90 protein-coding genes and 1 pseudogene (1 of these 91 running past the window's edge) are annotated in these 115,343 nt (G+C 68.7%); 32 read left to right on the top strand and 59 right to left on the bottom strand.

All coding sequences use genetic code 11. The annotated features are described in order from the left end of the window. Positions 1–93 precede the first annotated feature (93 nt). From K7C98_RS10495 to pcnB, 5 genes are all read right to left on the bottom strand, one after another. The gene (locus K7C98_RS10495; protein WP_224191462.1) at positions 94–522 is read right to left on the bottom strand and encodes a GNAT family N-acetyltransferase; all 429 of its coding nucleotides are present in this window, start codon (positions 520–522) and stop codon (positions 94–96) included. A gap of 151 nt (positions 523–673) precedes the next feature. Then, entirely contained in the window at positions 674–1,120 is a 447-nt protein-coding gene (locus K7C98_RS10490; protein WP_224191461.1) for an HAD domain-containing protein, read from the bottom strand. A gap of 324 nt (positions 1,121–1,444) precedes the next feature. Beyond that, on the bottom strand, positions 1,445–2,014 hold the full coding sequence (locus K7C98_RS10485) for a DUF99 family protein (protein ID WP_224191460.1): 570 nt from the start codon (positions 2,012–2,014) through the stop codon (positions 1,445–1,447). A gap of 372 nt (positions 2,015–2,386) precedes the next feature. After that, positions 2,387–3,262: a class I SAM-dependent methyltransferase gene (locus K7C98_RS10480; protein WP_224191459.1), complete on the bottom strand. Its 876-nt coding sequence runs from the start codon at positions 3,260–3,262 to the stop codon at positions 2,387–2,389. Continuing rightward, on the bottom strand, positions 3,259–4,611 hold the full coding sequence (gene pcnB, locus K7C98_RS10475) for a polynucleotide adenylyltransferase PcnB (RefSeq protein ID WP_224191458.1): 1,353 nt from the start codon (positions 4,609–4,611) through the stop codon (positions 3,259–3,261). Before pcnB ends, K7C98_RS10480 begins: the two co-directional genes overlap by 4 nt. A 198-nt stretch (positions 4,612–4,809) precedes the next feature. Here pcnB and K7C98_RS10470 point away from each other — a divergent pair, with 198 nt between their 5' ends. Continuing rightward, on the top strand, positions 4,810–5,673 hold the full coding sequence (locus tag K7C98_RS10470) for a hypothetical protein (protein WP_224191457.1): 864 nt from the start codon (positions 4,810–4,812) through the stop codon (positions 5,671–5,673). Positions 5,674–5,872: 199 nt separating this feature from the next. On the opposite strand, the gene K7C98_RS43490 is transcribed toward K7C98_RS10470, so the two are convergent. The 4 genes from K7C98_RS43490 to K7C98_RS10455 all read right to left on the bottom strand — a co-directional run bounded on the left by K7C98_RS43490 (position 5,873) and on the right by K7C98_RS10455 (position 10,071). Beyond that, positions 5,873–5,995 (bottom strand): hypothetical protein, encoded by a 123-nt coding sequence (locus K7C98_RS43490; protein WP_263429392.1) that lies wholly within the window; start codon positions 5,993–5,995, stop codon positions 5,873–5,875. Next, positions 5,985–7,946, bottom strand: coding sequence for a tetratricopeptide repeat protein (locus K7C98_RS10465; protein ID WP_224191456.1), 1,962 nt, complete (start codon positions 7,944–7,946; stop codon positions 5,985–5,987). Before K7C98_RS10465 ends, K7C98_RS43490 begins: the two co-directional genes overlap by 11 nt. 476 nt (positions 7,947–8,422) lie before the next feature. After that, positions 8,423–9,139 carry a hypothetical protein gene (locus tag K7C98_RS10460; RefSeq protein WP_224191455.1) on the bottom strand — a complete coding sequence of 239 codons (717 nt, stop codon included), beginning with the start codon at positions 9,137–9,139 and terminating at the stop codon, positions 8,423–8,425. After that, positions 9,136–10,071 (bottom strand): hypothetical protein, encoded by a 936-nt coding sequence (locus K7C98_RS10455; RefSeq protein WP_224191454.1) that lies wholly within the window; start codon positions 10,069–10,071, stop codon positions 9,136–9,138. Before K7C98_RS10455 ends, K7C98_RS10460 begins: the two co-directional genes overlap by 4 nt. 404 nt (positions 10,072–10,475) lie before the next feature. Between K7C98_RS10455 and rpsB the strand changes: the two genes are divergently transcribed. The 4 genes from rpsB (at position 10,476) to frr (ending at position 13,473) form a co-directional block, all read left to right on the top strand. Continuing rightward, positions 10,476–11,387 carry a 30S ribosomal protein S2 gene (gene rpsB, locus K7C98_RS10450; protein WP_431312828.1) on the top strand — a complete coding sequence of 304 codons (912 nt, stop codon included), beginning with the start codon at positions 10,476–10,478 and terminating at the stop codon, positions 11,385–11,387. A gap of 3 nt (positions 11,388–11,390) precedes the next feature. Next, complete coding sequence (tsf, locus tag K7C98_RS10445; RefSeq protein WP_224191453.1) at positions 11,391–12,044, top strand: translation elongation factor Ts; 654 nt, start codon at positions 11,391–11,393, stop codon at positions 12,042–12,044. Between the two features lie 99 nt (positions 12,045–12,143). Continuing rightward, complete coding sequence (gene pyrH, locus K7C98_RS10440) at positions 12,144–12,866, top strand: UMP kinase (RefSeq protein ID WP_224191452.1); 723 nt, start codon at positions 12,144–12,146, stop codon at positions 12,864–12,866. A gap of 52 nt (positions 12,867–12,918) precedes the next feature. Next, entirely contained in the window at positions 12,919–13,473 is a 555-nt protein-coding gene (frr, locus tag K7C98_RS10435) for a ribosome recycling factor (RefSeq protein ID WP_224191451.1), read from the top strand. Positions 13,474–13,623: 150 nt separating this feature from the next. Here frr and K7C98_RS10430 read toward each other — a convergent pair whose 3' ends face one another. Next, positions 13,624–14,415 carry a DNA-methyltransferase gene (locus tag K7C98_RS10430; RefSeq protein WP_224191587.1) on the bottom strand — a complete coding sequence of 264 codons (792 nt, stop codon included), beginning with the start codon at positions 14,413–14,415 and terminating at the stop codon, positions 13,624–13,626. Between the two features lie 329 nt (positions 14,416–14,744). Here K7C98_RS10430 and K7C98_RS10425 point away from each other — a divergent pair, with 329 nt between their 5' ends. Genes K7C98_RS10425 through K7C98_RS10415 form a run of 3 tightly spaced genes read left to right on the top strand, consistent with a single transcriptional unit; the run spans position 14,745 to position 16,752 of the window. Beyond that, complete coding sequence (locus tag K7C98_RS10425; RefSeq protein ID WP_224191450.1) at positions 14,745–15,032, top strand: polyhydroxyalkanoic acid system family protein; 288 nt, start codon at positions 14,745–14,747, stop codon at positions 15,030–15,032. A 9-nt stretch (positions 15,033–15,041) separates the two neighbouring features. After that, positions 15,042–15,839: a glutathione S-transferase family protein gene (locus tag K7C98_RS10420; RefSeq protein WP_224191449.1), complete on the top strand. Its 798-nt coding sequence runs from the start codon at positions 15,042–15,044 to the stop codon at positions 15,837–15,839. Positions 15,840–15,897: 58 nt separating this feature from the next. Further along, entirely contained in the window at positions 15,898–16,752 is an 855-nt protein-coding gene (locus tag K7C98_RS10415) for a bile acid:sodium symporter (protein ID WP_224191448.1), read from the top strand. A 3-nt stretch (positions 16,753–16,755) separates the two neighbouring features. Here the strand turns inward: K7C98_RS10415 and K7C98_RS10410 are convergent, their stop codons facing one another. The 4 genes from K7C98_RS10410 to K7C98_RS10395 all read right to left on the bottom strand — a co-directional run bounded on the left by K7C98_RS10410 (position 16,756) and on the right by K7C98_RS10395 (position 23,022). Beyond that, the gene (locus K7C98_RS10410; protein ID WP_224191447.1) at positions 16,756–17,592 is read right to left on the bottom strand and encodes a hypothetical protein; all 837 of its coding nucleotides are present in this window, start codon (positions 17,590–17,592) and stop codon (positions 16,756–16,758) included. Between the two features lie 90 nt (positions 17,593–17,682). Next, complete coding sequence (locus K7C98_RS10405) at positions 17,683–19,494, bottom strand: IgGFc-binding protein (protein WP_224191446.1); 1,812 nt, start codon at positions 19,492–19,494, stop codon at positions 17,683–17,685. Between the two features lie 226 nt (positions 19,495–19,720). Then, positions 19,721–20,725, bottom strand: a complete 1,005-nt coding sequence (locus tag K7C98_RS10400) for a hypothetical protein (RefSeq protein WP_224191445.1) — start codon at positions 20,723–20,725, stop codon at positions 19,721–19,723. 80 nt (positions 20,726–20,805) lie between these two features. After that, positions 20,806–23,022 carry an alpha/beta hydrolase family protein gene (locus K7C98_RS10395; RefSeq protein ID WP_224191444.1) on the bottom strand — a complete coding sequence of 739 codons (2,217 nt, stop codon included), beginning with the start codon at positions 23,020–23,022 and terminating at the stop codon, positions 20,806–20,808. A gap of 390 nt (positions 23,023–23,412) precedes the next feature. On the opposite strand from K7C98_RS10395, the gene K7C98_RS10390 reads away from it, so the two are divergent. Then, positions 23,413–24,588 (top strand): FIST signal transduction protein, encoded by a 1,176-nt coding sequence (locus K7C98_RS10390; protein ID WP_224191443.1) that lies wholly within the window; start codon positions 23,413–23,415, stop codon positions 24,586–24,588. Between the two features lie 461 nt (positions 24,589–25,049). Here K7C98_RS10390 and K7C98_RS10385 read toward each other — a convergent pair whose 3' ends face one another. From K7C98_RS10385 to K7C98_RS10360, 7 genes and pseudogenes are all read right to left on the bottom strand, one after another. Further along, entirely contained in the window at positions 25,050–26,327 is a 1,278-nt protein-coding gene (locus tag K7C98_RS10385) for a tyrosine-type recombinase/integrase (protein ID WP_224191586.1), read from the bottom strand. Positions 26,328–26,378: 51 nt separating this feature from the next. Then, a pseudogene (locus K7C98_RS44695) lies at positions 26,379–26,594 on the bottom strand (helix-turn-helix domain-containing protein); the annotation flags it as partial. 205 nt (positions 26,595–26,799) lie between these two features. Further along, entirely contained in the window at positions 26,800–27,012 is a 213-nt protein-coding gene (locus K7C98_RS10375) for a hypothetical protein (RefSeq protein ID WP_224191442.1), read from the bottom strand. Between the two features lie 3 nt (positions 27,013–27,015). Continuing rightward, a complete protein-coding gene (locus K7C98_RS10370) occupies positions 27,016–27,216 on the bottom strand; it encodes a hypothetical protein (protein WP_224191441.1) in 201 nt (66 codons plus the stop codon). Positions 27,217–27,228: 12 nt separating this feature from the next. After that, positions 27,229–27,807, bottom strand: a complete 579-nt coding sequence (locus K7C98_RS10365; RefSeq protein WP_224191440.1) for a hypothetical protein — start codon at positions 27,805–27,807, stop codon at positions 27,229–27,231. Positions 27,808–27,838: 31 nt separating this feature from the next. After that, complete coding sequence (locus tag K7C98_RS43485; protein WP_263429391.1) at positions 27,839–27,973, bottom strand: hypothetical protein; 135 nt, start codon at positions 27,971–27,973, stop codon at positions 27,839–27,841. Positions 27,974–28,661: 688 nt separating this feature from the next. Continuing rightward, the gene (locus K7C98_RS10360; RefSeq protein WP_224191439.1) at positions 28,662–29,414 is read right to left on the bottom strand and encodes a hypothetical protein; all 753 of its coding nucleotides are present in this window, start codon (positions 29,412–29,414) and stop codon (positions 28,662–28,664) included. Between K7C98_RS10360 and K7C98_RS43480 the strand changes: the two genes are divergently transcribed. Further along, positions 29,413–29,541, top strand: a complete 129-nt coding sequence (locus K7C98_RS43480) for a hypothetical protein (RefSeq protein WP_263429390.1) — start codon at positions 29,413–29,415, stop codon at positions 29,539–29,541. The two genes, K7C98_RS10360 and K7C98_RS43480, sit on opposite strands and share 2 nt — an antisense overlap. A gap of 19 nt (positions 29,542–29,560) precedes the next feature. Here the strand turns inward: K7C98_RS43480 and K7C98_RS10355 are convergent, their stop codons facing one another. From K7C98_RS10355 to K7C98_RS10275, 17 genes are all read right to left on the bottom strand, one after another. Beyond that, entirely contained in the window at positions 29,561–30,676 is a 1,116-nt protein-coding gene (locus tag K7C98_RS10355; RefSeq protein WP_224191438.1) for a hypothetical protein, read from the bottom strand. Between the two features lie 8 nt (positions 30,677–30,684). Next, complete coding sequence (locus tag K7C98_RS10350) at positions 30,685–30,942, bottom strand: hypothetical protein (RefSeq protein ID WP_224191437.1); 258 nt, start codon at positions 30,940–30,942, stop codon at positions 30,685–30,687. Positions 30,943–30,961: 19 nt separating this feature from the next. Next, positions 30,962–31,162: a hypothetical protein gene (locus K7C98_RS10345; protein ID WP_224191436.1), complete on the bottom strand. Its 201-nt coding sequence runs from the start codon at positions 31,160–31,162 to the stop codon at positions 30,962–30,964. A gap of 25 nt (positions 31,163–31,187) precedes the next feature. Then, positions 31,188–34,067 carry a DUF3560 domain-containing protein gene (locus tag K7C98_RS10340; RefSeq protein ID WP_224191435.1) on the bottom strand — a complete coding sequence of 960 codons (2,880 nt, stop codon included), beginning with the start codon at positions 34,065–34,067 and terminating at the stop codon, positions 31,188–31,190. Next, complete coding sequence (locus K7C98_RS10335; RefSeq protein ID WP_224191434.1) at positions 34,064–36,598, bottom strand: hypothetical protein; 2,535 nt, start codon at positions 36,596–36,598, stop codon at positions 34,064–34,066. The genes K7C98_RS10340 and K7C98_RS10335 overlap by 4 nt, the downstream gene beginning before the upstream one ends. Then, positions 36,595–38,997, bottom strand: coding sequence for a hypothetical protein (locus tag K7C98_RS10330; protein ID WP_224191433.1), 2,403 nt, complete (start codon positions 38,995–38,997; stop codon positions 36,595–36,597). Before K7C98_RS10330 ends, K7C98_RS10335 begins: the two co-directional genes overlap by 4 nt. Continuing rightward, complete coding sequence (locus K7C98_RS10325) at positions 38,994–45,101, bottom strand: DEAD/DEAH box helicase (protein WP_224191432.1); 6,108 nt, start codon at positions 45,099–45,101, stop codon at positions 38,994–38,996. Before K7C98_RS10325 ends, K7C98_RS10330 begins: the two co-directional genes overlap by 4 nt. 116 nt (positions 45,102–45,217) lie before the next feature. Further along, on the bottom strand, positions 45,218–46,618 hold the full coding sequence (locus K7C98_RS10320; RefSeq protein WP_224191431.1) for a hypothetical protein: 1,401 nt from the start codon (positions 46,616–46,618) through the stop codon (positions 45,218–45,220). Between the two features lie 10 nt (positions 46,619–46,628). Next, positions 46,629–48,500 (bottom strand): hypothetical protein, encoded by a 1,872-nt coding sequence (locus K7C98_RS10315; protein ID WP_224191430.1) that lies wholly within the window; start codon positions 48,498–48,500, stop codon positions 46,629–46,631. Then, positions 48,497–49,618, bottom strand: a complete 1,122-nt coding sequence (locus K7C98_RS10310) for a hypothetical protein (RefSeq protein ID WP_224191429.1) — start codon at positions 49,616–49,618, stop codon at positions 48,497–48,499. Before K7C98_RS10310 ends, K7C98_RS10315 begins: the two co-directional genes overlap by 4 nt. After that, positions 49,549–50,241, bottom strand: coding sequence for a hypothetical protein (locus tag K7C98_RS10305; RefSeq protein ID WP_224191428.1), 693 nt, complete (start codon positions 50,239–50,241; stop codon positions 49,549–49,551). Before K7C98_RS10305 ends, K7C98_RS10310 begins: the two co-directional genes overlap by 70 nt. Before the next feature lie 301 nt (positions 50,242–50,542). Continuing rightward, positions 50,543–51,214 (bottom strand): hypothetical protein, encoded by a 672-nt coding sequence (locus K7C98_RS10300; protein ID WP_224191427.1) that lies wholly within the window; start codon positions 51,212–51,214, stop codon positions 50,543–50,545. Between the two features lie 18 nt (positions 51,215–51,232). After that, positions 51,233–52,084, bottom strand: coding sequence for a hypothetical protein (locus tag K7C98_RS10295; protein ID WP_224191426.1), 852 nt, complete (start codon positions 52,082–52,084; stop codon positions 51,233–51,235). A 55-nt stretch (positions 52,085–52,139) separates the two neighbouring features. Then, positions 52,140–52,940 (bottom strand): hypothetical protein, encoded by an 801-nt coding sequence (locus K7C98_RS10290; RefSeq protein ID WP_224191425.1) that lies wholly within the window; start codon positions 52,938–52,940, stop codon positions 52,140–52,142. 91 nt (positions 52,941–53,031) lie between these two features. Beyond that, entirely contained in the window at positions 53,032–53,328 is a 297-nt protein-coding gene (locus K7C98_RS10285) for a hypothetical protein (protein ID WP_224191424.1), read from the bottom strand. Beyond that, positions 53,325–53,753 (bottom strand): hypothetical protein, encoded by a 429-nt coding sequence (locus tag K7C98_RS10280; RefSeq protein ID WP_224191423.1) that lies wholly within the window; start codon positions 53,751–53,753, stop codon positions 53,325–53,327. The genes K7C98_RS10285 and K7C98_RS10280 overlap by 4 nt, the downstream gene beginning before the upstream one ends. A gap of 93 nt (positions 53,754–53,846) precedes the next feature. Beyond that, entirely contained in the window at positions 53,847–54,506 is a 660-nt protein-coding gene (locus tag K7C98_RS10275) for a hypothetical protein (protein ID WP_224191422.1), read from the bottom strand. A gap of 712 nt (positions 54,507–55,218) precedes the next feature. On the opposite strand from K7C98_RS10275, the gene tnpA (K7C98_RS10270) reads away from it, so the two are divergent. The 4 genes from tnpA (K7C98_RS10270) to K7C98_RS10255 all read left to right on the top strand — a co-directional run bounded on the left by tnpA (K7C98_RS10270) (position 55,219) and on the right by K7C98_RS10255 (position 60,171). After that, entirely contained in the window at positions 55,219–55,560 is a 342-nt protein-coding gene (tnpA, locus tag K7C98_RS10270; protein ID WP_224191170.1) for an IS66 family insertion sequence element accessory protein TnpA, read from the top strand. Next, a complete protein-coding gene (gene tnpB, locus K7C98_RS10265; RefSeq protein WP_224191171.1) occupies positions 55,557–55,889 on the top strand; it encodes an IS66 family insertion sequence element accessory protein TnpB in 333 nt (110 codons plus the stop codon). Before tnpA (K7C98_RS10270) ends, tnpB (K7C98_RS10265) begins: the two co-directional genes overlap by 4 nt. A 30-nt stretch (positions 55,890–55,919) precedes the next feature. Next, positions 55,920–57,620, top strand: coding sequence for an IS66 family transposase (gene tnpC / locus K7C98_RS10260; RefSeq protein ID WP_224191172.1), 1,701 nt, complete (start codon positions 55,920–55,922; stop codon positions 57,618–57,620). A gap of 991 nt (positions 57,621–58,611) precedes the next feature. Next, a complete protein-coding gene (locus tag K7C98_RS10255; protein WP_224191421.1) occupies positions 58,612–60,171 on the top strand; it encodes a DNA polymerase V family protein in 1,560 nt (519 codons plus the stop codon). 194 nt (positions 60,172–60,365) lie between these two features. On the opposite strand, the gene K7C98_RS10250 is transcribed toward K7C98_RS10255, so the two are convergent. Further along, a complete protein-coding gene (locus tag K7C98_RS10250) occupies positions 60,366–62,057 on the bottom strand; it encodes a hypothetical protein (RefSeq protein WP_224191420.1) in 1,692 nt (563 codons plus the stop codon). 254 nt (positions 62,058–62,311) lie between these two features. Next, entirely contained in the window at positions 62,312–62,704 is a 393-nt protein-coding gene (locus K7C98_RS10245) for a MerR family transcriptional regulator (protein ID WP_224191419.1), read from the bottom strand. 191 nt (positions 62,705–62,895) lie between these two features. On the opposite strand from K7C98_RS10245, the gene K7C98_RS10240 reads away from it, so the two are divergent. After that, the gene (locus tag K7C98_RS10240) at positions 62,896–63,285 is read left to right on the top strand and encodes a hypothetical protein (protein WP_224191418.1); all 390 of its coding nucleotides are present in this window, start codon (positions 62,896–62,898) and stop codon (positions 63,283–63,285) included. A 72-nt stretch (positions 63,286–63,357) separates the two neighbouring features. Here K7C98_RS10240 and K7C98_RS10235 read toward each other — a convergent pair whose 3' ends face one another. Further along, complete coding sequence (locus K7C98_RS10235) at positions 63,358–63,810, bottom strand: hypothetical protein (protein ID WP_224191417.1); 453 nt, start codon at positions 63,808–63,810, stop codon at positions 63,358–63,360. 530 nt (positions 63,811–64,340) lie between these two features. Between K7C98_RS10235 and K7C98_RS10230 the strand changes: the two genes are divergently transcribed. From K7C98_RS10230 to K7C98_RS10195, 8 genes are all read left to right on the top strand, one after another. Next, a complete protein-coding gene (locus K7C98_RS10230) occupies positions 64,341–65,111 on the top strand; it encodes a Crp/Fnr family transcriptional regulator (protein ID WP_224191416.1) in 771 nt (256 codons plus the stop codon). A gap of 102 nt (positions 65,112–65,213) precedes the next feature. Beyond that, a complete protein-coding gene (locus K7C98_RS10225; protein ID WP_224191415.1) occupies positions 65,214–69,050 on the top strand; it encodes a hypothetical protein in 3,837 nt (1,278 codons plus the stop codon). Between the two features lie 5 nt (positions 69,051–69,055). After that, entirely contained in the window at positions 69,056–69,484 is a 429-nt protein-coding gene (locus K7C98_RS10220; protein ID WP_224191414.1) for a hypothetical protein, read from the top strand. 99 nt (positions 69,485–69,583) lie between these two features. Then, positions 69,584–70,258: a hypothetical protein gene (locus K7C98_RS10215; RefSeq protein WP_224191413.1), complete on the top strand. Its 675-nt coding sequence runs from the start codon at positions 69,584–69,586 to the stop codon at positions 70,256–70,258. Positions 70,259–70,367: 109 nt separating this feature from the next. Beyond that, positions 70,368–76,304 carry a toxin TcdB middle/N-terminal domain-containing protein gene (locus K7C98_RS10210; protein WP_224191412.1) on the top strand — a complete coding sequence of 1,979 codons (5,937 nt, stop codon included), beginning with the start codon at positions 70,368–70,370 and terminating at the stop codon, positions 76,302–76,304. A gap of 3 nt (positions 76,305–76,307) precedes the next feature. Beyond that, positions 76,308–76,946 carry an SMI1/KNR4 family protein gene (locus K7C98_RS10205; RefSeq protein WP_224191411.1) on the top strand — a complete coding sequence of 213 codons (639 nt, stop codon included), beginning with the start codon at positions 76,308–76,310 and terminating at the stop codon, positions 76,944–76,946. Between the two features lie 568 nt (positions 76,947–77,514). After that, positions 77,515–78,015: a hypothetical protein gene (locus K7C98_RS10200; RefSeq protein ID WP_224191410.1), complete on the top strand. Its 501-nt coding sequence runs from the start codon at positions 77,515–77,517 to the stop codon at positions 78,013–78,015. A gap of 301 nt (positions 78,016–78,316) precedes the next feature. Next, a complete protein-coding gene (locus K7C98_RS10195; RefSeq protein WP_224191409.1) occupies positions 78,317–79,405 on the top strand; it encodes a hypothetical protein in 1,089 nt (362 codons plus the stop codon). A gap of 5 nt (positions 79,406–79,410) precedes the next feature. Here the strand turns inward: K7C98_RS10195 and K7C98_RS10190 are convergent, their stop codons facing one another. From K7C98_RS10190 to K7C98_RS10180, 3 genes are read right to left on the bottom strand one after another with little or no spacing between them, the layout of a single operon-like run. Next, positions 79,411–81,072: a hypothetical protein gene (locus K7C98_RS10190; RefSeq protein WP_224191408.1), complete on the bottom strand. Its 1,662-nt coding sequence runs from the start codon at positions 81,070–81,072 to the stop codon at positions 79,411–79,413. A gap of 43 nt (positions 81,073–81,115) precedes the next feature. Further along, on the bottom strand, positions 81,116–82,048 hold the full coding sequence (locus tag K7C98_RS10185; RefSeq protein ID WP_224191407.1) for a hypothetical protein: 933 nt from the start codon (positions 82,046–82,048) through the stop codon (positions 81,116–81,118). A 7-nt stretch (positions 82,049–82,055) separates the two neighbouring features. Next, complete coding sequence (locus K7C98_RS10180) at positions 82,056–84,134, bottom strand: serine/threonine-protein kinase (RefSeq protein WP_224191406.1); 2,079 nt, start codon at positions 84,132–84,134, stop codon at positions 82,056–82,058. Positions 84,135–84,940: 806 nt separating this feature from the next. Here K7C98_RS10180 and K7C98_RS10175 point away from each other — a divergent pair. The 3 genes from K7C98_RS10175 to K7C98_RS10165 all read left to right on the top strand — a co-directional run bounded on the left by K7C98_RS10175 (position 84,941) and on the right by K7C98_RS10165 (position 90,324). Continuing rightward, on the top strand, positions 84,941–85,285 hold the full coding sequence (locus tag K7C98_RS10175) for a hypothetical protein (RefSeq protein WP_224191405.1): 345 nt from the start codon (positions 84,941–84,943) through the stop codon (positions 85,283–85,285). Positions 85,286–85,897: 612 nt separating this feature from the next. Further along, the gene (locus K7C98_RS10170; RefSeq protein WP_224191404.1) at positions 85,898–86,638 is read left to right on the top strand and encodes a hypothetical protein; all 741 of its coding nucleotides are present in this window, start codon (positions 85,898–85,900) and stop codon (positions 86,636–86,638) included. 833 nt (positions 86,639–87,471) lie between these two features. Continuing rightward, the gene (locus K7C98_RS10165; protein ID WP_224191585.1) at positions 87,472–90,324 is read left to right on the top strand and encodes an NACHT domain-containing protein; all 2,853 of its coding nucleotides are present in this window, start codon (positions 87,472–87,474) and stop codon (positions 90,322–90,324) included. Positions 90,325–91,070: 746 nt separating this feature from the next. Here the strand turns inward: K7C98_RS10165 and K7C98_RS10160 are convergent. From K7C98_RS10160 to K7C98_RS10145, 4 genes are all read right to left on the bottom strand, one after another. After that, on the bottom strand, positions 91,071–91,910 hold the full coding sequence (locus tag K7C98_RS10160; RefSeq protein WP_224191403.1) for a hypothetical protein: 840 nt from the start codon (positions 91,908–91,910) through the stop codon (positions 91,071–91,073). A gap of 55 nt (positions 91,911–91,965) precedes the next feature. Beyond that, positions 91,966–93,144: a hypothetical protein gene (locus tag K7C98_RS10155; protein ID WP_224191402.1), complete on the bottom strand. Its 1,179-nt coding sequence runs from the start codon at positions 93,142–93,144 to the stop codon at positions 91,966–91,968. 21 nt (positions 93,145–93,165) lie between these two features. Next, a complete protein-coding gene (locus tag K7C98_RS10150; RefSeq protein ID WP_224191401.1) occupies positions 93,166–93,579 on the bottom strand; it encodes a hypothetical protein in 414 nt (137 codons plus the stop codon). 322 nt (positions 93,580–93,901) lie between these two features. Further along, a complete protein-coding gene (locus K7C98_RS10145) occupies positions 93,902–94,714 on the bottom strand; it encodes a hypothetical protein (RefSeq protein ID WP_224191400.1) in 813 nt (270 codons plus the stop codon). 415 nt (positions 94,715–95,129) lie between these two features. Between K7C98_RS10145 and K7C98_RS10140 the strand changes: the two genes are divergently transcribed. Then, positions 95,130–95,969 carry a hypothetical protein gene (locus K7C98_RS10140; protein ID WP_224191399.1) on the top strand — a complete coding sequence of 280 codons (840 nt, stop codon included), beginning with the start codon at positions 95,130–95,132 and terminating at the stop codon, positions 95,967–95,969. On the opposite strand, the gene tnpC (K7C98_RS10135) is transcribed toward K7C98_RS10140, so the two are convergent. The 9 genes from tnpC (K7C98_RS10135) to K7C98_RS10095 all read right to left on the bottom strand — a co-directional run bounded on the left by tnpC (K7C98_RS10135) (position 95,903) and on the right by K7C98_RS10095 (position 106,672). Further along, the gene (gene tnpC / locus K7C98_RS10135) at positions 95,903–97,603 is read right to left on the bottom strand and encodes an IS66 family transposase (protein WP_224191398.1); all 1,701 of its coding nucleotides are present in this window, start codon (positions 97,601–97,603) and stop codon (positions 95,903–95,905) included. The two genes, K7C98_RS10140 and tnpC (K7C98_RS10135), sit on opposite strands and share 67 nt — an antisense overlap. Before the next feature lie 30 nt (positions 97,604–97,633). Continuing rightward, positions 97,634–97,966: an IS66 family insertion sequence element accessory protein TnpB gene (gene tnpB, locus K7C98_RS10130; protein ID WP_224191171.1), complete on the bottom strand. Its 333-nt coding sequence runs from the start codon at positions 97,964–97,966 to the stop codon at positions 97,634–97,636. Next, entirely contained in the window at positions 97,963–98,304 is a 342-nt protein-coding gene (gene tnpA, locus K7C98_RS10125) for an IS66 family insertion sequence element accessory protein TnpA (RefSeq protein WP_224191170.1), read from the bottom strand. The genes tnpB (K7C98_RS10130) and tnpA (K7C98_RS10125) overlap by 4 nt, the downstream gene beginning before the upstream one ends. Positions 98,305–98,648: 344 nt before the next feature. Continuing rightward, positions 98,649–99,119 (bottom strand): ribonuclease HI, encoded by a 471-nt coding sequence (gene rnhA / locus K7C98_RS10120; RefSeq protein ID WP_224191397.1) that lies wholly within the window; start codon positions 99,117–99,119, stop codon positions 98,649–98,651. Between the two features lie 9 nt (positions 99,120–99,128). Further along, a complete protein-coding gene (locus K7C98_RS10115; protein ID WP_224191396.1) occupies positions 99,129–99,899 on the bottom strand; it encodes a TIR domain-containing protein in 771 nt (256 codons plus the stop codon). A 723-nt stretch (positions 99,900–100,622) separates the two neighbouring features. Further along, complete coding sequence (locus K7C98_RS10110; RefSeq protein ID WP_224191395.1) at positions 100,623–101,582, bottom strand: DUF4231 domain-containing protein; 960 nt, start codon at positions 101,580–101,582, stop codon at positions 100,623–100,625. A 52-nt stretch (positions 101,583–101,634) separates the two neighbouring features. Beyond that, on the bottom strand, positions 101,635–104,199 hold the full coding sequence (locus tag K7C98_RS10105; RefSeq protein WP_224191394.1) for a hypothetical protein: 2,565 nt from the start codon (positions 104,197–104,199) through the stop codon (positions 101,635–101,637). A 2-nt stretch (positions 104,200–104,201) separates the two neighbouring features. After that, entirely contained in the window at positions 104,202–105,164 is a 963-nt protein-coding gene (locus K7C98_RS10100) for an AAA family ATPase (RefSeq protein WP_224191393.1), read from the bottom strand. Next, positions 105,161–106,672 carry a TIR domain-containing protein gene (locus tag K7C98_RS10095; protein ID WP_224191392.1) on the bottom strand — a complete coding sequence of 504 codons (1,512 nt, stop codon included), beginning with the start codon at positions 106,670–106,672 and terminating at the stop codon, positions 105,161–105,163. Before K7C98_RS10095 ends, K7C98_RS10100 begins: the two co-directional genes overlap by 4 nt. Positions 106,673–107,422: 750 nt before the next feature. On the opposite strand from K7C98_RS10095, the gene K7C98_RS10090 reads away from it, so the two are divergent. The 3 genes from K7C98_RS10090 (at position 107,423) to K7C98_RS10080 (ending at position 110,347) form a co-directional block, all read left to right on the top strand. Further along, on the top strand, positions 107,423–107,683 hold the full coding sequence (locus K7C98_RS10090) for an STAS domain-containing protein (protein ID WP_224191391.1): 261 nt from the start codon (positions 107,423–107,425) through the stop codon (positions 107,681–107,683). A 119-nt stretch (positions 107,684–107,802) separates the two neighbouring features. Beyond that, positions 107,803–108,606: a uracil-DNA glycosylase family protein gene (locus K7C98_RS10085; protein ID WP_224191390.1), complete on the top strand. Its 804-nt coding sequence runs from the start codon at positions 107,803–107,805 to the stop codon at positions 108,604–108,606. A gap of 328 nt (positions 108,607–108,934) precedes the next feature. Continuing rightward, positions 108,935–110,347 carry a dihydrolipoyl dehydrogenase gene (locus K7C98_RS10080; protein WP_224191389.1) on the top strand — a complete coding sequence of 471 codons (1,413 nt, stop codon included), beginning with the start codon at positions 108,935–108,937 and terminating at the stop codon, positions 110,345–110,347. 63 nt (positions 110,348–110,410) lie between these two features. On the opposite strand, the gene K7C98_RS10075 is transcribed toward K7C98_RS10080, so the two are convergent. Both K7C98_RS10075 and K7C98_RS10070 read right to left on the bottom strand, forming a co-directional pair. Then, the gene (locus K7C98_RS10075; protein WP_224191388.1) at positions 110,411–111,808 is read right to left on the bottom strand and encodes a cytochrome P450; all 1,398 of its coding nucleotides are present in this window, start codon (positions 111,806–111,808) and stop codon (positions 110,411–110,413) included. 49 nt (positions 111,809–111,857) lie between these two features. Next, positions 111,858–112,436 (bottom strand): peptidoglycan recognition protein family protein, encoded by a 579-nt coding sequence (locus K7C98_RS10070; RefSeq protein ID WP_224191387.1) that lies wholly within the window; start codon positions 112,434–112,436, stop codon positions 111,858–111,860. Positions 112,437–112,638: 202 nt separating this feature from the next. Here K7C98_RS10070 and K7C98_RS10065 point away from each other — a divergent pair, with 202 nt between their 5' ends. Continuing rightward, positions 112,639–114,168, top strand: coding sequence for a M16 family metallopeptidase (locus tag K7C98_RS10065; RefSeq protein ID WP_224191386.1), 1,530 nt, complete (start codon positions 112,639–112,641; stop codon positions 114,166–114,168). A gap of 4 nt (positions 114,169–114,172) precedes the next feature. Next, positions 114,173–115,343, top strand: partial view of a M16 family metallopeptidase gene (locus K7C98_RS10060; protein ID WP_224191385.1) — the 5' portion only. 380 nt of this gene lie beyond the right edge of the window; 1,171 of the gene's 1,551 nt are visible here — the first part of the coding sequence; its start codon is at positions 114,173–114,175; its stop codon lies off the right edge, out of view.

Genomic DNA, 115,343 nt, shown 5'->3' with positions numbered 1-115,343 from the left:
GCGGCCGGAGCATCGGGAACCGGCATGTTCGAAAGACCATGTCTGTTTGGACATGGCCATTTTAATAAGAGAGAAAATTAATAGATAGGTCGGTCAGGGGCGGGGCAGGCTGAAGATCACCTCGCCGCTGCGGGAGCGGCCGACGTCGGTCCAGCCGGCGGCGCGGTAGAAGCGGTCGGCGCGGGTGCCGACGGCGGTGGTGAGCCGGATGGCGTCGAGCTCGGGGTGGGACCACAACCAGGCGACCGCGCGGTCCAGCAGCTCGCGGCCGATGCCGCGGCGCTCGTGCGCGGGGTCGATGAAGAGGGCCCAGATCGACTTGTGCTGCGGGTGGGCCGAGGAGAAGCCGAGGATGACGCCGCCCTCTTCGCACACCCACGACCTCCCGGGGCCGGCGATGTGCTCCTCGTAGTCGGGGACGGTCACGAGGCCGGGGTTCGAGAGGACGTTCTCGCGGACGGCCGCGCGGATCACCTGCAGGCGGGGGATGTCGGCCAGCCCGGCTTCGCGGTACTTCAGCATGTCGCGGAGGTTATACCTTGGCGCGCCACTTCACCGTGAGCCGCGCAGCGCCAGCGAGTGGGTTCGCGGTCGGCGAGTCGGCGAAGGTCTCGAGCAGCGAAGACCGCTCGCGCGGCCGGCGGGGCGACTGGAACGGCGCAGCGCCGCGCGCTCAGTCGGCGAGCTGTTCGAGCACCTGCGGCAGCTCGCGGGTGGTGAGTCCGTTGACGCGGCAGGTCTTGACCAGGCGGCCGGGCAGCTCGGGCATGTCGAACTGGTCGTCGATGGCGACGTAGCGGGTCGGCGGTTCGGTCTGGGCGTCCAGCCAGGCGCGGATCTCCCGACCGCGGCGCGGGCCGTCGACGTCGGGCGTGATGCCGACGACCTGGGCCTCGCAGCCGGCGGCGGCGAAGCTGGCGCGCAGCTCGGAGAGCGGCACCGTCAAGCGCCACGACGATGAGACCACCACGACCGCGCCCGTGGCCCGCACGATCTGGTTGAGGACCGCGACGTTGTCAGGATCGAGCCACGCGACGACGCCGCTCCGCTGCGGCTCGGCGCGCGTGCCGAGGTTGTTCATGACGCCGTCGATGTCGAGGAAGATGACCTTGGGCGGCACGATCCCAAGCCTAGCACCGCGGCGCGCCAGGCTGCGAGGGGCACAGATCCGCGCAATCAACTTCTCGGACATGTCGTCAAGGTCAGGCCGCACGTTCGTCTCGGGCACTCGCCGAGTTGTCCCCTCGTGCTTGCGGTGGCGCTCGCAGAACGTGGACCTGCAACGACTCGGGCGGGCTCCGACCTGCGATCGCAACACACCCGAATTTTTTGGCGACGGTTGGACGCGACGGTTTGGAATTTCTCGGCGCCGTCCTGTCGCCCCCGCAGGGGGATGGAGTGAAATATTTGCACCTGTCTTTTCAGACAGGCCCGCAAGCGGCGTTCAGGCGCGGCCCTTGCTGTAGCCGCGCCCGAAAGCGCCGGCGATCAGGTGCGCCAGCCGCAACGCCTCGGGCAAGGCCCCGTGCACACGACCGCGCTCGAGCAGAACGGCGGCCTCGGCGGCGCTGAGACCCTTGCGCTGGACCCATACGCCGGCGAGCGGCTCCATCGCGCCGGCCCGCTCGATAAGTGACCACTTGCGGGCGCCGCCCCGGAGACGTGCGAGGGCAGCGCGGATCTTCGCGAGGTCGGGCGGTCGCCGAGCGACGACCAGGATCGGACGAGCGATCGCCTCGTGCAGCTCGTCGAGGTCGACGACGTTGAAGCCGGCCAGGGCGATTCCCTGCAACACCACGGCCTGTACGGCGTCCGCGAACGGCGAGCCCAACAACATGCCGGCGATCCGCCGCGCGGCGTCGGCACCGTCGCGGCGGACCTTGCCGCGCAGGACGCCGTCGAGCCGACCCGCCGTGCAGATCGTGCCGATGATGGCGACGTCGCCCCGGTGCTCGCGCAAAAACGGAGCGTCGTCGACGCCGAGGAGGTTCGAGAGGCGACGCGGCCGAGACATGCGAGGCCCCGAGTATCGCGAGAAGGGCGACCCGACGCGAGGCAGGGCGAGGGGGCGGCGGCGGTGGCGAAGGGAACCCGACGAGAGGTCGACTGGCGAGGTCGCGGTGGCGAGGAACGCTGACGAGAGGCAGGTCGGCGGAGGCGGTGGTCACGAAGGGAACCGACGAGGGGGAGGTCGACCGGCGAGGCAGCGGTAAGCGAGGACGCCGACAAGACGGCGGCGAGGGGAGCTCACGGGAGGCGGTCGCGAGCCGACGGAGGCGGGTCGAGTGGCGACAGCGGTCGCAAGAGGAGCCGACGGGAGGCGGGTTGACAGGCTCGGGCGGTGGGGCGCGGCGCCCGGGCGACGATCTATAAAAGAAAAGGTGCTTCAGGACATGTCTTTCAAAACATGTCCGTCGGGCTTGGTGCACAGGCCGCACTGGGAGTCGATGCCGGTGGCCAGGCGGGTGCCGCGGAAGTTGCCGCCGAGGCTGTCGAGCGCGAGGCCGGCGGCGGCGACGAGGTGGCGCAGCTCCTCGGGGAAGATCTGGCGGTGGGCGAGGTGGACGACCTGCAGCGGCTCGGGCGGCGGTTTGAAGGCCCGCGGGCGCCTCGGGGCCTCGTCGTAGAAGATCCGGACGTGGCACACCTGGGTGTGCGGGTCGTAGGTGTGATTGGTCGAGTAGACCATCGCCGCGCCGGTGCGCGGGTGGGTGAAGTGGGTGACGCTGTGGCGCTCGTCCGGGTCCCAGGTCAGCCACTCGAGGTCGGGCAGGAGGACGTCGAAGGCGAACCGGCCGCCGGGGACGAGCACGCGCGCGGCCTCGCGGAAGCAGCGCAGCAGGTCGGCCCACGAGTAGAGGTGCATGAGCACGTTGAAGGGGGCGAACACCAGGTCGGCCGAGGCGTCTGGCAGCGGCAGCGCCATGATGTCCCCGAGGACAGGTTCGAGGCGGGCGGCGACGTCGCCGGCGAGACCGCCGGCCTTGCGCCGCAGGTGGTCGAGCATGGTCGGCATGCGGTCGACGGCGACGACGCTGTGGCCGTCGTGACACAGCGGCAGGCTGATCCGCCCGGTCCCGGCGCCGAGCTCGACGATCCGCTGGCGCGGGCCGCGGTCGCGCGCGAGGCCGCGGTACCAGGCGACGTCGTGGCGGTGGTCGCGGTACTCGAAGTCGTACAGCTCGGGGTCTTCGTAGTGCTCGCTGGTGCCCAGTCGCAGCAGGGCCTCCGGGTCGAGCGGGCCCCTGCCCCGGCGCGTCACGGGGTCCCCGGCTCGGGGGAGTGACGGCGGCCGTCGGCCCCGCCGCCGTGCCGGGTCCGCCGCCGCCGCTTGCGCCGCGGGCCGCCGTCGAATTCGTCGCCGGACTCGATGCGCAGCGGCTGGGTGACGGCGGCGAGGCGCTGCCAGTGCCCGAGCTCGCTGCCGTCGCCGCCGCGCGCCTTGACGGTGAGGCCGAGGAACACGAGGGCGTCGTGGAAGTACTGCCGCTGGACCAGCGAGGGCCGCCGCTTCTTGCGCGTGAGCGACTCGACCATGCGCCGGTGGGCCATCAAGATCTGGCGCGCGAGCTCGCGGTCGCGGCGGGCCACGCCGAGGCTGACGCACACGGGGCCCATGAGGTCGTCGATCAGCCGGTCGAGGCCCTGGCGGCTGGCGGTCATCCACTGCTCGTCGAGCAGCGGGGCGAACAGCACGGCCAAAAGGACGCCGTTGCTGGCGACCTGGCTGGTGGCGCTGGTGTACTCGTCGAGCGCCTCGAGCAGGTTCCACATCACCCGCGAGGGCTCGCCCGGGCGGGTCTTGCTGGCCGGGCCCGACAGGCCGCCGGGGCTCAGCTTGCGGTAGAGGTCGACGTAGCTCGGCATGAGCTCGGTCATCAGCCGCGACTCGAGCAACAGCTCGAAGCTGCGCCGCGCCGCGCCGCCGCGCAGGAGCTTGTAGATCTCCTCGAGCACGCGGGCGCGCGAGCACTTGCCGATGTGACCGACGGTGTCGAGCAAGGCCCGCCAGGTGGCCTCCTCGATGGTGAAGTCGAGCCGCGCGGCGAACTTGACCGCCCGCAGCATGCGCACCGGGTCCTCCTGGAAGCGCAGCAGCGGGTCGCCGATCGTGCGGATGACGCCGCGCTCGAGGTCGGCCAGACCCTCGACGAAGTCGACGATCGCGTCGGCGTCGGTGTCGTAAAAGAGCCCGTTGATGGTGAAGTCGCGCCGCCGCGCGTCGTCCTCGACGGTGCCCCACTCGTTGTCGTGGGTGATGAGCGGGTCGTCTTCGGCCGTGATCGGGGTGGTGCGGAAGGTGCTCGTCTCGATGATCTTCGGGCCGAAGAACACGTGCGCGAGCTTGAAGCGGCGACCGATGATGCGGCAGTTGCGAAACGCCTTGCGGATGGTCTCCGGGGTGGCGCTGGTGGCCACGTCGAAGTCCTTCGGCCGCCGCTTGAGGAACAGGTCGCGGACGCATCCGCCCACCAGATAGGCCTCGTGGCCCCCGGCCACCAGCTTGCGGACGACCTTGAGCGCGTCCGGGTCGACATCGCGGATGGAGATGGCCCCCTGAAGGCGCGGCGGCGTCGGGACGGTGGGGCTGCTTGCCTTCGCTTCGGGCATCGCGTGCTGCTGCGCCCCTCTACCACACGGGGGCCCCGAATGGTGGAAAGGCGATGGTGCGCGGTTTCGCTCATGGCTCGGGGGCCGACAGGGGCGGTTCCGGCCGGAAATCGTGCGCTTGATCTGAACCAGATCAAGCGCTGCATTGACCCCACTGCTCGCCAGGCGCACTTTACTGAACAGGCGAGCAAGCTGACCATGAGTTCCGGATTCACCACCCTGCAAGTCCTGTCGTCCTGCACCGGCCTGCACGTGATCCTCGGCAGCCGCGCCGGCGCCCCGGTGCCCTCGGCCAACCCGGAACTGGCCCTGGCCGGCCTGCTCGGCGAGTTCGAGGCGCGGGGCGAGCGCGTCACGGTGGTGACCCTGCGCCTGGCCCGGCGTGAGGACTCGACCTGGGCCGAGCCGGCCCTCCGCTGGCTGACGGCCCACGGCCGCCGCGTGATCGTCCGCAGCCCGGCCACCCTGGCCCGCTCGCTGGTCCTGCGGGCCAAGGACTGCGGGGCGTCGGTGGCGTTCGAGATCGCGCACCAGAAGGTGGAGATCCAGCGCGCGCTCCTCGGCGCCGAGGCGGACGCTGCGCCGGCTCTGTTGCTCCAGGCGCAGTACCTGCGGCGGCTGGGCGTGCCGGTCTCGGTGCACCTGGGGCCGCTGCTGGCGGGCCTGCACGACCGGCCGTTCGGGCCCGACTTCGAGCCGCTGCTCCGCCACATCTCCGCGGCCGAGCTGCACGACCTCCACTTCGTGCCCGGGCGGCTGACGCCGGCGCGGATCCAGGCGCTGGCCGGGGTCCTCGACGCCGACACGATGACCTCGGTGCTGCGCCGCTACGGCGTGCCGCCGGCCGCGAAGAGCCGCGACGCGGCCCCCACGAGCACCGGCTGGCGCCTGACGGCGCAGGCGACCGGTGCCCTGGTCGAGGGCCTCAAGGGGCTGGCCGAGCGCCACGGGATGCGTCTCGACGCGTGCGGCTGCGCGGCTCACTGCCACCGCGACGAGCAGCGCCGCGAGCCGATCCCCGTGCAGGGCCCGGGCCTGTTCGCGGCCCACGGCTGGCACTGACGGAGAGCGAGCTCAGCTCGTAGCGATGACGGGACCCGTGGGCCTTCGCACTGAGCGCGCGCGGCGGGTGGCGACGCCGAGGCGGCGCGTCGACCGGGCCGCGCAGCTCGCGGCCCCATTTTAAATGACTCGACGCTCGGGGGTCGCGGGAGGGCGACCTGTCCCGAGCGCCAGGTGCTCGAGCGGATGTCGGTGCGGCTCAGGTGGCGCTGTCGGTCTCGTCCGACTTGTCGAACTGCTCGACGGTCTGAAGACAGGCCATGCTGCCGGCGGCGATCATGAGGGCCGTGAGGAGCAGGAAGGTGAAGAACTTACGGCTCATGGGCGAGGACTCCGACAGGGTCGGCTGAGAGTATCATGGAAGGTTCGAACAGCCGCAAGGCATCGCGGTGCCGCGCGACAAGCGCGGTCCGATCGTCGGGATGGGCGGCGAGCCAGGCGGTTTTCTCCTGCAGGAGGAGTCGGGTCGCGTCGGTCGGACGTCCGAGGTCGAGGAGCAGGTCGATGTTGGCGAGCAGGGCTTCGGGCCGCTCGGGGGCGAGGTCGAGGGAGCGGCGATAGTGGACCTGGGCCTGCTCCGGGTCGCCGAGGCGGTGGAAGATCCGCCCGGCGGTGGCGTGCAGCTCGGGGCTGTACGGGTAGCTGGCGAGGCCCTCGGCGAGGTGGCGGCGGGCCAGGTCCGTGCGCGTCGTCTCGGGCGTGGCCGGGAGGTCGAGGCTCACCTCGGCGAGGCCGGCGAAGATCCCGGCGTTGCGATCGGGGCTGACGGCGAGGGCGGTCCGGTAGCGGCGCTCGGCGGCGGGCCAGTCCTCGCGGGCGGCGGCGAGGCGGGCGAAGCACAGCTGCGGCAGCTCGTAGCGCGGGTCGTGGCGCTCGGCGTTGCGGCAGTGGGCCTCGGCGCGGGCGAACGCGAGGGCCTTGTCCTCCCGCGGCGCGTCGGCCGGGACGTTGCGGACCACGAGCTCGCCGAGCGCGGCGTGGGCCCGCGCCGAGTCGGGGGCCCGCTCGCGGGCGACGCCCCACAGGTGCGAGTTGTCGCGGTAGACCGCGGCCGCGGCCACGCGCACCGAGCCCTGGACGACGACGACGGCGGCCAGCGGGGCGACGCGGGCGACGAGCCACATGTCCTCGGGGACATGTCGAGAGAGCCGGCGACCGGCGGCCAGCAGGAGCGCGACCAGGCCGAGGCAGACGGGGACGCTCGGCAGGTACATGAAGCGGTCGGCCCGCATGTTGGGCATCGGGAACAGGTTGCTGGTCGGCAGCGCGAGGGCGAAGGCGCCGAGGATCGCCAGGGCGACGAGCGGGCGCCGGCGGGCGCAGGCGAGGCCGTAGCCGGCGAGCGCGAGCAGGGCGGCGCCGGCGAGCAGGGTGGCCGGGTCGGTGAAGGCGGCGCCGTGGTCGGTGTACTCGGGCGAGAGGCCCCAGGGGACCAGCATCTGCTGCAGGTAGCTCAGGTGGATCGGCAGGGAGGCGGCGAGGACCGGGCCGAGGCCGACGCGGTGGCTGTAGACGCGCAGGTTGTCGGCGCCGTAGGGGTCGAGGGCGCCGTAGAGGGCGACAGTGTAGACGAGGACGGCCGCGACGCCGAGGGCGAGCGCGAGGGCGCCGCGGGCGAGGCGGGCGGCCGGCGGGCGCGGGCGCCACGGCGAGAGGCCCTCGGCGAGCAGCCACAGCGCCGGGATCGCGCCGGCGCTGAGCTTCATGGCACATGCCCCGAGGGACAGGAGCGCGGCGCCGAGCCAGCGGCCGCGCGAGGCGGCGAGGGCGGCGGCCAGGCCGAGCAGGGCGGCCAGCAGGTCCTCGCGGTACGAGACGACGGCGACCGCCTCGGCGTGGAGGGCCAGCAGGCCGAACAGCGCGGCTGTCCCGAGAGCCAGGTCGAGAGGGGCCCCGAGGACGCGCAGCCACCGGGCGAGGACGGCGCACACGCCCAGGTGCAGGGCGATCGAGAGGGCGTGGTGCAGCGGGGAGGACAGGCCCAGCAGCTGGTAGGTCAGCAGGTCGAACACGACGAGGCCCGGGCGGAAGGCGTCGGGCACGTGGCGGGCCAGCGCCTCGGGCGAGAACAGCAGCGCGAGGTCGCCCGGGGCGCGCAAGAAGCCGTTGGCGACCAGAGTCCAGCCGTCGTCGTAGACGAACTGGAACCCGAGCAGCGGCAGGTGGACGAGGGCGATCAGCGCGAGCACGCCGAGCAGGGCGAGGCGCGGCGACAGGCCGCCGAGGACGTCGGGCGCGGCTGGCGTGGGGCGGAGCGGCAGCTCGTGGGACATGTCTGAAGGGGCAGGCGAGGGCGCGGGCCCGGGCGGAGCGTCGGGGCTCCGGAGACCGGACGGCTCGGAGGACATGTCCGAGAGAACGTCCGTGCCGGACGCGGGCGGGACGGGCGCGAGCAAGCCGCTGTCCCGTGGGTCGGGCGGCTCAGAGGACATGTCCGAAGGGGCAGCCGTGCCCGACCCGGACGGCGGTGCGTGCGGGTTGCGGAGGTTGGATGGCTCGGAGGACATGTCCGAGAGAACGTCCGTGCCGGACGCGGGCGGGGCGGGTCCGAGCGGAGCGTCGGGGTTCCGGAGGCCGGATGACGCGGAGGACATGCCCGAAGGTGCATCCGTGCCGGTGCCCCGGGGGCCGGATGGCTCGGAGGACATGTCCGAGGAGACACCCTTGCCGGGCGCGAGCGGGCTGGCGGGGCCGGGCGGTGCGCGCATGTCCCGGAGGCCAGGTGGCTCGGAGGACATGGCCGCGGGGGCTAGCGTCCGGGTGCCTCGGGCGCGGGGCCCTCGGGAGCGGGCGCGGCCGCGGGGGCCTCGGCGGGGGCGAGGGCCGGGCCGGGATTGAGGCCGGGGCCGGCGGGCTGGGGCTCGCTCGGCTCGGCGTACGGGTCGGCCGGCTTGTGGTCGGGGTGGAACTCCTCGCAGCGGCCGCGCGGGGCGGTGTCGCGGCGGCGCTTGGGCGCGAGCGGGCCGCAGCGCGACCAGTCGACGCTGTAGGCGATCAGGGCCATCGCGGCGAAGGCGACGGCGGTGAAGCCGAGGCCCCAGCTGGCCTTGCTGAGGCGGTTGCCGTTGTCGACGGTGCGGTTGTACTCGTCGTAGTCGAAGCCGTTCTCGAAGTAGTTGTCGTCGAGCTTGCGGCGCAGGCCGTACGACGCGGCGCTGGTGGCGATCGCGGCGCCGCCGGCGAGCGCGGCGACGGTGACGCCGAGGTAGAACAGCACCGGCGTGACCGGGCGACGGCGGCGGGTCGACTGGTCGCGCACCGGCGGGGCCGGGTCCTGCGCGGCGTAGAGCGTGCGGATCTCGAAGTTCGAGCGCGTGCCGAGGTTGCCGATCGAGGCCAGCCGGCGGTCGGGCTGCGGCAGGTCGGCCGTGGTGGTGGCGCAGGCGGTGGTGAGCGCCAGCGCGGCGACCAGGATGCGGCGGGGGACGTGGTGGCCCGTGGGGCCGTGGAGCGGTCGGTGGGTCATCCGCTGGTTCCCGTTCCGGTTTCGCTGTCGGTGGTGGTGGCGTCGGTGTCGCTGCCGGTCGAGAGGTCCTCGGGGATGCAGATCCCGAGCGTCTCGTCGCACACCTGGCCGTCTTCGCAGAGCGTTGCGTCCTCGCCGAGGCAGGTCGGCAGGCAGATGTTGATGCCCGGCACGCAGATCTCGCCCTCGCCGCACGGCATCTCGGCGGCCGGGTCGCAGGTCGGCAGGCAGACCGAGAAGTCGCTGCCGGGAGGGGCGAAGCACGTCGAGCCGTCGGCGCAGGCGGTGGCCTCGGGGTTGGCGCAGTCGGGCAGGCACATCGCGCCCCCGCAGTACATTCCGGGCGCGCAGGGGCGGGCGTCGTCGGCGTCGCAGCGGATCCCGCACACGCCGGTGCCGAGCAGATCTTCGACCTTGAACTGGCCGGTCTGGCCCTGGCCCTGGCTCTGGCCGCTGCCGCCGCTGCCGCCGCCGAACAGCTTCTTGATCGGGTCGAGCTCGATCTCGTCGCCGAACAGGACGCAGTGCTGCGGCTGGGAGCAGGTCGCGTCGGGGTCGGGGAAGCGCTCGTCGTCCTGGCCGCAGGCGGTCGCGCAGGTGCCGTTGAAGCACAGGCTGTAGCCCTTGCCGGCCGGGCAGGCGGTCGCCGTCAGCTCGCAGGGGTACTCGCACAGGCCGTCGAGGCACGTCTGGCGGGCCTCGTAGAACTTGCTCTTGTCGGCCTCGGGCACGTCGTCGCACTTCTCGGCGAGCTGCAGGCCGGCGGCGTCGGCCTCGGGGATCGCCACGAGATCGCCGCGGCACGTCAGCACCCGGCAGTCCGAGTCCGCCTTGCAGGTGTAGCGGAACGACGGCGGGACGTTGGGGCTGAGGAAGCAACCGCCGAGGGCGCCGAGAGCGAACGCGAGGGCGAGGAGCGGACGAAGCGACATCGACAAGGCGCTCATATCACAGTGGATGCTGCGCGATCAGCGCGCGGCGGGCCGAGAGCAGCGAGCGAGCGCGTCGGCAGCGTGAGCTGCGGACTGCTGCGCGCCACGCTTGGACCGGGGCCGGTGCGCACGGGAGTCGCGGGGCGAGACGAGCAGGCTCACGCGCGTGGGCGAGGTCCGGGGCCGCCCGGGGGGCTTTGCGGTGGCCGGACCGGGTGCGAGTCCGGGTGTGAGAACGCCGGGTGAGCGGTGCGGGCGGCGCCTTGCCGGGTGGCCGGGGTGCGTGCTACACGGCCCGCCCAACGATCACACATGCCTCGGGAGGGCCCCGTGGCGTCACCGCGTTCGCGGTGTTCGGGGCTCGCGGAACGGGGCAGCGGCCCAACGCCAGGAAAGTACGAACGATGAGCACTCAAGATATCTCCCAGGGCGACCTGCAGCAGTCGCTCGACATGTCGGACGGCCAGCGGATCATCACCGTGCGCCAGCTGCTCGAGGCGGGCGTGCACTTCGGTCACCGCACCGAGCGCTGGAACCCGCGGATGCGCCCCTACATCTACGGGGCCCGCAACGGCATCCACATCATCGACCTGCAGCAGACCGCGGTGATGTTCCGCCGCGCCTACGCGTTCATCCGCAGCATCGCCGCCGAGGGCAAGCCGGTGCTGTTCGTCGGCACCAAGAAGCAGGCCTCGGACGTGATGGTCCAGGAGGCCGCGCGCGCCAACCAGTTCTTCGTGTGCAGCCGCTGGCTCGGCGGTACGCTGACCAACTGGACGACGGTGCGCCAGTCGGTCGACAAGCTGCGGAACATCGAGCGCATGAGCCAGGACGGCACGTACGAGGCGATCACCAAGAAGGAAGCGCTCATGTTCGAGCGCAAGCGCGGCAAGCTCGAGCGCAACCTCGGCGGCATCAAGGACATGCCGAAGCTGCCGGGCGCGGTGTTCGTGATCGACCCGGTCAAGGAGCACATCGCCGTGGTCGAGGCCAACCGCCTCGGCATCCCGGTGGTCGCGGTCGCCGACACCAACGCCGACCCGCGCCTCATCCAGCACGTCATCCCCGGCAACGACGACGCCATCCGCGCGATCAAGCTGTTCTGCAGCAAGATCGCCGACGCCTGCCTCGAGGGCGCGCGCCTCGGCAAGTCGCGCGCGGTCAACGAGCCCGAGGGTCACAACGTCCCCGAGACGATCCGCGTGACCACCGGCGGCGACGGCCCCCGCGTCGAGGTCGTCTCGCGCCGCACCCAGCTGCCGGCCCCCGAGGCCGCCGCCACCCCCGACGAAGAGTCCAGCACCAAAGAGGACTGAGACATGGCCACGATCACCTCCGACATGATCAAGGACCTCCGCGAGCGGACCGGCGCGGGGCTGATGGACTGCAAGAAGGCGCTGACCGAGGTCGACGCCGACATCGAGAAAGCGGTCGAGTACCTGCGCAAGAAGGGCATCGCGGGCGCGGCCAAGAAGGCCGGCCGGATCGCCACCGAGGGCGCGGTCACCTCGTACATCCACATGAACAACCGCGTGGGCGTGCTGCTCGAGGTCAACTGCGAGACCGACTTCGTCGCCAAGACCGCCGACTTCCAGGCCTTCTGCGCCGACGTGGCGATGCAGATCGCGGCCATGAACCCGGTCTGCGTCCGGCGTGAAGAGATGGACACCTCGAAGGTCGAGGCCGAGCGCGCCATCCTGCGCGAGAAGGCCCTGGCCGAGGGCAAGCCCGAGAAGATCGTCGACAAGATCGTCGACGGCCAGGTCGGCAAGTTCTACTCGGAGAACGTCCTGCTCGAGATGAAGTTCGTCAAGGACGACAAGAAGACCATCGAGCTGCTGCAGCAGGAGCTGGTGGCGAAGCTCGGCGAGAACATCAAGATCCGCCGCTTCACCCGCTACGAGCTCGGCGAGGGCCTCGAGAAGAAGTCGGAAGACTTCGCCGCCGAGGTCGCGGCGCAGATCAAGGCGTGACACGCGAGCGAGAGAGCGGGCGACCCCCGCTCTCTCGCTTTGTGCGTCCTGACAGGTGAATTTCTTGCGCCGGCCGCTCGGGCCGGAGAGACGGTCCGCATGGCAGCTGCCCCCCGCTACAAGAGGATCCTGCTGAAGCTGTCCGGCGAGGCCCTGCAGGGCTCGCAGGGCTACGGCGTCGACGCCGAGGTGCTGCGCACGATCTCCGAGGAGGTCAAGGACGTCGTCGGGCTCGGCGTCGAGGTCGCCCTGGTCATCGGCGGCGGCAACATCTTCCGCGGGCTGTCGGCCGCGGCCTCCGGCATGGACCGGGCCAGCGCCGACTACATGGGCATGCTGGCCACGGTGATGAACTCGCTGGCGCTGCAGGACGCGCTCGAGCAGCGCGGGGTGTACACGCGGGTGATGTCGGCGATCGAGATGAAGGAGGTCGCCGAGCCGTACATCCGCCGGCGCGCGACCCGGCACCTCGAGAAGGGTCGCGTGGTGATCTTCGCCGCCGGGACCGGCAACCCCTACTTCACCACCGACACGGCGGCCGCCCTGCGGGCGATGGAGGTCCACGCCGACGTCCTGATGAAGGCGACCAAGGTCGACGGGGTCTACGACAAGGACCCGCACAAGCACAAGGACGCGGTCCGCTACGCCCGCCTGACCTACCTCGACGTGCTGGCCCGCGGGCTGAACGTCATGGACAGCACCGCCATCTCCCTGTGCAAGGAGAACAGCCTGCCCATCCTTGTGTTCAACATGCTGGGGCGGGACAATATCCGCCGCGTGGTCTGCGGCGAGGAGCTCGGCACGCTGGTCTGCGCGGAGTAGCCCGCGCGCGAACTCGAACCACACGATCCACTGAGCACGACGGAGCACGACGATGAACGAGGCACTCGAACTCGCCCAAGACGGTATGGACAAGGCCCTCGACCACCTGCGCAAGGCGGTCTCCAAGGTCCGCGCCGGCCGGGCCAACCCGGCGATGCTCGACGAGATCCGCGTCGAGAACTACGGCACGCTGATGCCGCTCAACCAGTGCGCCACCGTCTCGATCGGCGACGCCCGCCTGCTCGTCGTCAAGCCGTGGGACCGCAACATGGTCGGCCCGATCGAGCGCGCCATCAACGCCGCCAACCTCGGCATCAACCCGCAGAGCGACGGCGTGGTGATCCGCCTGGCGATCCCGCCGCTCACCGGCGACCGCCGCAAGGCCCTGGTCAAGCAGGTCAAGGACCTCGGCGAGGAGGCCAAGGTGGCGATCCGGCAGTCGCGCCGCGAGGCCAACGAGTACCTCAAGGAGGCCGAGAAGGGCCGCGAGATCACCGAGGACGAGCTCAAGAAGGCGCTCGAGAAGGTGCAGGAGATGCACGACAAGTTCGTCAAGCAAGTCGAGGAGATCCTGGCCAAGAAAGAGGCCGAGATCACCGAGGTCTGACGAATGTCCTGAAGGACAGGTCGCCCGGCGCGCGACAGCCAGGGGCGAACGACGTGCGAGCGCGGCGGAGAGGCGGACCTCCCGCGGCGCTCGCAGGTCTTTGTGCGGCCCGTCGCGAGGGAGACGAACCTCCCGCGCCACCGGCAGGGTTCAGCGCACCACTTGCAGCGCAGGCCGCTCGCGCAGCGTCGGGACGGCGTCGAGCAGGCGGGCCTGGGTGAGGTCGAGGTACTCCTGCTCGAGGTCGATCCCCATGTAGCTGTGGCCGAGCGTGACCGCGGCCACGCCGGTGGTGCCGGAGCCGTTGAAGGGGTCGAGCACCAGGCTGTTCTCGGGGCACGAGGCGAGCAGCAGGCGCTCGAGCAGCGCGAGCGGCTTCTGCGTCGGGTGGCGGCCGAGCAGCTTCTCCTGCTTGCCGGGCGCGGTCAGCCGCCACACCGTCTTCATCTGCTTGCCGTCGTTCATCTCGCGCATGCGGTCGTAGTTGAAGACGTGCCGGCTCTTGCGGCTCTTGGCCGCCCACAGCAGCGTCTCGGTCGCGTGCGTGAAGTAGCGGCACGACAGGTTCGGCGGCGGGTTCGGCTTCTCCCACACGATCTCGTTGAGCATCTTGAAGCCGAGCTGCTGCATCGCGTAGCCGACCGAGTAGATCACGTGGCCGGTGCCCGAGACCCACATCGTGCCGTTGGGCTTGAGCGCGCGCTGACAGGCCGACAGCCACCTGTGATTGAAGGCGTGGTTCTCCTCGACGCCGTTGGACTTGTCCCACGTGCCCTTGTCGACGCTGGTCCGCTTGCCGGCGCGGCAGGTGGTGCCGCCGTTCGACAGGAAGTAAGGAGGATCGGCGAAGATCACGTCGACCGACTCCGCCGGGACGCGCTCCAAGATCTCGAGGCAGTCGCCCTTGAAGAGGCGCGCGCGACCGTCGGCCGAGCGCCACATCGGCTCGGGCAGCGGCGCGGGCTTCTGCGCCGTCGCGCGCGCGCTCGCGGGCGCGGGCCGGGCCGCGCCCGATTGTGGGGTCTGCACGCCGGCGGCCGGCGCCGCGCCCTTGGGGCTCGCAGGGGCCTTCAGGTCCGCAGGACCGGGGACCCTCAGGTCCGAAGGAGGCAGTGCGGTCTCGGTGGCGCTGACGCTGGTGAGCACGGCCGCAGCTTCCACGGGGCGACCCTGCGGGCCAAATTTGTGACGAAAGCCCGTGACCGTCGCGGCGCTCGCACCGCCGCCGGTTTGCAGGACCGGCGCGCTTTTTGGTATCAAGGCTCGCCGACATGCCGAAGATCAACCTGTCCCGCAATCACTCCCTCGAGCCCGCCGTGATCAAGGATCGGATCAGCAAGCTTGGCGACAAGCTCCAGGAGAAGTACCAGGCCAAGACGTCGTGGGCCGACGATCGCACGCTCAACGTCAAGGGCACCGGCGTCGAGGGCAAGCTGGTCATCAGCGCCAACAAGGTCGACGTCAACCTCGACCTCGGCTTCATGCTCACCCCGCTCAAGGGCAAGATCGAGGAGACGCTCGGCAAGGAGCTCGAGAAGCTCACCGCATCCGACTCCTGAGTCGTCGCCATGGCCGCGCCGCTGCGCCTGATCACGATCGGGTTCAGTCACTACTGCGAGAAGGCCCGCTGGGCCCTCGACCGGGCCGGGCTCGCTTACGTCGAGCACGACCACGTGCCGATCTTGCACTTCGCGGCCAACCTGTCCGCCGGGGCCCGGCGCACCGTGCCGGCCCTGGTGACCCCCCGCGGGGTGCTGTGCGAGTCGAGCGACATCGTCCGCTTCGCCGACGAACACCTGCCCGCCGCGCGCAAGCTGTTCCCCGACGAACCCGAGCCGCGCGCCGAGGTCGAGCGCCTCGTCGCTCGCTTCGACAAGCTGCTCGGGCCGGCCACGCGGCGCATGGTCTACTCGCTGATGTTCTCCGACCCGGGGAGGACGCGAGACCTGATCACGTCGACCGGTCCGGCGTGGGAGCGTCGCCTCGGCCGCCTGCTGGCGTCGCCGCTGCAGGCCATGATGCGACGCGCGCTCAAGCTGTCCCCGGAGCCGGTGGCCCGCTCGCAGGCGCTGCTCGACGTGATCTTCGGCGAGGTCGCACAGACCCTGGCCGACGGCCGCCGCTATCTGCTCGGTGACCGCTTCACCGCCGCGGACCTGACCTTCGCCGCCCTCGCCGCGCCGGCGCTGAGGGCCCCGCAGTACGGCTATCCGCTGGCGGAGCAGCTGCTGACGCCGGCCACTCTGGCGTGGGGCGAGGGCATGCGGGCGACGGCCGCCGGTCAGTTCGCGCTGCGCCTGTACGCCGACGAGCGCCCGCCGGTGCGGGCACAGGGTCGTTCGGACATGTCTACAAAGACAGGTTGATCGCGGCCGCCGGCCGGCCGCGGTTGTCGCCGGCAGGCCGGCGTGCGAGCATGCGGCGATGCTGTCCGGGCCCGAACAGGCGCTGCTGGCGTTGCTCCTCGTCGTGCTGATGATGGGGATGGGCGCGTCGCTGACCCTGGCCGACTTCCGCGCGGTGCTGCAGCGCCCGCGCGGGCCGCTGATCGGCCTGGCGTCGCAGTACGGGTGGATGCCGCTGATCGCGCTCGCGCTGGCGAGGGCGCTCGAGCTGCCGAACGACCAGGCGATCAGCCTGATCATCGTCGGTTGCACGCCGGGCGGCACGACGTCGAACCTGTTCACCTACTACGCGAAGGCCGACGTGGCGCTGAGCATCAGCATGACGGCGCTGTCGACGATCGTCGCGGTGGTGGTGATGCCGCTCCTGCTCGTGGTGTACGCCAGCTCGTTCTCCGACGCGACGCTCGCGGTGCCCTACGGCAACATCACGACGACGCTGGCGGTGATGCTGGTGCCGCTGGCGCTCGGGATGTTCGTGCGCGCGCGCAAGCCCGCGGCGGCGGGGACGCTCGAGAAGGTCGGCAGCCTGGCGGGCATCGGCGTGCTGGCGCTGCTGATCGTCACCGGCCTGGTGCGCAACGGCGAGCTGCTGGCCGAGACCACGCCGGCGATGTACCTCGCGGCGATCGGGCTCGGGGTCGCCGGCTTCGGCCTCGGCTACCTGCTGGCGGCGCTGCTGCGGGTCGAACGCGCCGGCCGGCGGGCGATCGCGTTCGAGACGGGGATCCAAAACAGCCCGCTGGCGCTCGGCATCATCCTCGCCAGCTTCCCGGCGGCGCTGCACGAGCGGATGCTGTGGCTGCCGCTCCTGTACGCGCTGTTCGTGCTGCTGTCGGCGTCGCTGCTGACGCTGGGGTGGCGCCGCGCGGCCTGAACGTCACGGACAGCGCGGGAGGTAGTCCGGGTTCTTCTGGTCGCACACGTCCTCGACGCACGGGCACTCGCCGGTGAAGCAGTAGCCGCGCTGGTCGGCGACGCCGAGCTGGCGGATGCAGTCGAGCAGCGCGGCCTGGTCGCCGTTGGCCAGCTTGGTGCAGCTGTTGGCGAACGGGTCCTGGTTGGTGGCGAGCTCGGCGCCCCATGGGGTCAGCTTGTCGATGACGTCCTGGCCGCGCGCGGTCCGCCAGCGGCCGGTGTCGGGGTCGCGGATGCAGTCCTTGGCCGGGTCGACGGCGGTGAACGGGCAGCACCCGGCGTCGCCGCCGCAGACGATGATGCGCTCCTCGAAGGTCCAGGTCGGGTTGCACGGGACCGGGCAGCCGTTGGCGAACGGGCTCGGGAATTCGCCGACGTCGATGCAGAAGCCCCAGTGGCTCAGCTCGTTGTTGATCGACGAGAACAGCGGGTTGCCGAACACGTCGTCGACCTTGCCGTCCTGCCAGTAGTTGGGCAGGCGACCCTGGCTGGTCGCCGGGTCGTCGGAGCAACAGACGTGCTCCGCGGGACAGCCGGCGTCGCCGTCGATCGGCTTGCACGCGCCGGCGTGCACGCCCGGGACCCCGTCGCCGGTGGTCGAGGTGGGCGCGGCGGTCGTGGTCGGGTCGGTCGTCGTCGGCGCGGTGGTCGAGGGGAGCTCGAGCGTGCCCACGGTGGTCGTGGTGGTCGCCGTCGTGGTGTCGTCCTTGTCGGTGTCCCCGGGCGTGGCGCGGTCGGTGCAGCCGATCAGGACGCAACAGGGGAGCAAGCAGGAGACGCGGCGGAGTAAGCCATGCATCCGCGCATGGTCGGTGAGCCGGCGCGCGCCGTCAACTTCGCCGCCGTCGCGCGCGAGCGTGCGCCCGTGTCCGCGGCGGGGGCAATGGGGTCACTGCGCGATCAGGTCGAGATCGAGGCCGCCCGGGTACCAGTAGCTGCCGTAGTTCTGCACCCCGTACACGCCGATCCCCACGCCGACGTCGCCGGTGATGGTGTGGCTGCCGTCGCCGGCGTTGCTCAGCTTGACGTGCGCGACCTGGTACTGGCTGGCGCCGACCGGCTGCCAGCCGCCGACGGCGACGCCGTCGACGCTGACCGCGGCGTTCAGCGGGGCGATGATGTCGACGTAATTGGCGAGCCAGGTGGTCGAGGCGTGGAACAGGTAGTTGTCGCGCCACTGCATCGGGTTCACGGCCAGGAGCATGGCCGGGTCGCTGGTGCCGTAGCCGCCGCTCTGACCGACCATGTACTGGGCGACGAGGATCTTCTTGTCGGCGGTGACGACGAACTTGGCGGTGGTGGTGGTGAGCTCGACGAAGTCGCCGGCGGCGGCCAGGAACTTGTTCACCGGCTGGTCGGGGCTGAAGGTCAGGGTGGTCCCGGGCTCGCTGGCGATGACGCGCACGACCTGGGCCTTGTCGAGGGCGTCGTTGGGGACCTGCACCGGCGGCACGACGACGTACTCGGTGGCCAGGGTCTCGAGCGGGAACATCGACTCCTCGAGGTGATCGCAGGCGCCGACGTCGAGCGGGACGTAGGTGCACTCGTGGCCGCCGAACACCTGCACCGGCCTGTCGGCCTCGACGATCGTGCCGGTGAGGTCGCCGCTGCCCGTCATGACCTGCAGGACGTCGCCGGCGTTCATCGCGACGACGCCGGTGCCGTCGGCCGCGACGCCGCCGCCGGCCAGGACCGCGCCGCCGGTGGCCGAGGGCAGCAGGCTGACGGTGGTGCCGTCCTCGCGGGCGACGACGGCGTAGAAGCCGACCAGGCCGCCCCAGGCCGGCCAGCTGGCGACCACGTAGTTGCCGGTCCAGGTGTTGACCGGCAGCAGCAGCGAGGCGTCGTTGGTGGTGGTCGCGGCCAGCGGGTTGTACTGATAGACGGTGACCGGTCGGGTGCTGCGCAGGCGATAGGCGCTGTCCTTGATGAGGACGGAGGGACCTGACCCTTGGGTCAGGGAGGCGATCCACGGGAGGTCGACGACCTGCACGCTGGTCGGCGCGACAGTGAACTGCGCGACCTGGTCGGGGCCGCGGGTGATCGTGACGTCGGCGGGCTCGTCGGCGGTGTTGGCGACGGCGACCGCGAAGATGTCCTTGGGGGCCTGGTTGTAGAGGTCGAGCTGCTGCAGGACCGTCGGAAAGTAGTCGCAGCCGATGTAGGACGGGCCGAGGCCGGCGCAGGCGCCGACGCAGGCGCCCGAGGGGGCGTCGCAGGTCAGGCCCTGCAGCTCGTCGCAGGTCTCGCGGACCTCGAAGCCGGTGCCGGCGTCGTTGCACACCTCGAGGTCGAGGCCCTGACACTGGCTGTCCCCGGGGACACATTCGGCGCAGCCGAGGCCGGGGACGCACACGCCCGGGCACGCCTCCTCGCCCTTGAAGCCGCCGGCGCCGTCGCACACCTGGGCGGTGTCGCCGTCGCAGACGACCGTGTCCGCGGGGCAGGCGGGCTCGCCGGTGGCGGTGCCCGTGGTGCCGGTAGCGGAGGCGCTGAGGTCGCCGGTGGTGGCCGCGGTGGTCCCTGTCGTGTCGGCGGGGCCGGTGCCGGTCGGGCCGGTGGTCGGCGCGCCGTCGGTGGTGAGGTCGGGCCCCGGGGTGGACGTCAGCGCGGTGGTCGCGGCCGTGGCCGACGACTGGGGGCGCTCGTCGTTGCAGGCGACGGCGAGCGGCACGACGAGGAGTGCGAGGCGGCGCGGCATCCCGGCGTCGTATCACGGGCGCGGGCCGGCTCGCAGGCCGGAGCCCGCGGACGGGGTCGTCCGGCGCGCGCTCGCGATCCGGGGCGATTCGCGGGAGCGGTCGCGTGTGCGGCGCTGTGGCGAGCGGCCACGCGAGCGGCAGCAGGAGGACGGGCGCGAGTCGAGGGGTCGTCCCTCGTGGTCACACGACAATCGTCGGAGGTGGTGATTCGCCGGTGCGCGCGAGTCACGGTAATCCGCAGCGGCCGACGTTCTCGAAGCCGGGCGGCGACTGGCCCGGCGGGTAGTAGGCGAGACACACCTGACCGACGCCGGGGCACTCGGGCGCGTCGAGGTCGCACAGCGGCGTGCAGCAGGTCGAGCCGGGCTCGCACTCGACGGCGGCGGTGTCCGCCTCGGCGCAGAGGAGCCCCTCGGCGCACCCGGTCTTCCCCGCGCAGATGTTGAACACGGCGCCCAGCGGGTCGGCGCCCGCGGGGATGCAGGCGAAGGTGTCGGGGGCGTGCGCGGTCGGGTGGCAGTGATGTCCCGAAGGACAGGTCGGTACGAGCGGGTGACAGGTCGGCAGACACATCGGCGCGACGGGGCCGTCGTGGACGAACACGCAGGCGCTGTCGGGGACGTGTGAGCAGTCGGGGACGTCCGGCGAGCCCTTGCACAGGCCGACGCAGGTGCCGGTGAGGGCGTCGGGGTCGACGAACCAGCAGGTGGCGCCCACTTCACAGTCGTTGCGGCCGCTGAGCGGATCGTCCTCGCTGACGCAGGCGCCGCCGACGGGGACCGGCTGGGCCGGGAGCTCGCTGCAGATCGTGCGAGAAAATTCGTCGCAGCTGCCGGACGACGGGCTGCACTTCGAGTCGGGCGGGCAATCCTGCGTCCATGGATCGCAATCCTTGCTCGCCACGGCGGCGCAGGCCGGGCCGCCGCCGCCGTCCGGGATCACGATGAAAGTACCGCCGGTGTCTCCGGTCGTGTCGCCGCTGTCGCCGGTGGTGAGAACCCCGGTGGTGACAATGCCGGTGGTGGGGTTCGCCGTCGTGGTCACCGGGACGGGTGTGTCCGAGGTGGTGCTGCCGGTGGGGCTCGTCGTTGCCGTGCTGCCCGGATCGGGCCCGCTGGTGCCGGGCGGGCCGTCGGTGGTGTCGGTGGTCTCGGCGGGCGTCTTGGGACCGCAGGCGAGCCCCCAGGCGAGCGACAGCAGGAGGAGCGGACGGGCGGGTAACGAGGCCATGCCCGCCTAGAATATCACAAAACCGCCAGATGAAAATATAAAACCTAACTCTGGCGAGGCCCGCGTGCGCGAAGACGCGCTCACTCGACCGTCGGAACGCCGTCGGCCAGCGCCGAGGCGAAGAAGCCGGCGATCCGCGCCATCTCGGCCGGCTCGAAGGCGACGTAGTGGCCGTCCTTGCCGGCGGGAGCGGGCAGCATGCGGGTGACGGCGGTGAGCTTGCCGCTGACGTTGCCGGTGACCGGGAGCGCGACCTCGGGCAGCCACTTGCCGGAGGTCCAGCCGCAGGCGGCGCGCTCGTTCTCGTCGGCGTAATCATCACATGGCGGATCGAACAGGTTCTCGCCGGCGATCGGGGCGCCGAGGCCGATCGCCAGGTTGCCGGCGGCGCGCAGCGGGCTGTAGCTGTCGACGTGGCCCATGTAATTGAGGACGTGGCGATAGGGCATCCCCTCCAGCGGACGGCGGCGGATCAGCGGCGCGGTGTTGTCGGCGTCGGAGCGATTGACGAATGTGTTGAGCAAGATCAACATCGGGTGCGGCGTGTCGAGCGGGCGGTCCGGGCGCTCCTGAAACGCGAGCTGCAACAATTCGCGCGGCGCCAGCCAATCGCCGGTGACCGGGTTCTCGACCCTGGGCTCCTGCTTGCCGAGCAGCGCGCGCGGCAGCTTGGCCCCGCCGCCGCTCAGCACCGCGGCGCGCACCAGCGGCTCGAACGGCAGGAACAGCGCGCCGGAATTGGCGCCCTGGCTGTGGCCCATGAAGAACAGCGCGCCGGCGTCGAAGTGCAGCATCTCGCCGCCGAGCACGATGCTGTCCTGCCATTGTTCCGCCAGGCGCACCGCGGTGAATTGATCGATCGCCCCCTGCACGAGGGTGTCGCGCGCGGACTCGGGGTTGTAGACGTTGAACACCAATTGATCGAGGTCGAGGCCGCCGACCTCGCCGTCGTCGTCGCTGTCGTTGCGCCGCTCGCCGTGCATGACGCCCTCGAGCGCGATGGTGGCGAAGCCGCGGCTGGCGAGCGCGCGCGCGGTGCCGTCGATCACCGGGCTGCGGAAGCTGCCGCCGGTGCCGTGCGCGTAGACCAGCACCGGCCAGCCGGCCTCGGGCGCCTGCCCGGCCGGGACGGTGACGCTGAAGCAGGCGTCGATGCTGCTGCGCTGGACCGGCGCGCCGCCCTCGAGGTCGATGCGCCCGCCGATGTCGGCGTACGGCGGGACGCCCTCCTGGAAGATCGGCAGGCGCACGCGGCCGTGGATCTCGCGGTAGTCCTTGCTCACCGCGCCGCACTCCCGCTCAACCCGCTCCTCGGCGGTGAGGCCGGTGAACTCGGAGCAGGGGCTCGGGCCGGCCGCCGTGCACGCGTGCAGGTCGAACACCCAGAGCGGGGCGCTCCGCACCGCCTCGCGCGCGCCGGCCAGCACGTCGTTGTTGGCGGCGGTGGTGAACACGGTGCCGCCGATCAGGCTGTCGCGCCGGACCGCCACGCCGGCCGCGTTCTCGGCGCTGTCGAGGAATTGCCGCAGCGGCGCGAAGGTGTCCCACGCGGCCTTGCGCGCGGGGTCGGTCGGGGCTGTCCCTTGGAGCATGGCCGAAAAGTCAGCGTCGGGGCTGAACCGGCCGCCGCCGAGCGGCTCCATGCTGTCGGTGAGCAGCACCGCGTAGGTGACGCCCGGCTCGAGCGGGACGCCGTCGATCGTCTCGACCGCCAGCCAATTGCGGCAGATGTAATTGTTGCCGCTGTGGTCGCCGTTCTTGGCGCTGTACGACAGACCCTCGAGCTTCTGGCCGTAGCCGGGGTGGCCGGCCTCGATGTTGACGAACACGATGCCCTTCGGCGCGTCGACGCCGTGGGTGCTGCGAAAGAGGACGGCGCTGTTGACGGCGAAGCCGGCCAGGTCGGACTGCAGATGCGACAACCACCGCTCGACGACGTGGCCGAATGCCGGGTCGAGGTCGGCGGGCGGGCTGGGAAAACCGCTCAGATCGACGCCGCCGCCCTTGAGGCGGGCGTCGAGCGGAAACGGCAGGCGAAAGAAATCGCGCCCGTCCACCTTGCCGGCGTCGAGGTCGAAATAGATGCGCGGTGTCCCCTCCTGCTCCTCGGCAGCCGGCGCGCAGGCGACGCCGGGCCAAAAACCCGGCGGCAATTCGGCGCCCGTGGTCGGCTCGCCGGTGGTCGTGGTGGTGCTGCCGTCGCCGCCTCCGCCGCCCTGCGAGGCGGATGAACCGTCTTCATCGAAATTGCACGCGAACGAGACCAGGGCGGCGACGAGGTGGGGGGACCATCGCATGCCTCAAATATACCAGCGATGTGCAAGACCGCGCAACGCGGCGGCAGCCGGTCGATGCAGGTGCAACTCGGACCCCGGTGCTTGTAGACGCACTGCCGCGAATCGCCGCGATTCATGACAGCAGCTTCATCGCGATTCATCGCGGCGCCGGCCCGACGGCCACTCGACGCGTCCGCCTCGCAGGCTCATGGCGAATCGAAGCGCGAAAACGCACAAAACAGTGACACCGCGCCCGGCGTGCAAAGGGCCGCTGTGAGGCCGCTGGACGGCTTGCACGGGTGTCTCAGTCCTCGTCTGCGGGCGTTCCGATCCGCAACGAAAGCACATACGCTGCGATGGTGTGCTCTCGTCGCTGCGGCCGCGACGTCGAAGGTCCGCGCGGAGGTGTTCATGGCATCGATCGTGATGACGACCGCGCGCAGCGGGGCCCCGGACCCGAATCTGGCCGCCGAGGCGCTCGTACGCGGGCTCGGGGCGGCGCCCCGGCTGGCGGTAATGTTTGCGTCGAGCGAACGAGACCAGCGCGCGCTCAATGAGGCGGTCAGGGCCCGCCTGCCGGCGACGACGCGATTGATCGGGGCGACGACCGCGGGAGAGATCGATCACGACGGGCTCCACACCGGCAGCGTGGTGCTCGCAGGCCTCTCGGGGGATTTCGAGGTGGGCCTCGGGCTCGGTAAGAACCTGAGCCAGGCGCCGGTCGAGGCAGGGGCAGCCGCGATGGCCCAGGCCTGCGCCGAGCTCGGGACCCGGCCGGAGGACGCCGACACCGAGCGCTGCGTCGGCCTGGTGATCGACGACGGCTTTCGCTTCAAGAAGGAAGAGCTGCTGATCGGAATGCTCGACCGCAACCCGGGTCTGGTCCTGGTCGGCGGCGGTGCCAGCAATTCGGTCTTCGACCCGACGACCCGACAGACGCAGCTCCACGTCGACGGCGAGGTCGCGACCGACGCGGCGCTGATCGCCCTGTTCCGCACCGACGCGCCGTGGGCGGCGCTGCGCTCGCACTGGTACGAGCCGACCGGCGAGCGCCTGACAATCACCAGAGTCGACGATTCGTGCACCCGCGCGCTCGAGATCGACGGCCAGCCGGCGGCGCAGCGCTACGCGGAGCTGCTCGGGGTCGACGTCGACGACCTCGAATTCGGCAAGCCGCACGGCTTCTCCGAGCGACCCACGGGGATCCGCGTCGGCCGCGAGGTGTTCCTCCGCTCGCCGTGGAAGGTCCTGCCCGACGGGTCGATCCTGTTCGCCAACATGCTCGACGAGGGCGCCGAGCTCGAGCTGATGCGCCGCGTCGACATGGTCGCGTCGACCCGCCAATTCTTCAGCGACGAATTGCCGCGCCGCGTCAGGTCGCCCACCGCGACCCTGCTGTTCCACTGCGGCGGCCGCATGTGGACGGCGCACAGCCACGGGGTGGTCGACCAGCTGTCGCAGGCGTTCACCGCCGCGCCCACGCCCGCGGGCATGAACGTCTGCTTCGAGCTGTTCCGCGGCTTCGCCATCAACACCACCCTGACCGTGCTGGCGTTCGGCGATTCCAACCCCCGCGCCTCGCTATGAGCGTGGACCTCTCCCCCGACGTCGAGGCGCTGCGCGCCGAGATCGCGGCGCTGCGCGCCGAGAAGGAGGCCACCGCGCGCAAGGCGACGCGGGCGCTGGCCAGCTTCCAGCAGCACGCGCTGGCGATGGAGGTGATCCGCCAGAAGAACGAGGAGCTCGACCGCCTCACCGCCGAGCTCGAGCGGGCCCGCGCCGCCGAGGCCGAACGCGCCCGCGCGCTCGCGGTCAACAATGAGAAGCTGCAGCGCAGCGAGGCGGACAACCGCCAGCTCATCGTCCGGCTGCGCGACCTGGTGGCGCAATTGTCGACGCCGATCCTGCGCGTGTGGCCGGGCGTGCTGGCGCTGCCGCTGGTCGGCGCGGTCGACGAGGAGCGCGCCGTGGCGATCACGAGCCGCACGCTGGAAGAGGTCACGCGAGCCCGCGCCCGCCACGTGATCCTCGACATCACCCGTTTTGGCTCAATTCGGCAGCGAACGCGAGAACTGCGGCTCGGTGCCAGCCGGTGCCAACGCGGTGCCAGTCTCCTCCTCCTCGACGAGGTTGAGGATGGCGGCCGCACGGCGGCTCGTGTCGGTGCCACGGATCTCCTGGAGGTAGATCTCCGTGGTCGTCATGTTCTTGTGCCGCAGGAGTCCCTGCGCGTCCGCAACACCCGCCTTGGGATGGTGCGCTACGCGGCTCGCGGCGCAGAGACGCAGGAAGTGCCCGCGCTTCTTAAGCGGCAGTCCCGCGCGTTCGTGGATGCGGTACACCCGGTCGCTGACCGTGTGCGTGTGGAGAGCATCACCTGACGCGGTGACGCAGACGTAGCGCTTCGCGTCGCCACGGGCGTGACGCCGCTCGATCGCCTTTCGGAGGCGAGTCGTCATGGTCAGGCGGCCGACCTCATCGTACTTGACCGGGTACTCTTCATCTTCCGGCATCGGCATCGGACGCTGGTTCTGGATGAGGACGTGGTTGGCATTCCAGTCCACGTCGCTCCACCGGAGGCCAGCCACTTCACCTGGGCGAAGTCCGGCATCGACCCCGAGCAGGAGGATGACCTCCATCGACTCTCCGGTCTCGATGTCGAGCTCCCTCGCCGCCGCCAGGAGAAGCTCGAGGTCGTCGCGGTTGTGGGCCGCCGGCTTCAAGGTCTTCTTCACCTTGCGCCGGATGAACCGCGGGGGATCCTCGATGTGCTCATCCTCGATCGCGATCTTGAAGAGGTTGCTGACGACCGTGTTCACTCGGTTGGCGTGTCGCGGGCTCGCGTCCGCGAACTGCGCCGCCAGCCTCTTCGAGTCGTCCTTGGTCCAGGCGTCGCAGCGGATCTTCCCGACGCGTGCCTCGATGCTGCGCCAAACCTTTTCGTAGCACACCGCCGTGGTGCGCCTGGTCTGCTCACGATCGGAGAGGACCTCGGTGTAGTACCTGTCCCACAGCTCGGCCAGGGTGGGGCAGCTCTCGTCAGGCTTGGGCGCGGCCTTCTTATGGCATTTCTTGCTGTTGGTACTCTTGTTGTCAGTAGCAACCGCCTGCTTGTGCTGCTCTTCGGCCTTGGACGCCTCCCTGAACAACTTGCGGTTGATCTCTTGGACCTTCTTTTCTGCCCAAACCCGCGCCGCAGCTTCATCCATCCCCTTGGGCGCCACGGGGCGCGTGCGGATGGGTTCGTCTGTAGCGGGGTGGGCGATCATGATGTCGACCTGAATGCGCGTCTTATCCCTATGGTAGGGGCGCAGGGTGATGGTCACGTCGGGCTTGCTCCTATGGCCAGCCCCGATCTCCGGTCCGAAGTCGACCACATCTTGGCGAAGGTACGCAACCCGGCCGCCGATCTTCCGGTACGGCGGCCCTTCAGCTCGCGCTCTCCAGTTCGCCAAGGTCCTTGGCGACACGCGGAGGAGTTCCGCGGCTTCCTCGGGGCTGCAGTAAGGAGCCGAACCCTCCGAGGTCGTGAGCAGCGGGTTCTTGGGGCCCGGGGCCCCCTCGGCTTTCCCCCGTGAGTTTTCAGCGGACACGATCTCGGGACGCGACGACAGCTCACGTTTGGACCTTCCCACCACGCACCTCCCACCACCACGCCTCGCGTGGCCAATCAACCAACAGCGCTAACAACGAATGGGACGCCGACAGCACATGCGTGCCGGCGTACTCTCAATGCAAAGGCAGGCAAGCCTGCCTCTCGACGCAGCGCACCGCGTCGTCACCCGAACTTCGGGCGACTCACGTCGGATAGCGCAGTCGCCTGCGCGTACCGAGGAGCGCGCCGACCAGGCCGCCGACAACGACACCAGCAACGGCTGTTAACGTCGCCTCAAACAGAAGATCACGCGTGCGAGGATCGCCGATGTTACCGATGATGGCTCGCTGATCGATGTCGATCTCGGCGATGAGGTCGTAGAGCGCGCCCTCGTCGGAGGTCATCTTCTCAGCCATGATTTACTTCCTCGCCGCCCACTGAAAGGCAAGGCTGCCGCCGGCGGTGACGGCGAGTACGCCGGTCAACGCCAGGACTTTCAACCTCATGCTGTTGCGCGTTCGAGCGAGGTCGAAGCTCAGCGCCGAGTACCACTCCCGTTGCGCAGACCGAATGGTCCCCAGCCTCTCCCGCGCCTCGCTAATAAACTCAGTCGTCGCCATTTCCCTCTCCTTTCACGATCTACTCGGCCAACACGAGGCCGCGGCGAGGCTGCCGACGAGAGCCGCGGCCGCGAACATCTCCAGACTGGAGACCTGATGCATCTCCACCGTGCCATCGCGTACGTGGCCTCGCCATCGCGCGCCCGGGTAGAGCCGCGAGGTCAGCGTCCACGGCTGCACCGTCACGACGAAGATGTTGCCCGGATGCCCTGCGATTCTTCGCACTTCGGCCATGGCTGCATGGAGGTCCTCGACGTACTCAAAAACGCAGGACACAAAAACGATCACCGAATCATCGGCGATGCCGGGAAGCTGGCCCTTGGTGATGTCCGCGACCAGGTTCATGGGGCAGGCCGGGCACCCGGCGAGGTCCACGCAAAGATCGCCACAGTCGTAGGCACGCATGAATCGAGTGTGAAAGCCGCCGTCCGGGTCGCCCACAACGACGAGCTTTCGCCCTGTCGCTGCCGCGCGTGTGGCGGCAGCCCGGAACAGGCACTTGCGCTCCTGAAACCGAACCAGCGCGGCCGCCCCCTCGGCGAGGGCGAACGATGCAAGGCCCAGGCGTGCGATGGATTTGACAGCGTGCATACTTCCTCCGTTCGCGTGATCGAGTGAGGCGTTAGTCGAACTTGTCGACGTCGGCGATGCGGCGCAGCACCAGCTCGTCGACAAGCTTCTGAACCCTGCGATCGTCCTCGCGCCCCAGCCGGAGCCAACCCCCGCTACCGAATCTGTCGCCGATCGGGCGATCCAACGTGTAGGAGTTCCCCCGCCAATGCAGGGTGATACGCCCATCAGCATGCGTGGTGACGTCTAACCTCGACATGAGCATATCAACCAGAGGCGGGAAAACGAAATACACTCCATCGCGGAGGGGCAGGGGTGGCGTATCGAGGAGCGACGCGGGCCCCGTAGGCTCGGCTCAATATTCGCCGGAAACAGTTCCCATTCTCCACCCCAGCCCACGAGCCCGTAATGCACGAGTTCGGTCAGGAGTTCTTCCAGGGTCGTTCCCGTGAGGTGTGGCTCGAGACGGAAGAGTGAGCCCACTTGCTCAGGCAGCATCCGCACAGTCGAGAATACGGAAGCGTGTACCCAACCGCGCCTCCAGAAGTCAATCAGATCGCACTCCCCGTAACGCGATTTGGCGAAATTCATCATGAGAGCATGTGCCGGCTCGTCAATATCCGTTGGAGTCGCAGCGAATACGCCCCGGTAGGGCACCACAAACTCGACCCGAGCTTTTGGGTCTCCGCTCCACTTCAAACGCTGCTGGAGCTCAGAGACGGCGCGCACGTCGAGATAGTAGCCCTTCTCGATCTTGTGGATCATTCCACGCCGTGCCTGTCGAGATGTCCATGCAATCGCGCCTCCCGCCACTCCGGCGGCTGCGAGAGAGCTCCAGACCCATGTTCGTAAAGACGGCATATCGGTCCTCTCGCTCACTTGTTCATGCGTACGAGGTAGATCCCGCCGACGACCAGGCCGGCCGCGCCCGCGATCCCGAGTCCGATCGGGAGCCAGGCGAGCGCGTCGCCGAGCCCCTTCAGTCCCGCGCCGGTTCCCTGGCCGATGGCGCCCACCGCGTCCCCGGTCCCCTGTCCGATGGCGCCAACGGCGTCCCCGGTCCCTTTTCCGATCTCGCCGAGCGCTTCCCCTGTGCCCTTACCGACCTCCCCGATCGCTTCGCCAAGCCCCTCGCCGATGGCGCCGATCCCCTTGGCGATGTGCTCGTCCAGCTCCGGCGCGGTGTTCTCCTGTGCAGCCTCGACGGGGCCCTCGAGGTTCCGAACGTTGTCGAGGATCTCGAGGGCGCATGCGACCCTGGCACACCACTTTGCGATCGTGGCCGAGGCCGTCTGGTTCCATCCGGCATCGATCCAGCTCGGCTCGGGCAGCCACTTCTTCGTGCAGACGCCGTACTCGTCGGACTCGCAATACTCGTTCTCGACGTTCGTCACGTAGTTCACGACCTCGGGCGGGATCACGAAGTTGCGGGCCGTGTCGTTCCATTCGGCCCGGAGGCGGGCCTTGAGATTCTCCGCGGTGTTGAGCCAGGCATCGACGTCGGTCTTGTCGCAGTAGAATTGAAGGTTCCAACTGTTGGCGCACGGTTTGTCGATGGTCCCGCCAAGTCCGTTGCGGACAAGGCTGTTGTACCGACCCGTGCATTCCAAGACGTTCTTAGTGGTCATGGTCCGGCTCCTGTTCGTCGTCGTCGCGGGAGGTGAGGTAGAGGACGATCGGTACTGCAAGGCCCGCAGCCGCAAGGCCGATCACGATCTGCCCGACGAGCCTCAGAGCAGCGAGGGGGTCCGTTGATCTTGCTGGGGGGTGGATCTCAGTGGACATGGCCGGCGCTCTCGTCCTCGTCGTCGTGCATGTCGTCGGGAATACGGTCGTAGATCGACCCCTCCGGCTCCCGGGCGGCGGGCTGCGCGATGCATTCCTCGAGCGACTCAGGGTCCGGGTCCTGCTCGTCCTGCGGCTCGGCGGAGCCCTCGATCGCCGCCTGGATGCACTCGAGGACGGTTGTGAGCCGCTCGTCGCGCTCGCGGGTCGCCTCGAGAGCCGCCGTGACGCGCTGATTTTGGGCGACGATGGCGCGGAGCGTGCCCGCGATCTCGCCGGTGCTGACGCGCACCTGCTCGCCGACGTCGGCGAGCGCGGCCGGGATGGCGGTGTCGGTGTAGCTCTCGAAGGCGCCGGCGAGGCGCTCCACCGCGCCAGCGAGACGGTCAGCGAGGCGCGTCATGGTCGCGTTGCACTCCTCGCGGACCTGCTGGACGGTCGCGAGCATGGCCGCGAAGTGCTCCTCCTGGGCGCTCACGAGAGCATGGAGCGCGCTTCGGACTCGTCGTGCTTCGACCGCTTCCACGGCCTCGGCGACTGCGACCATCACGAGCTCGCGCACCTCGGCCGTTGGCGGGGCCTCGACGCGCCGTTCGCTCGCCGCTGGAGGCGGCTCGGTGGGCGCGTCGGGCACGAGTGTTGTCGACTCGCCCACCGCATCCGGGTCCGGGTCGGGCGCCTCCTCGGCGCACGCCGACGCAGGAGCCGATGCCGGCAGCTCCTCCACGGTCGCGGTCCGTGGGCACGCCGGCGCAGGAGCCGATGCCGGCAGTTCATCCGCGGTCGCGCTCCGTGGGTTGGTCCGCTGTGCGAAAGGCTGAAGCCCTGGCGGCGGCCGGAGGCGTGCGGGCGGGGTCGGCGGTGGTATTCGGAGCGCAAGTTCCGAGATCGGTGTCGACACGCGCCGCTGGGGCGGCGCGACGTGCGGGACGGGCTCCGGCCTCGACGGCGCACGCGGCGGCGGTTCTTCGGCTGGTTCGCGCGCCTCCGGAGCGGGTGACTTCGGCGGGGCCCCAGGCTCCGGCCTCGTCCGTCGCTTCGCGGTCTCCTGGTCGCGCACGGTGCGGGCAGCCTGACTCGCACCGCGCAGCATCTCGATCCACATCGAGCGGCTCATACAATGACTCCCTTCTGGCGACTGCCGCGAAACCCGAGGACGTTGCGCTCGGCGACGATGACGTAGCGGCCGGGATTGACGAGGAAGAGCGGCGCCGTCCGGGTGGCGTGCAGGCTGAAGCTCGCGGGCTGCCCCGTTCGGCTGCGCGTAACCTGTACGCACCCGACGACGATGACGAGCGCGACCACATCGCCCTCGGCGACTTCCTCGACCCCATGTTCACCACGGGCCATGGCGAGGACGCTCAGACGCATTCCCCGAAATTCTGGTGAGTCAAACCGCATGACGATTCCTTTTATTCTGATGCTGAGCCAGGGTGGAGAGCACTCCTGCGGAGTACCCGACGATGGCCCCCACCATCATTGCGCTGGCACCGACCGCCGCGACGAGCGCGGCCAACTCGCCGCGTGAGAGGCGCTGGCGGGTCGTCGGTGGGAGCGGCTTCCCGATCTCCATGTCGAATATTTGTGCCATAGTGTCTCCCTTCGGATACGCCTGATCACGAGGATGCAGGGGTGATCGATTCAACGGCGGACTTCGCCAGCGATTTCATGGCTTCGATCGCGGCGCGCCACGCGTGCTGGTTGGCCTTGCGGACGTAGGCGCCGCGGCTATCGCTCCATACGAATCCCCAATGGCGCATGATTTCGGACCGGCGTCGCTTTTCGTCTCGGGTTAGCGGGCGCGCGGCCGTTCCTGGCGGCAATTCGACGATGATGCGGTTCTCCTCGGTCTCCCATCGCGCCTCTGCCCCGTCGATCTCGACAGGCTCCGGCGCGGCAGTCGTGGCCGCCTGCTCGAGTTCCGTGAGTCGCTCCTTCAGGCGGCGGATCTCTGCACGCGTGTTCGAGAGCTGATAGTCGGGAATGCCCACACGACCTGCGAAGTCCGGTTTCAGGAGCTCGTCGATGCGGCGCGGTGACACTCCCAGGGCCGCGAGCGAGCTATGCGGGTCCTTCGAGCGTACCGCCCGATTGATCGTCTTCCATTGCGCGCTCGATTCCTCGAGGTGGTCGATCTTGGCACGGATCTTCTCGATGGCGTCGGGGTCGTCGGAACTGATGGCCCTGTTCTTCGCGGCCGCGTTCGCGCGCCGCTGGAGATTCTCCGCCTCGTCGGCGAGTTCGATGCTCTTGCGCATCTTCGTGTGTGACCGTTCGATCATCCGGCGGTGACGCCCCTCGGAGTGATGACCCACGAGGATCGGTTGTCCGTTGTCCGGGAGACCTTCGCTGGACTCCCGCGTGAGTCGATCCGCCTGCGCAGCTCGGCCGCGGGCGGCGGCTTCGAGCCCGCTCACGCGTGCCTGTCGGCGCTCCGCGTAATCGGCCCGGCCTGTCCAGGCTGGGCGGACCGACGCGGCGCTGGTCGCATCGTCCGGCTCGTCCAACTCGCCCTCGGCATCCTCGACTGCAGCGCCCTCCTCGTCGGTGGGATCGTCCTCGTCGGCATGATCGAAGCCGTCAGCCGCCGGCTCTTGCACCGCGTGCTCGTCGCGGATGTCGCCGCCATCGAGCTCCGCCGGCTCCGCGCTCGCCGGCTCCGCGCTCGCCGGCCGTTCGGTCTTGCCGCGCTCCACGATCGTCCAGCCGCGGCTGCGTTTGGCGATGAGCGTTTGTTTGCGACCGCGGTAGGAATCATGCTTCAAGATCTCGGCCTTCAACTCGACGACGTCGCCCTCGTCTGGACCGTTCGCGGCTGCGGTGAAGAGCACGACCTCGCGGCCGGCGTCGTCCGCCAGGACGTAGAGGTCGCGCGGACCGTACTGCGACTCGCTCGCTTCCGGATGCACGCGCTTGACCGCGAGGCGCATCGTGACCTTCTCGCCCACGGATTCCGGGCGCCACTCGCTCCGGTTCTGCTCGAAGGTCCGAGGGAATTTCGCCTGGCGCCACTTCTGAAAGATCCACACCGCCATCCTGGCGGTGCGGAAGTCGACGTAATCGCGCTTCACGATGACGGCCAGGTTGTGGTCGAACGTGCTCTTGTCGTCGCCCACGACGAGGTTTTCGCGGGCCCACGCGCGGGCCTCCTCGCCCTGCGCGAGGTACTCGGGCTCCGGCGCCGTCCGGTCGGCGTCGGGCTGCTTGCTGGCCTCGTGAGCCGCCAGGGCGCAGTTGCTCGAGCTCGACCGCTGTCCCTCGGCCTTGGCCGACACGAAGCCGTCGCTATGGACGCAGCGCGCGACCCAGGCGAGGAACCGAGCGAGCGAAAGGACCCGGGAAGGCGCGTCCATCGCCCACTGCTCGTCGAGCCCGTGATCGTCCATGAGCTCGCGGATCTGCCCCCAATGCTCTTGCCACGCGAGGAATGCCTTGATCCGCGACTCGGCGTCGCTCGACCCCGTGTAGTCCGCCAGGCAAGAGCGCCCGACCTGCTTCACGTTGCCGTCCTTGTCCTGGAGGATCACCGTGTCTTTCCGGCGGCGCCGGACCTGGCAATGCTCGCAGTCGGGCCCTGCAGATCGGTATCGAGCCGGTACCGTCTCGCCGGGCGCTTCTCGGACGATCACGCCGGTGTCGACGCCGGCCTCGAGATCCTCCTCGGCGGTGTGCTCCAAGACGCCCAGCACCTTCCACCCCGGGACCTTGGGCACCTCGCCGTCGAGCTGCACCTCGACGTGCGGGAGGTCTTCCCAATGGGACGGCCGGCGCGTCGGGGTGCAGTCGTACCCCGGATCCCCGTGGGGATGCTTGCCCACGTGGACGGGATAGCGGAACTCTCGAACGACGCGCAGCGAGAGCCCCCCGCCGACGCCGAGCCGGCGCGCGCGCCCGTTCAGATCCTCCAGGAGCTTCTCGATCCGTGGCAGCTTATGCGCCGCGAATTGCAGCGGCCCGTTCGGGCACAGGGGCCTGTGGCGGATCGTCGCCCAATCACTATCAATCGGCACGTCCGCGCGGCAGCCCGTGCAGAAGAGGACCTCACGGCGGCCGTTCCTGTCGTTGTAGATGACCCGGTCCACCCACGAGGGCGGCGCTGTTCCTTCGGAGCTCCGGGGGATGATGTGGAACTCGTCACCGCGGTCGTCGTATCGGATGTAGGGGTCGCCGTACAACCAGCGCCGCAACACCTCGGGCCCGACCTTGAGGCCCTTGGCGCGCACGGCCTTGGCGATCTCCACCTGGCCGTGGGGTCGGATGTCCAAAAGGTCATAGACCACCTCGAGGACGTCGCGCTGGAGATCGTCGGGACTCGGCTCGGCCGGCGGGGCGACGGGCCGCGCCTCGCACGGGGCGGCGTGGGCCGTGGTCAGCTTCGCCAGCCACACGGCCCGCTGCTTGGCCACGAACGCGTCCGCGAGCTCCCGGGGCGTGTCCGGAGGCACCGCCGCATAGAATGCGTCGATCCGCCGCTGAAGCTCAACGTGGACGTTCATGACGAGCCCTCCTCGCTCGCGTCCCGCTGCGCCTGCTTGGCGAGCAGGGACGCGCGATGCTTGCGGATGTACATGTCGACGTACTCAGGGGGGATGTCGTCGGGCAGCGACGCGCGCATCTTCTTGGCGAGTTCGCCCAGATCCCGCGCCGCGCTCGCGGCGCAGGCGCACGTCGCACACGGCACGTCGCAGGCTTCGCGCCACCGTGCGCTCTCAGCACGCGCGCGGGCCAGCTCGGCGCGCGCCTCCGCCAGCTCGCGCTCGAGGCGAGCGACCGCCGTCGTGTTGGGGCGACTGCTCCGATGGGCCTCCCGCGCTCGGGTAAGCTGGCGCCGCAACGCGGCGATCTCCTTCGCCTCGTCGGTCGGCCGCACCGGCAGGTCGAGGACGCGCTGCATGAGCACCGCGAGCGCCGGGAGAAGGTGCCCCGTGGCATGGCCCAGATCCTCGCGCGCCACCACGAAGCTCTCGTCGTGGCCGTCGCCCATGCGCCCGTCCAGGTGGGTGAGCTCGTGGCAGGCGACGCCGTGCAGGAAGGCCGCGATCGCGATCGGGCGGTCTCGATGGGCCTTGACGACGTCGGCGAAGCGGTCCGGGTTGATATACACGACGTCGATGTTGGAGGCGGTCTCGGCGGTGAGGCCGATGGTGCCGTCGTCGAGGACGAACCCGGGCTTGAAGCGCCTGCGAATTCGGGCCTCGGCGGCCACGAGCCGCAGCGTCGCGTCCCACGCGGTCAGGTGCGGGATCCACTTCTGAAAGTTCTTGCGGAACCGATAGCCGCGCTGGCGGTTGTAGGTCTTCCGGGCGATCCGCAGGCCGGCGAGCTGCCCGAAGGGATTTCTCCGCTCCCGCCGTTGCTTGGCGCCGCTCTCGTCGAGCGCCAGGCCGGCGAGGGCGTGGTCGGCGGTCCGAAGGACCGTCGCCGCCTGCAAGAGGCCGCCACCGCCAGGCTCGAGCGTCATGCGAGCCGCGCGATCGACCTCGGTCTGAATCAGCTCCACGTCGCCGCCACTCAGCGGCGCCCCCGAGGCCGCACGATCGAGGACTTGCCCGAGCTCGTACGAGACGCCCAGCGAAGTGCCGTCAGCGTCTCCCAGGACGGACGTGATGGCGGTTCGGATGACTTCGCGGAGCTCCGCGGCTGAGGTCGCAGCGGACGTCGGCGCCTCGATGTCGTCCTCGTACCGGAGCGCCGTCGCCGCGACCTTCATGCCTGGGGGCAACACAGGCCCACGCGTGGGTACGTCCCCGTCCTCCACCGGCGATCCGGCGGGTGCGCCGCTCTCGATCGGCGCCTCGGTGCGCGTGTGCTTCTCGCGCTCGGCGTAGAACGCCTCGATGCCGCCCGCTGCCGCGGCAAGCGCCTTCTGGAAGAGCGGATCGGCGAAGGCTTCCTCGGCGAGTTGCCCGAGCTCGGAGACCCCCTCGCGTTCGTCCGAATTGCTGCTCTCCGGGTCGTAGATGTCGTAATCGCGGGAGCTCGACGTGGACTCGGACTCGCGCTCCACCTCGCGCGCGAGTTCCTCAAAGGCCCAAAGCGCGGGGCCCTGGAGCGCGTCCCGGGCGACATTGAGCGGGTAGCCGCGCTCGCCAGGGCGCACCGTCGTCACGAGGTCGATGACGATGTCGGCTTTCAGCTTCCCGCGCCGGCTCGAAGCCTTGTACTGGTAGAGGCCGCCCAGGCGAATGTAGTAGGCGCCCTGCCAATCACCCGGGGGCCGGCGGTACGCCTTGATCGTCGCCGTGGTGCCGTCGCCCCACGATCGGTTGACCTGCACCTTTGAGCCGCCTCGGCGGCTGAACAGCGGGCGCACGACTTCGCCGTTGAGGGTCAGCTCGATCTCCGGGAGATCGTTCGCCCCGAGCACCTCACGCAGACGATCCGTGATGCTCACGTAGGTCTCGCGCGCATAGTCGTAGACTTCGTCGAATTCGGTGGAGACATCAAAGCAGGTGATCACGGTTCCCTGCAGGTAGTCCGCAGCGTAGATTTGGACTGGCTCGTTCGCATTGCGGCTGATGGCGAGATTGTCGCGTGTGTGTAGTTCCCAGCGAAACGTCGACGAAGTCCCGAGAATGACGGCCTTGGCCACCCCAAAGCCCCCGGCCGCCTCACCACTGTCGACAGCTCCGCCCTTCCCAGAACTGCCGAGGGACAGGAACTTCGTGAGGATCGTATCGGCATCCATGCCGATCCCGTTGTCCTCCCAGGTGATCGCGCGCCGCGTCGGGTCCCACGTGACCGCGAAGTGCCCGTCCCCCGCCCGCGTTTTCCGAGCCCGAATGGCGGCCTTGATCGCGTCGACGCCGTTCTGGAGCGCCTCGCGAGTGCCGATAATCGGAAGGTCGCCGGACTTGTAGACCGAGCTGGTCATGATCGACCAGACGCTGCCGACGTCGACGGTGGGCCGTCCGCTCGCCTTGGCTTCGAGCGCCTCGAGGATCTCGTCCTCACGCCCCACCGCGCGGCGGAGCTCAGCTCGGTTCACGTGGCAGCCGCAGGTGGATGTCGGAGTGGCGGGAATCATCGGACGCTCCTCGCAAAGCTGCGCAGCAGCATGTGTTGGATGCGTGGGCCGAAGCCGCGAAGATCGACCTTCACGGGCTTGCGCGTCGGCGACGCGTCGACGTGGCCGATCGCAGCGCGCAGGTACTCCTCGTCGCCGTCCTCCTCCACGACAGGGCCGAGGCCGATCCCGTAGAACGGCGCCCAGATCTGCACCGCGACGGGCGAACCTTCGGCGATGGCCCGCTGGACGTACGCTTCGCCCTCACGGGTGAGGGGGTTCTGCAGAAAGTGTCCGATGCGGCGCTCGCCGCTCGGCTCGACCACGACCTCGGCGGCGAGGCAGTCAGGTCCTGCGGCGCAGTGGTCGGGCTTGTCGGACGCATCGGGCCGGTACGGCCCCTTAGGGAACTCGTCCGAATCGTAGGTCGTCTCGTCGTCGGGCCGCTCGGGGGCCTGGCCTTTCGCCGCGAGGTCCCGCCGGAGCTGGCGCCCGCAGCGCCCGCACCACACGTCGGCCCGGTAGCTGTACACGTCCGACGGGTCGTCCGTGTCGGCGCTCGGGAGCTCCGCGCCCGTACCTACGAGCTCGGGCGGCTTCGTGCTCATGGGAGCGGCTTCCGGCAGCGCCTCTCGCGGAGCGTCCTCAGCGCTGCCGGTGTCCGCTTCGCCACCAATGCCGGGGAGGTTCTGCACGCCCTCCGCGCACAAGAGACTCGCCTCGGCGGCGGCCGCGGCGACTCGCTCCGTGGCAGCGTAGACGTGCTGGAGCGACTCGGCGGGTCTCCCCTCGGCATAGAGCTCGCGCGCGGCGTCGTAGTAGTGCTTGGCGCGCTCCAGCGTCTCGAGCGCCGCTGCCCGCTCGGCGCCCTGGCAGCGCGGCCCTTGGGCGAGCATGGTCGCCAGCGTGAGCGCTTCCCGAAGTTGCTCGAGCGCCGCGGGCGCTCGCCGCAGACCGGCCTCGAGCGCGCGCAGTTTGACGCGGAGGAGCTCGATCTGTTCGACACGGTGTCGGCGGAAGTTGATCAGCTCATCGCCTTCGCGGAGGGCGTCGCCCGGAGTCGTCACCCAGCACCGGCCCCGCGCGCAGTCGTCGATCACCTGCACAGGGATCCGTCTGACCTCCGGTCCCTCGTCGCTCATGGTGAGCCGCAGGACTGCGGCGTCCTGCCCATCGCCGACGAGGCTGCTGCACGCGACGACGATCCTGGACCCGTCGCGCTCGACGAGCGAGGTGACGAGGTGCTTCTCGAACAGCACGCCCCACAGCCGATCCATGAACCCGTCCACCGACTCCGCCTCGCGGCGCTCGAGGGCGTCGGCCGCCTCGAACCATGCCTGGTCTTCGAGCCAGGTGCGGAGGCTATCCGGTGTCACGTCCGGCGGGGCGAGCTCCTCGAGGAGCGTCTTGATGCGCCCGACCGGGCTCAGGATCGCGTCGGCGGCGAGCGCCGGCTGCCGGGCTCGGAGGGTCGCGAGCAAGCGCGAGAAATTCGCGTCGGACTCGGCATCGGCGGAGCGCTCGAAGAGCTGCTCCGCCTCGGACGCGCGCGGGCGGGGAGCCCTCACCGGCGCGGCCTCTCCCCGGAGCTCCGCCGTCATGGCGCGCGTGGTGTCGCGACGGAGCAGGGCACGACCGATCGCGCGGAGGCGAAGGAAGTCGCGCCAGCTCAGGGAGTCGACCTCGAGGCGGTTCCGCCCGCGCGTGAACACGGCCGGGTACGTGATTCGCCCCGGGACGAGGCCCAGGTCCATCGTCCAGGCCGCCTCGCCGTCCTCGTCGAAGCCGAAAGTCAGCGCGCGGCGGTGCGTGCGGAGAACCGGCGCAGCCGCGAACGGGTCGAGGGCATGAAAGCGAGCCCAGGCGTGATTCGCGGCTTCGTAAAGCCGGTGTCCCTCCGGGTCGGTCGTGACCCGCACCTCCTCGGCTCGCGCAGCCGCGGCCTCGAACACGAGCTCGGTCTCCGGCGTGTACTCGACCACCCGCGCTGCGAGCTGGCGCACCTCGTCCGTCGCCGGTGCGCGCCATGTGGCCAGCATCGGCCGAAATCCTTGGGCCAGGAGCTCGAGCTCGAGCTCGGCGCGCGGCAGCGTATGCAAAATCAGCGTGATCACCCCGTCGTGCTCGAACCAGTGGTGCCGCCTCGCCAGGTGCGAGAAGGTCGCGTGCTTGGCCCACAGCCGCGTGTCAGGGGCGGTCCCGCGGCGCCAGATCCACAGGTCGGTGCCGAGGGCTTCCTCTGCGCTCTGCGGGGCGCGCGCGAATCTCCCGATCTCCGTGCTCGACGGGGGCTGACCGCGGCGCACGGATCGTCCGTCGCCTTCCTGGACGTCGACCGTGCCCGCATGGAGCTGGTAGAGCGAACCGTCGTCGCGGAGACGAAGGCCGGTGAGGTGAATGCCGAAATGCAGGTTTTTCATGACTGCGTCTCCGGTGCGCGGCACTCTTCGGCGAGCTGCGCAGTGACCACGGCGAGCCGTTCAGCGCTGACGTAGGCACGACTCAGCAGGGCAAATGGCCTCCGCTCGTCGAGATGCTGCCGAGCCTTGAAGTAGTATTCCTTGGCCTGCTCGAACGCTTGTTCCGCCGCGTCGCGAGCGTCGCCCCGACAACTCCAGTGAGTGATCAAGATAGCGCTCGACAGGAGTACGTCGCGCAGCGAATCCAGGTACATCGGTGCCCTGCGCAATTCCGACTCCAGCATCCGCATCTTGGTATGGAGCTGCGCAATCGTGATGGGGTTCTGCCGCGCGAGGTCAAAGACCTCTTCGCCGACCCGGAGTTCGTAACCGTCCTGTGGACGGATTCGGACGCCAGATGCCTCGCTCCCGACGATCTCCACTTTCACCGCCCGCGGCTGCATGCCGCGCTCGTCGCGGACGAGCACGATGGGGAGCCCCGTGACGTGGGCGATCGCCGTCTTCCCGACGATTCGATGCTGGCCGCTACCGCCGACCTTGGAGCGCGGCAAGGACCCATCCAGTACGGCCCACACTTTCGGGATGAGCTCGTCCACGCTTCCAGTCGCTCTGTCGTCGATGACTTCGGCCGCACGGCGCCAACCCTGTTCGATAAGCCAGGTCTTCATCCCGCGCGGTGACAACCCGCGCGGCGTCAGCTCCTTCGCCAGGCGGGCGGCGTCGAGGCTTAGGCTGTGGTGGGAAACGCGTGCGGCCTGAAGCCGCGCCTCGAGACGACGCTTCCACGCGGCGAGCTCGGCCTCGGCCTGCGAGACCTGGCGCGTAGCCTCGTCCGCGTTCTCCCACACGGGCTCGATGACCGGCTGCCGGGGCGCGGGTGCGGCGCTCGGCCGCCGCGCCGCGGCGGGCTGGGCGGCCGGCAAGCGCTCGACAGGTGGAGCCGCGGGCGAAGGCGGGGCCGGCCGCGAGAGCAAGTCCTGGGGGATCGAGCGCCGCCACCATTGTTGACCCGTGATGCGAAGGGCGCGGAACGAGTGCCCGCTCGCCTTCGCCAGCTCGAGGAAGCGGACCCATCCCGCGCGGGTCGGCGGCAGAAGTTCGGCGCCGGCGAGGTCGGGCCCGCTCCGCAGCGTCAACGAGTCGCCGACGATCGTCGGGTAGAGGTCGCGCGTGCGGTTCTTGCTCAGGCCCTCGGCGATCACGGAGCCGACACGAGGCCACCAGCGGTCGATCCAAGCCTCGCTCGCCCCTTCCCAGCTCAGGCTCGCATACGTCGCCCCACCGCGGAACGTACGGGCGAGGTGGAGGTCGAGCGCCTTCGCGGTCAGCGCCTCGTCGTCCGGTGGCCAGGCACCGTCGCCCGGGAGGTGCTCAGGGCGGATCGGAGGCTCGAGCTCGTCGACGTCGACCAACGTCCACGTGGCCCCCCCAGCGTCGCGGCGGCCAATGCGCGGCCCTTCGCTCGTCTGCACGATCGCGCCGAATTCCCACGCCACGCCGGGAACGCGACCTTTGGGCGGCATGATGACGCGAAGGCCCTCGTAAACCGGCGCGCTGCCGTCCTCGGGGACGAGCAGCTCCGTGTCTCGAACCGCGTACATCCACTGCGTCCACGGCCACACGCTCGGTTCCTCGTGACTCAGCGTGGACAGGCGCTTCTCGCCCTCCTGCCGCAGGCGCGCGGCCAGCTCGGGGTCCCCGGTGGCGCGCGCCTCGCGGAAACGGGCGTTCGCCTGCCGGAGCCGCCGAGCGGCGGCGAAAGCCGCCTCGGTTCGTTGGGCGTCGCTCTCTCGACGGGCCTTCTCCTCGAGCGCCAGGCGCGTGGCCTCCGGGTTGCGCGAGATCATGAGCAGGATCTCGTCCTTGGAGAGGCGCTGCTGGGCCGCAGGGTTGTTCGTGTCCCGCACCGCGGACGCGAGGATCTCCCCGAGCCACTGCGCCTTGCCGTGGATGATCTCAAACCGATAACTGTCGGAGGACCGCTCAGCGAGGTAGTAATAGATCGTCACAGTGCCGAGGACATTGCCTTGCCTGATGGCGCGACCGTTGCGCTGTTCCAGGTCCGCCGGCGTCCAAGGCAGATCGATGTGGTGAATCGAGCAGGTCCGGACTTGGAGGTCGATTCCTTCCGAGGCGACGGAGTTCGCTATCACGACATCAAACTTCGGAGCTACCTTCTCGGGCTTCCCCCCCGCCACGACCTCGGCGGAAAGGCCGTTGAACTCCCGGGCGATGCGAATCCGATCCTGACCTGACGTGACCTCGGCATTCATCACGGCGATCCGGTCCCGCGGAATCCCGTGTTGCACGAGGATCTCGCGGATCCACTGGTGTGACGCGGTGGGTTCGCAAAAGATAATGTGCCCGCAGTGAGCGCTGGCAGCAATGATCTCGGCGCAGCGCGTGATCTTCGGACTCTCATAGAGAGGACGGCCGAGCGTTCGACGGACCAGGATCGCATCCTCTTCTTCGCCCTCGCTGACGACGCTCCACCCTTTCTCGGTCCACTTCTCTTTTTCCTCGCTGGGGATCTCGAGCTCGGTGACGCCTCCCTCGAGCGCGCTCCGATAGTCGTAGCCCTCGTCGAGCGCCGGGTGAATCGCCACCAGGGAGAGACGCGAGAGCAGACCGAGGGCGCTGGTGCTGCCGAAGTTCGCGTGCTTGAGCGCCTCTTCCATCTCGGAGAGATAACGCTTGTACTTCGCCTCCTGCGCTTCGTTCATGGTGACGGGGATGCGTTCGATGAGGGTCTCGGGGAGATCGATCCCGACCTCCTTCGCGGTGCGAAATTCTGTATATGTGAGAATCAGCGTGCGCAGATCTTCGAGGTTCTTGAAGCCGACGCATGCAGGCTTTACGACCGGGCGGAAGGCCGAGTTCTGGATCGGAATCTTCTCGATGCGCAGGAACCGATCGATGAATTGCTCGGGGTCGTAGATCCCTGCGCTGATAAACGCGCGCGGATCGACGTACTGAATGAGATTGTACAGCTCCAGCGGACTATTCTTCGCCGGGGTTGCCGAAATCAGAACGATCCCGCCTCCGCCGTTGCGCTTCCGAACGGCCGCCGCACGAAAATCGAGCTGCCAAGCCCGCTGGGCGCCCTCTCTACTCGCGCCCATGAACAACGGGATCCCGCCCTCCCGGGCGGCCGGCATGTAGAGGTTCTTGAACGAGGCGGCCTCGTCCACGACGAGCAGATCGATCCCGATCTCGTCCCAGGCGATCCCGGGCACGTAGGACCTGCCGCGCGGGAGGCTCAGCATCTCCCGCACCCACTGCGCTGTGCTCGCCCGCAGGACGCTTCGGTCCCGCTCCGTGAGTCGCCGAATCCGAGCGCGACCGGCGTACTTGTCCATCGTAATCGAGCGTTGGATGGCCTCAATGCTTTGCGTGTGCTCGAGGACCGCCGCCTCGTTCATCCGCGTGAGGGCGAGAGCTTCGTAGCTCAGGATCACGACGTCGGCGCCGCCGGCCTGGAGCGTGATCCACTTCTGCGCCTGCTCTTCGGGTGTGTCGGGGACGGAGGTCAGCACGCCCTCCCGGACACCCTTCGTGACGCGCTTGCGCTTCGACCCGATGACGAGGACCCGATAGTCCGGCAGCGTGACGGCGAAGTCGTCGTACCACTTCCACACGAGCGATCCGGGCACCAGCACGACCGGCCGGCGAACGCTTCCCTCTTGGCGCGCAGCGGCGATGACGGCGATCGCCGTGTGCGTCTTGCCCACGCCCACGTCGAAGGCCAGGATCCCGCCGAAATTGGCCAGGATCCGCCGAGCTCCGGCGATCTGGTGCGGACGGAGCGTCACCGCATCTGCGCCCCAGCGAGCCAATTCCAGCGGCTCGCTCGGATATGTCGGGATGATGCGGCCGCGGTTGGCGCGGTTGTAGGCTTCGACCAGCCGGGCTCGCTTGTCCGCGTCGTCCGTGATCCACTCGCGAAAATCGCGCGTCCACTTGGCGATCCGCATGCGGCGACGCGCCCAGACGTCGTCTGGCTCGTCCAGGTCGCTCTCCGGTTTGAAGAGCGACCAGTCATGATTCAGCCACCCGACGAACATGCGTGTCGCGTCATTGATCTTGCTCTGCGAGACCTTGATGTGCCCAGCTTCACGCACGAGCGTCGCCTCGCCCGTGCCGACGTTGATGAACGTGCTGACGAAATCACTCAGCAGGTCGAACGGCACATAGCCGTAATTCGGGCTCACGTCGTCGATGTCCTCGAGGACCGCGGGGGCGATGGCGTCGACGAGGAGCGCGAGCTGCACCTTCGCCTGTGGATCGCCGGCCTCGGCGCGTGCGTGCGCGCGGTCGTGCTTGGCCCACAGATCGATGCCCGTAGCGTAGACGTCCCTCGGGACGAGCTCGTCCCACCCGACCCCGTCGAGGCACCATCCCGCGGCGAGGAGCTGCTCGAGGAGCGCATCGGTGGCCAGCGTGCCGCCGATGTCGGCGTGGAACCGGGCGAGCTCGTCGAGCGTGAGCCGGCGCCGCTTGCGAAACAGGGCCTCGGCCTGGGCGACGACGTCGTCCGGTTGCCCGGTGAACCTCGGAGGGACGACCGGCGCGGACCGAAGTGCGGCGATGAGCGCGCCGGCCGGCTCGAAGGCGTTGAGAAGTTGCTCCGCCGCAGCGATGCGCCGCGCGACCAGGGCGCGCAGTGCCGGAACGCGGTGCGGGTTCCCGACCAGGGCCGAAAAGCTCTCCAGCGCCGCGTAGAGCTCGGCCCACAGCGGCACGGCCTTGTCGTCGTCGGCCGCGCGAAGAGCCAGGTAGTGCGAGACGCGCTGGCCGAGGAGGACGGCCTGGTGCTCCAGCTCGGACAGGTCCTCGGGGATCGCCTCGAGCTTGCGCACGATGCTGCCCCCGGACGCGGCCCGCCGCGCAACCGGCCGAACCGTGCAAGTCTCGCAGATCGGACGCTCGCGAAACGGCGGAAGTCCCGCGAAGTCCCCGACTACGGCGTAGCGCCAGGTGGACTTGGCCTTGCCCGTCTCGTCGTCGCCGGCGTCCTCCCCCGCGGCTTGGCCGAGTACGTGGCCCGGGAACTCCTCGAAGTAGCGACCGTCGACGATGAACGCGTCGCCGGCGTCGACGCGGGCGAGCTCGCCGCCGCGGCTGCGCCAGACGAGCAAGTCCACGACGACGGAAGCGCCGGGGAACAGCTCGCGCCCCGCGGTGCTCCGGCTCGGGAGGCGGTAGGCCCCGGCGAGATGATGACGGCGCAGGAGTCGCTCCCGCAGGCCGCGGTTGACCGACCCGGTGAGGAAGCCCGCCGGGACCAAGAACACGCCGAGACCACCTGGCACGAGCAGATCCAGCGACCTCCGCATGAAGTACGCGAACGCGGTGCGCTCGCGATAGTCGCGCTCGGGATCCTCGTCGACGAGTTCACCACGCGTCCCATAGGGCGGATTGCTGACGACCAGATTGAGAGTCCCGCGGATCTTGACCGCGTGCCGCTGTACCCATGTCTCAAAGGACAGATTATGGTGCTCGGCCTCCGGATGAAGCGCCGTGAAGATCGCCGAGGCGGGCTTGGAGAGCTCGATCGTCGTCCAGCGCATCGGGCCCTTCGGCCCAGACGCGTGCGCGCAGCGGTCCGTGCCGAGAGCCCGCACGAGCCGCCCGGTGCCGACGCTCGGCTCGAGCGCCCGCACGATGCCGTCGCGACCGGCGAGGTCCGGGAGCAGAGGGCAGATCAGATCACCGATCGCCTCGGCGACGATCGTCGGCGTGTAGTACCCGTGTGACAGGTTGAGATCTTCGGGGGTGAGCCCCTTCGGGAGCTGGTCGCGGATCTTGTCGATCGAGAGCCCGCCCCAATCGGAATAGCGGAGCAGGATGCGGCGCTCGTCCTCGGAGAGGGCTCGCCCCCGCTTGTGGGCGACGAGCTCGAGCGCCTGCACGTTCGCCTTCGTGCGCGCCGAGATCGACGTGAGATCCGGAGGCAGCTCCACCGGCACCTCCGGCGCGCGCGGCGTTTCGCCTCGAGCTTGCGGCTTGTCGGCGGCTCTGCGCCCACTTGATGGGGCAGCCGCGCGTTTGCGCAGGAACGCGTCGATGTAGGGCCACAGGTCCGGGGGCGATGCGGCTCGCATTCTCGCTGCCTGCTCCGCGAGGGTCTGCGCGGTCCCGGAGTCACAAGGGCACGGCTGCCCGATCGTGCAAGCGTCGCAATCGCAATGGTGATTTGCAGCAGTGTCCATGACTTCGCTCAGTTCATCGGGAGTTGGACTTGCTCCGCGACCTGCCGCAGTCGAGCTTCGATGTGCGGGGGAATCGGGGCCTCGTCGGCCTCGGGCTTGTGCGCCGTGTGCCGCTCCTCTTCGAGCTCGCGCTGGAGCGTGGAGAGCGAGACTTTGGCCACCGGCTTCGCCGGCGCGGGTTCGGGCTTGGGCTCGGGTTCCGGCTTCGGTTCCGTCCTGGCGGCGGGCTGTTCCGCCGGCATCGGGCACGCTAGCCGCGCGAGCTCGTGATTGATGGTCCCGCGCGGCTGCTCCAGCATTGGCGTGGCTCCGGCGAGCTGCTTGAGCACGTTCATTTCACCGCAGGCGATATGCACATAGCCTCCATGATCGTATTCGTAAAACAGGGCGTGTTGCCTTCCCGCGGCGTGGAGGACCTTGAACTGGCCGTCGAGCCAGCGCGCGGCCGCGCCGTCGATTCCTTGGTCCTGGATCGGCGCCCATACGAGCCCTCCAGGCCCGACCTCCAGCGGACTCTGCGCGGCAGCCGGTTCCGGGGATGGGGCGGCGGAGGGCGCCTTCTGGGCGCTCCGCGCCTCCATGCGGATCAGCTCCTCCCGGGTCCGGGGCACGTACTCGACGATGTCGAGCCGCACCTCCGGGTGCTCTCGCTGGATCTGCTTGGGCAGATCGACGTCGTCCATGACGAGGGCGTAGGGAAGGCCGTCCCCGTGTTCCCACCGGGACCCGAGGAGGGTTCCTTGCGCCTCCGCCCACGTGGCGGCCTGGCCGCCTTGAACGGTCACGAGTACCGTCCCGTCCTCGAGGTCGAGGTTGTAGAGCTTGAGCGTGATCTCGGCGTCGGGAGGCAGGTCCGGGAGCTCGTCCTCGTCCTCCTCCGGCTCGGGCGCCTGTCGCCGACCGCCCTTGCGCCGGCGGCTCTTCTGTTTCTTGCGTAGCGGCGGGCTCACCCGCGGGGGCACGTTCGCGGCGGTCTCGTCGCTGCTCGGGCTGAAGGGCGCGATGCCCGGCAGGTACAGGCTGTCGTCGATCGTGACGTCGGGGAACTCCCGGCGTAGGTCGTCCATAAACTCCCGCGAATCGTCCAGGACGACATTCGGGTCGCCCTCGGCGTTACGCTTCCACCTCGTTCCGAAGATTCCTCCGGTTCGCTCGCTCCACGCGGCCGCACCTGGGCCCTTCGCCGTGACATGCACGACTCCGACGCCGCCCATGTTGTCGACGTGCAGCGTGATCGCGGCGCTCTCGACCCGCGGCGTGGCTTCGCGGTCGCCGCCGGTCGCTCGGAGTAGCCGCCACGCGTCCTTGGGCTCGAACGCCACGTCCTCGACCGTGCCCGTTTCTTCATCGCGGAGGTGGAGCCTCCATCCGGTCGCACGGATGTCCTCAATGATCAGCTTGCGCGTCATGATGCACTCCTCAGTATCGTGAATCCTTGCGAGCTTGGGTTTGACGGTAGAGCCAGTACCCCGCGGCCGAGGTCAGCGCCGTACCGCCGAGATAGGCCGCGAGGCGGATGTACTTCCCGTCGTCTACCGGCGTGGCCGAGGGCTCGCACACGCCAGGGCTGCAGCGCTTCGGCTTGCCTTGCGCGAAGGGCATCGGCCGCGGGTCTTCCTCCACCTTCGGTGGCGGCTCCTTGCCCGGCTCGATGGTGCCCACAGAGAGCTTGAGCCCGAGAAGGCCCGGCGGCCGGGACTGGACGCCCTTTTCTTTGAGCTGCTCGCGCCAGTCCCGGCCCTCGAACATCTCGCCCATGGGCACGTCCGCGAGATCCACGAGGCGCCGGTCGGGATGCTCGAGCAGGGTCGCACGCATCTGCTTGAGCAAGGTCATCATTTTGTCGTCTTTGAAGGCGTCCCAGCTCGACCGCACATAGGCGCACAGGAGCGAATGTCGCAAATAGTGGACCTGGCGCTTTCGCAGGTCGTCGAGGGTCTTCCGAAGGTGCGAGTCGTAGAGGCTGATAAGGCACGGCTCCCCCTTGGTCGTGGCGCGGGTCTGATTCGGGTGGAGGACGCAGCCGTACTCCCGGGAGAGCCCGTCGAACTGGCCCATCTCGCCGCGGGGATTGCCGGGAATGCTGCGCCCGTATTTCGGCGAATAGGTAGTGCCACCCGAAAGGAAGCACTGCCAGGTCCCCACGGCGCAGCCGATGGCGCTGCCGTACACGTACCGGAGATCGTCGAAGCGCGACCCGCCTTCCTGCCATGCCTTCCCGTTGTCTCGGAGGAACTGGATCCCCCCGCCGCAGTAGCGCTTCCACTTCTCGTGCAGGGCGGCGACGTGGACCTTGTAGAGATCGAGGCTGTGCTCCTGCTGGGCCACGAGCGCCCAAGCGGTGGCGCCGAGACGGCCCAGGTTGATGTAATACTGCCCGACGTCGACGACGTGTTCCCGCTTGATCGGCCAGTGGTAGCTCCGGTCCGCGTTGAAGCGCGCAATCTCCGGGCCGAACGGATCGAGGCTCACCTGGACAACGGAGGTGATCATGTCCATGCCGGGCAGCAGGCCGAGGCCCTCTCCGGGCTTGAAGACGGAGACCGCCTCGCCCGCGTCATCCTCGCCTTGGGTGGTCTTTCCCGGCGCGAACGCGTAGCCCCCCTTCCGCTTGACCCCGACCCACTCGTCACTGTCGAAGCGCGGGCTGAAGATCTTGGTCCATTCGCCGCCTGCGAGGATCGGGAGCAAGACGGTATTCACGAGATAGTCGTCGGTGTCCTTGGAGGGCTGCTGCAGCGGGGGCATCATCGCGAACACCGCGCGGCGCGCCTGCTCCTCGCTCTGCTTGGCCGCCTCCTGGCGGGCGATCCACGCCTGACCGATGGCGACGCCAAAGCCGACGATCGCCGCGACGACCTTGCCGACGGGCCCGAGCGCTCCGAGCGCCTTCATCCCCGCGCCGAACGCGGCGTCGATCAGGGCCTTGGCGACCATCTCCTCGTCCATCAGGTCCTGCAGGGAGAACCGCGTCATGACGAGCTCGATCGCGCCGTCGAGCGTGCGCAGGACGCCGTTCGTACCGAGCGAGCCCATGTCGATCGACTCCTGCGCGGCCGTGACGATCCGGTGGATCATGTACTGCGCCCCGAGCTTGAAGTCGCGAGTGCCGATCTGGTTCTGGAGCTCGCCTTTCAGCAGATTGTTGAGCGTGCCCTCGGCGGCGCTGGGGTCGGAGAGCGCGGCGACCATCGCCTCGTAGGGGATGCCCGCGCTGGTGAACAACGTCGTCGCAAAGGGGTGATGCCCGAAGAGCTTTTGATAGCGATCCGTGGCGACGTCGATGATCATGACTTCACCCCCAGGGTCGTCACTGCCGGGAAGACCACGGACTTCGGTGCGAAGGACGCGAGGCACGGGTCCGGGTTCTTGGCGATGCTCACTACGAGCTCGGGCCCGAGCCTCGGGGCCGCGAGAAGGGCCCGTCGCAGGGCGAAGAAGGCCGCGAAGCGACGCGTGACGTAGTTGTACGCGACCGCGTTCAAGGGGCCGAGGGGGGTGGAGAGCGTGATGACGGACAGGCTCGTTTGGTCGGCGCGAAGCAGCAGGCCCTCCCGGTACAGGCGGCCGGGGATCGCGATCCTCGCGTCATAGTTCGGGACATCGCGGAGCGCCTCGTCGCAGGTCTTCCGGAAGTGTTGATAGCGGACCACGACCTCGCGCGCGTCCTGCACGAGGTTCGTGTCGGGCTGCCACATGTCCGCGCACAGGGCCATGCCGGTGAGTGCGGGGCTCCAGCCGCCCGCGGGCTCCCATGCGAGCGCAGGGGCCGAGGCGTAAAGCCGGGTGCCGTACACCCACGGAAACGTCCCGAGCGACAAGAGGACTCGGCTCTGCCACGCGCCGACGGGCGCCTCATCGGTGATGCGGTGCGGATGGAGGAACGAGCTGGCGACGTCGTTGTAGAAGGCGCGTCCGCTCAGGGTCGTCCCCTCGGGCGAGAAGCTGGCGCCGCCAGCCAGGTCGCTCGCTCGCTCGTCGATGAACCATCCCCGGGTCCGTCGTGCTGCGGCGTAGGTGAAGAGGACGTCGTGCCGCGCCTTGGCTCGGGCGGTACGGACGGCGAGAGGGACGGTCGCCGAGCTCGCGCGCGGGAGCGCGTTGAACCACCGATCGAACGTGTAGAGCGCGGTCGGGGTGAGGGCGAGAAGGCCGTCGCGCTGGTTGCGGAGCTGGTCCACGGCCGCGACCAGGGCGGGCCCGAAGCCGAGGGTGCCCGCGACGTCGAGCCACTGCCGGAGGTTGAAGTTCGCGAAGTTGGTCGAGGAGAACGGGCCGAGGTCGCCGGCGAGATCGGCGACGGCTTCCACTTCGGGGCCGTAGCAGGTGGTCAGGTGACTCATGGCGATTTCCTCGGCGTCGGAAGGGTGCCGACGATCTTCTGGAACACCGTGGCGACGCCCGGCCACTTCGCGGCGCTGAGCTGCGCAGGGATCGTCGTCGTGTCGTTCAGATCGATCCCCACGGCAGCGACGTCCTCGGCGAACCGCTGCCGGACGGCCTTATACGTCGCGTTGCCGCGTGCCGTCCCGACCAAGAGCGACGGACTGGCCCAGCCGGCCTTGATGTCGTAGTGATCGGCGATCGTGTAGTTGTCGAGGAGCCGCTGCAAGTAAACGATCGCGCCGAAGGTGGCGACTCGTGGCAGGAACATAATGCGGGGATCCGAGCCCAGGAGCGGCGCCTTGTCCTTCATCTCCTGGACGCCGGTCCACAGGAAGTAGGGGGCGAGCGCGCCGTAGAGCCCGCCGGATCCGAAGTTCGCGGCCGCCTGCGCGTACACGAGGGGCGTGCTCTTGTTCCGGTCCTTGCTGTTGTTGTAGGCGCGTAGCGAGGCGTCGCGCTCGGCGGCTTCCTTGGCGGGGTCGTCTCCGTTGTGCGCGGTCGGGATCCAGCCGCCCGATTCGCGGTAGGCGACGATGGAGAGGATTCGGCCCGCACCGACGATCCCGCTGACCTCCTCCGCGAGCAGGAGCAGCGGGCGGAGCTCCTGGGGCGTCTTGCCCCAATTGCGCATGAGGTCGCCCTTCACGTCCGCGGCCGTGGGAAGCGGCAGGACGTTGTCCCAACCGAGGGGGGCGGTGGAGGCCGGCGTCGGGGCCACCGGCGGGGCCACTGGCGGGGCCACGCCAGGATTGCCGTTGGGAGGCGCGACCGGAGGCGCAACTGGCGGTGAGGCTGGCGGAGTTGGGGCCGGCGGAGACGGGACTCCCGAGCCTGGCAGCGACGCCTGACTCCGGCGGAAGTATGCGATTCCCGCGTAGGTGAGTCCGGCGGCGGCGAGAGCGGAACCTGCGATGATGATGGGCTTGCGCATAGGAACTCCGAATGGGTCAGCGCTTGAATGCGTAGTAGAGAGTCGGCCCGCCCAGCGTCACGCCGGCGACGAGCCCGAGGACGATCATTGTGCTCGCGCCAGAATTCACGGGTCCAGGCGAAGGTCCCACAGGTCCAGGTGTGGCCGCCTTCTCAGCCGCCGGCGGCGCGGCTTCTGAGCGCGTAATGACAGGGCTGGGCTGCGGATCAGGGACGAATTCGACGGCCTGGGCGTCGCGTGTGATCTTGAGGCTCTCCGGCGGCAGCATCCATCCGACCGGCCCGATGTATTGTGAGATGGTGGCCGTATCCCAGCGATCGAACGCGGAGTAGAGAGGGAGCCATGACGCGCCTTCCGTGGCGGTGCGATACGGGAGTCGGTTTCCGTCCTCGCTCGAGTCGGGATCATCGTCGTGCTGGCCGAGGAGGAGCGCCAGGGCAGGAGGGACCTGGGGCCCGATAGCGAGTCCATCCTGGCTGGGACGGACATAGGCCCAGGGGCGGGCCTCCGCAGGGACCAGCGCCACCCGAGCGAGGAACGTCGCCCGCGCCTCCGGCGTCGCCGCTTGGAAGAGCGCGACGATAAGCGCCTCCAGCGCCTCCTTCTTGGCGGTCCTGACCTCGGCCGGCGCAGTGGCGACCTCGGAGAGCTGGATCAGCGCGGCGGTACGGTGACGATCGATGAGCATGGGCGGGGTCCCCTCGGTCTACAGCTCGTGCGCGTAGCGGCCGCGCAGGCGATCGCCGGGCGCCACGCGCACGAGCTCGATGTCGCAGAGCAGCACCGAGGCCGAAGCCGTCGCCTCGAGGACGATGTGGTCGTCGTGGCTGACGTACTGGACGCGCGACCACGTGACGTCGGGGAGCACGACGACAGGCGCGGAGTGCGAGCGCGTCAACGCGTCGACGACATAGACCCTACCGTCGTTCGCGCTGCCCGCGAAGCGCACGGAGAGGAAGGCGCCGAAGTGCCTCGGGAACGGGCAGATCGCGGAGAGCGGGATCGGGCCGGTGCCGACGTCGTCGGCGACGGACAGGAGGCCCGCGCCGTCGTCCCAGGCGAAGCTCGGCATCCAGGGCGCGCCGGTGAAGGTGGGCACGAAGGCGCTGCGGCGGACGATCCGGAGGCGGGTGGGCGACAGCCCGGGCGAGCGGCTCACCGCCCAGCGGAAGTGCTCGGCCTCGGACGCCTCGTTGATGCTCAGCTCGACGACGGTAGGGCCGCCATTCCGCGTGTGGAGCGCCAGCCGGTCGCGGGCGTGCAGGAGCACGTACTGGAATCCGGTCGTGAGCGAGACCTGCTCCCGGGTCCGCCCGCCCTCGTCGATCACCCGGAGAACCGAGTGCGGGTTGTTGTGGCTCGAGGCGACGCCGACCATCTTCACGGCCTCGGGCGAGAAGAGGTCGAAGAAGTCGGGCATGACGACGCCGGCGCCGGCGACGCGTCCGGTGTAGTGGCGCGGGGCATCGTTGGTGAGGTCGCTTCGACGGAGCGCGACCTGGGTCGCGCCGTCGAAGTCGGTATCGGAGTTGAGTCGGATGAGGATCGGTTCGGACATGTTTGGTGCTCTCTCGCCTCAACGGCGGAAATCGTGGGTGATGCGCTCTATCGCGTCACTGCGGGATCGAGCTGCTGCTCCCGCCGCCGCCCCCGCCGCACGCCCCGCCGCAATCGGGCTTGCAGATGTCGACCCGGCACATCTCGAAGAACTTGTTGTTGTCGTAGAGGATCACGACCTGCGCCGACTCGAGGTTGGTGCCGCCGCCGCTCCGGTTGCTGATCTCGACGATCAGCCGCTCGAGGCTGCCGACGTCGATCGGCGCGCCCTTGTACTTCGGAAAGGGCACGATGATCTGCCCCCCGTCCTTGTTCAGGAACTGGTTGCCGCGATACGTGGGGCCGATCTTCTTGCCGAGCTCCCCGGCGGCTCCGTCGCCCGGCCCCAGGTAGAACGAGATGTAGAAATCCAGGTAGTTGTTCGCGCCGCCGGCGAGGTTCATGTCGATGCGGATCTGCGTCGGCGTCCAGCCGGGGCGGCTCGAATGCTGGAGGCGGATCACGTGGGCCGGCGCCACGGGGAAGTCGTCGACGTAATCGCCGCCGAGGCTCTTGACCGGCTGATCGAGGTTCACCTGCGAATCATCCGAATACTCGTCGATCGTGATCTGCGAGAAGTTGATGTTCGCGCTGCAGCAGGCCCTCTTCATCAAACGCATAAGCATCTCGCACTGCCCCTCGAGGGTCTTGCACCGCTCCTCCACCCTCCGCGTCATCGTATTGACCTTGTCGGGGCAGCCGAGCATCTCGGCCCACCGTTCGGGATGGCACCGGAGGATGCGGAGCATCTTCTGGAAGTTCTCGGGAGTATCGATCGGATACTCCGCACCTTCGTACTTCACCAGACCTTCGGACATGCATCACCTCAATCTGGGCCCTGATGGGCCCGGCTGTTCGCAACGATTCGATGTTGACACTGCCGGCAGAGCCGGCTCGTCCCGAAGGACGTCAGGTACCGCGACTCAAGCCGAGCAACGCCTCGAGCTGCGACGCGGACGTGGTGTTGCCCGTCTCCGCTCGCGGCGCGACTTCGGCGGGCGTCGTGTCGGCGGTGGGTCCCACGAGGCCGGGGGGCGCGTGGAGCGACCACTGCAGCACGAGCAAGTGCCCGGTCGTCACGCCGCGCACGGTGGCAGCCGGCAGCTCGAGCTTGTGCTCATGCCCGAGCTCGTCGATCGCGTGGACCAGGGCGATCGGAGATTGGCCCGTCAGCACGCGGAGGACACGAGCGACGACCGTGTTCATACGATCGCTCCGTCGATCGGGGGGGCTGGGGTGATGGCGGGCGCTGGCGGCTCAGGGTGCGCGAGCGCGTAGGCCGCGGTGCCCACCGAGAACATCGCGCCGCCGACGACCAGCGACGCGCGGAATGCCAGGCTCTCGTCGAACGCCACGCCGAGCGCCACGCCGGGAAGCCCCGCGATCGCCAGCGCCGGGACGCCCTTGATCCGCACATCGGCGCTGCGCTGGGCGGCGTAGCCGACACCGAAACTGACCACGGCCGCGGCGCCGATCCCGAGGAGGTGCGAGATCTTCCCGCGCCGGTACTCGCCCATCCGCACGCCCATGGTCTCCCGGACGGCGCAGATCCGTGCCGCGTCGGCCTCGTCCTGCTCGACGCGGATCTGCTTCCGCGCATCGGCGAGACGCTTGGTGTACTCCTGCTCCATCTCAGAGCGTACCGCCGTGCGGACCCCGTTCATGAAGTCCCCGGGGGAACCTGCCGACCCTGTGTTGGGATTGTCTGCCATATCTCACTCCTTTCAGTTGGTATCGTCCGACCCGTCCCCGAAGGCCGCGAAGGCGCGGCCGAGGCCGCGGGCGACGCCCTCGAGCCAGTCGAGCGGGCTATCGTCCTCCTTCCGCTCGTCGGCCGCCATCCGCCGGAAGTGCGCAGAGAGGCGACGGCCGGCGGTCTCGTGCTCGATCATCTTGTGCTCCCAGCTCATCACGTCGAGCTTCTGCATGGCCGCCTGGAAGCGGTCCTGGTGCTCCTGGACCTGATCGCAGAACTTGCGATTCATCTCGAGGGCGTTGCTCGTCATCTGCTCGAGCATGTAGGACTGAATAAACGCGGCCCGCTCGTAGCTCTCCCACAGCATGTGGTGGGCCAGCTCGACGCCCTCCCACTCCTTTCCCCGTGGCGCCGCCTCGCCCTTGGAGAGCGGGGACTGCCGCACCGTCACCTCACGGGCCCGCTTCGGCCGGGGCGGCGCTTCGCGGTCGGGCTTCGGCTTGGTGGGGACGAGCGCCGCCGAGACGTCCTTCCCGTCCACGAGCAGCGTGGCGTCCGGACCATGCCGCTCGCGGAGTTCGACGAGCAGCTCTTTGAGCCGCCCGGCGGGAACGCCGTCGAGTTGCTCGAGGACCTTGGCATTCGCTGTGACCATGATGTTGTGAACCTTGGAACCCATCACCTTCATCGTACCAGTGAACGCGGCCGGGCACCAGTCCGAGCTACGGAAGTCCGGAGGGAGGCCGATGGCGCAACTATGAGCATTCAGCGGTGGGCGAGTGCCGTGATCCTCTACAGCGCTGCACGCATATCGCTCTACTAGTCATAGCACCCACGAATCGCCGGCATTGCCGAGTTTCTAGCCAATCCTCGGAGGATACGCAGCGCCTCGGCCCCGCTGCAGGGCCGGTTAGCCCGATTCAGATTATCCATAGCGCTTTGCCGTGTGTTGCCGCTGGGAGCTGCATTCGCGTCGACCGCTGCTCGCATGGTGGGCGCTAATCCCGGTTTGCCGCGTCGCGACCCGGTTCTGCCCCAAGCTGCCGGCCACTGCCGCGAGCGCTCTTCACGAGCCGAGCCGTAAGGGCAGTCTATGCCGCTCCTGCATGGATTATCCTCTGGAACTTCGGTATCCGTCCGACGTAGTGCGTCGTGACCGGCCTCCGCCGAGGCTCTACAAGGGCTCGCGGAGGATCGATGACCTCGAAGAAGAACGACGACTCGGACACGCGCGGCGCGGTCGTGGTGCAGCCCAGAACACCGCCTCGAGGAAGCTTCTCGTTGCTGCTGCCCCCCAACATGGTGTGGGAGGAGCACCCCGTGGCGGGTGGGATCCGACTGGACTTTCGGATTGCGACGGCGAAGGACATCGTAAAGCGGATCCGGGAGCGAGGTGATGGGTGAAGGCGCTCGAGACGAGCTCCGTATGGCGGGAGCGGGTCGAGGCATGGGCCCGGAGCGGCCTGACGTGCAAGGAGTACGCGGCGAAGATCGGCGTCAACCCGCATACGCTCGCAGGCTGGCGGTGGAAGCTGCGACGGCGGACAGCGGCAACCGCATCGACGAAGACTCGCGCGCCGGCCGCTGATCTCGTCGACGTGACGGAGCAGGTCGCGGCTGCGCTGGCGAAAGAGGTCGGAGTCATCGAGGTCGAGCTCGGCGGAGCGCTGGTCCGGGTCCGCGGCGAGGTCGACGCTGAGATGCTCGTACGATTGCTGAGCGCGATCGGAGGTCGTCGATGATCCCCTCAAACGTGCGGGTCTTCGTATGCCCGGAGCCGCAGGACATGCGGCGTGGCTTCGATCGGCTGGCGCTGACGGTCCGTGCAGAGATGGGCGGCGATCCGCGGAACGGTGCATTCTTCGTCTTCGTCAGCCGGCGCGGTGATCGGCTCAAGCTCTTGTGGTGGGACCAGACCGGCTACGCGCTGCTGTACAAGCGGCTGCATCGCGCGACGACGCAGGCGCCGAGAGCCACCGACGCGTCGCAGCGGGCGATCGAGATCGACCAACGCAGCCTCGCCGCGCTGCTCCGGGGCGTCCCGCGAGAGGCGGTGCGAAAACGCTCTTGACGTGGACGCGCGGATCCGTACAACGAGCGCGTGACCGAGGCCGAGGCCGAGCAACTCCGAGGAGAGCTCCACGCGCTGCGCGAGGCGCTTGCGAATGCGACCTCGGACCGAGAGCGGTACCGGGCGCTCTACATGCAGCTCCTGGAGCGCTGCCGGCTGCTCGAGCGAGGCATCGTCGTCGGACAGAAGGCGGAGCGTGACCGCGGTGGCGATGAGGCGCAGCTGTCGATGCAGCTGCTCGGCATGCTGCTGAGCCCGGACGAAGCCGAGGCGGTCGCCGAGGACGACGGTCTGGACGACGCGCTGAGCGACGCGCTCGACGAGGACGACGGCGCCGGCGACGGTGACGGTGACACCGGACCGCGTGACACGTGTGCACCGCGGCGGCCCCGTCGCGGGCGGCGCAAGCTGCCGGAGGCGCTGCCCCGGGTCGAGATCGAGGTCCTGCCGCCGGAGGTGCTGCAGGAGGGCCTGTCGAGCTTCCGGCGGATCGGCGAGGTCGTCAGCGAGGTGGTCGAGCGTCGTCCGGCCTCGCTGGTGGTCGCGCGAATCGTCCGGCCGAAGTTTGCCCGCAAGGACGATCCGGCGGAGACGATCGCAGAGCAGCTGGCCCAAGAGACAGCCGCGAGCCCGACCGTGGTGATCGCGCCGCCGCCGGAGCGGCCGATCGAGCGCGGCCTGGCCGGCCCCGGCCTCCTGGCGCACACGATCGTCCAGCGCTGGCAGGACCACATGCCGAGCAACCGCCAGGAGGCGATCTACGCCCGCGAGGGTCTCGTGCTCTCGCGCCAGACGATCTGCAGCTGGCATCAACAGCTCGCCGACCTCGTCGAACCGCTGGTCGAGGCGATGCTGGCCGACGCCTTCCGGTCGCCCTACCTCTGCGTCGACGCGACGGGGGTGCTCGTGCAGGCGTCCGAGCAGTGCCAGCGAGCTCACTTCTGGGTGCTGATAGCACCCGGCCGGCACGTGCTGTATCGATTCTCGCACAAGCACGACAGCGAGGCCGTCGATCGCCTGCTCGCGGGCTACGAGGGCTACCTCGTCGCCGACGCGCACTCGGTCTACGATCACCTCTACGCCCGTGGCAGCGTCGTCGAAGTCGCGTGCTGGTCCCACTGTCGGCGCTATTTCTACAAGACGCTGGGCACCGAGCCGGAGCTGGCGAGGCACGCGCTCGGGCTGATCCGCAAGCTCTTCAAGGTCGAGGAGAAGCTCGCCGACGAGGCTCGCAAGAAGCGCGAGTCGGTGCGCCGGAAGGTCTCGGCGCCGATCGTCGACGCCTTCTTCGCATGGTGCGACACGCAGGCCGAGGCCGCCCTGGACGGCTCGCCGCTGGCCGCCGCGCTGACCTACGCTCGCAACCAGCGGGCGGCCCTGCGCCGTTTCCTCGACGACGGCCGCCTGCCCCTCGACAACAACATCTCCGAGCGCGCGCTCCGGCGCGAGGCCGTCGGCCGCAAAAACTGGCTCTTCGTCGGCAGCGACGACGGCGCGCGCGCCAACACCGTCTTCGTGTCCCTGCTCGCAAGCTGCCAGATGCACGCCATCGAGCCCCTCAGCTACCTCCGCGACCTCCTCTGCCTGCTGCCCTCCTGGCCGCGCTCCCGCGTCCTCGAGCTCGCCCCCGTCTCCTGGCGCGAGACGCTCCAGAAGCCAGAGGCTCAGCAGCGGCTCGCCGCCAACGTCTTCCGCCGTATCGCGCTCGGCGAGCATCCGCTCCCGGTGTAGCCGACCCGCCCCGCGTAGAGCGAGACGCAGTCAATCGGACGCATACGAACTTCGGGATCTGCCGGCCGACAGAGAGCCGTCGGCAGCCGAGGCGCCTTCACAGGTCGCTGCGAAGCGCTGAGCTCCGGGCCCTCGAGCAAATGCCCGGCAATGCCGCCGTCTGCCGGGCCGCAAGCATGGCCCTGGCCATTCTGTGGGTCGCAAAGCGCGAGTTCTGGAGGCCGTCTCGCGGCAGCGGGTTGTCTTGCCGCGCCGCGCGGGGCGGAGCCCGGAGAACGACACAGAGGGCGAGCGCAGAGAGCGCTTGACACGGGGCGGCGGCTTTCTTGCCCGGCAATGCCGTTGTTTGCCATCCCCCGGTGCGCCGGCCGCCCGCCAGCCGCTTGCCACGAGGCTTCAACCCGAGATCCGCCGCGAGCCGTGCTCTTGCCGCCCCTTGAGGTGCATCCGAGCGCCCGAACGGCCTGGAGCGCCGCCGGAGGATGCTGGCAGCCGGAGACTGGCTCAATTGCCCGGCAATGCAGTCGTTTGCCATCTCCCCGGTGCGTCAGGGGCTCGCCAGCCGCTTGCCACGAGCTTCTGCCGGAGATCTGCCGCGAGCTGTGCTGTTGCCGCCCTTGAAGCGCATTCGGGCGCCGAACGGCCTGGAGCGCTGCCGGAGGGTGTTGGCAGCCGGGGACGGGGCTCAATTGCCCGGCAATGCCGCGATCTGCCGAAGCGAGCACCGCCCCGCGCAGGCTGCGCGTCACGGATCGCCACAGCCGCGTCGCGCGGTCAGCCGGACCATGATTCTTGGCTTCGCGGTCGCGGGTCTCAGATGTTCAGCGCCGTGTCCTGTGCGGCCTCGAGCGGGCATTTCATAATGCAAGTCGGGCGAGCTCGGCGGGCAGTTCAGCCGCAGTCTTGGCATTTACGGCCCAAGGGCCGAAAATTCGGCCGCGTGCTTGCCCAGCATGGAGCGGCCTGGGATACCCAAATGCTGAGGGGGCGAATGTCACTCGCGGAGCGCGCACCGTCCGAGAAACCCGCGATTACTGCATGGCGTGTTGGGCGCATACGCCGGAGTGCAACCATCACTCCAGCAACCACGCTTCAGCTCGACGAGGCCCGCCTGGAGCTCCACATCGACGGTCCCATGGCGCGCGCGGAGCTCGTCTGGCCGGCCGACTACGGGACGCGCATGCTCGCCTATGGACCGTACTCGGACGTCATGGAGCGCGTGATCGAGTGCGGGCGCTATGGCGTAGGCTGCGGCCCGTTGGCATCGAGCAGGCCGCATCAGTGGCAGGAGTTCAAGCAGGACGGAAGTTACCGCGCGATCACGTCCAGGGGCGAGCTGCGCGTCCTGCCCTTCGGGTCGAAATTCGCGCTGGTCCACGTGCTCACCGACGGCGGCGTCGCTTGGCTCTCCGTGCACGACGACCGCACGGACGCACTCCGCTCCGCGTTCGCTAGCGTCGGGAAAGCGCGCCCTCGACCACTTACCGTCCGGTATCGCGGCCGGGTCCTCGAACTGACGGTCGCAAGCATCCGCGGCGTGCTCGCATACTGCCGGCTGGACCCCACCAACGATCTCGTCCTCCTCCCTACAGAAGACGCCGAGCACGTCGAGCTGACCATCATCGGCGATGCGACTGTGACCGTGCGGGTCATCCCGGTTCAGGAACTCGGGCAACGCGAGGAACTTTGGTCGGACGAACCTCCACGCGTAGTGATGCGTACGCCCATTCATTCGCCTCCACCGCCGCCGCGCCAAGCGGCGGTCGTAGCACCCGCTCGGGTCGCTGAGCCCGCGGACACGATCCTCGGGATCCCGGTCCGCCGTCCGGCCCCGATTTCCTGTCGTTGCAAAGTGCCGGCGGACGTCCTGGAGTGCATCAGGTTCCGCGCCCAGCAGATCGCAGATTTGCAGCCCATGTCACCCAATGATCCGACCGGGTGGTCCAAGAAACTACGCCGGGAGCTCGCAGAGGGGATGGTCGCTCTCGCCGCACGCGGCCGCGACATTCGCGGGGTGGGTCGCGAGCTCCGCCAGGCGATCGAAAAGGTGCTGGGCTATCGGCTCACGGGGGGGCCCAGGTCGTTCCGATACGCGATCGCGGCGTACCGCCTCTACTCGAAGTTTGTACGGCTGGAGGGGCGGCAGACTGTATTCGTCTTCAGCGAACTGCTGCGCCCCGACTCCGAACTGATGCGCTGGCTCCGCGGTGGCGTGGATCTAGCCGAGGCCGACGATAGCTCGACAGACGGGTTCGTGAACCCCGACGAGGACGCGGATTTCGACCCTGAGCTCGGCGAAAGCACCGACGAGAGCGAGAACGACGACGAAGTGAGCCCGGACCTGGCGAACGACGACGAGGTGGCGGACGACGACACGAGAGACGGGGAAGCGGATCCCCTCGCGGAGCTTCGGCGCATCCTCCCACCCAAACCCAAATTCCTGTACTACACTCCCAAGTACCATGTCGATCTCTTTGAACGAGACAGACAGCGCCGCATCCAATTAGCAGACGCGGCAAAAAAGAAAGATAAGAAGGATGAACCCTCATAGCGTGATAGCGAGGCTGTTCGGCCGCGTCGAGCTCGACTCGTGGCCGATCCTCCGGCCCTAGGTCCAGATCAACCCCGGGACAACCCTTGAGGCACCGCCCGGTCCCGTAAAAATCCTGAACGGAATCTCCGACGCCGGCTAGCTAGCTAGTCAGCGCCGGCTCTACGGCGAGCCGGCGCGAGGTCGCTGAAACTCTACATGTTACTTGCTCCCTCACGGCCTCCATCACCAGGGGCATCTCCCTCTTTTGGAAGAGTGACACTTTCCGCTAAGTTCTCACTTGCGGGGGCACCTGCTGGAACCTCTGAGGTTCTTAGCAACACGATTTCTGAAACTTCGTATCCCGAGGGCAAGATATTCATCAGCGTACTGGAAAGGAGGTCCGCTTTGGGGAGCTTCTCATCCTGAACTACCGTTTGATCCTCATCGACGACCACGACCCGAATCCGATCAGCCGCAGGAGTGATCGTCACCTCTAGCCGTGATGACACGGGAAGGGTAGGTGCTGCTGCGCTCTCCGCCTTGCTCGTCAAATCAAGCCATTTCAAGAGACATCCCTGAACAATGTACAAGAACACATGCAATTGCATGGGGCATGCCTCAGATTCGTACCGCGTAGGTCCAATGCCAATGCCACCTCTTGGCCGCTCTGAGAAAACTTCTGCTCCCGAGATCTCTTCTTTTCTGAAGAACGCTGAAAGGTTCTCAGGCGGGCGCGACATTGGCGAAGGGAATTGGTGCCCGGCGTGGAGAAAATCTGAGCGATAGGCATAGATCTGCTCAAATGACTTTTTGAGGGAGGAATCCCAAGTAAGTTCACCGCGAGGCGGACGAACCGGAGGAGGAGGAGGTAAGTGCGCGATGAGGAACCTGACGAATCTATTGAGGGCGCCCGCGTGATCACCGGGAACCTCCGCCAGCGCCTCGATTGCGCCTACTCCCCAGATCCATGCGAGGTCAGGTTCAAGATCCGACTGAAGGAGAGCCTTCTTGTACAGGACAGCGGCGCGCAGAAACCTAGCGGCAAGCGGTGCTGACAGCGAAAAATACTGCCTCAGCACAGGTTCAGCCGTCGCCAAGTTGTCACGCTCGCGGGAAAAATAGTAGGGCAATATAGAACGATGGCGTTGTGCCTGGATTTTGGGCCTTGGTCCGGGATCCCGAGCTTCGCCCAAAGGATCGGGAGACAGGCCGAACCAGCGCGAAGCAACACTGTCACCAATCAAACGACGGCCCGTTGCCACTGAAATCAAGCAGGCCAGCTCATCCGCAATGGGGATCAGGATTCGTTCGCGATACTCGGCGTACCTGGGATGAGTGTGTAACAGTTGGCGGAAGGTATAATCGAAATCGTTGGCTGAACGGTACAGTCTGTACCGAACCGTTAAAGAAGCCATCGTATCTGCATCTGCCGGGAGATTGTTCTTGATGTCGAATGGTCCAAGGGCCTGCAGTTCACCAGCAAATGACACGTCAGAGTAGATGAGGCATTCCTCGGCATACCAAACCGGCTCATCGGTCTGCGACGCTTTCCAGATTCGATATGCAAAGCTTCCTTCAAACGGCCTGTCGTTATTGCGCAGAATGGCAACAAACCGCTCCCAGCCTTTAGCGGCTGGGATCACACCGGCTTCATTGAAATAGTAGAGCGACAGAAAACCTTCGATCAAACGGTTCTTGTCCCTGTTTGCGGTCACCACCACGAGCTCCTGCGCATCAAATCGTGCAGGTGAATTTACCCACTCACTCAACCACTTTTCTCCATTGTCAAGTCTCGTGAGCGCGACGAAATCCTCGCTAACAATGGCTTGGCCTTGAGCTAGTGCTTTCCTCTTGCTATTTTGGATGGTCACTAACTGCGGCGAATGCTCAGGCATTTTGGTCATTTCAAAATGCTCGCAGGTGGCTGGCTCAACGTCAAGCCTATTTTTAACTTACTGACATTTTTCGACAATCCCGTGCCCGGCGGCATCGGCGAGCCGCGCATGGCCTCGGACCCGCCGCCGATGCACGCCCGCGGACCGGCTCCAAGGCAGGGCGAGGAGATGGCGGGGACGCGGAGATCCCAGGACGGTCGCAAGGGAACCGCACGGCGCCCTCGCTCGCCGATGCAGCGCGCGCAGAGCCCCAGCAACCTGCATCACTCACCGGCCGTCGACCGGCACTTCCCCGGGGTGCGCGCGGTCTGGTTGCCCCGTGGGTCGGTCCGCTTGTCCCCGCCTTGCGCACGTCGCCGCGGGCCGCGGGGTTCGGGTAGCACCTCAAGGATCTGTTCGCCGAAGGCTTGCAGGATCCGCGGTCGGATCTCCGGCAACCCGAAGGCGAGCTCGCGCTGGCTGCGCACGAACTTCGCGAGCTCCAGGGTGATCATCGGCCACTTGGCGATGATGCCGCGCCCGCCGGAGGTCCGGGGCCGGGGCAGGAGACCCTCCCGGAGCCACTCGTAGAGCGCCGTCCTCTCGACGCCGGCCACCGCGCTCACCTCGTCGGTCGTGGCGTAGTCCTTGCCTAGGGGTTTGGGGTCCTCAGTCATGGCCAGCGTGATCCTACACTCAATGCCACCGTCTTTTACAATTTTAAAGAGTGCTTACGGATTTTTTAAGATATGCTTGGCGAACACTTTCACTGCCGACCAACGCACGCTGGCGCCAGGGAGCGCGCCGGCGAACCCGCATGGAGCGCACACGGCCACGGAAGGCCTTTTTCTCGACGCGGAGGAGTCAGATGTTCAGCGCCCGCCCCCCGCCCGGCTTCTACGCCGGGGGCTCGGATCACATCTTCTTTGTCAGCCCTGCCGGGGACGTGTGGGAGGTCGAGGCGGACGGACTTCGTGTGTCCGCGCTGCCCGCCCACGTCGAGCCCGTCGAGCACGAGCTCCCCTCGATGCTCCTGCGCGTCGCAGCGCACTTGGGGCTCGTGCCCGCCGGGCTACGGGGGCTGTCAGACGACGCGCTCGATCTCCTCGACGAGGTCTTCTGGGACGGCCAGTTCGGAGCGGAACTCCCTGGCGACGTTGTTGCCGAACTCGCGCAGGCCGGCGTCAACTGTGACGCCTCGGGGCGACTCTCCGAGCTCTTCGCGCTGAGCCGGGCGGTGCGTGGACCTCAGCCTTGAAGCGGGCGACCGATGCCTTGTCCTGCGAACGGTGTTGTGACGGAACAGGAGGGACCGCGGGTAGGAGGTCGCCTACCTCTTCTTCGTGGCCTTCTGCGCCGCCTTCTTCTTCGCGCCCTTCTTCGCGCCCTTCTTCGCGGAGGTTTTCGCGGTCGCCTTCGCGGCCTTCTTCGCGGCCTTCTTCGCCGGCGTCGTCGACTTCTCGCCGCCTCGTGTTCGGGGCCCGCGGGGTTTGGCCAACACGTCGAGAATCTTCTCGCCAAACGCCGCCACGATCCGCGGACGGATCTCGGGCAAGCCGAACGCGAGGTCACGCTGGCTGCGCACGAACTTCGCAAGATCAAGGGCGATCATCGGCCACTTGGCGATGATGCCGCGGCCCAAGGTCGACCGGGGCTTCGGCAGCAGGCCCTCCCGCATCCATTCGTAGATGGCCCCTCGCTCGACCCCTCCGGCGTCCATGACCTCCTCGGTCGTCGCGTAGTCCTTGCCCAGCGGCTTGATCTCCCAGGTCTCGTCGGTCACGGCGAGCAGATTCTATCGCGCGCCCAGCGGCTTGCAGTTTTTTTTGGCGTCCTGAACGCACGTTTAAGGGGCTCTTGGCGAACATTTGCCCGTCAGAGAAGTAAGACGCCTCGCGGCGCCGTGGGCTGGCGCCCACGCCGCCCGTGCTGCGTCATCAACGCGCTCGGACGAGCGCCCCATGGGAGGTGCAGCTTGCGACTGTATGGTGACTCCGCGCCTTTGCCGCGATCCCTGGCGCCCCATCGGGACCGGGGTAACTACCGCGGCGCATTCCGATCGATAGCCGAGCTCGGCAACTGCCTCCGGAGCGCGGTGGGGGTGACTCGGGGCCTCTCTCCGGCGGAGCGGGTCGCGCTCGCCCGCGAGTTGGATACGCGCGGGGAGATCTGGACGGTCATGCATGAGCACGCCGTCCACGTGTTCGGACGGCCCGGCAGTGACGCGGATCGCGTGTTGGCCAGCGAGGGAAGCTACCTCGACGAGCCGTGCGAACTGGGCCCCTGGTTCGCGGAGACGGAGGGGGAGCCGCCATGAAGATTGAGCCTCCTCCCACGCTGTGGTGTGTCCGAGGGCTGTCCATCCTGTCGGGGTTGTCGGACCCGGCGCTGCAGGCGCTTGCAGGCGCTTCCGTCACGCGGCAGGTCTCCCGAGGTACCATTTTGCATACGCCCGGGACGGACGCCGAGCACGTGTACTGTCTCCACGGCGGTCATGTCTCGGCGCTTTGGGAGTCCCGAGCGGGTCGGACCATCAACGTGGGCGACTTCTCTCCGGGGGACATCTTCGGCGAGGCTTGCCTTTGGACCTCTTCGGCGACCCGCGAGGACATGGCAATCACCACGTCTCCGGCGCTGGTGACGCTCGTGCCGCGGGCCGTCTTCCGCGACGTGCTCGACCAGCACGCCGCTGTGGAGCGCGCCATCGTCGCGCAGTCGGTGTCGCGCCGGCAGGCCGTCACGCTTCGCCTGTGCGACGCGCACAGCCTCGACGCTCGTGCGCGAATCGCCGGCCAGCTTCTCCGCCTTGCAGAAGCCAGCCGTGCCACCGCCGATGGCCGGAAGGTCACGCTGGGGCCCCAGCGAGAGCTTGCAGAGCGTGTCGTCTGCACGCGTGAGACCGTGACCCTGGAGCTGGCGCGTCTCGAGCGCGAGGGCCTCATCGTGCGTGCGGGTCGTCGGCAGTTCATCGTGCCCAACCTCAACCGGCTTCGTGCGGCCGCTCAGGAGAGCCCACCGCCGAAGCCACCCTCGTCCGCGTCCTCGGGCGTGTCGACCTCGTTCGCGTCGGCAAGCGCCCCCTAAGCACGTCGCGCCCGCCGTACGTGGGCGCTCGACGGCGGCCCTCGCCGCCGATTCTCTGCGCAACGAACTGCGCTCGCAGGAGCGCCACAGGTGAGGTGCATCGTGAAGTTGTCCGCTATCCCCAGGGCCGGGTCGGCCCTGCTGTTCTTGCTGGCCTGCACTCGAGAAGTCGCCCACGAATCGCCGCCCGATACGACGGCACCAGTGTTCGACGCTGAACCGCCGCCAGATCCTGGAATCGATCCAGGCGCGGAGGTCTGCCGTGTCGACGCGGACTGTGATGCGGGCCGCTTCTGCGAGTTGCGGATCTGTGTCGCCGGCTGTAGCGCCGACGAGGAGTGCGCGCCAGGTGCGTCGTGCGACACGCACGGCCGCTGCTTGCCCGACGGCGGCGAGGAGCCCGAGCTGGCGGGGACCCCGGTGCTCGTCGAGCGCTTTACCGTGCTGGGGTTCGGCGAGGCGACCGCACGCACGACGCTCCGTAACGAGGGCCCCGGCGCGCTCAAGTACCGCCTGGACTCGGCCAATACCATCGTCGACCTCGATCGCACGCTCGCCGAGCTGGCCCCGGGGGCCGAGGTCGAGCTCCGCGCCGATGTTGACGTGGAGGCGCTCGCGGCGACCGACCGGCTGTTGCCGGTGCAGATCCTCACCAGTGATGGCGCGCTCCTATGGTCGATCGAGGTCGAAGCCGCGCCGGAGTCTGGGCAGTTCCGCGGCACCGCGGCTTTCGCCGTCGGCGGCGCCGGCCTCGGCGAGAGTGACCTGGTCCTCGACCTCGACTTCCGTGACGACGGCACAATCGCCGGACGGGTCGACACCGACGCGAGCCTCCTGTGGCCCCAGCCGCTCGCGGTTACCGGCACCTGGACGCCCGCTGGGGACGTGACGATCGAGCTGCGCGATCGCTTGCCGGCGGACGACTGGCGCTACAGCCCCCTCGCCCGCGAGCTCGGGCGCACCTTCATCCTCACGGGAACTCGGGACGGATCCGGGCTCGAGGGCACGCTCGTCGAGTCGATCACGGGACTGCGCGACACCCCCGTGCAGGTCGAGGGGACCTTCGTCCTCCGTCGTCATGGCCCGCTCACGGGCCTCGTCCACGCCGCAGACGATCCGCCGGGCCCGGCGGCCGCGCCGACCTGGCTCGCCCCGCCCGGCGTCGACACGGACGCCTGTGAGGGTCTCGGTACGGTCTACGGGACGCCGGACACCCTCGTCGAACCGACGCCAGCCTGCGACGCGTGCGCGACCGGCAACTGTCCCACCGAGGACAAGCTCGAGTGCGGCAGCGCGCTCCGGACTTCCGCATGGAACCTCCCCGTCGTCCTGGCGGAGCTGAGCGGCGGCGGCCAGGTGAAGCCCCCGAGCGCCTGGACCTGGGACGACTGCACCGCCACGGCGCCGCCCTACGCCGAGGGCCAGGCATGCCTGGACATCGCCTCGATGCGCTGTGCCCACACCCTCATCCGTCGCGGTGCCCAGGACACGCCCGGCAAGACCGGCGAGTTCTACGAGCTCTACGCAGCCCTCTACGCCGCGGACGAGGCGCTCGCCGCCGGGCTGCTCAGCACCGAGACCCAGATCGACGCCGCGTTCGCGTACAAGGACGAGCTCGGCGCACCCGTCTCGGACGTCCTCGCCCGCGAGCTCCAGCTCCTCGCGACGGATCGCCAGCGTCTCGCGGCCGCGCTCGCGCCGACGCTCACTCCGGCCTTCGCGGCGGCGCTCGACGTGATCGCGGCCGAGAACCCCGACCTCGTGGAGGAACACGTCGCCCTGGCCCCGCTCGCCCAGGTCGCGAACTTCGCCGGCGCCACGGCCCGATGGGCCCGCCTCGCCGACCTCTCCGGCACGAACGCCGCCGACGTGCGGGCTGCCGTGCGCCTCGCCGCGATCGCCACGCATGCCGCGGGCGCTGAGCTGCACGTGCGGCTGCACGACCACGAGGGCGCGGCGGCCGGCCTCCACGCGCTCGGGCCCGCCGTCCAGTCCCTCGCGTCGGTCCACGCGGCGCTGCGCGCGGACACCTCGTTCGGCTACGCGGCCGCGTACGTGCCGCTGGCGCTCAGCCTCCAGGATCTCGAGCAACACCGTAGCAACTTTGAGGCGGTCCACTTGCTGGCGACCGACGACCTCGCGCAGCTCGAGCAGGTTTTCGGCGACGCATGGCAGGCGATCCGCGACTACGAGCAGAAGACCTACGCGCTCGATACGACGGTATTCCAGCTCGAGGTCGAGTACGACGGCAAGCTGCGCGCGCTCTGTGGCAGTCTCCCCGGCGAGACCCGACCCGCGCTCGAGCAGTGCGGCATGCACGGCGGCCAGATCGCCGAGCTCAAGGCCGCGGTCGACGCGGCGGGCCTGCGCATCCGCCACGCGGCCCAGGCCGTGGAGAACAACCTCCACGCGATCGCGGTCGAGGAGGAGCGTTTCGGAAAGGAAGTAGCGATCCACCTCGACCTCCAGGCCGAGATCGAAGCGGCGCAGGGCGAGATCTTCAAGGTGCAGGACGCGGCGGGGAAGGAACGCTCCGCGCTCGCGCAGGCGGAGGCCGCCGCCGAGTGCAGCCGCGTCCGCGAGAACGCCCACGCCGAGGCCGACGTCCAGCAGGCCGATTGCCTGCAGCAGATCGGCTCCGCGATGTTCTCGGGGCCCAGCATCCTCGGGACTGCCATCCCGAACCCGATGCAGCTCACCGGCGCGATCTTGGGGTGCCAGGCGCAGGAGAACAGCCGCAACGTCCAGACCGACAACCAGTGCAAGAGCATCCTCGGGCAGGCGGGCCTGACGAACGCGCAGGAGGAGCTGGCGCGCAACGAACAGCAGGCGATCACGGCGATCAACGCGGAGATCGACGCCGCCATCCGCGCGAGCGACCTCGAGGTTCGGCGCGCCGCGTCGGTGGCCCTCGTGAAGAACATCCGCGCCGAGGGCCTGCTCTTGCAGCTCGAGGTCGAGGAAGCCGAGCTCGCACGCGACACCGCGAGGACGGCGATGTGGAGCGCCTTTCAAGAGGTCGGCGCGCTCCTGCAGGAGAAGGCCCAGGCCATCGGTCACATGGTCGAGGACAGCCCCGACAACGCGCTCACGCGGCCGCACTTCCTGCAAGCGCGGCTCGAGGCGGCTCGCCGCGTCCTCCCGGTCCGCGAGCAGACCGCGCGCCGCGTCTACCTCGCGCTCCGCGCCCTCGAGTACGAGCTGAACCAGCCCCTGCCGACGGGGCGCGACACTCTCGCCGCTGCGCGGTCGGCTGCCGACTTCGCCTCGCTCCTCGCCTGCCTGGATAGCATCTACGAGGACTATCGGCTCGAGCACGGATTCGGGCAGCCCTACGTCACTGAGGTCAGCTTGCGCTCGGACATCTTCGGCATCACCCGCGACGTCGTCGACGTCGACGGCACGGCCGTGACGCCGGGCCAGCAGTTCGCCGCGCTCCTGCGCGACCCGCTACACCGCTTGCCGGACGGCTCGGTCGCGTTACCGTTCGCCTTGTCGGCCTTCGAGCACGCGCTGTTCTCGGCCGCGCTGTGCGACGACCGGGTCGAGAAGGTCGAGGTCAAGCTCGTCGGCGACTACCTCGGCGACCGCGAGGCCGAGGTATGGCTCACCCGCCAGGGCCTCGCGGGCGTGCGGCGCTGCGACGGCGCGGACCTCCCGTCCTGGTCGGCCTACGTGCCCTACAGCTTTGAGCGCGAGCAGATCGTGATCCAGGCTGGCGTCGGCGACTTCGGCACCGCCGGCCCGAACGCAGGCTATGCCGCATGGCCGGTCCATGGCGAGCAGTGGACGCTCACGATCCCGCCGGCGGACAAGGCGCCTGCCAACCGCGACGTCGACCTTCACCACGTCAGCGACGTCGTGCTGCGCCTACACCACCGCGCCGGCTCGATCGCCCCCGAAGGGCAAGGCGTCTTCACGCCGAGCTGCGGAGGATAGGTCCCATGACCACGCCGATTCCTGACGACGACCCGCTCGAGCTCATCGAGCGATTGCTAGGCGGCGTCGTGTGCCTCCTCTGCTACGCCCACGAGAAGCCCGAGCGGATCAGTCTCGAAAGGAGCTGGTGGTCGCTGCGCAGCCTGAAGCGGGGCGCCGAGGCTGCGCTCCAGGGTACATTCACGCCTCGGAGTTTGAGTCGAGCCGGTCGCGTCATGCTCGTCGAGTGCTGCGATGCCGAGCGGTCGAACGTGTACCGCTGCGCCGCGCAGCTCGGGTTCGTGCCCCGCGTGCGATGCGGGACAACCACGGGGCCGTGTGGCCCCCCAATCCTGGCGGATGGAGCCGAGCACGACGTAGAGGAGGCCGACCCAGCCCGCATCGAGCCGCAGACGAACGTCGGCTCGAGCCTCGGCAATCTCATGGGGTTGTAGACCTCCCCGAGCGCGCCGTCGTGCGCGCCCCCACGTGCCACGGACGGCACGGTGTTCCTCGAAGACCCCTTCACGTCCCCGCGAACAGGAGGTTCCGACATGCTGCGCAGATTTTCTCGCCATTCCATGCTCACCATCCTCATGCTGTCCATCCCGCTCGCCGGGATGCCGGCCCGTGCCAATGCCCATGTCTGGGCTGTCCGATCGAACGCCGAGGTCGCGGGGAACGATGCCGCGACGCAGGCGGTCCCGGGCGCGCCACGCCTGCACATCGAGCTCACGCGGCCCGCGAACGTCAGGCTGCTCGAGATCACGGGAAGATTCACCATGGTGAACTACCGGACGGGGTTCAGCAGCGGCGTCACGTCTCGCCCGGTCTGCGCGGCCCCCTGCGACCAGGTGATCGATGGTCGCCAGGGGCAATCGTTCATATTCGACGGTGACGGCATCATCAAGTCCCGCGAGTTCTCCCTGTCCAACTACAGCGGCGATATCGTGGCGCGAGTCAAACCCGGTCGAGTCGGGCTCCGGATCGGTGGGATCATCACCATGTCGCTCGGAGGCGCGGCCATCGGGACGGCGGGGATCCTCCTCCTGTTGGAGGGCCTACGCAGCCGCGGACCGAGGTTCGACGACGGCCAGACGCCGGAGTACGAGCCCAATTACCTGCCCGCGACCGCGCTGGTGATCTCCGGCGCACTCGCGCTGGCTGGGGGCTTGGCCATGGTGCTGCTCAGTCGTACTCGGGTCACCTGGTCCCAGCGACCTCGATGAATGTGTAGCCCCCTCGTGCTTCGCGCCTCGACCGTCTCACGGGCCGTTGGGCCGTCACTCACGTGCCATGGATGGCGCGGCTTCTGTTCCTGCCAATGAAAGGCTCCCCATGTCCCTGCGAACAGGTCTCATCATCACTGGTCTCGCGCTCCTCGCGAGCACTGCCCGCGCCGACACCAGCGCGACGCTCGCCACCGCCATCAACATCCCGAAAGGTCCCGCGTCGATCGAGGGCTTCGGGCGCGCCTACGAGGTCAGCCCCGCGACCGGCCTGCCGTCGCTGAGCTACCCGATCGACGTGCCCCCGGGCCGCGCCGGCCATGCGCCAACCCTCGCGCTGCGCTACGACGCTGGCGGCGGCGCGGGCCTCGTCGGCCTCGGCTGGTCGCTCGGCCTGCCGGCGATCGAACGTTCGCCGCGCGCCGGGCTACCTCGGGACGGTGAGCCGCCGGTGTGGATCCTGCGCCACCTCGGCGACGGCGAAGAGCTGACGGAGACAGCCCCCGGCATCTACCGCCAACGGATCGAGCAGGGCGCGCCGATCGTCGTCCGCGAGCTGCCCGGCGGCGCCATGGCTGCGCTCGCCACGGATGGCACCGGCTACCTTTTCGGCCTCGAGGACGACGCCCGCCTTGTCGGCGACGCCGGGGTGCTGCGCCTCGAGATCTCGGCGATCACGGACGTCCACGGCAACCGGATCGACTTCCACTACACGCGCCAGGACGGCACCGACACGCCGCTGCTGTCCGCGATCACCTACAACGACGGCCGCGCGCAGGTCCGGCTCGACTACGAGCCGCGCCCGGACATCATCACGAGCCGCGCACTCGGCCTGCGGATCACCCTCGCGCATCGGCTGAAGGCGATCCGCACCGAGGCCGCGGGCGAGCCGGTGCGGACGACGACGTTGACCTACACCCGCAGCACTGAGACCCCGAGCAGCCGCCTGACCTCGATCGCCACGGTCGCCGCGGACGGCGCTGCGCTGCCGACCTGGCGGCTCGACTACACCGGCGAGGCCACGACCCCGCTCGCGCGCGAGGTCGCCGGCGCCCCCGCGCTCGACCCGACCGCCGACGGCCGCGCGTGGCTCGACGTCGACGGAGATGCGCTCCCCGATCTGCTCGAGGGTGAACCGGGCGCCTGGCGCTACCGCAAAAACCTCGGCGACGTGCGGCTCGCCCCGAACTGGACCGACCTCCCGTCTCCCGCGGTCGCGCTGGCCTCCACGACGCGCTTCGCCGACCTCACCGGCGACGGCGTACAGGACCTGCTCGCGCAGCCGACCCCCGGCGAGCTGTGGAGCTATCTCGGCGGCGGCGCGTCGCTTTTCGGCAAGGCCGACCCGATCCCGCTCGATCTCGGCTTCGAGCTCGCCGACCCGCGTGTCGCGCTCGTCGATCTCAACCTCGACGGCCGGATCGACGTCCTGCGCCACGACGACGCCGACGGCTGGATCTGGCTCCGTCACCGCGACCTCGCCAGCTACGAGCCGGCAGAAGCCGTCCCCCCGCCGCCCGCCGGCATGCGGCTCGGCGACCCGGACGTCCAGCTCGCGGACGTCGACGGCGACCGGCTCCCCGATCTCGTCCGCATCCTCCGGGCCGACGCCCGGATCCTCGTCGCCGCGGGCGCCGGGCTCGGGCTGTTCGACGAGCCGATCGAGCTCGCCGGCGTCCCGGCGATGCAGGAGACGGATCGTTGGGAGCTCACCGATATCAATGGCGACGGCGCCGCCGACATCTTGCGGATCGGCGGCAGCCAGCTCGACCTCCACATCAATCAACTCGACGGCAGCTTCGCCGCCGCCGGCTCCGTCACCTGGCCGGCACTGGAAGCAGACGAGGTCGTGATCGTCACCGACATCGACGGCAGCGGCACCGTCGACGTCCTCCGCGTCGACACCGACGGCTCACAACCCTGGCGCGTCTGGTCGCTGTACCCCGAGCGCCCCGGCCTGCTCGCACGGTTCGAGAACGGCCTCGGCTACGTCCGCGAGCACCGCTACCGCTCGGCCGCCGCGCTCGCGGCCGAGGACGCCGACGCCGGGACGCCGTGGACGACGACGCCGCCCGAGCCGCTGCCCGTGCTGGCCGAGACGCGCGAGGACGACGGCGCCGGCTGGTCGAGCACCCTCCGGAGCGGCCTACGCGATGGCTGGTACGACCCCGCACGCGGTGAGTTCCGCGGCTTCGCCGAGTTGCGCGACGAAACCACCGGCGACGCCTACACCGAGCCCGCGACGCTCGTCCGCCGCTACGACCTCGGCCAGACCGAAGAAGCCCGCGCGCTGCAACTTCTCGCCTCCGAGACCGCGAGCCCCCGTGGCGTCCTCGTCCACGAGGAGCACACGCTCGAGGTCGACATGCCCGCGCCGGGCGTCCGCGCCGTCCGCCGCATCGCCACGGACACCTACCACATCGAGGCGGGCCCCGAGTCCGCGGCCGTCCGCGTGCGCACCGAATGGGACCACGACGAATGGGGCAACGTACTCGAGGAGCGCGCGCTCGGACGCGTCGACCGCCAGACCGCCGCCGACCTCCCTGGCGACGAGCGGATCACGACCTCCGTCTACGCCGAGCCGACCGTCGAGGACGGCCCGCGCGATCGCCTCGCCGAGCAGACCGTCACCGACGCGGACGGCACGCCGATCACCGCCACGCGCACCTACTACGACGGCGAAGCCGAACAGGGGCTCCCGCTCGGCCAGCTCGGCGCGCGCGGCGTCGTCGCCCGCGTCGAGACCTGGACCGAGGGCGAGACCTGGATCGCGTCGCTGCGCCAGACCGTCGACGCCCGCGGCAACATCACCCGTGTCCGCGACGCCGAGGACGGCACGCTCGAGCGCCTCTACGACGCGCAGGGTCTCTTTCCGGCCGAGGAGCGCCTGCACCTGCCCGCCGGTGATCTCGTCACCACGGCCGTCTGGGACGCCCGCTACGGCCATCCGCTGTCCGTCACGCGTCCGAGCGGCGCGACGACGCGCGCCGAGTACGACGGCCTCGGCCGCCTGGTCGCCGAAGCGCTCCCCGGCGACTCGCCCGAGCTGCCGACAACCCGCTACCGCTACTTCCTCGACGGCAGCACGCCGCGCCCGTCGATCGTGACCGAGCTGCGGCGCGTCAGCGGCGAGCCGGACGTCGACCTCATCGCCGATCATCTTGATGGTCTCGGTCGTCCGCGCGTCCGCGTCACGCAAGACGACACCGGCACCGCCGCCGTGCTCGACGAGGCCCGCGTCTACTCGGACGCCGGCGCCGTCGCCGAGCTCGTCGAGGGCCAGCCGCTCGCTGCTGCCGCGCTCAATCCCGGCGCCGCGATCGAGCTACCCGGCGACTGGCCGCGCAGCATCACCCACGCCGACGCGCTGGGCCGCGTCGTCTTCACGCGCGACGCCGACGGCCGCGAGACCCGGACGACCTACGGTCCGCTGCGGAGCGAGCGCCGCGATCACGAAGATGTGCACCCCGAGCCCCCATACCAGGACACGCCCGAGCGCGCCGAGCTCGACGGCCTCGGCCACACGGTCGCCCGCCTGGAGCTGCTCGCCGACCGCACGATCACCCACCGCTACGAACACGACGCCGCCGGGCGCCTCGCCGTCTACACGGACCCGGCCGGCCACCGAACCGCCTTCACTCGCGACGGCGCCGGCCGCCTGACGCGGGTCGACTCACCCGACGCCGGCGCGATCCGCCAGCGCTTCGACCGGACCGGCCGCCTGCGCGAGCGCACCGACGCCACCGGCGCGCGCGTGACGTGGACCTTCGACCCCCTCGGCCGTCTGCTGCACGAGCGCGCCCATGACCCCGCGGGCGAGCCGGTCGGGGAAGCCCGCTACAAGTACGACGGCGCCGGTCCGCACGCGCGCGGCCAGCTCGCCGAGGTCGAGGACGACGCCGGCCGCGTCGCCTTCACCTACGACGCACGCGGGCGCATCGTCAACACGACGCGCACCTTCGCCGCCGCGCGCGGCGACGTCACCTTTTCCCTGGGACAGGTCTACGACGCGCAAGATCGGGTCGTCCGCGACATCTACCCCGACGGCAGCACCCTCGATCACGACTACACGCCCCGCGGCCTCGAGCGGCCCCTCCAGCACTTCACCGACGACGTCGAGTACGACGCGCTCGCCCGCTGGCGCCGCATCGGCCTGCCGTCCGGCGTCGCGCTGCACCGCGAGCTCGACCGCGGCGGCCGCGTGCTGAGCCAGGACGTCACCGCCGACTCGCGCGCGCTGCTGTCGCTCGCGCACCGCTACGACGCCGCCGGCCAGCTCGCCGAGACCCGCGACGACCTCGCCGCTGAGGGTCTCTCGCTCGCGCAGACGTTCGTGTACGACGACTTGCGGCGGCTCGTCGGCCACACGGCCGCCGGGGTCACGCAGACCTGGCGCTACAGCGACGACGGCAACCTACTCGCCCACGCCGGCCGCACGCTCGGCTACGACGACGCGCGCCCCCACGCCGCCGTCACCCTCGATCACCAGGTGCTCGACTACGACGCCGCCGGCCAGCTCGCCGCGGTCGCTGACGAGGGCTCGCTGCCCGCCGGCACCTGGCGCTACGACCCGCTCGGTCGCGTGCGGTCGTTTACCTCCGTGGACGGCCGCCGCGTCGAGCACGTCTACGCCTACACCGGCGAGCGGGCGATCCGCCGCGAGTACGACGCCCGCGGCCAGCTCGAGCACGAGGTCCTCTACTTCACGAAGAACGCTGAGGTCCGCGACCGCCAGCTCGTCCGCTGGGTCCACTTCGCCGGCGAGCGGATCGCCGAAAGCCCGGTCCCGCTGCCGGCGGGCGGCTTCGGCGAGCTGCAGGCCGCCGTCCCCTCCGCGACGGGCCTGCGCTCGCTCCACGCCCTGGCCGTGCTCGTGCTCCTCGGTCTCCTCGCGCTGCTCGCCGCAGTTGCGCGGCGGGTCCCTCGTCCTCGCTCGCGCCTCGCCCCTGCTGTGCTCGCGCTCGCCGGCCTCACCCTGAGCTGCCACCGCGGTGGCGGCTCCGACCACGCGCTCGTCCCCGATGAGCACACCCGTTTCCACGTCGCCGACCGCCTCGGCTCCGCGGCGCTCGTGCTCGACTACCGCGGCCGCGTCGTCGCCCGCGACGCTGCCGACCCCTACGGGGCGCCGCGGATCGCCTGGCGCTCGGGACTGGCGCTCGGCCCGACCTACCGCTTCACCAGCAAGGAAGACGACCCCCTCAGCGGCGCCGTCGCCATCGGCGTCCGCCACTACCTACCCGCGCTCGGGCGCTGGGCGAGCCCGGACCCGCACTTCCTGCTCGACAACCCCGACGCCGCACTCAGCACGCCCGGAGAGGCCAACCCCTACAGCTACGTCGGCGGCAACCCCGTCACCTTCACCGACCCGACCGGGCACAAGGGCGTAGCCCACGGGAGCGAGAACCGCCCCGGCGTCCTCGACAACTACCCGGGCAGCCCGAATGCCGGGTTTGGCGCCCGCATGGCCGCCGTTGCCCGCGACCGCGCCCTCGCGGAGTATCGCACCGCCCAGCTCACTGCGGCCGCGCTGGGCGTCCTCGATCTCGCCCTGACGACCCTCGACTGGGCGACTACCGCGTCCGATGCCTACGACACCGCCGCCGCTCTCGCCGCCGGCCCGGTCGGCCTCATCGGCAAAGGCGGCAAACTGGGTGCCAAGCAGGCGCTCAAGCAGGCCCGCAAGGCCGTCCGCAAGGCGTTGGACGACGCCCTAGAGGTGGTCAAGGACGTGCAACTCCGCCTCTCACGTCACCCCAAGGCGTCGCAACATGTTCTTGACGCAAAGCGGGCTGGGCACCCAGATGTACTCACGATCGAGCGCCCTGGCACGTCAGGTCGTCGCGCTCAGTCCATGAAGGGCCACCAGAAGGTCAAGGGCAAGGACCGCGATGAATATCCACCGGCGTTCACACGCGAAGGCGGCGAAGGCGCAAGCGTCCGCCCGATCGACCCCAGCGACAACCGTGGAGCCGGGGCGTGCATCGGCAACGCTTGCCGCGGCCTGCCGGATGGGACCAAAATCCGCATCGTGGTTACGGAGTAACTCGTGAAGTCCAGCCTCGAACAACTACTCGAGCAAGCCGAAGAGGTGCTCGCCCCACAACCTCCCTACCTCGACCCGTGGGTTCAACGACACGCAGGCAACCGGCTTGGTGAACTCGAAGATCTGTACCTCCGAAAGAACGGATGGCTCGCCTTTAATCGCGCCCTCCGCGTCTTCTCTGCATCGCGCTCGCCTGATGACCTGAACCTGAACCGATGGAACGATCCTCGGCTTTGGCGCGATACCTATGGTGACTTGGCAGAAGGGGTACTGTTCTTCGCAGACGATATCTTCGGCGGACAGTTTTGCATCAAGGACAGCAAGATCTACGCGTTCGACCCGGAGACCGCCGCTCTTGAGTGGCTCGCCGATGATCTCGAGGGGTGGGCCACGGTCATCCTGGACGACAGCGACTACTGGACCGGGCGACCTCTCGGGGCGGCCTGGCAGGAGAAAAATGGCGTTCTGGAGCCGACGCAGCGCTTGATCCCCACCTTGTTGTTCACGCTCCAGGGGGAGTACACCGTCGACAACCTGACGGCGAAGGACGCCGTGACCGGGATGCAGATCCGGGGCCCGATCGCCCAGGAAATCCACGGCTTGCCGGACGGAACGCGGATCCGATTCGTGATCACAGACTGACCGCCGGTGTAGGTTCACAGCAAGACTGGCCACGACGGACCGCTGTCCCCACACTGACAACGAACACCGATGTCCCAGGGCGGGGACGACACCCGCGTCGTCCCCGTTGTCTCGGTGTCGCCGGTGGTCGGTGCCGGTGTCGCCCTGGCATAGGCCGAGTGCCGCGTCAGGTAGCCGAGTTGCGCCTCGTTAGCGGGGCGCGCCTACGAGGTCGGGCTTGCGCACCAGCCCGGCCGGCCGCAGCAAGGCCGCGACCGCCGTCGACCTGATCCTGCCCAACACTGGTCGTCCTCGTCGCCGTGCTCCTCTTCGTCGCCGTCCTCTCCCCTCATCCTCGTCGCCGTCCTCTTCCTCCTCCTCGGCGAGGAGGACGACGAGGACCCGAACCGCGCGATCGTCCCAGCCGAGGAACGCGACGGCGGCATGGTCAGCGCGGCCGGGTGGGACGTCGATCGGGTAGCTCAGCGACGGGAGGCCGGTCGCGGGGCTGATGTGTCCGCGCCGGCGCCATTATCCCGCTTGACGGGCCCCCCACGTCCGCGTTAGGCGGCCCTAGCCAGGACACTCCATGAAATCTCTCGCTCTACTCACAGCCCTTGTCGGTGCCTTCGGCACTGTAGCCTGCGCGGGCAAAATTCCACCCGAGCAACGCGCGCGCCTTGCCGTGGTCCGGTCGGTCCGCTTCGGGCCTGACAGCGGCGCACCTTCGCAAGTCCGAAACGATTGTCGCCTGGGGGAAGAATTGCTCGAGGAACTTGCAGATGAGACCCGTCGCTATATCACGATTCGCCTAGTCGGAGACCATTCAGGCGTCCCCGGCCGCGTGCTGGCGATGCGTTTCACGCGAGTCGAAGGTGTGGGCAGCAATGAATCCGGCGCGAGCTCGATCACGCTGATCGGGCGGCTATTGGAGGACGGCGAAGTTATCGGCGCCTTCACGGCGCAACGCTCTTCTGAGCAATCGGGAGACACATGCGAGGTACTTGGCCGGATCGTCGATGTTCTGGCCGACGACGTTGCAGGATGGCTACGGAACCCAACGCCTGACGCAATTCTCGGTGGGCTCTAGCATCTGGCGGGCAAGACGGTGATGGCGGCCAAGCCGAGCGGTCAGCCTCGTTGCCTGCGAGGGGCAGCTCGGGCGCGTCGGGCAGCAGAGGGCGGCCAGCTCGCCAAGATCCTGCGACGACCTCGCCGCCGAGGGCCTCTCGCTCGGATCGTCGGTAAAGGTTCGCCAACTGACCGCCGGGAGATCGAAGGGCGAGGTGCCGCGCCCCCGGAAGGCCGACACCAACGCTGTCCAGCGCTGGGGCGCCCAACGGCCCCCCCGGGACTGGATGCGGCGGCTCGTCTGCGCTACGCTGACCATCATGCGGCCACTGCACCGGCCTTTCCTTTCCGCGCTTGCGCTCGCGTGCGCCTGCACCCCCCGGGAGACGGACACGCTCGGCTTTGGGACGCCGACGATCACGACGGCGCCATCGGCGACGACCGAGGGGAGCTCGACGAGCTCCGGCGGCAGCTCGACCCGTGGCGTCGAGTCGACCTCGACCTCGGCAGCCTCCTCGAGTTCGAGCAGCTCGGGCCCGCTGCTCGACATGCCCATGCCCGACTTCGGGCCGCAGCACCCGATCGGTTGTCAGGGGAAGATCGACTTCCTGTTCTCGATCAACGCCTCGGGCACGATGCAGCATCACCAGGACCAGCTCATCGCGGCCTTCCCGGACTTCATCGAGGCGATCGAGACGCAGTTCCCCAACTTCGACGTCCATATCTTGGTCGCGGAGGACGGCTATTGGGGGATCGACGATTGTAGCTTGTGCACGACAAGTTGTGACCCGCAGGGGACGCCCCCGCTGTGCAGCGCCATGCTCGACGCGTGCGACACAAAGACCATCGGCGCGGGCGTTACCTTCCCGGCTGGCAAGGAAGCTACAAACCGCCGTTGCGAACTCGCTGGGGGACGCCGCTACATCACCAGGGACGAGGCCGAGATTGGCAAAGCGTTCGCGTGCATTGCGCAGGTGGGAATCGGGGGAGGCGAGCGCACGGCTGAGGCGGTCGTCCAAGCTCTCACCCCGGAGCTCAACGGCGCAGGCGGCTGCAATGAGGGATTCCTCCGCGACGATGCGCTTCTCGTCGTAACGATCATCAATGACGGTTACGACGAGGCTTCGGCAGGTACCGTCGACTCTTGGATCGCGGCCCTTCGTGCTGCGAAGCACGAGGACGACGACGCGTTTGCCGTTCTCGTGCTGACCACCGATGTTGACGTCGATTACGGTCAACTCTGCCTCCCGGACCAATTCAATCCCAACAAGAACCCGCTCCGCTCGCTCGTCGAGAACGTCGATCATGGGAAGATCGGCTCGATCTGTGAAAAACAGTACGGGGAGTTCTTTTCCAGCACGATCAGCGAGCTCGTCGCGCTCTGCGACGGCCTCGTGATCCCGCAGTGACAGCGTTACGGGTGATGCACCCGCACCACCGCGACGAGCTTCCCGTCGATGGTACGAGCGCCGCCCCACCCACAGAACCCTCGCTCGTCGCAGTCCAGCGCCCGGGCGGTGTCATTGCCAGGGCCGCCTTTCTGATACCATGTTCGTGGCCCATCCAGATGTTCGTAAGCGAACACCTGAGCATCCATGAAGCCCACTGTCCGAGTCGCAGCGTTGACGAGCTTGCCCTCGCGGTCGCACGAAATGCCGTGCAGTTGTGCCGACTGCAAGGGCTCGGCGAAGTAGCTGTCCGGTGAATCTCCGAGGCCGAAGTCTCCGAGGTTGAGCTTCATCGTGAGCGGTAGTGGCGTCGCACCCGGGATCACGTCACGGGCCCATCCCGCGAGCAAGAAATCGACGCCGCAAAACTCGGCTGCATTCGCGCCGTCGTGGGGAATGGCGGCGCCTGACGAAGTCCAAGGCTTGCCGAACTGGCCACCGGCCGAGACGTAACGCGCGACGAAGGCCCTGCCGTAAACATTGGCGTCGCTGGCTCTGAGTTCGCGCTCGCCGACGACATAGAGGAGATCGGTCGTGGGCTCGTAAAGCACAGCGCGGGCCCACTCGCTCCACACGTTTTGCTTGTCATGGTCGAACTCGTCGTCCGTGAACGGAGCCCGAAGCGTCTGCGGCCAGACGCTTGTGCCGCTGTTGAGATGCTGCCAGATCATCGCGTCCGTGCGCACCGGATTCTCGCTCGTCCTCACCCAGCCCACAGCGACTACGGCTTTCGGGGTGATCGCCACGCCGGCGACCTCCTCGCCGAACTTCCCGAGCTTCTCCCACAGGCGCGCGCCGTCCTTCGTCAGGAAAGCGACGTAGCGCTGCGGCTTGGCGTCCTTGATCAGGTTGATGCCGAGCGCCAGGTTGCCGACCTCATCGACGGCCAGCGCCGCCGCGCCGGAGGGCAGGGATGCGAGGTCCATGTCCTCGGCCCAATCTCCCATCGTTTTTGGCCATCCGGGCAGCACGACCTCGCAGTGGTCGGGGTCGAGTTTCCAGATCGTCGCCTTGACACCGCTCCCGTCGTCGCGCACGCCTGCGGCGACGATCGCATCCTCGGTGTAGACCAGCGCCGAGATCGAGCTGGCTGCGGCCGTCTTGTCCTCGAAGAGGCACTTCTGCACACCTGCATTCGGGAGCAGCACCTTCAGCTCCGTGCCCGCGCTCGCCGTCAGCCCTTCGGCATCCTCGACCACGACGTCGATCGTGTCGGCGTTGTACTTCGCGGACAGCACCTCGTAGGTGTACGGGAAGTCGTCGGGCGTGAGCTCGACGAACTCGACCCCGTTCCGCGAGAGACGCACCTTGACCACGTCCTCGCTCGCCTCGAGGAAGAGCTGCGTCGTCCCGGCTTCGTGGAGCGCGCTGGGCTTCGCCTCGAACATCTCGATCTTCGGCGGGGTGTTCTGCTCGGGGACATCGGAGGTCGTGTCCGGCGCCGGGAGCGTCGTCGAAGTCGTATCGACCGGACCTGTGACGGTTTGGACGCCCGAGCCGGCGGACGACGTCGGCATCACCTCGCCCGTGGAGGTCGACGTCGAGCTCGAACTCGGCTCGGTGTCCGGAGCCAGCCCGTCCCCGGCGGCGAAAAGGTCCTGATAGCAGCCGCTCACGGCGGCGGCCAAGATTGGGATGAGCATCAAGAACCGCATCGTTCGCCCCCCTCGCCTAGAACGCCAGCCGCAGCACGGCACCCGCCCCCCGCGGACCCCCGTAGGGGTGGAGAGCATAACCTCGAGCCCTCGGCGCTTTCTTGCGCGTCACGAGCAACGCGATCCCGGTGCCCAAGCTCACCAGACCGGCCACGCCCACGCCGATCGCGACGTCACGGCCGTGGAGGAGCTCGGCCCTGAGCTCGTTGAAGCGCCCGTACTCGGCGGGCGTGAACTTGCGTTGCTCGGCGTTCGCAGAGCCGACGAGCTCTTCCATTTCCCACCCGCGCTGCAGCACTCCAAAGCCGACCACGGCAGCGCTCCCTGCGAGCAAGCCGATGCCGGCCGCCGTAAAGATCGAGCCCGACACCGTCTTGGCCCGAACGCTGCGCGTCGTCGCCTGATTTGGCTTCGGCGGCTCACTCGCACTGGCAGCGAGCGCGCCGGATGTCGAGCTCGAGTTCGTCGGACTCGTCGGCGTCGTGCTCGCGTGTGCCGGCGGCGCGCCTGCCGAGGGCACGTCGGGCTCCGGAAGGTCGGCGTCGTCGAGTATCGCCACCCGAGGCGGCGGCCGATTGCCTTCGGCGTCAAAGCGGCAGTTCGCGCGCTTCTTCTCCCTTGCGTCCTCTTGCAGGCGGTTCAGGTCCTCGAGCCGGAGCTCCTCCCACGAGAGCCGCTCCTGGTCGTCGCTGAACTTGACGGACAGCAGCGCCAGCTCGGCCGCCGCGAGCGCGCGACAGAGGTACTGCGGATCCTGGGCTGCGAGATACGCGGCCTCGAAATTCTTGTGGGCGCCCTCGAACTCGTCCGGCGGATGATCGTCGGCGTCCATGGCCCGCCGCAAGTGCGCCTCACCCGCGGCGACAAGAGCCGCGACCTGGGCCGTGTCGCTCGCAGGCGCGTCGGCGGGCCCGAGGAGGAAGACAGAGAACAGGTACATCGTCTGCATGGGAGCTCTACTTCGCGGAGAACGTGAAGTCCTCGATCATGTTGGCGCCGGGCGGAGGCTTGGCCTTGCGGACGACGTCGTCGACGCAGGCCGAAAAGGGATGCTCTTTGCTCATCTTGAGCACGCGAACCCCGTCGACCGCCTTGCCCTTGTGCCGGATCTGCACCGTGACGGACGCCGCCGTGACGCCGGTCTCGCTCATGCAGGCGCGGATTTTCTTCTCCTGTTGGGCCATCACGGCAGCGAACGTCGGTGGCGTCAGCGGCGACGAGCTGGCGCGCGGGCGCCGTGTATTCTCGGCGCGGGTGGTCGCCAAGACCGAGGGCTCCGCAGACTCGGCAACGCCCCGCGGTGCCTCTTCCTTCGGCGCCAGCGGTGGAGGCGAGCTGGCGCGCGAGCTCGGCTCGTCCCCGGCGGGGGTCATCACCGGCTTGGTCAGCATCGCCGCGAGCGGGGTCGGGATCGCCGCGGTCTTCTCGCATGCGGCAGCGACCCGTGGCGCCTCCTCCTTCGGCTCAACCGGAGGGGGTGGCATGGGAGCCGTGTCCCGCACGAGCACGACCGTGGGCTGTACCGCGCCAAGTCGCTGCCCGATCAACAAGCCGAGCACGCCGGTGGCCACGCCGGCGATGAACACGACGAGCGCCGACAGGGACATGGTCATCGACCCCGCTGTCCGTGGCCGCCCGATCTCCCGCGGTTGTTCGACGGAAGGGCGGGGCACGCGAGCGCCGTCGTCGTGACTCAGTGCCGCAGCACTCACCGCCGCGGCGACCTCGGGTGTCGGCGACGTGAAACTCGTCGCCGCGGCTTCGCCGTCGCCGATGCAGCTCGCATGCAGCGTGGCATCCGACGGCCGATGCGCGAGAACCCGCTCGCGGGCCAACTCGAGCGCCTCGCGGAACTCGGCCATCGTCTGCGTCCGCTTCTCGGGCTCGAACCGCAGCGCTTGCCGCAGCGCTGCCTCGAGGTCCTGGTGCTTGAAGTCAGGCAACGCCTCGGAGATCGGTCGCGGCTCCCGGCGCTCGCCAGGCGCAAACGGGTGGCGCCCCGTGAGTAGCTCGTACAGCACGACCCCGAGCGAAAAGACGTCGGTGCGGTAACTCGGCGGTCCTGGATTCTCCCGCAAGATCATCTCCGGCGCCAAATACTCCGGTGTCCCGAAGCGAGCGCCGAGCGGCGTCACGAGGCGCGCCCCTGGCGGCGCCCCCGGTTCTACGAGGGGGCGCAGGTACACGAGGTCTAGGTACTTGCACAAACCCCAGTCGATCACCTTGATCGTCCTCGCCGTGCCGCGCAGGCGGATGATGTTGGACGGGGTCAGGTCGCGGTGGAGGATGCCCTGCTCATGCGCGGCTCCCACGGCCTCGCAGACTTGTCGACCGATGTCGATCACCTCGAGCGCGCTGAGCGGCTTGCCGCGCTGGAACACGTCCCGCAACGTCTCGCCGTCGAGCAGCTCCATGCAGAGGTACAGGTTCCCGTCGGCCAACTCGTCACAGTCGTAGACGCGGACGACGTTGGGGTGGTCGAGCTGTGCGAGTGCCCGCGCCTCGCGTAGAAAGCGCGCCCGTCCATCTGGGCGGAGCTTCAGCGTGTGGTCGAGCAACTTGACCGCGACGAGCCGCCCGAGTTTCAGGTGACGCCCGCGCCACACCTCGCCCATGGCCCCCTCCGCGAGCTTGTCGAAGATCTCGATCCGGCCCGCTAACAGGTTCAGGGGCATAGCTTCGAGGTTCGGAGCGTTTTCGTCCTCCTCGAGGAGGAAGCGATACGGATCGTCGCCGGCGTCCTCGTCGTCGTCGGCGTCGGCGTCCTCGTCGTCCTCGGCGTCGGCGTCTTCGTCGTCCTCGGCGTCCTCGTCGTCGGCATCCTCGTCCTCCTCGTCGGCGTCCTCGTCGTCGACCTCGTCGGCGTCCTCCTCGTCGGCGTCCTCCTCGTCGGCGTCGTCGCCGTCGGCGTCCTCGCCCTCGTCCTCCTCCTCGTCACCGTTGGCAGCGACGGCGTCTAGGGGGTCCTTGATGTCGGCGTGGTCCTTGCCGTGGACGCGCCCATCGTCGGGCACTACTCGTTTCCTCTCCCGCATGCTGGTCCCCTGGCACTCGGACAGTACCAGCGCCTGGGGTCAACTGTCGCGCAACTCGGAGGGCAGGCATGCCCTTGCCCCGTGCCGTGCGCCAAGCAACCACATGCGTCGTCAAGTGTTCGCCATCCTATCACCAATGCGCTCGGTCCCAGAACGGCGATCTGCGCAGGTTGGAACACCGAATGCCGCGAAGGGCGGGGCAGTCGGGGCACCAGGAGGCTAGCCCCGGGGCTGCCGCTTCGCGCCGGCCCCGGGCGCGGCTTGCATCCCCCTGCGCATCTTGCGAACCCGCAAGTCGATTGTCCCGTGCCGCATGGGGCAGGCGCGCTTGCCCCGGTGCCGTGCACACGATAACCACATGCGTCGTCAAGTGTTCGCCATCTTGGCGGTAAATCGGCGCTCCAGGTTGTGTTCGTACCCGGCCGCGCCGACTCACGGGTCGTCTGGGAATGAGCCCACGGGCCGGTCGTCGCCTTCGTCTTGCCCCGCGCCGCGCGGGCGATCGTGTTGCTCGTCCGGTTGACCGCGTGCCTTGGCCACACGGGTCGGCTCGGCTAGCGAGGACGCCTGCGACGACGGGCGACCGCGTCGTGAAACGAAGCCGGAACCGGGCGCCGGCGTGCGAGGCCGCGATCCCACCCGGGACTCGCGCCGGATCCACGTGCACGCCGCAGCACGGGCCGCGTCGTGCTCGAAATCGCTCGCTCGCAACGCGCGAAACCTCTTCAAGTTTGTTCACTCTTGGTGGATCATCACCGCATCCCGCGAAAAGGACCACCCCGCGTCCCAACGAAAGGACCACCACCATGCGGCTCAGTGAACTGTTCAACAACCCCGGTGTAAGCATTGGCCCAATGACCGATGAGGAGGCTTATCAGTACATCATGGACATGGGGATGATGCTCTCAAGATTCCCGCGAATCATGGCTGCGATGGGGCATAATACGCTCCGGGGCCATCTCGTGTACGTTCATGAAGAAAACCTGAAGACTGACGGAGCGAGAGACACCATAACCTTGCTGAAAGCTCTTACAAACATCGAAAAAGATCGCGCGGAACAGCCAGGACTGCCGGAAGCTGTCGCCAGAATGAACAAAGCGCATAATATTGTGACCGCTACCGCCGAACGGTACGAAGAGCCAAAGGGATAACCAAAAGTGCTTACAGCTCCCGCACCGCGTGTATGCGTGCCCCATCGGCGCGCAATCCGGACCACCGGCCGGCAGAGCGACCTGGAGCTTCACCTCGCCCCCTGGAGCCGCCGGTACCGGCCCGCGGGGACCTACGATGGCCTTCGTTCGTCGTCGGGCGCTCGTAGAGAGAACCTCGACCGCCGCGAGGTCAGCCAGGGTCGGCTCTTCGGCCCGCGGTGGCTCGCGGTTCCGAGCCTGCATCCGGTCCGGCTGCGGGCGACACCCCTTGTCGGCGTCGGCGGCCTCGCCGAACTGCCGGAGCTGCTGGTCGTCGTCGGCCCGGGATCGTCGGAGCTTAGCAGCATACCCAGGACCTGCAGCGCGAGCTGCGACACAGGCGCCCCGTCCTCGTCCTCCTCCTCCCCTCCGCGCTCCGCCGTCAACTGCTCGCGCTCCGCGCTGAGGCTGTCGACCACCTCCTCGAGCTTGCTCGCTCGCGCTTCGCGAGCCTCCGAGATGCCTGGTAGCGCCTCGAGGCCAACTCGTCACTACGCGGTTCTCGCCAGGGTCAGATGGACGACGACGAGAAATTGAACGATCGCGGGGGCGAAAGAGTGGTATCATCGCGCGGTGCTACCGGTCCTCGTTCAAAAGCTGCTCCGGGCGACCAGGGGTGACATGCAGGCGATCGCTGAGCTCGCCGATCAAGCCAGCGGCGGGCATATTGCCGAGTTCTTCAAGAGCTCCGAGGAGAAGCTCAAGTCGGTCACCGACGCCGACACCCGCGACGCCGTGCTCGAGATGGCGAAGCAGGTCGCGTATAACGCGACGCAGCTCCGCGTAGTTGTCGAGATTCTCGCTGAGCTGAACGGCAGCCAGCAGGCGATGACGCGCATCGATGAAAAATGGGCTTCAAGCTCCGATCCGAGGCCGGACCTGCGGGACGTCGTCGTCGGTGCGACGAGCATCGCCGCCGCGTACGGGTCGACGACGGGGCCCTTACGTCGGCTCTATATCCAGGCTTTACGGGGCTCCTATGCGCCGGAAATCTATACCTTTGGCTTCGGACCGGAACTCCTCGACGCGCTGGTCGTCGCGCGGCTCGTGCCTGCCGATATTGAGGCGCTCGCGGGGTTGGGAAACCTGATGCGGCAGATCGATCTCATCTCACACGGACCCGAGCTCGAGTCCTTCGAGCGGCTCGCCCGCGGCGATTTCGTTGAGATGATGCAGCCCAGCCCGAGCGTCGGTGGTCCGCTGGCCTTCATCACACATCGGACGCAGGCAACACGGAGCGAGCTCAAAATCCGTCGGACCGACAAGGGGAGACGGCTGTTAGCGATGATCAAGGCAGGGCGCGGCGAGGAGTAGCTGAAGCCCAGCGCATCTTCTCAGTCATAAATGCGCCGCTCCTGCTTCGGCACGCTCGACGAGATCGCCGAGCTCATGGCCGAAGTGACATGTCCTATGTGCCAGGGGCAGCGCCTGCGCCAGGAGGCGCGCATGGGCTGTGGCAGGTCGAGTCGGAGCTGGCGCAGCGCCACCGCGACGCGCTCCACGACTTCAACAAGCTGGTCCTGGGGTCAGCTCAACACAAGCTCTTCGTCGCCTCGCTGGGCCACGAACCCGACGCTCTGCTGCGGACCCTCGAGCCCGCGGCGAGGCGCTGTACCGGGCGGGTGTTCCTCGCCCTGATCCCGCACCCCCGGACGCTGGGACGTCGACGGCGGTGCGGTGCGGACCTGGCAACTTCTCCGCTGATCGTCGAGTCGTCGAGCTGCATGCAGCGGCAGCGGTGCGCCGCCGACAAGATGCGGGACCCCTGTGAGCTCGCGCGCGGGGGTCTCGTCAGCTTGCGCCAGCAGCCGAGCGCGCCGGCGCGGCTTGCCTCGGGCCCGCGGTGCGGTAGCAGAGGCGCGTCCACTGGCCGAGGCCGCCGGTAGGCTCGGCGACCGCAGGTCCCGGCGTTGCGCAGGAGCCCCGGGCAGGCGCACGTGGCGGCCGCACGCCCACCAGCGACAGCTATCGCAAAGCTCGCGTCCGTCGAGGTGCTCCGGTACCCTGCCACCGTCGCGGCGCGCATGTCTCGAAAGCCACACCTTGCTGGGCCCAGCTCCTCCACCAACCCGGCCGACGAGTTCGTCCGCGTGCGGGAGGTGCTCGCAGCGAGGGTCCTCGGCCGAGATACCTCGCCGCCGTTGGAGGTGAGCCTCAGTTCGCGCTACACCGAGCTCGAGGCGGAAGTCGAGGCCGAGGGGCCCTTCGCCTCCCGCTGGAAGTTCTGGACCCGCAAGGGCGGCGCACGGGACGGCCAGATGCGCCTCGAGTCGTCCTTGACGGCAGCGCTTGAGGCCAGTCGTGCGCGCTTCATCTTGCTTGAGGGCGACCCGGGCTCGGGCAAGACCGTATCGCTGCGCAGAGTCGAACGCACGTTCGCGCAGCGGATCCACCACGAGCCGAAGTGTGCGTTGCCGATGCCGCTCTACGTCAATCTCAAGTACATGGCGGCCGATGCCCGTAAGCCGGTCGTCCGCCTACGCGAGACTGTCCTTCAGGCCATCCATGATGACATGGACATGGCGGCGCACTTGTTCGATGACGGTACGCTATGGGGTGGTTGGCTGCTCCTTCTCGACGGATTCGACGAGATCCCGGGGGTACTTGGTGCCGTCGAAGCAGACGTCGAGGTGCGAGCGTACACGGAGGCCATCCTCGATTTTTGTGACCCGCTCCACCGCGATCCCAGACGCACGTGCCGCGTGGTCGTGTCAACACGGCATTACCACGGACCGAAGAATGGCCTGCTGGTCTCCTTCCGCCTGCGGCCCCTGTCCGACGAACGCCGCCGGACGTTCATCGCTAACTTCGGGCTGACGGCCGCGCAGGCGAGCTCCTTGACGGACACGCTGGCGACCGCCCGGCTCGAGATCCAGCAATGGGCCCACAACCCCCTCATGCTGACGATGCTCTGCGAGGTGACCCGCAACGACCGCGAGTTCCCAGAGAGTATTCATTCGCTGTTCAAGAAGTACCTCGTGCTCCGGTTCCAGCGCGACGCGGGCAGACTTCGCGAGCTCTATCAGGGCAGCGCGGAGGCGCTGCGCCTCGCCGCCGAGAATATCGCCTTCGTCATGTCAGCCGAACCGGGACTCGGCCAGGCGCCGACCAACCGAGCGATCGGGGCTGCCCTTGAGCGTCATGGTTTGCCCGTTGGCGACGTCGCGCGAGCCAGCGAGGCGATCGCCCGCCTCGAGCTTGCGCTCCTCGTGGAACGTGACCACGAGGTCCGTACGTGCTTCCGCCATCGCCGACTGCAGGAATATTTCGCGACATGTGTGCTTCTCCGAGAGCCCGATAGAGTTCCTGTCAACGATTTGCTGTTCGACGGTCGATGGCGCGAGGCGGCGGTGGTCCTGCTACAGGGCAGCCGGCGCGCCGAGTTGGACCCGCTGCTCGCCCGTGCTGAGGAGTTTCTGCGGACGTGCCGGCTCGAGCTGGATGTCCCCGTTGCGGACGTAGAGCTCGACCTACCGGGACCGGAGGCCCTCGCCTGGACCGCGGAACGCCTGACGAACTCGGACCCTCCGAGACGGTTACGCTGGCCGCCGCGCCTCTTTCACCTTATGAGTCTGTTGGAGGCAGGGTTCGCGTACGGCAACGACATGCCGCGCCAGATCCGCGGTGAGTGCTTGACCTTGCTGGTCCACATCTACAGGACGGGCGTGCGGATCGACCGGAAGTACGCGCTGGAGCTCATCGGCCTATTGCCGAACAGCTTCGCCGAGGGCTTCTGTCTCGCTGCTTTCGACAGCGACAGCGAGTTGCTGCACGACCTCGCGTTCAAGCAGTGCCCGAGGCTCGGCCGTGTACCGGAGGCGGCACGCCGGCATATTAGTCGCTTCTTGTTCCGCATGGCGCGCACGGGTAAGATCGAGCAAGAACGCCTGGCCACGGCAGCGCGCATCCGCCGTCTACATAGCCCCGAACTAGAGACCCTGTTCGAGATGGCGTCGACAGCGGCCGCGGTTGGTCGAACGGCGCGAAGGTCGATAATCTTGCTCGGTCTGCTCGCAGGTATCGTGGCCGGCCTATTCTCACCTGTACCGCTCCAGCTAGCGATTGTGGTCGGCCTGCTGGTGACGCCGGCACTGTTCGCGCTGATGATTCCTAGCACAGCGCACCTCGGTCTGCTGGCACTGCGCGGCCTGCTAGAGTCCTTCTCCGTGATGGTCCTCCCTATGTTGATGTCCTTCGTGCTCCTCGGCCAGAGCGCCGCGGCACTCGTGGTATTTTTGATAGGGTTCGTCGTGGCGACCTACGTGTATACATGGGAGTTCCTCGCCCTGCAGGCAGTCCGCGATGGACTCCCCGTCGAGCGGCGCGATTGGCCGATGCTGCCAATTCACATCTTCGTAGCACACTGCCGCCGGCGTCCGGTTCTTGCCCTTATCCCGCTCGCGCTCGTCGTCTTCCTGGGCTTCGTCATATACGCCGAAACCACATTGCCACGCCCGCCTGACTGGGTGGTCCTCGTCATCGTCTCACCGCTGTCCGTCGTCGGGGTCGGGCTCGCGCTCCTCGTGGCTCGAGTCGCGCTGATGCTCGGCAGTGACGCTTGGACGGAACGAGGCTATCGCCGAGCTGGCTCGGCGGTCCTCACCGTCGCCGAACTCAAGGCTCGACTGGGGAGGCTGTACACGGGAAGCGCGCGCGTACGACTGCTCCGGAACGTCCTCCGCAAGCGTCCACTGGCCCTCGCGCCGCTCGACGACGGTATGCGGGCCGAACTCGAGTTGTTTGTCGACGCGGTCGAGACGCACGCTGCCGCCCTGAAGCCGTCCGCCAAGGATGGAGGTGAGCAAGTCCCTCGTCTCAGGGTTCTGCTTCCGCAGCGATACGTGGCGGAGTGCACGTCCAACGACGCGCGTTGGTGCCTTGCGCACTGCCGCACGATCGAGGCCGTGTACGACCTTCCAGCGATGGTTGACCTGCTGACCGAGTTGCTCGAGCGCGCAGACCGAACTCCAGGGACACGCCCAACCACGCCCGAACTTTGACCGACCACACGTGCAACACTCGGCGACAAACGCGCTGCGGCAGCTCCGACAGGTGGCGCGGGCGCGAGTCGCGGTCGACGAGCGCGCCCCGGCGGGCACTTGACCTCCGACCCCTGACCCGCTGTTCATCGGGCAGTGGCCTGCGTGGGGCCATCGGGGCTGGCCAGGACAGCCGGTCTAGCCGCTCCAGCTCGCACATCGCGGGGCGAGCGGGCTGCTGCGGCCAACGTCTGTGCTTCGCGCTGGACCCACTCCTGAATCGACGACGCGACCTCCCCGGACAAGCGCCCGCCGACCCCGTCGCATACGACAAACAGCCCAAGCGCCGGACCGATGGCGAATGCGTCCTCGTTGTGGTCACGCCGCACGCCGACATCGGTGGCGGCGGCCCAGCGCGTTCGCAGCCCGTGAGGTGTTGGCCAGCGGTGCGGCGCCCCGGACAGCCGTTCGAGCGGCACCAGCGCAGGCAAACTCGGATCGTCCGCGGCGGGAAGCACACGGTTTCCCCGTCGAACCGGCGTGAGCGCCAGTTTTCGGTTTCGTCGGCTCATGGCGAACTTCCGGATGGAGACCTGATGCGCATTCTTGCACGGCGCAAAACCGCTCACAAGTGTCGGCATGTACCCCCGAGCCGCGAGGCGAGCCTTTGGCGCCGAGCGCGCGCGGGCGACGCCGACGGCCTGCGCGCGGCGGACGTGGGCTATGCTGATCAGCCAGTGCCCGCGAGGTCGGCTGCGACCTGCCCCTCAACCGCCGATCCCGGAGCGCCCCTCGACCGCCGGAGGGGACGCGTGGATCGGCCCGACGTAGAATTCACCATCGAACCCGTCGGTGAGCCGATCGAACAGCTCGATCGAGCGGGGGCCCCGACGCTGTCCGTCGATCTCGTGCGGCCCGCACTCCTCGGTGCACAGCCACGCGGCGCCACCCGCGTGCGCGAGCCGCAGCGACACGACCCGTGACGGGTCGATTAACGCCGCGAGTCGAGCGGCCATCGGCTCGAAGTCCGGCGACGCGGCGCGCGCGGCATGAAGGCCACCCGTGACGACCAAGAACAGGGCTTCCGGCTTCGCCCGGCGCGCCGCCGCCAGGTGCTCCGCCATCGCTGCGTCACGCTCCGCGGGTGGCACTTCCGCATCGAACGCCACGACCGTGATCGGAGCCCTGTCGCGGGCCCAGGCTTGCGCTCGCGCGAGCAGATCGACGGTCGCCTGACTGCGCCGCCCGTCCTGCATCGGGAACGCCCAGAACTCGCCCGACACGAGGTCGGCGTGGGCCGCCGCGTCGCCCGACGACGCTAGGAAGCGATCGATCCGCGCCTGCTCGCTGGCTGGGATCTCGAGCGCGAGCACCAGCGCCCGCCCCTGCGCGAGTGCATGGCATGCGAGGTCGCCGGCGAAGGTCGGAACCTCGCGTGTGCCGTGAGTCTCGCCCAAGATCAACGTGGTTCCCGGCGTCGCCAGGTCGCGGGGGAGGACAGGCTCGGCCGCGCAGCCGTCAACGTCGGACGGAGCCGTCAGCGGTGACTTGCATGCAGGCTCCACCGGGAGCGCCAGGAACAGCACAGAGAGCGTCCAGGGCCGCACGGTTGGCATGATAGCGCCGAGCGCGAGGTCGCGCAAACGGGCCGCTGGCCTCGGCCTACGCGTCGAGGCGGTGTGTCTTGGACGGGGCCGTGGCGCGAGCCCGCTCGAGTACGCCGTCATGGAACGGGCTCAGGAGCGCCTCGAGATCCGCGTCGGTGTACGGCGCGAGTCGGAGCGCCGACTCCTCCACGACGCCGTCCCACAGGAGTCGCGCGAACGCTTCCGCGATCGGCAGCGAAGCGGCGGCCTCGACATACAACCACTGCCCCGTCGCGTTGACCTCGAGGAAGAACCACGCGCCGTCGTCGGTGCGGATGAAGTCGTATGCCCCAAAGGACAGGGTAAGGTCCGCGTGTAGCCGGAGCAGGGCGCGTCTCACGTCGGCGGGGACTTCGATCCGGGCGCAAGACGTGTCCAGGGTGGCACGGATGTCCGGGACAGACGTCGGGGCGTGCGCGGTCTCAGAGGCGGCGAACACCGCGGAGCCCACGACGACGACGCGGACGTCCGTTCCTCGCAAGCGTTGCTGAAGGATGACCGGCGCGTCGCGGACCTGCTCGAGTCGCTCGCTGTCCTCGGGTCTGACTTCCTGCGTCAGAAAGCCGGCGGCTCGCGTCGTGCGGAGCTGCTTGGCGATGCACCCGCGACCGTGCTCCTGTTGTTCGCGCACGAATGCCGCGGCGTGATCGGTGTTGTTGGTCACGAGCGTACAAGGGACCGCGAGGCCGCTCGCGCGCGCGAGCTGTAGTTGCAGGGGCTTGTACGCGGCGCGGGCTTCCGCCGCGAGCGTGTTCACGACGCGGACCGACGGCGGGAGCGAGAGGAAGAACGACCACAGATGCGCGTGCGTGTTCGTCTGCGCGAATTCCCGGAGCGCCGGATCGGCGTACGCGTGCGGGAGCGGCATCCGGGCACGGCGCCACCAGACTGCCCGGATCTCGCTCGCATCGACCCGCGACGCCGCTCGCTGCACGAGTCGTGTTTCCACGTCCGGGCCATAGGTCAGTGGCAGCGGTGCAATGCAGCCGAGCGACGATTTGACGCCCGCGGCGTTGATCCAGACGGATAGGTCGCCCCCGAGCGGATACGTGGCGAGGTCGACGATCTCGGCGCGGCCTTGGCCGCCCGTGATCTCCGCGAGCCGCCTCTGAACGGCGAGCGCATGCACGTCGTCGCCGGGGGCGATGATCAAGACTGTGGTCGTCATGGCGCGTATGGCGAGCAGGCGGCGCATGGACCGCCCACTCGCATGCGATCAGAAGAAGCCAGCGGAGAGCTGCGGCGCGGGGTCATCGGGCCCGCAGTCACCCGTGGTCTCGTTCGTCTTGTAGCAACTCTTGGTCTTGCTCACGCTCTTGCCCGCGGTCTCGTTGCCGGCGTCGGGGATCGTGACCGGGAGGTTGCCGAGGACGAACGGCACGCGGTTATCCCGAACCACGAAATTCTCAGCCTTCGGCCTCAGCGCCGCCGTGATGTCCTCGCCGGCCTTGAAAAAGATGTTCGCCACGCCGATGCCGGTCGCTGGATCGGTGTACTCCTCGATCTTGAGCGCCGCCTTGGGGTTGAGCACGGCAACCAGGCCGGCGGTGATTTCGATCTCGACCGCCTCCGCGGTCTTGCTCAGAACCCGGCCTACGAGCATAAATTCCCGGATTTCCTGTGTTTCCACGATACCCTTCCTTCCTCCGCGCGGTGAGCCGCGAGGGGTCGGCAACGTATCACGGCGCCGTGCGCGGAGGGACGCGCGGCCGATGGTGTACCGCGTTAGATCGATAGGGCGTCGTGCAGGTTGCCGTGGGGCCTTGCCCCCGGCGAGTGACATCGACCGCCGCACGCGCTAGCCTGAACATCATGCGCCGTCTCGCGCTCGCCGGTCTCGCGGCTCTCGCCGCCTGCAACAACGACGAGGAACCAGGGCCGGGATGCGGCTGGCGTCGATGCCGTGCCCGTCGACGTGCAACCTGCCGGAGCGCACCCGCGTGGTATGAGCGTCAACCCGGGACGCCGAGGCTGGCCTCTTGCTCGGCTACGAGATCGAGAAGGCGGTCGCCGAGCTCGGTGGAAACTCGCAGCCCCCTGACGTTCATGCTGGCGACCTTGCGGGTAGGGTTTCGAGCGTAGTCTAAACTAAAATCCCTTCCGATGACTAGGCCGCGGGCTTCCAATCGCTTTGCGTGGTCCTCCAGGAGACTGCCCGGGTTAGGCCATAGCGGCCACTTGGGCGCATCGTCCGGGGGAGTCGACCTTGCCTCTTTCCAAGTCACTCGGTTCTGCTGCGCAAGCGAGAGCGTGTGGATGTCGCCATAGGTAAGCTCGGCGAGAAGGTCCATGAGACGCAGCGTCAGCCCCTCTTCGTAGCGATCCTTGTCGAAGGCGTTGCGCAGGGCGTTGCCGAGGAGCTTCCGCTTCTTGGCATCGGCGCTCTCCTTCCACACACGAAACCCCACCTCCAGAACCGCTGCGAGGTCGCTCGGCTTGGCGCCGAGCGACCCGACTTTCTCGTTCCACAGGTCGAAGACCGCCTGAAGCTGGGCTAGCTTTTCGTTGTGCTCGCGGAGTGCCTCTTCCATGGTCCACGTGTTCCGGTGGAGCTTGGCCTCGAGGTCGTCGAGGCGCCGGGTGTGACTCATCAGCGTATCGAAGACGAACTCTTCGTACTCGTGGGCGACCAGCTTCTGCATGTGTGCTGCGTTGGTTTCGAGACCGAAGAAGGTCGCTAGCCCCTTCATGATGGTGAGAGGGTTCGCGGCCGCTACTCCCTTGGACACGTCGATGGTCCCCTTAAGCTCGTCGAACTCGTTCATGCTCGTGGTCTACTTCGGCGGCGCGTCGGGCGCAAGCGAGAAGCCCAATGAGCGGGCCGCGCCGGCGCGGCGAGTGAACTCCGCCTCATCGCGGCTGGCAGCGCGCCGGGCTCACCGCCGAGCAGCCCTGCGTCCGCGAGAATCTGCCGGTAGCGCCGCTCGGTGTTCGGGCCCGTCCCTTGACAATCCCCAGCTCCTTGGCGACCTGGCGCGCCGGGAGGCCATTCCTGCATGGCGCCTCGGGTCTATCCAAACCTGTGACTATCCGTCGATCCGCTTGGCCGTCCCGGCGACCCTCGGGTGGAAGTCAAGACATGGGTGACAGTTCTGAGACCCGGCTCCGGCGGGCGTGCTCCTGCGCCGTGCCGACCCCGCGGGCTTGGCACAGGCGAGACGATGGGGTAGGTTCGGGCCCATGCCGCCGCGCCACATGATCATCTCGAAGAGGTCCGACACGGACGAGTGTAATCTGTGCTTGGCTCGGCCGGCCAAGCTCGGCCTGGACCATGTGCCGCCGCAGGGCAGCCTGTTCCAAAAGATCACAGGCAAGCAGAGGGCGAACGCCGTGCGAGGGGTCTATCTCCTGAACCCAGGCGGACAACCGACGTATTCGCAGAACGGCACTAAGTTCCGAACCCTGTGTGGCACGTGCAACAATCAGCGTCTAGGACTTGGCTTTGACCGAGAGCTAGTCGACACCAGCAGGCGCACCCAAGCCGCTCTGAGCAGTATCCTCGCTCTACCTTGGCCGCTTCGCGTGGAATGCGACGCGGGCCGTGTAATCAGGGCAGTGTTTGGGCATCTGCTCGCCGCGAAAGATCACACCCCTCGGACGGTGGGCGATGAGAAGATGCGCGCGTTCTTCTTTGACGAGAAGTTGACCGACACCGGCGGGCTCTTCGTGTACTTCTGGGTTCACCCCGACAAAGACGCATGGATGATGCGGGATGTCGCTGTGTTCGAGTTCGAGCAGAGGTTTGTCGGCACCCTCTGCGATCTGCTCGCCTGGCGTCCCCTAGGCTTTATGGTGGTCCGAGAGCGGATCTACGCGCTCCCGGTGCTCAACGACTACTTGGGACAAGGACGAGTCGACGTGCCCCTGATTCGCGTCGCTCCCGGTGGCCTGGTGGAGTGGTGGAACCGTATGCGTCCGATTGACTGCGTCTCGCTCTACGCGGGGCGGGTCGGCTACACCGGGAGCGGATGCTCGCCGAGCGCGATACGGCGGAAGACGTTGGCGGCGAGCCGCTGCTGAGCCTCTGGCTTCTGGAGCGTCTCGCGCCAGGAGACGGGGGCGAGCTCGAGGACGCGGGAGCGCGGCCAGGAGGGCAGCAGGCAGAGGAGGTCGCGGAGGTAGCTGAGGGGCTCGATGGCGTGCATCTGGCAGCTTGCGAGCAGGGACACGAAGACGGTGTTGGCGCGCGCGCCGTCGTCGCTGCCGACGAAGAGCCAGTTTTTGCGGCCGACGGCCTCGCGCCGGAGCGCGCGCTCGGAGATGTTGTTGTCGAGGGGCAGGCGGCCGTCGTCGAGGAAACGGCGCAGGGCCGCCCGCTGGTTGCGAGCGTAGGTCAGCGCGGCGGCCAGCGGCGAGCCGTCCAGGGCGGCCTCGGCCTGCGTGTCGCACCATGCGAAGAAGGCGTCGACGATCGGCGCCGAGACCTTCCGGCGCACCGACTCGCGCTTCTTGCGAGCCTCGTCGGCGAGCTTCTCCTCGACCTTGAAGAGCTTGCGGATCAGCCCGAGCGCGTGCCTCGCCAGCTCCGGCTCGGTGCCCAGCGTCTTGTAGAAATAGCGCCGACAGTGGGACCAGCACGCGACTTCGACGACGCTGTCACGGGCGTAGAGGTGATCGTAGACCGAGTGCGCGTCGGCGACGAGGTAGCCCTCGTAGCCCGCGAGCAGGCGATCGACGGCCTCGCTGTCGTGCTTGTGCGAGAATCGATACAGCACGTGCCGGCCGGGTGCTATCAGCACCCAGAAGTGAGCTCGCTGGCACTGCTCGGACGCCTGCACGAGCACCCCCGTCGCGTCGACGCAGAGGTAGGGCGACCGGAAGGCGTCGGCCAGCATCGCCTCGACCAGCGGTTCGACGAGGTCGGCGAGCTGTTGATGCCAGCTGCAGATCGTCTGGCGCGAGAGCACGAGACCCTCGCGGGCGTAGATCGCCTCCTGGCGGTTGCTCGGCATGTGGTCCTGCCAGCGCTGGACGATCGTGTGCGCCAGGAGGCCGGGGCCGGCCAGGCCGCGCTCGATCGGCCGCTCCGGCGGCGGCGCGATCACCACGGTCGGGCTCGCGGCTGTCTCTTGGGCCAGCTGCTCTGCGATCGTCTCCGCCGGATCGTCCTTGCGGGCAAACTTCGGCCGGACGATTCGCGCGACCACCAGCGAGGCCGGACGACGCTCGACCACCTCGCTGACGACCTCGCCGATCCGCCGGAAGCTCGACAGGCCCTCCTGCAGCACCTCCGGCGGCAGGACCTCGATCTCGACCCGGGGCAGCGCCTCCGGCAGCTTGCGCCGCCCGCGACGGGGCCGCCGCGGTGCACACGTGTCACGCGGTCCGGTGTCACCGTCACCGTCGCCGGCGCCGTCGTCCTCGTCGAGCGCGTCGCTCAGCGCGTCGTCCAGACCGTCGTCCTCGGCGACCGCCTCGGCTTCGTCCGGGCTCAGCAGCATGCCGAGCAGCTGCATCGACAGCTGCGCCTCATCGCCACCGCGGTCACGCTCCGCCTTCTGTCCGACGACGATGCCTCGCTCGAGCAGCCGGCAGCGCTCCAGGAGCTGCATGTAGAGCGCCCGGTACCGCTCTCGGTCCGAGGTCGCATTCGCAAGCGCCTCGCGCAGCGCGTGGAGCTCTCCTCGGAGTTGCTCGGCCTCGGCCTCGGTCACGCGCTCGTTGTACGGATCCGCGCGTCCACGTCAAGAGCGTTTTCGCACCGCCTCTCGCGGGACGCCCCGGAGCAGCGCGGCGAGGCTGCGTTGGTCGATCTCGATCGCCCGCTGCGACGCGTCGGTGGCTCTCGGCGCCTGCGTCGTCGCGCGATGCAGCCGCTTGTACAGCAGCGCGTAGCCGGTCTGGTCCCACCACAAGAGCTTGAGCCGATCACCGCGCCGGCTGACGAAGACGAAGAATGCACCGTTCCGCGGATCGCCGCCCATCTCTGCACGGACCGTCAGCGCCAGCCGATCGAAGCCACGCCGCATGTCCTGCGGCTCCGGGCATACGAAGACCCGCACGTTTGAGGGGATCATCGACGACCTCCGATCGCGCTCAGCAATCGTACGAGCATCTCAGCGTCGACCTCGCCGCGGACCCGGACCAGCGCTCCGCCGAGCTCGACCTCGATGACTCCGACCTCTTTCGCCAGCGCAGCCGCGACCTGCTCCGTCACGTCGACGAGATCAGCGGCCGGCGCGCGAGTCTTCGTCGATGCGGTTGCCGCTGTCCGCCGTCGCAGCTTCCACCGCCAGCCTGCGAGCGTATGCGGGTTGACGCCGATCTTCGCCGCGTACTCCTTGCACGTCAGGCCGCTCCGGGCCCATGCCTCGACCCGCTCCCGCCATACGGAGCTCGTCTCGAGCGCCTTCACCCATCACCTCGCTCCCGGATCCGCTTTACGATGTCCTTCGCCGTCGCAATCCGAAAGTCCAGTCGGATCCCACCCGCCACGGGGTGCTCCTCCCACACCATGTTGGGGGGCAGCAGCAACGAGAAGCTTCCTCGAGGCGGTGTTCTGGGCTGCACCACGACCGCGCCGCGCGTGTCCGAGTCGTCGTTCTTCTTCGAGGTCATCGATCCTCCGCGAGCCCTTGTAGAGCCTCGGCGGAGGCCGGTCACGACGCACTACGTCGGACGGATACGTGGAACCGTACTGGGAAGGCCCATGGGGATACCAACCTAACCGCCTTCCGAGTATCCGAAGCCTAGCTGTCTTCAAAGCGCGAATTTGCGGGCCGCCGCGACGGCTAATTTGTCGCACCGTTCGTTCTCCGGATGACCCGAGTGTCCGCGCACCCAGACCGGCTTGACTATATGGCGGGCCAACATGCCCGCCACGGACATCCACAAGTCTTGATTCTTTACCGGCTTCCGATTTGCCGATCTCCACCCATTTGCCTGCCAATTGGGCAGCCATTCCGTTATACCTTTCGTGACATACTGCGAATCGGAGTATAGGGTAACGGCGCAAGGCAACTTCAACGCCTCCAACCCCTTGAGAGCAGCGGTGAGTTCCATTCGCTGGTTGGTCGTCGCGGCTTCGCCGCCCGAAGCCTCGATCTCCGTTCCAGTTCGAGAATGCCGAAGGATGTAGGCCCATCCCCCCGGTCCCGGATTTCCCGAGCAAGCTCCGTCTGTGAAGAGCTCGACTTGGGAACGTCCGGTATTGACTTCATCGACGTGCATCCGGCGCTCCTATGCGGAGGCGCGAGTGACCAAATCGGCCGAAACATTGATGCCGGCATGTCGCAGCCGATCGACCAGCCAAGGTACAACCTCTTTCACGTGCATGTTGAAGCCCTTGTACAGGATGCCGGCGGCATCAGAAGGCGTCTCAAGATGCCCCTTCTTCAGGATAGCAACCTTAGACCGCGTCAATGCCGCAATCATCATGCCCATCTCAAGTACGACATTCTGCCGAGCTCGCGGGGCGGCAGCAGAGGCCCCATCCTTAGCAGAGTACCCCATGTCATCGGGCGTCATCAGCACGATTCCGAAATGTGTGCGATTAGGAGTAGCGATCTCCTTTTCAAGAGCTTCGATGATCGTCAAGCCGCCTCCGCCACTGTTCTGGAGCACAAAAGGCTCCAACCCGAGCTTGTGAAGCACCAGTTCAAGTTGGTCCCGCGCCTGCTCATCGTGGCCGTGAACCACGAAGATGCGAGTTCCGTTGGCGACAGGTTGCGCAGGGCCCGCGCTACCCAGTGGCGGAGGCGGACTTCCGGCTACCGGCGGCAGCGGGCCACGGAGCGCCGCCGTCAAAGCTTGTTCGAGCGCGGCTTTCCCGGCCGCCTTGCCCTGAAACCAGATGTTGTTTGTGCTCGGGGAGTAGCACATGATCCCGCCGAGCGGCTTGCTTGTGAAATGACGGTTTGAACCCGAATCCGTCCAATCGCCATCGATCCCAAGACTGCTGACGAGTTGTTCGAGCTGCTGTTGGGTGCCTGGAAAGGAGATGGTGGCCAAGGCGGGGCTCCTGACTCTCGATTTTAGTCGCGTTTCTTGGTCCGCCGCAGATCATCTGCGGCCGCCTCCCCCGGCGGAGCCTAAGCGGAACGTGAGACAACGCACGCGCTATTCCGCCGAAGAGCGGGGGCGGCGCGGCCTTGGCGGCCTTGGTGGCCTTTTTTGCCGTCGAGCTTGGACTTGCGCACGGGGCTGGCCTTCCAGACAGGTGCCCGCGACGTGACGAGGGCAGCCGCGGGCCCGGGGTACGTCACCGGCTCGCCGGCGCGGCGAAGCTCGCCACGCCGCTTTCCCAGAAATTTGACCTGTCGTCCAGCGAAGCGGATGCCCGCTGGGGACGCTCGCGCCGTGGGCCGAGATCCTGGCGGGCCTCCAGCTCCAGGGCAGGGCGGCCGAGGTTGTCGGCCACCGCGGGCCGCGCCGCGCCGCGCCGCGGCCTCGGTCTCGATCTCGGCGGAGGCGCTGCTCATTTTGGGAGCGGCGTCGTGGCTCCCGAGTATCCTCGTCCCACATCGCCAGCTCTTCCGGGCCGATGAACTTGCGGAGTGGGATGATGCGATCGACGAGTTCGATCTCCTCGACGAGCTCAGCCCTTCTCCGGTGATCGCTACGAGCGAACGGCCTGAAGCTGGGGCTGCTGCGCCGGCGCGACGGAGCCGCATCGGCGGCTATGTCCCGGGCAAGCGCGAGGATCGAGATGGCAACGGCGCACCGGCGTCGTTTTCATGGTCCGGGACGCGTGCGTGCGTCATCATGGAACGCCCATTCGCTGCTCCAGCTACGGTTCTGCGCGGATAGCACAGCCTCGCAATCCAGGATTAGCTGGTTGCGGGCTGCTTCAGTGCGGTTCACGAGCGTATTCCAGCGTCTCGTCAAGCGCTCGAGACGCTCTGCCGTCGCGAAGTAGGCCGAGGCGAGGGATTCGATCCGGCTGCCGTACACATAGGCCGTCATCGTGGCGATTGCCGTCGTTACCACCGCCATCCACACCGTTAGAGCCTGCTTGTCCAGGAACGTTCCCAGCGCCCCCAGGCCCACCAAGACCACTCCCAGCCCGATGCCGGTCCTACGCCAGCACGCGAGCTGCTTAGAATACGTCTGTGAGTAGGCCCGGTAGTACTTGAGCTGGGCGTTGACACGTTTTTCGATATAGTCCTCAACAGAGAGGCGCTCGCAGAGCTCGGGACGGTTCCCATCCGGGTCGGGGAGCGTGAACGTCGTATCCGTCTTCTCCAATTCCTCGATCCGTGACATCAATCTTTCGGCGGCCGCCTGACTATCGTCGTAGGGCGAGACCCCTGCCGCGTAAAGGTATCCCTCGGACTTAAGGGCCTCGGAGACGCTGCGAGCCACCACCCAGTCCTGTACTTTGCGCGGACTCAACAACTGAACAGAAAGATACGCCGCCACTGCGGACAGAACGCTGGCACACGCGCTGCACACTTGCGGGATGTATGCCGGTCCGTTAAGCGCTGTCGTCCATGCCGAGATCTGCGGTGTCAGCGTCCCCAGCGCGACGCCGAGGAAAGTCGCCAGGACGATCGGGCCCGTCCAGTTCTGGTGGCTTCGCTTCAACTCGTCCGCCTGGCGAGACCACTTGCTCTGTTGCCTCCACAATGCCTCCAGGGCCGAGCGCCAAGCCTTCTCTTCGGCCCCTTGACGCTGCGCGAGGTCGTTCTCCATCATCATCACCTCTCCGTTCTGTGCGCAGGAACACTCATCTCGCCTGTCCAGTTTACGTCTCGTCGTCCTCGTCGCCCTCAGTCCAATCTAGGCCTGGCCTCGGTCCCGGCATGGCAACCAGACAAAGGGGGTCGTGACGGACCAGCGCCCAGCGAATGCCGTCGGCGCGGAAGAGCCCGAGAATGATGACGCCGAGGGGCCGGTTCCGGCGCAGTCGTGCGTCCTCGAGCGTGCCTCGGAGATCCTCGACGCCGTCGATGTTCAGGCGACTTCCGTCCCAGCGCCCCGAGACAATCCGAGCCTCCGCGCCGGGAAAATACTTGCAGGTCCCCTCGGGCAGCTCGCGCAGCCCGGATGTCGGCTCCAGCGAGGGGATCGGATCGAAGTCGAACCGGCCATCGTCGTCGAACCGCCCATCATCGTCGGGAATAGCGGCGAGTTCCTCCCGCCCGTCGTCGTCGGGATGGTCGGCAAGCTCCTCGTCGTCATCATCGGGGTCGACAGAAGCAGTAATATCCACATATTCAGTCCCGCCGTGACTGTCGATGATCAGCACCGCGGTGCCCGAGATTCTGTCACCCAAGTACATTCGGTCTTCGGACTGCTCGCCCACAGCGGTGAACGAGACCTCGACTCGGCACTCCGCCTCAGAGAAGGTAACGTCGCCGACCTCGCACTCGATCTCGAAGCCGTAGGCGTTGGTCTCCGCCTCCGCGGAGGCGAACTCGCTGGAATGCAGGATTTCATGGCTCTTCTCTTCGGCCAATTGGTATAACTCCTCCATGAGCTCGTCGTCTGACAAAGACCGCAAGTGCCCGAGCGGGAACGTAGCGCGGGCTCGGTCAATCATATCCTTGAAGAAGACGCGCGCCGCATCGACTCGATGCGGGTCGATGTCCATCGGAACGTCTAGCTCGAGTTGTCGGGCAAACTCGACGGCGGCTCGGTACTCGGCGATCTCGGGACCCAGGAGTTCCTCGGCGAGGTTGTCGCGGGCGTTCTCCTCCGTCAACTCCTGACTGAGCGCTTCTTCCTGGAGGATCTCCGCGGCTAGGGCGGCATCTGCAACCAGCTCGGCGATTGCCTCCCGCGTGGCCGGGCTCGGCCCAGCCGAGAATGCCGCGGGCTCGGGACCCGTGACAATTGTCGTCGAATCCTGGGAGGTGCGCGGCACGCGGAGCTCGGCACGCCGTGCCCAGGCGTCGCCGAGGTCGCGTAAGAGCTCCGCAGCGACTTCGGCGAACGGACCCTCGATGTGCTGCAGTTCGTCAGTGGCGAACGGATCTCGCAGCAACGCAGTGAAGGTCCGGGCCTGATCCCAGTGTCGCTCGAGCCACGAGGACACCTGTTCGGTCACCAAGCGGCCCTCCGTGATCCGCCCGCGCTGGCGCAGCGCCGCCGCCACGCCGGGGTGAAACATGAACTTCCCCGGTTGTTCCCTCGAGGACCACAGGAGGCCGCCGAGCACGAGCTCGGCCTCGTCGGACAGCCCGGCGTTCGGAACCATCGTGACGCGAACGAGGCGGATTAGCTGAACGTCGATCCATGGCGACGGGGACCACGCCAGCAATTGGGCGAGCCGAGCCGCAGGGGCAGAAGCGTGACGAAGATACCGGACAACGCGCTCCTCCGAATCTCCCTCGGGTGGTGCGGGACGAGCGGCGCGGCGATGCAGCAGCCCTCGCGGGCGGAATCGGGGGCCTCCTATTTGTGCTTTCGCCCACATGTCGATGCGATCGAGCGATACGAGCGCCATCGGGCGGCTATAACTTGCGGGTTTCCCGAGATCGAGCAAGAGGCGCATAGTGAGCGGATCGTCCGCATCGAGGTATCCGCTCAGGCCGGTCCGCGGCCATAGTCGCCCGGGAAGTGTGATAAACAGCGAGGGCGCACTCGCATGCGCCAAGAGCTCGGCGAATCGTCCGTTGTGCCATGCCTGGCGGGTCGCATCGGTCACGACTAGCGTCAAGGTTCGACCATAGCGATCGGCCAGCCGACGCGGCGGCACCGCAGCGTCGCGCCGCATGCCCTGGCGCAGCTTCACATCCGGCCCGTCGTCCACATGAAGGAGTGTCAGCCGACGCCACGCGCCCAATCGGACGAGCACCTGAACGAAGGCAGCGATGCCGCTGGCAAGGACCGGCCAGGCTCCGCCGCGATCGACGACGATTTGCAGGGCGTACGGCCGCTCCATCCGTGGGCGCACCACCGGCTGCCACGGTCCCCCAGTCGACATCGCCCGCAGCGTCTCGTCGACATCGAGGACGCCCTCGCCGGGCGTCGGCCGCCTGAGTCGCAGCGGACGGAGAGCACGCAGCAACTTCCGCGTGTTCGCCAGCGGCGCGGGCGCGGGAACCTGCGCGTTCTCGGACCGTCCGCTGGGGTCGTGGACGTGGAGCGGCACCGCAAGCGAGGCCGCCAGTGCACCCTCGCCTCCGGGCTGCGAGCCGGACGAGGCCGAGGGTGTGCTGGCGCGAGATGCCGGAGCGGCGGTCCGCTCCGACGACTCGATCGTCAAGAACGCCGTCAGCCACAGGGCATCAAGCAGGACGTCGGGGGGCAGCCGGGCCTCGCTCTTCTCGGCGAGGCTCGCGAGGATCCGCGCGAACGACTTCATGGTCACGGGTCTTCCAGTTCGCGCAGCACGGCATCGAGGACTCGCCTCCGCGTCTCCTCGTCGGGCAAGGCCCCGTGGGCGATTAGGAACACCGCATTGAGAAGTTGGTCGACGGCGACCTTTCGCTGCGCACCTGCATCGGCGCTAAAGCGATCGAGGACCTCCTGGACCTCGACCGGCCATGCCGCGCCGTCGGAGCTCAGGTGGGCCCCAAGGATCTCCTGCAAGCGAGCACGCTCGGGGATCTTCGTCTCGAGCCGCAGGCACCGCCGGAGGAACGCGGGCGGAAAGTCGCGCTCGCCGTTGCTGGTCAGCACGACGAATGGGAACGCCTCGGCTTGCACACTGCCGGCGGCGATCGTCACGGTCTCATTCGGGCAGGCCGTTCGCACGTCCACCTTCGGATGGCTGCTCACGATCCGCCCGAGCTCCGGAATCTCGAATCGACCCTCATCGAGGAGATCGAGCAGATCGTTGGGGAAATCGATGTCGGCCTTGTCGATTTCGTCGACGAGCAGCACGCGCGGGCGGTCCGGTTTCGACGTGGCGAGTGCGGTGCCGAGCGGACCGAGCCGAAGATATTGGCCGATGTCTTCGTCGCCTCCCGGACGGTTCTGCTGCGCGAGCGCCACATCTCGCAGGCGGCCCGCAGCGTCGTAATGATACAGGCCGTCGCTGCGGGCGACGCGCGAGTTGATGTTCCAGGTCAGGACTTCGCCCCAACCGAGCTCCGCAGCGATGGCATACGCGATCGAGGTTTTCCCGCTCCCCGGAGGGCCGTTCACGAGGAGCGGTAGTCGCAACACGATGGCCGCGTTGATGAGGTCGAGCTCGTTGGCGGTCGGCTTCCAGGTGCTCGCTCGATGACGCCGCCAGTTCTTGAGGTCGCGCCACGGTGGAGGGGGAGGCAGTTCTGGGGCTCTGGACGTGGCCGAGCCAGTGCCGGTGAAGATGCGCTGGGTCATGAAGTCTCCGAGGGCGGCTCGAGCAGAGGCAGCTCGGCGCCGGGGTGATCGACGACGAGCGTGATTTCATTCGCGAGGGGGTTCGCTTCGGTTCGTGCCTTCAGCACGACCACGGGGAGGTCAGCCGGCGAATGCGGCTCCGCGAGGGCAGCCAGGGCGTTTCCATGTTCTGGTCGGCGGGACCAGAGGAGGGTGCCGACGCCGTTGTTGTACGCAGCTCTCAGGACGGCTACGCGCGCGCCCCTGTCCGGCGGCACGTGATCGAAGACCGCACACTGCGCGTGTCCATGCAGAACGATCGAACGACTCGCAGCCTGAATGCGCACTTTGGCGTGACGGCAACTAACGCCGCCGGGCCCGTAGCCACTGGTTGCGTCTGCACCTGCGGTTGAGCGTCGTTCGAGCGCTTCTCGCATCGATGGGTACTCGATCCGTTCCAGGGAGCGGAGGGTGAGCCTGGCGCGCTGGCCAGCAGGGATCAACTCGGCAAGTTCGCCCTCCCCCTCGCGGAGATGCCACAGATCGGCGGGGAACTCGCGCTCGAAGACTGGAGCCACAATCTCGATGTGAGCCTCGTGGGCAGGAAGGCCAGCGATGACCGGGCCTAAATCGAGCAGCACGGTATCGAGCCGCATGTCCGGCACGACGCGGGATGGCGGTCGATTCGCCGGGCCATACGTGTCGACTTGCCAGTCCGCTCCAGGAGCGTCCGGACGGCGCCGGATCAGGATCCGGACGTCCGGTCGCGCGGTCAATTTCGCGGAAGCTCCTCTGGAGCTGCTTCCACCCTCCAAGGGCTCGGCCTGGCCGAAGGCTGCCATCCGCTCAAGCTTCCGGCCTCCCCGCATGTCCCGCATGTCCCGCAGTGCGGCACGTACTGCGGCTTGAATATCATTCGGTGCCGGCCACGTGGGCTCCGGACGCCCTTCCGGAACCGCGGCTCGCCAGGCGCGGAGTACCTGGTCCATCCTCAAGTGCTTGAGCGCACGCATGCGCTCGCGCTCGACCGCGCAAGCCGCGAGATCGAAGGCCAAATTTTCGAGAACTTCCTTCTGGACACCTGGATTGAGCATGTCCAGGGTCTTCGATCGGTATATGTCGAGGTCCGGGCCGTGAAGCTGGTCCTGGATGCTCCCCAGCGTCAAGGTGCGGGCCCCGACCTTGAAAACGTGCTCCTCAGGCTTGCACGCGGACACGCGGATTACCCGGAGATCGACCTGTTCCGCGGCCCATCGCTCCAGCAAGGCCGGGATCTCGATGCCGGTCACGAAGGTCCGCGTGAACAGGTGATGGCTGACCAGGAAGGCCCCCCCTTCGCAGGTCCGGAGCCCCTCGACGATGCTCGCGTTCCAATCGCCTCCGGCAGGGATGTCCACGTCGACGAAGACATCGACGAACCTCTCATATTGCTTCAGGTGCAACCGCAGGGCGTCACGCCACTCACGGTCGGACGAGGCGTAGCAGATGAAGATCTTTGGGCGGTCTCCCATTGCGTCTGCGCCAATCAAGCGCGGGCTCCTAGCACACTCGCCACTTGCCACGACAGGGCCAGGGCTCGCCGCTTAGAACGTCCATTTGTCGTCCGAAGAAAGCTAGCTTCCACCCGCTATCGGGAGAGTGGCTTGCGTCCTGCTCGCCAGGTGCTTGCAAATCCAAGTCGCCTTTGCTCCGCTGCAAGTCGTCTTTTTCGCTCTCCAACCACGTTGTCCTCACTGAAGGTCGACGATCGCCAGGTGAGTGGTGGACGTTACCGCGGGTACTCGGGGCATGTCGAGGCGAACTTCGTGCCGTGGCCTCTACCATCGCGACCCCGCCGCGCGCCGCCCTCAACGCGTGCTCGCGCACACTGCGCCAGCACCAGACGCACCGAAGAGGCGCGTCCAAGACCAACTTGTCTTCCTCTTTGGACAGGTCGTACTCCCGCGGTTCGGTCCCTGAGTTCGAGTCAGGTCGGCGGTTGAAGAGGTGAGGTCTCCGATCTGGGCCGTTCAACCCGCCGGCCGCCGGGCCGCGGACGGCAGCGGGATCGCGCGCCGAGATCGGGTTGCTCCACCAAAGGCTCGAGTCGAAGGCCCGTGATTGACACCGGGACCTTGTTGTGGTGGCGGAATCGTCGCCGGCGAGCGGAAACGAGCGAGATGAGCTTCACGCGAGTTCACGGAAGTTCACGGCGGTGCCAAGTTGGTGCCAGAAGGCCGCTCGCTAACCGGTGGAGATCGGGGTTCTAGGCCGGTTTTGGTTAGGCTAGCGAGCGGCGGGTGATCCTCGACGTCACCGGCGTCGAGACGGCCGACGCCCGCACCGCGGCGCACATCGTCGCGCTGGCCCGCGCGACCCGCCTGCTCGGCGCGCGCTGCATCGTCTGCGGGCTGCAACCCGCGGTCGCCGCCGAGATGCTGGCGCTCGGGGTCGAGTTCGCGGCGCTGTCGGCGACCCGCGACATGTCGGCGGCGCTGGCGGAGATCCTCCGCGCGCAGCCCCCGACGCGCTCGCAGGGCCGCGGACGCAAGAGCTCGTGATGATTCGCCGAGGGCCGCGCGAGGCTCGCAGCGCTGAAAGAAATGCGAGCGCGGCTACAAAAATGGCAATCGCATGGGCCTTGCCGCGGGCGGTCGCCCTGACGTATGGCCCCATTGTCATGACGATCTCCGCCGAGCTGCAGGCCGCAGCGCGCCGCCTCGCCGACGAGGTGCGAGACCTGCGGTTCTCCGAACCGATCGCGTTCGTGTATCACCCGCTCGACTACGCGTGGGCGCCCCACGCCGCGTACATCGCGGCCTACGGGCGCACGCGCAAGGACGTGGTGTTCCTCGGCATGAACCCGGGGCCGTTCGGGATGACGCAGACGGGGGTGCCGTTCGGCGAGGTCAAGGCGGTGCGCGACTTCCTGAAGATCGAGGCGCCGGTGGCCCGGCCGGACCGCGAGCACCCGGCGCGGCCGGTGCAGGGCTTCGCGTGCACGCGCGCCGAGGTCAGCGGGTCGCGGCTGTGGGGCGCGGTGGCCCAGCGCTGGGCCACCGCGGAGCGGTTCTTCAACCGGCACTACGTCGCCAACTACTGCCCGCTGACGTTCATCGCCGCCGGCGGCGCGAACTTCACGCCCGACAAGCTGCCGGCCGCCGAGCGCGCGCCGCTCGAGGCGGCGTGCGACCGCCACCTGCTGCGCCTCGTCGAGCTGCTCGAGCCCAAATGGGTGATCGGCATCGGCGGCTTCGCCGAGAAGCGGGCGCAGAAGGTCGTGGGCGGGCGCGTGCAGGTCGGACGCGTCCTCCACCCGAGCCCGCGCTCGCCGATGTCCAACCAGGGCTGGGCCGAGGCGGCCGCGGCCGACCTCACGGCGCTCGGCGTGTGCCCGCTGAGCGATCTTGCGCAAGGGACAGGTCCGGACGCGCAGGGCGCGAAGGCCGGGCGCGGCGCGGGCCGGGCGGCCCACGCCGGGTGAGCGGAAGGGGCTGTCCCGTGCGACATGGGTGCGTGCGGTGCTCGCTGTCCCGAACGACATGTAGAAACGGCCATGTCGTGATGGACAGATGAGCCCGCACGCCGCTTGACAGCTCGTACCGGCGCCGCGAGCGGGTCGCGGACGGATCGATCGGACAGCGCGGCCGAGCGAGTCGCGCCCACGGCGGGCCGCCGACTGGCCGATCGGACAGCTCGACGGCTGGCGCCGCGCCACCACGGGGTCGGCGCCCGCGCGGGTCGACCGCGCCCGCTCGCGGCGCAGAACCGCGCGCGTGCCGGCGGACGCGAGATGTGGCAATACTTCGGCCATGCGCGAGCAGACGGTCGATGTCGCGGTGATCGGCGCCGGCACGGCGGGCCTCAACGCCCGGCGGGCCGCCGAGAAGGCGGGGGCGCACGCGGTGGCGATCGACGCGGGGCCGCTCGGGACGACCTGCGCGCGGGTCGGATGCATGCCGTCGAAGCTGCTGATCGCCGCCGCGGAGGCGGCGCACGCGGTCCGCGAGGCGCGGCAGTTCGGGGTCCACGCCGGCGAGCCGCGGGTGGTGGCGAGCGAGGTGATGGGCCGCGTCCGCCGCGAGCGCGACCGCTTCGTCGGCTTCCTGCTCGACGAGGCCCAGGGGCTGGCGGAGCGCGGCCTGCTGATCCACGGCCGGGCTCGCTTCGAGGGGCCGAACGTGCTCGCGGTCGGCGACGACCTGCGCGTGACGGCCCGCCGGGCGGTCGTGGTCGCGGTGGGTTCGGCGCCGCGACACCCGCCGATCCTCGCGCGCCTCGAGTCGCCCCGCGTCATCGACTCCGACAAGGTGTTCGAGCTCGACGCGTTCCCCGAGCGCGTGCTGGTGATCGGCGCCGGAGCGATCGGGGTCGAGCTCGGACAGGCGCTGGCCCGCCTCGGCGCCCGCGTGACCCTCGCGTGCGCCGACAACAAGGTGGCGGGGATCCGCGACCCGTCGGTGCTCGCCGCCGCCAAGTCGGCGCTGGCGCGCGAGATGACGCTGCACACCCGGACGAAGCTCGAGGCCGCGGAGAACCGCCCCGACGGGGTGTGGGTCAGGTTCTCGGGCGACGACGGCGAGGTGTTCGAAGGGACATGGCCGTTGATCCTGGCCGCTACCGGCCGCGCGCCGCGGCTGGCCGCGCTCGAGCTCGAGCGCGCGGGCGTGAAGCTCGACGACAAGGGCAAGCCGCGCGACTTCGACTCGGCCACGCTGCAGTGCGGCGAGCTGCCGCTGTTCATCGCCGGCGACGCGGCCGGCCACCGCCCGCTCCTCCACGAGGCGATCGACGACGGCCAGATCGCCGGCCGCAACGCCGCCGCGGCCCCGGAGGTCCGCCCGGGCGAGCGCCGGGTGCCGCTGTCGATCGTGTTCACCGACCCGCAGATCGCCGCGGTCGGGCGCAGGTTCGACTCGCTCGACCTGTCGACCTGCGCGATCGGCCAGGTCGACTTCGCCGACCAGGGCCGCGCGCGCGTGATGGCCAAGAACCACGGCGTGCTGCGCGTGTACGGCTCGCGCGCCACGGGCGCGCTGCTCGGCGCCGAGCTGGCCGCGCCCGCCGGCGAACACCTGGCCCACCTGCTGGCCTGGGCGATCCAGTCCGGGCTGACGGTCGAGCAGGTGCTGCGCCTGCCGTTCTACCACCCGGTGGTCGAGGAGGGGCTGCGCACCGCGCTGCTCGACCTGCGCAGCCAGATGTCCGTCGGGACAGGACCGTGAGGACAGGCTCGGCAGGACATGCTCGATCGGTTATGCTCGATCGGACATGCTCCGAAGGTCAGCTCAGGCACGGGCGCGCGAGCGCCGGCGGACGCGGCACTGGACCTCGCGCGTCGGCGACAGCACGCCGAGGCCGGCGCGGGTCTTGTCGAGCGGCGGCAGCGCCGGCTCGGTGAGCTCGATGTCGAGGTGGGTGAGGGCGATGCCGGCGAATTGCATGACCTCGTTGTTGGCGAGGAAGCGGCCGGGGCACATGCTGACGCCGCCGCCGTAGGGCATCAGGGGGATCGGGACGCGCTGGCCGCGGCGGCTGAACTGGCGCGGGCCGCCGCCCTCGGACAGGAAGCGGTCGAAGCGGAACCGCTCGGGGTCCTCGAAGATCTCGGGGTCGCGGTGCATGACCTGCGGGCACAGGGCCACGCGGTCGCCCGCGCGCAGGGCGATGGTCCGGCCGCCGGCGAGCGCCAGCTCGCAGTCGCGTTGGACCAGGCGGATCGTCAGCGACTCGCTGCACAGCCGCAGCGACTCGCACATGCTGCTGTAGAGCTTCGGCAATTGCTTGAGGTCGCCGATCCCGCGCGCGTCGACCTCGGCGGTGACGGCCGCCCGCGCCGGGGGGTTGTCGAGCAGGTGGGCCAGGGTCCAGAAGGCCGCCGGCAAGGTGTTGGCCTGCGAGGCCCACACGATCGCGTTCTGAAAGTGTTGCCGGTTGCGCCGGTCGGTGATCTTCGCCAGCAGCAGGTCACGCGCGCGGATGAAGGCGCTGGCGTCGGGGCGCATCGGGTCGACGCGCCACAGCGCCCGCTCGCGCGCCCGCAACACCCCCGGCAGCGCGGCCGCCGGCACGCCCGCGGCCAGCAGCGGGAACCACCTGTCCTGGCGGCGGAAGTCGTCGAGCGCGCCGTCCTCCGCCACGCCGTCGCCGAACAGCGTCTCCATGCCGGCGGCGAAGATCACCCGCGCGCTGAAGTCGAACAGGCCCTCGTCGCGCCAGTCGTCGCTGGTGTGGCGGTCGAACGCGGCCCGCAGGCGCTCCTCCATGCGCGCGGTCAACGGCCCGAGCGCGGCGTTCTTGAGGTTCTCGCCGTAGAGGGCCTCGAGCGCGTCGAGGTCGGCGCCGGCGGGGATCGAGCGGTAGCCGAACGCGCGCGAGCCGATCTCGTCGCCGATCTCGTGGAAGGTCAGGTTGTCCTGGGCCTTGAGCACGAGCGGATAACTCAGCGGGTCGACGATGAAGTGCATCCGCCGACCCGCCACCAGCAGGGTGAAGACATCGCCGTGCTCGCGCTGGCACTCGCGCAGCAGCGCGGTCAGGTCGCGGCCCATCTCGAGCGCGTGGCCGAGGAAGGGCAGGCGCGGCCGCACGATCGGCGGCTCGCCGGGCCGCCGCGCGCCGCCGGTCACGTGAACGACGGCGCGGTCGGTGGCGCGAGTGAGGACGGTCCGGAGCGACGCGAGCATCGCCGCTGGCTATAGCACAAGCCGGGGGAGCAACGATATGTCCGAAGGGTCATGTCCCCGCGCCGATCCGCCGCAGGTACTCGGCCCGCGGGAACTGCTTGCCCGGACACTGGGTCATCTTCTCGTCGACGACGCGGTGGGTGCTGACGCGCCCGGCGGGGATCGAGCACCCGCGCATGAGCGCGAGGGTGAGGTCGACGAGGGCGTCCAGCATCGGCGCGGGCAGCGGCCGCTCCTCGAAGTTGCCGATCAGACACACGGCGATCGAGGCCGGCGCGTTGTCCGGCTTGAACAGGTGCGCGGCCGGCTCCTGATAGCGCCAGCGCGCCGCCTCGACCAACCCCGCGGCGCGCTTCTTGCCGTTGTTGATGACGAAGTGGTACTCGGCCCCGAGCGGGTCGCCGAAGCGCTTGCGGTGGTAGCGGTCGATGCCCTCCAGCGTGGCCCACTCGGCCGCGGTGTGATGCACGACGATCCACTGCCAATTCCGCAGAGGTGCGCCGGGAGCGCGAAGGCGCGCGAACAGCTCGGCGTTGCTGGCGGCCACGTCGACCTCGGGCGGCCGCGCCAGGGCAGGCAGGGGGAGCAGCGCAGTGCAGGCAGCGGCGAGCAACGAACGGCGACGCATGGCGAAGACCACTACGCGCCGCAGGCCCGACCGAGTCCGACGCCCCGGCGAAACAACGTACGAATGGCGCCACCCGCCGGACCCCGATCCCGGCTTCGCAGGTCGGCGCGAGGAAGGTCGCCGCGGCGGCGCCGCCCGTGAGCCGCGTTTGCTCTTGCGGAGCGGCCGGCGATGCGCGAAAAGCGAGGCCGAGGAGACGAAAATGGCCACACGGCACCTGCTCTTGCCCCTCGCGCTGCTTTTGGGCGCGGCGGCTCCCGTCCAGGCGGCACCTGCGAGGCCCGCCGCGGACTCGCCAGGGGTCGACATCCCCTACGAACGCTACGTCCTGCCCAACGGCCTCGAGGTGATCTTGCACCGCGACCCGGCCGCGCCGCTGGTGGTCACCAATCTCTGGTACCACGTCGGCAGCGGCGACGAGACGCCCGGCAAGAGCGGCTTCGCCCACCTGTTCGAACACATGATGTTCCAGGGCGCCAAGCACATCGGCAACGACGTGCACTTCAAGATCCTGCAAGAGATCGGCGGCACCGGGATCAACGGTACCACCAATTCGGATCGCACCAATTACTTCGAGGTGGTGCCCAGCCACCAGCTCGAGACGGCGCTTTGGCTCGAGTCGGACCGCATGGGCTACATGCTCGACCTGCTCGACGAGAAGAGCCTCGCCAACCAGCGCGACGTGGTCCGCAACGAGCGGCGCCAGCGCTACGACAACGTGCCCTACGGCCGCGAGCGCTTCGCCGTCGCCGAGGCGCTGTACCCCGAAGGCCACCCGTACCGCTACCTGACGATCGGCCGCCACGAAGACCTCGAGGCCGCCAGCGTCGCCGACGTGCAGGGCTTCTTCCGCAAGTGGTACGTGCCGAGCAACGCGACCCTGACCGTCGCCGGCGACTTCCAGCCGGAGCAGGCCAAGGCGCTGATCGACAAGTGGTTCGGCAGCTTCCCCAAGCTGGCGCAGCCGGCCCACCAGCAGGTCTCCGCGCCGCAGCTGACCCAGACGGTCCGCCGCGAGCTCGACGACCCGTTCGCCCGCCTCTACCGCATCCACTACGCGTGGCACAGCCCGCCCCGCCTCGGCGGCGGCGACATCGAGCTCGAGGTGCTGTCCGACGTGCTCGGCTCGTCCGGCTGGGGCCGCCTCTACAAGGCGCTGGTGCTCGAGGACAAGAGCGCGCAGTCGGTCTCGTCCTACCAGTCCGGCAGCGGCCACTCCGGCGTGTTCCACGTGATCGTCGACCTCAAGCCCGGCCAGGACCCGGTCAAGGCCGAGCTGACGATCCGCCGCGAGCTCGAGCGCCTGCTCCGCGAGCCGATCAGCGACGCCGAGCTCAAGCGCGTCATCGTCGGCACCGAGTCGTCGTTCGTGTGGGGCCTCGAGGACGTGATGGGCCGCGTCGAGCGCCTGCAGTACTTCAACCACTACGCCCGCGACCCCGGCTACGCCAACACCTACCTGCAGCGCCTGCGCGCCGTCACGCCGCAGCGCGTCCGCGAGGTCGCCAACCAGTACCTCGTCAAGCCGCACGCCGAGATCCTCACCAAGCCGGCGGCCGCTCCCGCCCCGGCCGCTGGGCCGGCTTCTGCCGGGCTGTCCTCGGGGACAGGCGCGAAGAAACCTGCTCCGGAGGCCAGCTCGGCCGACGCGGGCGCCAAGCCGGCGCCCAAGCCGAAGAAGCCCGCAGCCGACAAGCCGGCCGACCCCGCCGCCGCCGCGAAGGAGGGCTGAGACCATGAAGACCACGATTTCGCTGAGCCTCCTGGCCCTGTCGGCGTCCGTCGCCGCGTGCAAGCCCCAGCCCGCCACCCAGGCGCCGACCGAGCAGGCGCCGACGACGGTCGCGACCACGCCGACCGAGACCGAGGCCGCGCCGCCGCCGGCGAACTGGCCCGACGAGCCGTTCCGCGCCACCCGCCCGACGGCCGGCCAGGTCGCCGAGCTCAAGCTGCCGCAGGTCGAGACGTTCAAGCTCGACAACGGCCTCGAGGTCTACCTCGTCCGCAACGACAAGCTGCCGACGGTGCTGATGAACTTCGAGTTCGACTTCGGCAACGTCAGCGACCCGAAGAACCAGATCGGCCTGCACTCGATCTGCCTCGACCTGCTCGACGAGGGCACCAAGAACCTCGACAAGGTCGCGTGGGAGGAGAAGCTCGCCGACCACGCCGCCACCGTCTCCTCGTTCGCCGGCTCCGACACCGCGGGCCTGCAGGTCCGCTCGCTCAAGCGCGAGCTGCCGGCCGCGCTCGACCTGCTGGCCGAGATGCTGCGCGAGCCGGGCCTGCGCGAGGCCGACTTCGAGCGCCTCAAGGACCGCCGCAAGGCCTCGATCGCCCAGGCCAAGGGCAGCCCGGGCGCGATCGCCGGGCGCGTGCTCGGCTCGCTGCTGTGGGGCGCAGACCACCCGTACGGCCGCATCGAGACCGAGAAGACGATCGACGCGATCCAGCTCAAGGACTGCAGCAAGGTGGTCGCCAAGCTCAAGCCCGGCGGCGCCCGCCTGTGGGTGGTCGGCCAGATCACGCCGGAGGAGATCAAGCAAGAGCTGGCGTCGCGCATGCCGGAGTGGAAGGGCAAGGCGCCGGCCAAGGCGAACGTCGCGGCCGCCAAGCCGCGGCTCGGCTCGGTGTTCTTCGTCCACGTCAAGGACGCGCCGCAGTCGTCGGTCTACGTCGGCCACGCCGGCCCCAAGCGCAACGCGGCCGACTACGAGGCCACCGACCTGATGGCGGAGATCCTCGGCGGCTCGTTCTCCAGCCGGATCAACATGAACCTGCGCGAGGACAAGGGCTACACCTACGGCGGCCGCGCCGGCTTCGGCTACCGCCGCGCCGGCAGCACGTTCGCCGCCAGCAGCCAGGTCCGCACCGACGCGACCGGCCCGTCGCTGCGCGAGATCGCCA

Origin of the sequence: Nannocystis pusilla, assembly GCF_020073745.1 — a bacterium.
Taxonomy (GTDB): domain Bacteria; phylum Myxococcota_A; class Polyangia; order Nannocystales; family Nannocystaceae; genus Nannocystis; species Nannocystis radixulma.
Note: the sequence above shows the minus strand (reverse complement) of the source record. Positions and strands in the feature narration are given on the sequence as shown.

Bases quoted from the DNA above. Each gene is read 5' to 3' on its own strand.
- K7C98_RS10495 (WP_224191462.1), bottom strand. From the start codon at position 522: ATGCTGAAGTACCGCGAAGCCGGGCTGGCCGACATCCCCCGCCTGCAG.
- K7C98_RS10485 (WP_224191460.1), bottom strand. From the start codon at position 2,014: ATGTCTCGGCCGCGTCGCCTCTCGAACCTCCTCGGCGTCGACGACGCT.
- pcnB (WP_224191458.1), bottom strand. From the start codon at position 4,611: ATGCCCGAAGCGAAGGCAAGCAGCCCCACCGTCCCGACGCCGCCGCGC.
- K7C98_RS10470 (WP_224191457.1), top strand. From the start codon at position 4,810: ATGAGTTCCGGATTCACCACCCTGCAAGTCCTGTCGTCCTGCACCGGC.
- K7C98_RS43490 (WP_263429392.1), bottom strand. From the start codon at position 5,995: ATGAGCCGTAAGTTCTTCACCTTCCTGCTCCTCACGGCCCTCATGATC.
- K7C98_RS10465 (WP_224191456.1), bottom strand. From the start codon at position 7,946: ATGTCCCACGAGCTGCCGCTCCGCCCCACGCCAGCCGCGCCCGACGTC.
- K7C98_RS10460 (WP_224191455.1), bottom strand. From the start codon at position 9,139: ATGACCCACCGACCGCTCCACGGCCCCACGGGCCACCACGTCCCCCGC.
- K7C98_RS10455 (WP_224191454.1), bottom strand. From the start codon at position 10,071: ATGTCGCTTCGTCCGCTCCTCGCCCTCGCGTTCGCTCTCGGCGCCCTC.
- rpsB (WP_431312828.1), top strand. From the start codon at position 10,476: ATGAGCACTCAAGATATCTCCCAGGGCGACCTGCAGCAGTCGCTCGAC.
- tsf (WP_224191453.1), top strand. From the start codon at position 11,391: ATGGCCACGATCACCTCCGACATGATCAAGGACCTCCGCGAGCGGACC.
- pyrH (WP_224191452.1), top strand. From the start codon at position 12,144: ATGGCAGCTGCCCCCCGCTACAAGAGGATCCTGCTGAAGCTGTCCGGC.
- frr (WP_224191451.1), top strand. From the start codon at position 12,919: ATGAACGAGGCACTCGAACTCGCCCAAGACGGTATGGACAAGGCCCTC.
- K7C98_RS10430 (WP_224191587.1), bottom strand. From the start codon at position 14,415: ATGTGGCGCTCGGCCGACGGTCGCGCGCGCCTCTTCAAGGGCGACTGC.
- K7C98_RS10425 (WP_224191450.1), top strand. From the start codon at position 14,745: ATGCCGAAGATCAACCTGTCCCGCAATCACTCCCTCGAGCCCGCCGTG.
- K7C98_RS10420 (WP_224191449.1), top strand. From the start codon at position 15,042: ATGGCCGCGCCGCTGCGCCTGATCACGATCGGGTTCAGTCACTACTGC.
- K7C98_RS10415 (WP_224191448.1), top strand. From the start codon at position 15,898: ATGCTGTCCGGGCCCGAACAGGCGCTGCTGGCGTTGCTCCTCGTCGTG.
- K7C98_RS10410 (WP_224191447.1), bottom strand. From the start codon at position 17,592: ATGCATGGCTTACTCCGCCGCGTCTCCTGCTTGCTCCCCTGTTGCGTC.
- K7C98_RS10405 (WP_224191446.1), bottom strand. From the start codon at position 19,494: ATGCCGCGCCGCCTCGCACTCCTCGTCGTGCCGCTCGCCGTCGCCTGC.
- K7C98_RS10400 (WP_224191445.1), bottom strand. From the start codon at position 20,725: ATGGCCTCGTTACCCGCCCGTCCGCTCCTCCTGCTGTCGCTCGCCTGG.
- K7C98_RS10395 (WP_224191444.1), bottom strand. From the start codon at position 23,022: ATGCGATGGTCCCCCCACCTCGTCGCCGCCCTGGTCTCGTTCGCGTGC.
- K7C98_RS10390 (WP_224191443.1), top strand. From the start codon at position 23,413: ATGGCATCGATCGTGATGACGACCGCGCGCAGCGGGGCCCCGGACCCG.
- K7C98_RS10375 (WP_224191442.1), bottom strand. From the start codon at position 27,012: ATGGCTGAGAAGATGACCTCCGACGAGGGCGCGCTCTACGACCTCATC.
- K7C98_RS10370 (WP_224191441.1), bottom strand. From the start codon at position 27,216: ATGGCGACGACTGAGTTTATTAGCGAGGCGCGGGAGAGGCTGGGGACC.
- K7C98_RS10365 (WP_224191440.1), bottom strand. From the start codon at position 27,807: ATGCACGCTGTCAAATCCATCGCACGCCTGGGCCTTGCATCGTTCGCC.
- K7C98_RS43480 (WP_263429390.1), top strand. From the start codon at position 29,413: ATGGTCCGGCTCCTGTTCGTCGTCGTCGCGGGAGGTGAGGTAGAGGAC.
- K7C98_RS10360 (WP_224191439.1), bottom strand. From the start codon at position 29,414: ATGACCACTAAGAACGTCTTGGAATGCACGGGTCGGTACAACAGCCTT.
- K7C98_RS10355 (WP_224191438.1), bottom strand. From the start codon at position 30,676: ATGTGGATCGAGATGCTGCGCGGTGCGAGTCAGGCTGCCCGCACCGTG.
- K7C98_RS10350 (WP_224191437.1), bottom strand. From the start codon at position 30,942: ATGCGTCTGAGCGTCCTCGCCATGGCCCGTGGTGAACATGGGGTCGAG.
- K7C98_RS10345 (WP_224191436.1), bottom strand. From the start codon at position 31,162: ATGGCACAAATATTCGACATGGAGATCGGGAAGCCGCTCCCACCGACG.
- K7C98_RS10340 (WP_224191435.1), bottom strand. From the start codon at position 34,067: ATGAACGTCCACGTTGAGCTTCAGCGGCGGATCGACGCATTCTATGCG.
- K7C98_RS10335 (WP_224191434.1), bottom strand. From the start codon at position 36,598: ATGATTCCCGCCACTCCGACATCCACCTGCGGCTGCCACGTGAACCGA.
- K7C98_RS10330 (WP_224191433.1), bottom strand. From the start codon at position 38,997: ATGAAAAACCTGCATTTCGGCATTCACCTCACCGGCCTTCGTCTCCGC.
- K7C98_RS10325 (WP_224191432.1), bottom strand. From the start codon at position 45,101: ATGCGAGCCGCATCGCCCCCGGACCTGTGGCCCTACATCGACGCGTTC.
- K7C98_RS10320 (WP_224191431.1), bottom strand. From the start codon at position 46,618: ATGACGCGCAAGCTGATCATTGAGGACATCCGTGCGACCGGATGGAGG.
- K7C98_RS10315 (WP_224191430.1), bottom strand. From the start codon at position 48,500: ATGATCATCGACGTCGCCACGGATCGCTATCAAAAGCTCTTCGGGCAT.
- K7C98_RS10300 (WP_224191427.1), bottom strand. From the start codon at position 51,214: ATGCTCATCGATCGTCACCGTACCGCCGCGCTGATCCAGCTCTCCGAG.
- K7C98_RS10295 (WP_224191426.1), bottom strand. From the start codon at position 52,084: ATGTCCGAACCGATCCTCATCCGACTCAACTCCGATACCGACTTCGAC.
- K7C98_RS10290 (WP_224191425.1), bottom strand. From the start codon at position 52,940: ATGTCCGAAGGTCTGGTGAAGTACGAAGGTGCGGAGTATCCGATCGAT.
- K7C98_RS10285 (WP_224191424.1), bottom strand. From the start codon at position 53,328: ATGAACACGGTCGTCGCTCGTGTCCTCCGCGTGCTGACGGGCCAATCT.
- K7C98_RS10280 (WP_224191423.1), bottom strand. From the start codon at position 53,753: ATGGAGCAGGAGTACACCAAGCGTCTCGCCGATGCGCGGAAGCAGATC.
- K7C98_RS10275 (WP_224191422.1), bottom strand. From the start codon at position 54,506: ATGAAGGTGATGGGTTCCAAGGTTCACAACATCATGGTCACAGCGAAT.
- tnpB (WP_224191171.1), top strand. From the start codon at position 55,557: ATGATCCCCTCAAACGTGCGGGTCTTCGTATGCCCGGAGCCGCAGGAC.
- K7C98_RS10255 (WP_224191421.1), top strand. From the start codon at position 58,612: ATGTCACTCGCGGAGCGCGCACCGTCCGAGAAACCCGCGATTACTGCA.
- K7C98_RS10250 (WP_224191420.1), bottom strand. From the start codon at position 62,057: ATGACCAAAATGCCTGAGCATTCGCCGCAGTTAGTGACCATCCAAAAT.
- K7C98_RS10245 (WP_224191419.1), bottom strand. From the start codon at position 62,704: ATGACTGAGGACCCCAAACCCCTAGGCAAGGACTACGCCACGACCGAC.
- K7C98_RS10240 (WP_224191418.1), top strand. From the start codon at position 62,896: ATGTTCAGCGCCCGCCCCCCGCCCGGCTTCTACGCCGGGGGCTCGGAT.
- K7C98_RS10230 (WP_224191416.1), top strand. From the start codon at position 64,341: ATGAAGATTGAGCCTCCTCCCACGCTGTGGTGTGTCCGAGGGCTGTCC.
- K7C98_RS10220 (WP_224191414.1), top strand. From the start codon at position 69,056: ATGACCACGCCGATTCCTGACGACGACCCGCTCGAGCTCATCGAGCGA.
- K7C98_RS10215 (WP_224191413.1), top strand. From the start codon at position 69,584: ATGCTGCGCAGATTTTCTCGCCATTCCATGCTCACCATCCTCATGCTG.
- K7C98_RS10210 (WP_224191412.1), top strand. From the start codon at position 70,368: ATGTCCCTGCGAACAGGTCTCATCATCACTGGTCTCGCGCTCCTCGCG.
- K7C98_RS10200 (WP_224191410.1), top strand. From the start codon at position 77,515: ATGAAATCTCTCGCTCTACTCACAGCCCTTGTCGGTGCCTTCGGCACT.
- K7C98_RS10195 (WP_224191409.1), top strand. From the start codon at position 78,317: ATGCGGCCACTGCACCGGCCTTTCCTTTCCGCGCTTGCGCTCGCGTGC.
- K7C98_RS10185 (WP_224191407.1), bottom strand. From the start codon at position 82,048: ATGCAGACGATGTACCTGTTCTCTGTCTTCCTCCTCGGGCCCGCCGAC.
- K7C98_RS10180 (WP_224191406.1), bottom strand. From the start codon at position 84,134: ATGCGGGAGAGGAAACGAGTAGTGCCCGACGATGGGCGCGTCCACGGC.
- K7C98_RS10175 (WP_224191405.1), top strand. From the start codon at position 84,941: ATGCGGCTCAGTGAACTGTTCAACAACCCCGGTGTAAGCATTGGCCCA.
- K7C98_RS10155 (WP_224191402.1), bottom strand. From the start codon at position 93,144: ATGCGCCGCCTGCTCGCCATACGCGCCATGACGACCACAGTCTTGATC.
- K7C98_RS10145 (WP_224191400.1), bottom strand. From the start codon at position 94,714: ATGAACGAGTTCGACGAGCTTAAGGGGACCATCGACGTGTCCAAGGGA.
- K7C98_RS10140 (WP_224191399.1), top strand. From the start codon at position 95,130: ATGCCGCCGCGCCACATGATCATCTCGAAGAGGTCCGACACGGACGAG.
- tnpB (WP_224191171.1), bottom strand. From the start codon at position 97,966: ATGATCCCCTCAAACGTGCGGGTCTTCGTATGCCCGGAGCCGCAGGAC.
- rnhA (WP_224191397.1), bottom strand. From the start codon at position 99,119: ATGCACGTCGATGAAGTCAATACCGGACGTTCCCAAGTCGAGCTCTTC.
- K7C98_RS10110 (WP_224191395.1), bottom strand. From the start codon at position 101,582: ATGGAGAACGACCTCGCGCAGCGTCAAGGGGCCGAAGAGAAGGCTTGG.
- K7C98_RS10105 (WP_224191394.1), bottom strand. From the start codon at position 104,199: ATGAAGTCGTTCGCGCGGATCCTCGCGAGCCTCGCCGAGAAGAGCGAG.
- K7C98_RS10100 (WP_224191393.1), bottom strand. From the start codon at position 105,164: ATGACCCAGCGCATCTTCACCGGCACTGGCTCGGCCACGTCCAGAGCC.
- K7C98_RS10085 (WP_224191390.1), top strand. From the start codon at position 107,803: ATGACGATCTCCGCCGAGCTGCAGGCCGCAGCGCGCCGCCTCGCCGAC.
- K7C98_RS10080 (WP_224191389.1), top strand. From the start codon at position 108,935: ATGCGCGAGCAGACGGTCGATGTCGCGGTGATCGGCGCCGGCACGGCG.
- K7C98_RS10075 (WP_224191388.1), bottom strand. From the start codon at position 111,808: ATGCTCGCGTCGCTCCGGACCGTCCTCACTCGCGCCACCGACCGCGCC.
- K7C98_RS10070 (WP_224191387.1), bottom strand. From the start codon at position 112,436: ATGCGTCGCCGTTCGTTGCTCGCCGCTGCCTGCACTGCGCTGCTCCCC.
- K7C98_RS10065 (WP_224191386.1), top strand. From the start codon at position 112,639: ATGGCCACACGGCACCTGCTCTTGCCCCTCGCGCTGCTTTTGGGCGCG.